This window comes from Streptomyces sp. NPDC048636 (assembly GCF_040650655.1).
Classification (GTDB): Bacteria; Actinomycetota; Actinomycetes; order Streptomycetales; family Streptomycetaceae; genus Streptomyces.
The window spans coordinates 1-115,343 of record NZ_JBEZHR010000004.1; the positions used below are offsets into that span (position 1 = coordinate 1).

Below are 115,343 nucleotides of genomic sequence, written 5' to 3' on the forward strand. Positions count from 1 at the left end.
GTTCGCGATGACCTGACAACCAACCCCCAGCCGCGTCCCGCGGATCATCATCAAGGCTGACCTGCCGTGACAATGATCCGCCGGACAGGCTCTAGACGCGGCGCGGGCCGGCGGGCGGGGTTCGCACCCCGGCCGTCCGCCCCCGCGCCCCCCGCACACACCGGGACGCGGTCACATGGCGTCCTCCGGTACCTCCATGAACTCCGCCCCGGCCGACCGGGTGATGGCGCGCTGCGCCGTCAGCAGGGGCAGCACCTCCTGGGCGAAGAAGGCAGCGCAGGAGACCTTTCCCCGGTAGAAGGCGGCATCCTTGGGTGTCGCCGTGGGCTGCTTCTCCAGGGCCACCGCCGCCTGGCGCAGCAGCAGCCAGCCCAGCAGCAGGTCGCCGGTGGCGAACAGCAGCCGGGTGGTGTTGCGGCCCACGCGGTAGAGCGAGGTGGGGTTTTCGAGGGAGGCCATGAGCTGGTCGGTCATCACACCGACCATGGCCCGCACGTCGTCGAACGCGGTGGCCAGCAGGGCCCGTTCGGCCGCGAGGGGTTCGCCGCCGGTTTCGGCGTCGAGGAATTCCCTCACCCCCGCGAGGAGTGCGGTGAGCGCCTTGCCCTGGTCCCGGGTGACCTTGCGGAAGAAGAAGTCCAGGCCCTGGATGGCGGTGGTGCCCTCGTACAGCGAGTCGATTTTGGCGTCGCGCAGATACTGCTCGACGGGGAAGTCCTGGAGATAGCCGGAGCCGCCCAGGGTCTGGAGGGACTGGGTGAGCTGCTCGAAGGACTTCTCCGAACCGTACCCCTTGACGATCGGCAACAGCAGATCGTTGAGGACCTTGGCCTCCTCGTCGGTGTTCCCCGCCACCTCGGCGGCCGTCATCCGGTCCTGCATGGTGGCGGTGAACAGCACCAGCGCGCGCATCCCCTCGGCGTATGCCTTCTGGAGCAGCAGGGAGCGCTTCACATCGGGGTGGTGGACGATGGTGACGCGGGGCGCGGTCTTGTCCGCCGCCCTGGTGAGGTCGGCGCCCTGGACGCGTTGCCGTGCGTACGCGAGCGCGGTGAGGTAGCCGCTGGAGAGGGTGGCGATGGACTTGGTACCCACGGTCATCCGGGCGGCCTCGATGATGTGGAACATCTGCCGGATACCGTCGTGCGCCTCCCCCAGCAGATGCCCGACCGCGGGGTGTTCCGCCCCGAAGGTGAGCTCGCAGGTGGTGGACGCCTTGAGCCCCATCTTGTGTTCCAGGGCGGTGGCGTAGACGCCGTTGCGGGCACCGAGCTCACCGGTGGTCCAGTCGGTGACCTGGTGCTTGGGCACGATGAACAGCGACAGCCCCTTGGTGCCGGGGCCCGCGCCCTCGGGGCGGGCCAGCACCAGGTGCACGATGTTCTCGGCCAGGTCGTGTTCGCCCGAGGTGATGAAGCGTTTGACGCCCTCGATATGCCAGGAGCCGTCCTCCTGCCGGATGGCCCTTGTGCGGCCCGCGCCCACGTCGCTCCCCGCGTCGGGCTCGGTGAGGACCATGGTCGAGCCCCATTGGCGGTCCGCCATGGCCCTGGCGAGCCGTCGCTGCTCGGGGGTGCCGAGCTGGTGCATCACCTTGATGCCGATGCCGAGCGAGTAGAGGTGGATGGCGGGGTTGGCGCCCAGGACGAGTTCGGAAACCGCCCAGTACAGGGACGGCGGAGCACTGGCCCCGCCCAGCTCCGGTGGCAGGTCCAGCCGGTGGAAACCGGCGTCGGTCCAGGTGCGGTACGCCTTCTTGAAGCTGTCCGGCAGGGTCACCGTCCGGCTGCCCGGGATGTAGCAGGGCGGGTTGCGGTCGGCGTCGACGAGGCTGTCGGCCAGGTCGTCGGTGGCCATCCGGGCGACCTCGGCCAGGACGGCGCGCGCCGTCGCGGGATCCATCTCGGCGAACGTGCCCCGGCCGTACACCTCGCTCCGGCCGAACACCTCGAAGAGGTTGAACTCCAGGTCGCGGAGGTTGGGTTGGTAGTGGCTCATCTTCACCTACTCGACTCTTCACCTGTTCGACATCGGCCAGAACTTCCTTGCTGTCCCGGGCCCGGGGGCCCGGCTGGGTGTCGCTCATGGATCAGGACCCCGCCAGCACGAACATCCGTACCGCTGCGGCGAGTTGTCCCGGCTGGTCCTCGGGGATGAGGGTGTAGCTGTCGGTGATCTCCACGTGCTGTCCCTTGGGCAGCAGCGCGGCCAGTCTGCGGCCGTGCTCGGGCGGCATGACCTTGTCCTCGGCCGCCCAGGCGACAAGTGCGGGACGGTCGAAGTCCCGTAGGCTCTCGGCCCAGTTGTCGAGCTCGCTCTTCGCTGGCACTCCGAGGACGTACTTCCTCAGATCCCGGCGGATCTCCTTGGAGGTCCACAGTGGCCGGAACCACTGGTCCATGACCTCGTGCGGCACCGGCCGCTTGCTCATCCTCCCCCAGGTCATCGGCAACCGCCGCAACGGTGTGAGCTTCAGCAGCCTGAAGGCGAGATAGATGCCACCGGGCACCTTGGCCGACAGGTACAGATTGCTGCCGGGCAGCCCCGGCGGGAAGTTCTCGAAGGCCTCGCACGAGGTGATGACGAGCCGTCCGATCCGCTGGTCACGGCCGTCGGCGACCAGCGCCAGGGCTCCGCCCCAGTCGTTCATCACCACGATGACATCGCGCAGGTCGAGCTTCTCCAGGAACTCGGCCACCAGCCGCGCCACGCCGAGGATGGACAGATCCGCGTCGGCGCGCATCGGACGCCGGTGCCCGCCCAGTGGCAGCGTGGGCACCACACACCGGAAGTCGGCGCGGAGCTCGGCGACCACGTTCCGCCACAGCGACCCGTCCATGGCGACGCCGTGCAGGAGGACAACCACCGGTCCGTCGCCACCGGTGTCTTCGTACGCGACGGTCCCTGCCGAGAGGTCCACCTCAGCCATCTACCAAATCCCCCAACGGCCGGCGAACGAAGGCGGGTTGCCGTCTCACGGTGCGGTGGAACCGACTGTGCTCGGATATCACAGCATCATGGCGCACCGGCCTCAGCTATTCAACGACGCGTTCACTCGGGTGGGCTCGACCGGCAATGGCCCAGCCGCGCAGCGGTATGCGGTCGGCAATCACCGCCGACCGCATACCGCACTTTCCCGCTGAGGTTGTCCGTCCGTCACCGCTCCTGGTCGTCGACGTACGCCGAGATCCAGGCCAGCGGCGCGTTCCAGTTGATGGTGATCTCGTTGGTGGAGAACGCCATGATGTCGTCCGTGTAGCACATCGCCGGGGCACAGCCCTTCAGCTTCTTCTTCGAAAGCGGGTCCTCGAGCCCGGAGTTCGGGCCACCGGCCAGCGAACCGCGTGCCGGGTGGGGCAGCTTGGGGTCGAGCTGATGCGCCCAGAAGCGGTGGTGCTGGTTGCGCGAGTCCCGTTCGCCGTAGCCGGTGACGTAGGACTGGTTGAGCGGGTTTCCGCCCAGCAGGTAGTCCATGCCGCGCAGCACCGCGTCACGGTAGCGGGTCCTGCCGGTCAGGTCGTGCGCGGTGGCGAGGACGACCATGTTGTTCAGCACCTGGCTGTTGGAGCCCCACTCGTACTTGCCGCCCTTGGGCGCGTACGGCACACCGTAGGCCGACTTCTCGGAGAACGAGGCGTAGCGGTCGGCGGCCTTGGTGACCGTCGAGCGGACCGCGGCGCGCTGCTCGCCGGTGAGGTTGCCGGGCACGGTGGCCAGGTCGAGCGCGCCGAGCCCGGCCACCGACGCCCAGGACACCCCGCTGACGCGCGGGAAGAGCGCGTCGGCGTCGCCGTGCAGCGGCGAGGTGAGGAACGCCGTGCGGTAGGTGTTCTCGCCGGTGGTGATGAACAGCTCGGACGCCGCCCAGTAGAACTCGTCCCGGACATCGCGGTCGCCGTACGCGCCACCGCCGATGGCATCCCGGTCGCTGGCGAGCTTCTTCGGGTGCGCCCTGGCCGCGTCCCACGCGGTGCGGGCCACTTCCAGGCACCGCTTCGCGTACTCCGCGTCGTAGGGCTGGAAGAGACGGGCGGCCTGTGCGGCGGTGGCCGCGAGGTTGAGCGTGGCCGCGGTGGACGGCGCGCGCAGCTCACGCGGCTGCTTGTCCTGGTCCGGCCGGGTCGGGATACCGGTCCACTGCTTGTCGTGCACCTTATGGAACGCCATCCCGGCGAACGGCTTGCCCTTCGGCACCTGCATGCGCATCAGGAAGTCCATCTCCCAGCGCGCCTCGTCGAGGACGTCCGGGGCGCCGTTGCCGCGCTCGGGCACCCGGAGCCGGCCGTCGCCGAGCGGTGCGGCGTCGGCGCCCGGGGCGGTGAGGGTGCGCTCATAGGAGGACATCAGCTGGGCCACCGAGATACCGCCGTTGACGACGTACTTGCCGTGGTCACCGGCGTCGTACCAGCCACCGGAGACATCGCGCCGGTAGTCGCACACGCCCTTCGTGCAGCGCGCCTCGGTGTCACCGCGGTGCGGGGCCTTACGGTCGTGGCCCGCGGGGCGGGCGTACGCGTCGCCGACGAACTTCTTGTCGATCTTGATACCGCTGCGGTTGTGGTAGAAGTACGCCAGCGCGTCGGAGCGCAGCGAACCGTAGAGGTTGTCACCGATGGTGAACGGTTCGCTCTTCTTCCCGCCGATGGTGACGGTGTATCCCTTGCCCGGGGCGGTGACCTCGCTGAAGTCGAAGGTCTGCACCTTCTGGCGGGAGCTGCGGTCGATACCCGCGGGGGTGGTGGTGCCACCGGCCCGCTTCACCCCGTCGGCGTCCCGGAGGGTCCAGGTGAGGGGCTTGGTGGCGGGGGTGACGACGGTGCCCTTCTTGGGGCCGTGCGTCGGGTAGCCGACCTGGTTCACACGCACCGGGGAGCCGGTGTCGACCTTGGGGCGGTCGGCCCCGGCGCCACGCGGACCGGAGTGGTCCGCGGCGGCTGCCGCGGGTGCGGTCAGAGCGCCCAGGGCGAGCCCCGCGGCGACGGCCGCGCCCAGCGTGCGCCGACGGCGGCCGGCCCGGTCGAGGGCAGGACGTGTCCGGGGAGCGGAGTGAATCAAGGCGTCAGTACTTCCGAAGCGGGGGCAGAGGCAGCGCGACGGCTCGGCGGCCACCGATCCGCCGCCGCGCGCCGACGAGGGTCCGTGGGAATCCCTCGACGGCTTTCCATACGCCTGCCGACCCTAGGGAACCGACGCGGCCCGGGGCTTCGTACGCCTAGCCGAAATTCGCGTGCACCAATTGAGCGATCCCGGCTCATTCAATTGAGGTAGGCCGCTGTGGCAGACCAGCCTCCGTGCAGCCTTCCGCCCTGGTCGGAGCCCGTCTCTCCGGTACACCGTCACACTCCGTGAACGCACATACCTGGTGGGTCACACCCGGTGGGTCATACCTGGTGGGTCACCGATGCCAGCGCCTCCCGGGCCGCCGCCTCCGCCGCGGCCCGGTCCTCGGGGACCAGCCCGATCCGGGTACGGCGGTCCAGCAGGTCGGACTCGTCGAGGGCGCCCTCGTGGCGGACGGCCCACAGGAGTTCGGCGCGGGTGGTGCGCACCCCGTCGGCCACCGGTTCGGCCAGCCGGGGATCGGCGTCGGCCAGGGCCTGGATGGCCGGGGCCTCGGTGCCGTAGCGGTCGATGAGCCTGCGCGGAGCGGCCAGGGTGGCAAGCGCGGGCCGGGGTGCGGCGCCCACCAGCGGAAGCCGGGAGGTCCGGCAGGGGCGGGGGGCGGCGAGACGGCCCGCGGTGAGCGCGGCGTCCACGGCGTCCTGCGCCATCCGGCGGTAGGTGGTGAGCTTGCCGCCGACGACGGTCACCACACCCTCGGGCGAGGTGAGGACGGCGTGGCGGCGGGAGATGTCGGCGGTGCGGGTGGTGTGTTCCGTCTCCAGCAGGGGGCGCAGTCCGGCGAAGGCGCCGACCACGTCCTCGCGGCGGACGGGCACGTCGAGGACGGATCCCAGGATGTCCAGCAGGAAGCCGATGTCGGACTCCGGCGCCTCGGGGACGTCCGGCACCGGGCCGTCCACGGGCTCGTCGGTCAGCCCCACGTAGACCCGGCCGTCGTCCTGGGGGATCACCAGGACGAAGCGGTTGGTCTCGCCGGGGACGGGGATGTGCAGTCCGGTACGGAGGCCCCCCAGGCTCTCGGCGCGGAGCACCAGATGGGTGCCGCGGGAGGGGCGCAGCCGGATGCCCTCGGTCAGCTCGGCCGCCCAGACACCGGTGGCGTTGATGACGGTCCGGGCCCGGACGCGGATCTCCTGCCCGGTGAGTTCATCACGGACCAGGGCCTCGCCACCGGTGAGGGACAGGGCGCGGGTGCGGGTGAGCACCCGGGCGCCGAATCCGGCCGCGGTGCGCGCGATGGCGGTCACCAGCCGGGCGTCGTCGGCGAGTTGGCCGTCCCACGACAGCAGCCCGCCGCGCAGGCTCTGCCGCCGCAGCCCGGGCGCCGCGGCCAGGGTCTCCACGGCGGACAGCCGCCGCGGCGCGGGCAGGGTGGCGCGGCCGGTGCGCGCGGACAGCCGCAGCGCGTCACCGGCCCGCAGCCCGGCCCGGACCAGGGCGGCGTCGCGGTGCGAGGTGAGGGCGGTCAGCGGCATGACGAAGGACTGGGCGCGCACCAGGTGCGGTGCGGTGTGCTCCATCAGCGCGCCGCGCTCCACCGCGCTCTCGTAGGCCACTCCGACATCGCCGGTGGCCAGGTAGCGCAGTCCGCCGTGGACCAGCTTGGAGCTCCATCGGGAGGTGCCGTAGGCCAGGTCGTGGGCGTCCACCGCGGCGACCGACAGACCCCGGGAGGCGGCGTCGAGGGCGGCTCCGGCACCGGTGACACCGAGCCCCACGACGAGGACGTCGACGGAGGCGCCCGCGGCCAGCTCCTCCAGTTCCCGGGAGCGGCGCGCGGCGGTGAGGGAGGTGAGGGAGTGGTCGGGGCGGGGTCCGGCGGCAGCACTCATGGGGCGAGGATCCTTTCCAGGATGTGGCGGACTTCCGCGTAGAAGGCGGTGTCGTCCAGTTCGGGATCGGTGTCGTCGGTCATGGTCTGCATGGACAGGGCGAACGACTGGAGCACCAGCACCAGCGCACGGGCCTGGCGCACCGTGTGGTCCTTCCGGACCGTGCCGTCGGCGTGGCCGCTCCGCAGCGCGGCCTCGAGGAACTCCAGCACCCGGTTCTGGCTGGCGCCCCGGCGGTCGAAGAGGTACGGGAGCATCAGCTCGGGGTCGACGTCGAGGATCTTGCGCAGCAGCGGGTGGGCGCGCAGCGCCTGGAGCCCGCCCATCAGGGCGTCGACCAGCGGGACGTCCGCCGTCCCGAGCGGACCCGGCTGCGGCATGGCGCCCACGGTGGCGGCCAGCCACTCCCGGGTCATGAGGTCGCCGACCAGCCCCCGTACATCGGGCCAGCGCCGGTAGAGCGTCATCCGGGACACCCCCGCGCGGCGCGCGACGTCGGTCAGGGTCGTCCGCCGGACGCCGACGGCCAGCACACAGTCCCGTGCGGCGTCGAGCACGGCGTCGTCAACCCGAGAGGTGTTGCGTTTGGACGTCATCTGTCACAGTGTAACGGCGGATGCGGCGCCGGGCGAAGGCCGGGCCCGCCCCGGGTGCGTGTGATCCGCACCGCGAAGCACGGCTGAGCCGCACGGAGAAGCGAGGAATCAGGTGGAGTCGACAGACATGCTGTGGAACGGCTGGGGCGATCCGGACCGGGCGGCGCCACTGCCCGAACCGGTTGTCGGCCTGCTCGGCGAACTGCTCGGGGTACGGCCGTCCGACGGCCGCTCCGTCACCCTGGAGGCCGTCGAGCCGCGTGCCTCCCGGCTGGCCGGGGACGCGCGTGCGGCGTTCGCGGAGATCGTCGGGGCGGAGCACGTCCTCACCGACGGTGCCAGCAGGATCCGCCGCACCCGCGGCAAGTCCACCCCCGACCTGCTGCGTATGCGGTCCGGCGCCGTCGAGGACGCCCCGGACGCGGTGGTCCGGCCCGGCGGCCACGACGAGGTCGTGGCCGTCCTGCGGCTGTGCGCCGAGCGCCGGATCGCGGTCGTCCCCTTCGGCGGCGGCACCAGCGTCGTCGGCGGTCTCGCCCCCGGCGGCCACGACTGCTTCATCACGCTCGACCTGCGCCGGATGAACCGGCTGACCGAGGTGGACACCGTCTCCCGCACCGCGGTGCTCGAACCCGGGCTGCGCGGCCCCGAGGCCGAGGCGCTGCTCGCCGAACACGGCTATACGCTGGGCCACTTCCCGCAGTCCTTCGAATGGGCGACGATCGGCGGATTCGCCGCCGCCCGCTCCAGCGGCCAGGCGTCGGCGGGCTACGGCCGCTTCGACGACATGGTGACCGCCCTGCGCGTGGCCACGCCCGAGGGCACCTGGGAGACCGGCCGCAGCGCCCCGCGCTCGGCCGCCGGACCGGATCTGCGCCAGCTGGTGCTGGGGTCGGAGGGCGCCTTCGGCGTGATCACCTCGGTGACCGTGCGGATCCGGCCGCGTCCGGAAACCCGCGTCTACGAGGGCTGGCGCTTCAGCTCCTTCGAGCAGGGCCGGGAGGCGCTGCGCGCGCTGGCCCAGGACGGCCCGCTGCCCACTGTGCTGCGGCTGTCCGACGAGACCGAGACCCTGGTGGGTCTGGCCGATCCCACCGCCATCGGGAAGGGCTCCTCGGAGACCGGATGCCTGGCCATCGCCGGGTACGAGGGCGGCGCCGAGGAGGTGGCCGTCCGCAGGGAGCGCGCCCGGGCCGTGCTGCGCGCCCACGACGGCACCTTCCTCGGCGAGGAGCCGGGCGAGAAGTGGAACCACGGCCGCTACTCCGCCCCGTATCTGCGGGACTCGCTGCTCGACGCGGGTGCGTTCGCGGAGACGCTGGAGACCGCCGCGTACTGGTCCCAGATCCCCGCGCTGTACGAGAACGTGCGCACCGCGCTCACCACGGCCCTGTCCGACGCGGGCACCCCGCCGGTGGTGCTGTGCCATATCTCCCATGTGTATCCGGCGGGAGCCTCGCTGTACTTCACCGTGCTCAGCGCCCAGGGCGACAAGCCCGAGGAGCACTGGGCGGGCGCCAAGCGGGCGGCCTGCGACGCGATCATCGCCTCCGGCGGCACCATCAGCCACCACCACGGGGTGGGCACCGACCACCGGGACTGGTACGCACAGGAGATCGGCCCGCTCGGCGTGGAGGTGCTGCACGCCGTCAAGAACCGGCTCGACCCGTCCGGCATCCTCAACCCGGGTATTCTCCTGCCGCCCCCGACGTCCCCCGGAGCGTAGCCATGCGCCACTTCACCGCCGTCGTCAAACCCACCTCGGGGAGCTCGGGGAGCGAGTCCCTGGTCCCGCTGGCCCGCGCCCTCCGCGAAGGGGGCGCGGAGCTCGAAGTCGAGTACAGCCGCAGCCTGGGCCACGCACGGGACCTCGCGCTGCGCGCGGCCGAGCGGGGCCGGGTGGTCCTCGGTGTGGGCGGCGACGGACTGGCGGGGCGGGTCGTCGGCGCCCTGGCCGGGACCGACGCCGTCGCGGGCATCGTGCCCGCGGGCCGTGGCAACGACTTCGCCCGTGCGCTCGGACTGCCCGAGAAGGTGGCGGACCTCGCCGAGGTGCTGCTGCACGCCGAACCCGTGAAGACCGACGCCATCGAGGTCGAGTCCGCCGTCCACCAGCGGATGGCGGTGCTGGGCAGTGTGTACGCGGGCGTGGACGCCCTCGCCAACCGCCACGCCGACGCCTACCGTGCCCTGGGCGGCGCCGCCTCGTACTACGCGGGCGGGTTGCGGGCCGTCACCACCTGGCGGCCGGTCCACTACCGCATCACCATCGACGGCACCCCGCTCGAACGCACCGGCTATACCGTGGTGGCGGCCAACTCCGGCTACTACGGCTTCGGCCGGCAGATCGCGCCCGGCGCCTCGGTGCGCGACGGTGTGCTCGATGTGGTGGTCATCCACCACGCGTCGCGGATGCTCTTCTTCAGCATGATGAACGAGCTCAAGACCGGGCGGCACATCCGGCGCAAGGAGGTGGAGATCCTGCACGGACGCGAGGTGCGCATCGAGGCCGACCGGGAGCTGCCGTATGGTGCCGACGGCGAGGTGGAGGCCGAACTGCCGGTGACGGCACGGGTGTTGCCGGAGGCGCTGAACCTGTTGTGCTGAACCGGCGGCGCGGGACCGTGGCGGTGGGCCGGTGGCGGGGGACCCGTGGCGGTGGGCCGGTGGCGGGGGACCCGTGGCGGTGGGCCGGTGGCGGTGGGCCGGTGGCGCCGGGGTTGTGGTGCCGACCGGCGGGACGGAGAAGGACCCGATGAGGAGAGGCCGATGACGGACGACATGGTGTCCGAGACGATACGGATCGCCGTACCACCGCGGACCGTGTACGACACGGTGACGCGGGTGGCGGACATGGGCCGCTGGAGCCCCGAGTGCACCGGGGGCGAGGTCAGGGGCGGCGCCGCCGCGGAGATACGCGCCGGGACGCGGTTCACCGGCCGCAACCGCTCGGACCGGCGGCCGTGGTCGACCCGGTGCACCATCACCGCGGCCGACCCCGGCGAGCGCTTCACCTTCGTCGTGCGCGCGGTGGGTCTGCGTATCGCGGTCTGGAGCTACCGCTTCGAACCGCTCGACGAGGGCCGGGCCACCCAGGTCACCGAGACCTGGATCGACCAGCGCGGATGGCTGATGCGCGGGATCAGTCCGGTGGTCTCCGGGGTACGCGACCGGGCCGGGTTCAACCGGGGCAGCATCCAGCAGACCCTGCGGCGGCTCAAGGAGGAGCTGGAGGGGGAACACCGGGTGGCCTGAGCGCGGAGTGCCGCTCCGATCGCCGTGCGGTCGGGGGTCGGGTCGCGGTCCGCTCGCCGTGTGGTCGCCGTGTGGTCGCCGTCCTGTCGCCGGGTGTGGGCGACGGGACGGCCCCGGCACCCGGGGCGGAGAAAGTGCGTGCGCGAGGATCCCGCGCCCGGGGTACGGTCCCGCCATGCCCGGATCAGCAGAGAACAGCCACCGCTCCCCCGTCACCGCGGACGACCTCGCCCTCGCCGTACGACTCGCCGTCGAGACGCTGCGTACGGCGCCGCCGGACGTCTGGGACGGCAGGGCCGGTGCGCTGGAGTGGGACCGCTGGGAAACGGCGGAACACCTCAGCGACGATCTCTTCGCGTACGCCGCCCAACTGGGCCCGGCGGCACCGCCGTTGGACGGCGAGGTGCCCTTCATCTGGGAGAGCCGGCGCCCCGGTGGCCCGGCCAACGCCATCCACGCCGACCGCGCGGCCGGGCCCGCCGGGCTGCTGTGTGTACTCGAGGCCAGCGGCGCCCTGCTGGTGGCGATGGTGCGCACCGCGTCCCCGGACACCCGCGCCTATCACGGCTACGGCACCTCGGACCCCGAGGGCTTCGCCGCGATGGGCATCGTGGAAACCCTGGTGCACACACATGACATGGCCGAGGGGCTCGGGCTCGGCTGGGAGCCGCCCGCCGATCTGTGCGCCCGCGTTCTGGCCCGGTTGTTCCCCGATGTCCCGGCCGATGTCGCCGCCCCATGGCCGACCCTGCTGTGGGCCACCGGCCGTACCGAACTCCCCGGCCACCCCCGCCGCACCGCGTGGCGCTGGGACGGCACACCGTAGTGGATCCGCGCGGACCCGCCCCGGTGGGGGTCGGGGCGGGCGCGGCGGACAGGGCCGGGCTCAGCGGGGGAGGTATCCGGTTTCGGACCTGAGGTCGTTCTCCCACTCCTGCCAGTCGTCGTACCACCTCCCGCGGCGACGGTCCGTCCGCACCGCCACCACGTCCTGGACGTTCAGCACCCGGAGCGGACCACGTACCCGGCACCATAAAGGGGTAACCAACAGGCGGAGGTTGAGAGAAGGCTAGGGCAATGCAAGAAATGACGGATTGAGCGATGTGTCACAGGAGCGATGCATCACGGAAAGGAGTCCGGAATGGCGCGAACCGCCGCGGCCCGCCGCCCACATCTCCATGACCGGTTTCCCGCGCTGGTGTCCACGCTGCCGTATCTTCCGCTCGGCCAAGCCCCCACGCCCGTGGTGCGGTTGCCGGGGGTGGCGCCCGGGTTGTCGCTGTGGTGCAAGGACGAGAGCGGGTACGGCGACGGCGGCTGGGGCGGCAACAAGGTCCGCAAGCTCGAATGGCTGCTGCCCGACGCGCGGCGCCGCGGGGCGCGGACCCTCCTGACGGTCGGCGGCACCGGCACCAACTGGGGTCTGGCCGCCGCGCTGTACGCCAGGGAGCAGGGAATGGCCACCGCCCTTGCCCTTGTCGACCAGCCGGTCGACGACCATGTCCGGGCCCAGTTGGGGAGGTTGCGCCGGTCCGGGGCCACGCTCCACTTCACCCGCAGCAAGCTCCGCACCATGGCCACCGCGCCGTGGCTCTTCCTGCGCCACACCACCGCGGGACGGCCACCGCACTACCTTCCCGCGGGCGGCTCGACCCCGGTCGGCACTCTCGGCTCTGTGGAAGTGGCGCTCGAACTGGCGGCGCAGATCGCTGCGGGTGCGCTCCCGGAACCCTCGCACCTCGTCACCGCGGTCGGCAGCGGAGGCACGGCCGCGGGACTCTCCCTCGGGCTGCACCTCGCCGGGCTCCGTACCCGGGTGGTGGGGGTGGTCGTCAATGACACACTCCGCCTGGACCCGCCCACCGTGGCCGGTCTGGCCCACAAGGCCGTACGTGTCCTCCGGTCCCATGGCGCCGATCTCCCGCCGGTGCACATCGGTCCGGAGCGGCTGACCCTGGTGCGCCGGTGGCTCGGCCCCGGCTACGGCCACCCCACACCGGAAGCGCTGCGTGTCCAACGCCTCGCCGCCGACACCATGTCACTGGCGCTGGAACCGGTGTACACGGCGAAGGCCATGGCCGCGCTGCTCGCCCTCGCGGCCGACGGCCATCTGCGCCCGGGTCCCGTGCTCTTCCTCCATACCCACGGTCCCCGCCCGCGCCCCGCCGATCCGGTGTGTGCCGACACCGCCCCCATACCGCCGCATACAGCCCCACCAGCCCCGTAGCACCACCAACAGGCCCGCAACCGCACACCACAGGCATCGCCGATGAGGGTGTTTGCCCGGAGGCCACCAGGAGTCAACGCCGGTGTGTTGTTATTGAATTCCACTGGAGTGCATCATTAGTGCGCACACGGCGTCCACGTCGCAAGTGGCTCTTCGGGAAGGGAGGGGCGGCCACGGCCCGGCCCGGCCCGACGCGGGTGGCTCCACATCTCCACACAGATCGCGGGAATGACGACGTGTCCGAACGATGGCAAGACCCCGGTGCCGCAGCGGCCGATGGCGAGGGACCACTCTCCGACCTGGGTGACACCGCCCTGGTCAACAGGGCATCGCGGCAACCCGAATCGGTCGAGCGGGTGGTGGCGGAGCTGAGCGCGCGCCATCTCCGCGCGGTGACCGCCTACGCCTCGCTCTGTGTCTCCGCCCCGTGCGGCGCCGACACCCTGGCGGCCGAGGCGATCCACTCGGCCGTACGGGACGCGGATCCCGCCGCACCGGACGAGGCATGGCGGCCGAGGCTGCTGGCCTCGGTGCTGAAGGTGGCCGGGCAGCGGTGGACCGACTCCGACCGCCATGCGGAACTGAGCCCGGAGTTCCGGGACTGGCTGGCGAGCCGCCCGGACGACGTCCCCGGAAACACACCGTCCGACGACACACACGGGGCCGATGGCCCCGCCCGTCCCGCCTTACTGCACCGCACCTTTCGCGGTCTGCCGGTGCATATCCAGACCGTGCTGTGGCACGACGTGGTCGAACGGGAGGAGCCCGCCGCCATCGGCCGTCTGCTGACCGCACCGACCGAGACCGTCCGCGGCTGGCGCGGGACCGCCCGCGCCAAGTTCCGGGACGCCTACCTCCGTGGTTACGCGGACGAGGGCGCCAGCGCGTGCCGCCCGTTCGCCCGGCTGGTCGAGGTCGCCGCGGAGACCCGGAGCATCTCCCCCGCCAGCGATCTGGACGGCCATCTCGCCGACTGCGCCTACTGCCGACGGGCGTTCGACGAACTGTCCCGGATGGAAGACCACTGCGACACCCTGCTCGCGGAGGGTGTACTGGCGTGGGGAGGGGCCCGCTATGTCGCCCAGCGCAGGGCGGTCGAGGCGGTGGCCGGTGGTACGGACGAGGGCGCGCACGGGGAACCGGAGGCCGACGCCACGGGCCGGGGCGCCGAGCCGACCGGGCAGGAGCCGACGGCCGAGGGCGGTGCGCCCGCTTCCGTGTCCGCCCCCTCCACTTTCCACGGCCGGGGTGGCGGCCACCGGCGGCGCACCGCGCAGGTGGCCCTCACCTCGGCCGCCATCTGTGTGGGGGTCATCGCCGCCGCGGCACTCTCCGCCACCCACCACGGCGGGGAGGACGGCAGCGACGCCGCCCGGTCACAGGACGAGCCGTCGATCTCGGTGACGACCACGTCCCCGTCCCCGTCCCCGTCCACCTCCGCACAGACCACCCGGCCGCCGAAGAAGAAAAAGAAGCCGCACAGCAAGAATCCGCCCTCACCGAAGCCTTCGCCCTCCAAGAAACCACCGAAGCCCGCCGTGAGCGGTGCCGATGTGCGATGGGATTTCACCGAGGGATCCGGGGCCACCGTCGGTGATGGTTCCGGCCGCGGCAACGACGGCACTCTGAGGGGAAGTGGCGCCCGGAGCGGGAGCCGTGGCGGGTCGCTCTCGCTGAACGGGTCCCAGTACGTCGAGGGGGTATCGGGAACCATCGACACCACGCGGAGCTACACCGTCTCCGCCTGGCTCAACCTCGCCTCCAAGCAGGACTTCTCCACGGCGATCAGCCAGGACGGACAGGAGATCAGCGGCTTCTTCCTCCAGTACGACAACTCCATCGACCGCTGGCGGCTGGCCATCTGCGACGCCGACTCCTCGGAGGCGGACGAGGACGAGGCGGTCTCGGCCACCAGTCCCGTCCTCGGCGAATGGCAGCACATCGTGGGGGTCTATGACGCGCCCGCGAAGGAGATACGGCTGTATGTGGACGGTCGGCTCCAGGACACCACCCGGCACACGCCCGTGTGGTCGGCGGCGGGCGCGTTCGTGGTGGGGCGGGGCAAATGGGAAGGCACCGTGGCCGACCGCTTCCGCGGCGGGATCGACGCGGTCGGTGTGTTCCCGCGCGCGCTCTCGTCATCCGAGATCGCCGCACTGGCCCGTACCGCGTGACCGCCATGGCTCACCCCGTCACCCCATCATCACGGCCTTGATACTGGTCGAACCGGCGACGGCGGACAGCGCGTCGCCGAACCGTTCGAGCGGGAAGCGGTCGGTGACGATGCCGTCGGTGCGGATACGGCCCGTGTGCAGCGCCAGGAGGGCGCGGTCGAAGCAGTGGGTCTGGGCGAAGGAGCCCTTGATGGTGAGCTCGCGGGAGAAGATCTCGTAGGGCGAGAGCCGCACGGTGTCATCGGCACCCGCCATCCCGTAGACCAGCACGGTCCCGCCGGAACGGGTCACCTCGGGACACATCATCATCACGGCGGGCGCTCCGGTGGCCTCGATGACCGCGTCGAAGCCGGACGGGGCCAGTGTGCGCAGTCGCCGCAGTGCCGTCCTCGGGGCCGCGCGGTCGATCCGCACCGTTTCGTCGACACCGAGGTGGCGCGCGACCTCGAGTTTATGGAGACCGGGCGCGGCGACGGTGACGCGGGCCGCGCCACCGTGGACGAGGAGCTGGGCGAGCAGCAGCCCCGTGGGGCCCGCACCGAAGAGGAGGACATCGGATCCGGGGCGCAGCGCGAGTACATCGGCCCCGTGCATCGCGCATGCCAGCGGTTCGGTGAGGACGGCGGTCATCGGATCCAGACCGTCGAGGGGGAAGCACTTGTCCGCGCGGGCCACCAGCAAGTCGGCGAAGCCACCGGGGCCGTTGACACCGAGCGAGAAGAAGTTGTCGCAGTACAGCGGCTTGTCGCGGCGGCACTGCGGGCAGTGGCCGCAGAGCACCGTATTGTCGACGGCCACCAGATCACCGATCGACAGCCCTTCGGCACCTTCGCCGAGCGACTCCACTTCGGCCACGATCTCGTGTCCGGGTATCAGCGGGAAGCGGGCCATGAACCCGCCCGCCAGCAGATGCCGGTCGGTGCCGCAGACCCCGGTGGCCACGGGGCGCAGCCGGACCTCCGCCGGGCCCGGCCGGGGATCCGCCACGTCCAGCACGCGGAAGTGGTGGGGCCGGTCGAAGACCACTGCTCGCATCTCTGCTGCGCTCCTGACGGTGGAGGTGGAGAAGTGTTCTCCGTGGCCGTCGAAACGATAGGTCAGCCAAAAATGTCCCGCAAGATGCGTTAACAGGGCCTGGATCTTCTACTAAGAATGCTGTTGTCCTGGAAAGTGGAGGCGCCGGTCACCACACCGGTACGGTCTGGAGCGACGGAAGGAGGCCGTATGCCGGCCAAGGCACGGCTGTCGCAGGCCGCGGTGGAGGAGCGGCGTCAGGCCGTCCTGCGCCATGTCGTCGAACAGGGCGAGATCCGCATCGACGATCTGGCCACGCGGTTCGGCGTCAGCCTGATGACGATGCACCGCGACCTCGACGACCTGGACGCACGCCATCTGCTGCGCAAGGAACGCGGCCGGGCCGTCGCCTTCCCCGCCCTCACCATGGAGACCGCCACCCGTTTCCGGGAGAGCGCCCGGCTGGCGGCGAAGACCGCGCTGTGCGCGGCGGTGGCGGACCGGATCACCGCGGGCAGCACCCTGCTGCTGGACGACTCCACCACCCTCTACCCGCTGGCCGATGTGCTGGCGTCGATCGGCCAACTCACCGTCGTCACCAACTCGGTGGGGCTCGCCCAGCGGCTGGGCGGCGCGCCCGAGGTGGATATCACCCTGCTGGGCGGGCGCTACAACGGCGAGTTCAACTGCTGCACCGGCCCCGATGTCGTCAGCGCACTGTCCCGGATCCGCGCCGACCTCGCCCTGACGTCCGCCACCGCGGTCCTCGAGGGACGGCTGTTCCATCCGCTGCGCGAGTACGCCGAGATCAAGGAGGCCATGCTCGCCTCCGCGAATCGCTCGCTGCTGCTGGCCGACCACTCCAAGTTCGGCAGGACCGCCACCTACGCGTATGGCACGGCCGCCGTCTATGACGCGGTGCTCACCGACACCGGCACTCCGGAGGAGGAGATCGCGGCCCTCCGTGGCCTGGGGGTGCGGGTGGAGCGGGTCACCCCCGGGGAACCCGCCTGACCCGGCCCTTCTGCTGACCGCCCCTTCTACTGACCGGCCGTGGCCACGGTCTCCACCCGGACCCCGTGGCCGCGGATCGCGTCGATCTCGTGTTCCGGTGTACCGGTGTCGACGATGACCGCCGCGTAGGAGCCGATGTCACCGAAGGCGTAGGTGGCGGTCTTGCCGAACTTCGCGTGGTCGGCGAGGAGCAGCGAACGCCCGGAGCAGGCGATCATGGCCTCCTTGACGTCCGCGTACGCGCGCAGCGGATGGAACAGCCGCCCCTCCAGCACCGCGGTGGCGGACATCAGGGCGAGGTCGGCGCGGATCCGGGAGAGGGCGCGGGTGACCTCGGGTCCGGTGCAGGAGTTGAACTCACTCCGGTAGCCGCCGCCCAGCAGGGTGATCTCCACCCCGGCGGCCCGTCCCACGCGCTGGGCGATACCGACCGAGTTGGTGACCACCGACAGCTGTTCGGCCCCCGCCAGCAGGCCGGCCAGTGGGTACAGGGTGGTGGAGTCGTCCATGACGAGGGTGTCACCGGGCCGGATCCAGCGGGCCGCGGCCGCGCAGATCGCCTCCTTGGCCGTGAGATTCTCCGCCTCGCGGAAGCGGGTGGCGGTCTCCCTGGTGAGGGCGGGGAAGGCGACGGCCCGGCCGCGTTCCTTGCGCAGCAGATGGCGTGCGTCCAGGTCGTCGAGGTCGCGGTGCATCGTCATCAGGCTGACGCCGAAGTGGGCGGCGAGGTCGTCGATACGGATCTCCTCGTGTGCGACCACATGGCGCAGCACCGCTTGGCGGCGGTGTTCCACGGTGGCCTGCGACGACCGTACCTTGGCGGGCATCTGGCCTCCCTCGCTGACCGTACCGGCCTCCGGCGGCCGGTTCCCGCGACGCGTTCGCCCGCCGCGCGACCGCGTCCGGCACACCTCGGTGACCCCGATACGGACCTCGATTCGAGGTTGCCACACGCCCCCGCGCACGCAAGGCGATACGGGTCCGGCCGCAACCGGCAGCCGCGCTACGGGTGGCCGGTCACCCCGCCACCGGCCGTTGCCGCGCGCGCCCCCGGGGAAGGTGAGAGCATCACGGGGAAAGCCCGCGATCATGCTCGTGCCGACCGTGGACGACGCCGTGCTGGTCCGGCAGGCACGCCGACGGCGGAGAGGGATCCGGTATGGCGCGACCACTGCTGGCGCGGCGGGTGAGGGGTGTCGCGGCCGCCATCTGCGCCATGTCACCGCTGGCGGCGGGCTGTGGCGGATTCGGCGGGGTGGGGTCGGGTGGCGGCACCACCGTGGCGGTGGCCGTGGTGGCCAATCCCCAGATGAAGGACATGGAGGCGCTGACCCCGTACTTCGAGCGGGCCCACCCGGACATCCGGGTGCGCTTCGTGACGCTGCCGGAGAACCAGGCACGGCAGAAGATCACCGAGTCGGTGGCCACCGGCGGCCACGAGTTCGACGTCGTCATGATCAGCAACTATGAGACACCCCTCTGGGCGCGGAACGGCTGGCTGACCGACCTCCAGGGGCGCGCCGACCGCACCCCCGGCTACGCGCCGTCCGACTTCATCGCCCCGGTCCGCGCCGCGCTGTCGTACCGCGGGCACCTCTACTCGGTCCCCTTCTACGGCGAGTCCTCGTTCCTGATGTACCGCAAGGACCTGTTCGCGGCCCGGGGGCTGACCATGCCCGAGCGGCCCACCTGGCGGCAGGTGGCGGCCTTCGCGAAGAAGCTCGACGACCCCGAGCGGGGTGTGGCGGGGATCTGTCTGCGGGGCGCCCCGGGCTGGGGCCAGGTGCTCGCCCCGCTGAACACCGTGATCAACACCTTCGGCGGCCGCTGGTACGACCCGCGGTGGAACGCCCAGCTCACCACCCCGGAGGTGGAGCGGGCCGTCCGGTTCTACGTCTCGCTGGTGCGCGGGCACGGTGAGCCGGGGGCGGCCAACGCGGGATTCACCGAGTGCGCCACCCACTTCGCCCAGGGCAAGGCGGCCATGTGGTACGACGCCACCTCGGCGGCCGGTGTGCTGGAGGACCCCGCGAGCAGCAGGGTGGTCGGCAGAACGGGGTACGTGGCGGCGCCGGTGGAGCGCACGGCGTGGTCGGGCTGGCTGTACTCCTGGTCCCTCGGCATCCCCCGGACCAGCACCCATCAGGACGCCGCCTGGACGTTCATGTCCTGGGCCACCTCGCGGGAGTACATCGAGCTGGTGGGGCGGCGGCTGGGGTGGTCCCGGCTGCCACCGGGCAGCAGGTACTCCACCTACGCCCTTCCCCGGTACCGGCAGATCGCGCGGGCGTTCGCCGGCCCCACCTTGCAGGGCATCCGCCACGCCGACCAGCGACGTCCCACCGTGCGCCCGGTGCCGTACACCGGTGTGCAGTTCCTCGACATCCCCGAGTTCCAGGATCTGGGCACCCGGGTGAGCCAGCAGGTCAACGCGGCCATCAGCGGCCAGGAGTCGGTGCGCACCGCCCTGGCGCAGTCCCAGCGCTACGCCCGGACCGTCGGCCGCGATCAGCAGCGGCCGGGCCGCTAGGTACGGCTGTGGCAGTCGGCGCGCTTCCGCCCACGGGCCCGACGGCGACCGCCGGGCCGCTCCGGGCGCCACGTACGCCACGACGGGCGGGATGGCGGCGCGGTCTGCCGCTGGCTCCGGCGCTGCTCTGGCTGGTCGTCCTCACCCAACTGCCCTTCGTCTTCACCGTCGTCTTCTCCTTCCAGTCCCGGAATCTGCTCCGGCCCGGCGCCGAACGCTGGGTGGGTCTTGCCAACTACGCCAACGTGTTCACCGACAACGTGTTCCGCGCGGCGCTGCTCACCGAGATCGAGCTGACCGTTCTGGCGGTGGCGTTCGCCATGGCGCTGGGGGTGCCGCTGGCGCTGCTGCTCGACCGCCGTTTCCCCGGCCGGGGGCTGGCCCGCACCCTGCTGATCTCACCGTTCCTGGTGATGCCCGCGGTCGCCGGGCTGCTGTGGAAAACGGCCATGTTCGACCCGGTCTTCGGGCTCGTCGACTATGCGGCGTCCTGGTTCGGCGGCCAGGGCACCGACGTCGTCAGCCGGTTCCCCGTGGCAGCGGTGGTGACCGTCCTGGTGTGGCAGTGGACGCCGTTCATGATGCTGATCGTCCTCGCCGGGCTCCAGAGCCAGCCCACGGAGGTCCTGGAGGCGGCCCGGGTGGACGGCGCCGGGCCGTGGGCCACCTTCCGCTGGGTCACCCTGCCGCATCTGCGCCGCCATATCGAGCTGGGTGTGCTGCTCGGCGCCATCCATCTGGTCAACACCTTCGACGTGATCTACATGATGACCCAGGGCGGCCCCGGCACCCGGACCACCAATCTGCCCTACTACATCTACCAGCGGGCGTTCCTGGGCTTCGACGTGGGCCAGTCCTCCGCGCTGGGCGTGGTCACCGTCGCCGGCACACTGGTGGCCGCCGCGCTGGCCCTGCGGCTGCTGTTCACGGCCTTCACCGGCACCCGGGCGGGCGACCGATGAGATCCCGCGCCGTATTCCGCCCGCCATACCGCCGCCGATTCGGCCTGTGGCTGTGGACCGCCGGTACCTGGCTGGTGACCGCGGTGTTCTTCTTTCCGGTGCTGTGGATGGTGCTCACCGCGTTCAAGACCGAGGCGGACGCCTACACCACCACCCCCAAGGTGGTTTTCTCGCCCACGCTCGAGCAGTTCCGGGCGGTGTTCGCCGAGGGCGTCGGCCCGTACCTGGGCAACTCCGCGCTGGCCGCCGGGGCCTCCACCGCCGTTGTGCTGCTGCTCGCGACACCGGCGGCGTACGCGCTGTCCATCCGGCCCGTGCGCCGGTGGCGCGATGCGCTGTTCTTCTTCCTCTCCACCAAGATGCTGCCGGTGGTGGCCGCCATCATTCCCGTGTACCTGGCCGCGCGCGGGCTGGGCGCGCTCGACAGCGTCGGCACCCTGATCGTGCTGTACACCGCGATGAACCTGCCGGTGGCGGTGTGGATGCTGCGCTCGTTCTTCCTGGAGATTCCCCGCGAGGTGCTGGAGGCGGCGCGGGTGGACGGGGCGACGGCCCGTCAGGAGGTGATGTGGGTGCTGCTTCCCATGGTGGCTCCCGGTATCGCCGCCACCGCGCTGATCTGCGTGATCTTCTCCTGGAACGAGTTCTTCCTGGCGCTGAACCTGACCTCGGTCCGGTCCGCGACGATGCCCGTCTTCCTCGTCGGCTTCATCACCAGCGAGGGGCTCTACTGGGCCCGGCTGGCCGCGGCCGCCACACTGGCCTGTCTGCCGGTGCTGCTGATGGGATGGCTGGCGCAGCGCCAGCTCGCCCGTGGACTGTCCATGGGGGCGGTGAAGTAGCCGGTGTCCACCGAAACCACCTGCGAGAACACGGAACAGGACAGAGAGGAGCGGCGGTGCGTGTCCTAGTCGTCGGCGATCACTTCATCCCGTCCGCCTGCTATGTCGAGGCCCTGGCCGAAGTGTCCGGCCGGGAAACGGGACCGGGCATCGGCCCGGTGCGCGAGGTCGACTGGTCCGGCACCAAGGCCGAGCAGCACACCGCGCAGCAGGAGATGGAGCTGCGCGGGCCGGGTGCGGTGCCGCTCCCCGGCGAGATCGTCGAGGCGCTCGGGGACACCGAGGTGCTCGTCGTGCACTTCGCGCCGGTATCCGCGGAGCTGCTGCGGTCGGCGCCGAAGCTGCGTGCGGTGTGTGTCGCCCGGACCGGGCTGGAGAACGTGGACGTGGCCGCGGCCACCGGGCGCGGTGTCGCCGTCGTACCGGTCCACGGGCGCAACGCCTCGGCCGTCGCCGAACTCGCCCTGGGGCTGATGCTTGCCGAGGCACGCGACATCGCCCGTGCGGACGCGTCGGTCAAGGCCGGGGGGTGGCGCAAGGACTTCGGCGGACCCGGTGACGAGGTCGGTGGCAGCACCGTCGGCATGGTGGGCATGGGCCATGTGGGGCGGGAACTGGCCGACCGGTTGCGCGGTTTCGACGTACGCGTCCTGGTCCATGACCCGTATGTGCCGGACGCGGTGCTGGAGCGCCATGGCGCGGAGCGGGCGACCGATCTGGACACGGTGTTCCGGGAGTCCGACGCGGTCCATGTCTTCGCCCGGCTGACCCCGGAGACCGAGCGGTTCATCGGGCGGCGGCAGTTCGCGCTGATGAAGCCCACCGCCTACTTCTTCAACACCGCGCGCAGCCGTCTGGTGGACACCGACGCGCTGTACGAGGTGCTGGTGGCCGGCCGGATCGCCGGGGCCGGGCTCGATGTGCACGACGAGGAACCACTGCCCGCCACAAGCCCCTGGCGCACCCTCGACAATGTCACGCTCACCACCCACTACGGCGGTGACACGGTCACCACCAATGTGCGTTCGGCGCGGCTGGTGGCCGAGGTCATCGCCGAGCTGGCGGCGACCGGGCGCTGCCCCGGCGCGGTCAACGCCCGCGAGCTGGAAGGGATGTAGGTCCCCGTGGGTGAACTGTTGCTGGGCGTCGACGCGGGGCAGACCGTCACCAAGGCGCTGCTGTTCGACCCCGCCGGGCGGGAGGTGGCGCGCGGCCGGGCGACCGTGCCGTTGAGCAGCCCCCGGCCGCACTGGGTCGAGCGCGACATGGACGAGGTGTGGCACGCGGCGCGGCGGGCGATCAGGGACTGCCTCGGCGCGGCGGGCGAGGGGGCGGCCCGGTCGGTGGCGGCGGTGGGGCTGTCGGGACACGGCGACGGGGTCTACCCCGTGGACGGTCGGCTGCGGCCGGTGCGCACCGCGATCCTCGCCCTGGACACCCGGGCCGAACCCCTTCTGGACCGCTGGCGGGACACCCCGCTGTGGGCCGCCGCCCTGGACCTCTCCGGTCAGGTGCCCTTCGCCGGTTCTCCGGCCGCCCTGCTGCCGTGGCTCGCCCGCCACGACCCGGGCGCGCTGCGGCGGAGCCGGTGGCTGATGTTCTGCAAGGACTGGCTGCGGCTGAAGCTGACCGGCACACCCGCGACCGATCCCACGGACGCCAGCGCCTCGTTCACCGATGTGCGCACCCGGGCCTACTCACCGGAGCTCCTGGAACTGTACGGCGTCGGTGAACTGGCCGGGAAGCTGCCGCCGGTGCTGGCGTCCGACGCCCTGGCCGGGGCGGTCACCCCGGAGGCCGCCGCGGCCACCGGACTCACCGCGGGTACCCCGGTGGTCACCGGTGCGCATGATGTCGACGCCGCCGCGCTCGGGGTGGGGCTGCTGGATTTGGGCCAACTGTGCCTGGTGGCCGGGACGTTCAGCGTCAACCAGGTGATCAGCGACCGTGTGGTGCTCGACCCGCGCTGGCAGGTCCGCGCCTTCGTCCGGCCGGAACAGTGGATGATCATGTCCACCTCGCCGTCGTCGGTGGCCAATCTCGAGTGGTTCCTCCGCGTCATGGGCGTGGCCGCGGGAGCGGGGGAGAGTGTGCACGATGTGATCGCCCGGGAGGTGGCCGCCCACCTCGGGGGGCCGTCGGAAATACTGTTCCACCCCTTCCTCTACGGCTCCCCGTACGGGCAGCCCACCTCGGGCACCTTCCTCGGCATGCGCGGCTGGCACACCCGGGGCCATGTGCTGCGGGCGCTGCTCGAGGGTGTGGTGCTCAACCACCGCTGGCATGTCGACGCCCTGTGTTCGACGCTGCCCGTCAGCGGCCCCGTGCGGCTCACCGGCGGCGCCGCACGCGGGGAGATCTGGAGCCAGATGTTCGCCGACGCGCTGGCCCGGCCGGTGGAGATCACCGATGTGGAGGAGAGCGCGGCCCGCGGCGCCGCCTTGCTCGCCGCCACCGCGATCGGGCTGCTGGACGGCCTCGACGACCCCCGCGCCCGGGTGAGGGTCGGCAGACGGTATGAACCGGACGAGGGACGGGTGGCGGTACTGGAGGAGGCGTACCAGGCGTATCTGGGGGCCCTTGAGGCGCTGGGACCGACCTGGTCACGGCTCGCCACTGACTGACCACAGAGATGTATTACATAAACGGAGATCTTTTAGCTTAATTTATGAGATTTCCTGCCAGAATCTCTTGTAATACCGATAAGTCAGAGGTAGACCGGAATCAAAGGCATCACTCCGCCGCCGATCCTCGCCGGAAGCGATCCGAACCATGTGTGTCACCGCCACTCTGCTCACCTCGCCGGTCGGCACCCGACCCGCGGAGCCCCCACCGTCGGCGTCCATACCGGTCTCCGGACACGACGCCGTGCTGGCCCTGCCCGCCGAACCCGCTCTGGTCTGTTGCGCCCGCCACTTCGCCGACAACGTCCTCGCCCACTGGCAGCTGCCGCCCGACGAACGCGACGCGGCCGTGCTGGTCGTCGGGGAACTGGCCGCGAACGCGGCCCGGCACGGACGCGGCCGGATGACACTCCGGCTGACCCTGGACCCGGACGCCCTCCGCCTCGTGGTGTCCGACCACGGTCTGCTCCCCCGCCCCAGGCGCCCGCACACCGCTCCCGACCCCGATGAACACGGCCGCGGAATCCCCCTCGTCGAGACCCTCGCCACCCGGGTCGAAACCCGCCGCCACCACTACGGCCACTGGGTACGCGCCACCATGCCGGTGGCGGCGGCCCACCCGGCCCACCCGATGGCCGCGTAAGCGTGCGCGCTGAAATGTCCACCGCCGCACAGGGTGGACCGTGATCGCTTTCACACCGGCGATGTGATCGTTTGCCCGCACACTGGCCCTCATGTGGACGCAGATAGCGACGGCGGCCGGAGTGCTCGCCCTGTTGACCGTGGTGCCCGGGCCGGACATGGCCGTGGTCACCAAGCGCGCGATCGCCTCCGGGAGGTCGGCGGCGCTGCGCACCGCCGCCGGGATCACCACGGGACTGGTGGTGTGGGGCGTATGCACCGTCGCCGGACTCGCGGCGGTCCTCGCGGCCTCGGCCGAGGCGTACTTCGCCGTGAAGGTCCTGGGCGCGGTGTATCTCGCCTACCTCGGGCTGCAAGCGCTGTGGCAGAGCCGCCGCGCCGCGCCGGAGCCCGTCGAGCCGACGGGAGGCGGCGCGAAGCGCGCGTATATGACCGGGCTGACCACGAATATCCTCAACCCGAAGATCGCCGTGTTCTACACCGGGCTGCTGCCCACCCTCGCCCCTGACGGTCTGTCCACGGCGACCGGGATGGCCCTGCTGGTCGCGCTGCACGCGGTGCTGACCCTGGGCTGGCTGGGCGGCTACGCCTGCCTGGTGTCCCGGGCCCGCGGGGTCTTCCAACGACCGCGGGTCCGCCGGGTGCTGGACCGGGTCACCGGTGTGGTGCTCATCGGCTTCGGCGCGCGGATCGCCACCGAGACCCCCTGACGTCCGCGTCGGCGCCCCACGGCCACGCACGGCGGCGGGGGAGCCACCGGACCCTTACGGACCGGCCGCTCCCCCGCCACTCGCCCTACGGCAGGCTCAGACCACCGGGGCCGGGTACGTCGGGTACTCCACCCCGGAGACGTACTGGACCACGCGGATGACCTGGCACGAGTAGCCGAACTCGTTGTCGTACCAGAGGTAGAGGATCGCGTTGTCCCCGTCGACCTTGGTGGCGCCCGCGTCGACGATCGAGGCGTGGCGCGAGCCGATGAAGTCGTTCGAGACCGCGTCGGGGGCGCTGGTGAAGTCGATCTGGCGCTTCAGCGGCGAGGTCAGCGAGACCTCGCGGAGGTAGTCGAGCACCTCCCCGCGGGTGGTCTCGCGCGCGAGCCGCAGGTTGAGGATCGCGATCGAGACATCCGGCACCGGGACCCGGATCGAGCTGCCGGTGATCGGCGCCTTGAGCTCCGGCAGCGCCTTGGCCACGGCGGAGGCGGCACCGGTCTCGGTGATGACCATGTTGAGCGGCGCGGAACGGCCGCGGCGGTCCGCCTTGTGGTAATTGTCCAGCAGGTTCTGGTCGTTGGTGAACGAGTGGACGGTCTCCACATGGCCGCGCAGCACACCGTACTCGTCCGCCATCGCCTTCAGCGGCGGGACGATCGCGTTGGTGGTGCAGGACGCGCAGGACAGGATCTGCTCATCCGGCTTGATCATGTCGTGGTTGACGCCGTGCACGATGTTGGGGACATCGCCCTTGCCCGGCGCGGTCAGGACGACCTTGTCGACCCCGGGGCGCAGATGCTGCGACAGACCCTCGCGGTCGCGCCACTTACCGGTGTTGTCGATGAGGATGGCGTCCTTGACGCCGTACGCCGTGTAGTCGATCTCCGACGGGTCGTTGGCGTAGATCACCTTGATCTCGTTGCCGTTGGCGATGATCGTGCTGGTCGCCTCGTCAACGGTGATCGTGCCCTGGAACTGGCCGTGGATGGAGTCACGGCGCAGCAGCGAGGCCCGCTTGATGATGTCCTGCTCACCGCCCCGGCGGACGACGATGGCACGCAGCCGCAGCCCGTTGCCGGACCCGGACTTCTCGATCAGCAGCCGGGCCACCAGACGGCCGATACGGCCGAAACCGTAGAGCACGACGTCACGCGGCTCACGGCGCTCGATCTTGTTGTCCCCGGTGGCACCCGCGACGGCCTCGGCGGTGAACTCCTCCACCGACAGACCGCGGTCGTCGGTGCGGTAGGTCTCGGCGAGCAGGCCGAGGTCGATCTGGGACGGGCCGAGATCGAGGGTGGTCAGAGCCTGGAGGAACGGAAGGGTGTCGGTGACCGAGAGCTCCACCCCCGCGATCTGCCGGGCGAATCGGTGGGTCTTGAGGATGCTGACCACCGACTTGTTCACCAAGGAGCGGCTGTGAAGCAGGACTGTCACGTCCCGCTCCCGATGCAGCTTCCCGATGATCGGGATCATCGACTCCGCGATCTCCTCGCGGTTCTTCCAGTTTGTGAACGAGTCCTCGTTGACAGTCACAGTGCATCTTTCGAGCTAGGCGGTGCTCATATGCTACCCCCGCCATCACGATGATCCTTCAAACGCCCCCCTCGGGCGGGATTCTGTGACAGGACTCATCACCGGCCCGGGTGGGCCATCTGTACCGGTATGAGCTCTTATGTGGTGGTTCGCGGAGACCCGTACCTCTCAGGTCGCACGGCGGGCATCTCCGTTGCTACCACCGAGGTACGGAGAGCGGCGCTTCCGGCTGACGCGGCCCCGGCGCAGGGCGACTTAGCGTGATTTCCATGCCCGGAGGGGCGCCGCGAAAGGAACCCGCATGATCGAAGTAAAAGGACTGTCCAAGCGCTACGGCGACAAGGTCGCCGTGGACGACTTGAGCTTCACGGTCCGGCCCGGACACGTCACCGGCTTCCTCGGACCGAACGGGGCCGGGAAGTCCACCACTCTGCGGATGATCGTCGGCCTGGACCAGCCGACCTCCGGTACGGCCACGGTGTGCGGCCGCCCCTACCGGGAGCTCCCTCGTCCGCTGTGCACCGCCGGTGCCCTGCTGGAGGCCAAGGCCGTGCACAGCGGACGCACCGCACGCGAGCATCTGCGGGGGCTGGCCGCCTCCAACCGCCTGCCCAAACGGCGAGTTGACGAGGTGTTGGAGCAGGTCGGGCTGACCGCCACCGCCCGGCGGCGGGTCGGTGGCTTCTCGCTCGGCATGGGACAGCGCCTGGGCATCGCGGCCGCGCTCCTGGGGGACCCCGAGGTCATCATCCTCGACGAACCGGTCAACGGCCTGGACCCGGAAGGCATCCAGTGGGTGCGCGAGTTCATGCGCGGGATGGCCGACGACGGCCGTACCGTCCTGGTCTCCTCACATCTGATGAGCGAGATGCAGGACACCGCGGACCATCTGATCGTCATCGGCCGCGGCCGGCTGGCGGCCGACAGCTCGATGTCCGACTTCCTGGCGCGCAGCTCGCACAACGGTGTGGTGGTGCGTACGCCGCACACCGCACGCCTGGTCTCCCTGCTGCGCGGCGACGGAGCCACCGTCGACGCCCTCGTGGAGCGTGACCGCGGCCGGGGGACGGCTCCGGAGGACGATCCGCCCCTGGTCGTGAAGGGGCTCGACGCACGGCGGATCGGAGAGCTGGCCGGGCGGAACGGCCTGTGGCTGCACGAGCTGGCACCGCAGCGGGTGTCGCTCCAGGAAGCCTTCATGGAGCTCACCGCGGACGCCGTCGAGTACCGGGTGGGGCGGCCCGCGGCGGCCGCGAACAGCGGAGGTGCGGTATGAACACGGCCGGAGTGCACACGGTCGGGGCCGGTTCGGGCGGGGCGGAACACCGGGCGGTGTCCCCCGCGGGGGCGCGTGGCGACCGTGGCGCGCGGCCACGGTTCGTCGACGCGGTCGCCTTCGAGTGGATAAAGGCCCGGTCGATCCGGTCGACGTGGTGGACACTGGCGGCCGCCGCCTGCATCACCGTCGGCATCGGCGTACTCGGCGGCCACCAGGCACGCCCCTCCGACGACACCGGGAACGTCATGGGGAACATCCTGGTGGGTATCTCGCTGGGACAGGTGGCGGTCTGTCTCTTCGGGGTGCTGACGGCCACGTCCGAGTACGGCACCGGCTCGATCCGCAGTACGTTCACGGCGGTCCCCGACCGGCTGCGGCTGCTGGCCGCCAAGGCCCTGGTCGTCCTCACCGTCAGCCTCGTGGCGGGGATGGCCATCGTCTTCGCGACCTTCGCCGCCGGAACCCTGGCGCTGGAGCCGGGTGTCGAGGTCCCGTCCCTGTCGGACGGTGCGGTGCTGCGCGCACTGGTCGGCGGAGGCTGCTATCTGGCGCTGCTCGGGGTGTTCGCGCTCGCCCTGGGGCTGGTCCTGCGCGCTTCCGCGGGCGGGATCACCGCCGCCGTCAGCATCACCTTCATCCTGCCCACGGTGTTCCAGATGCTCGGCCGGAACGGCGAGCCGCTGCGCAAGTGGTGGCCGACCGACGCCGGACAGCAGATCCTCCGGGTGACACCGTCCTCGACGGATCTGGCACCGGTGCCGGGGCTCGGCTACTTCGTGGCCGCCACGGTCGTCGCCTTCGTCTTCGCGATGGCCCTGACCCGTCGGCGTGATGCCTGACGGGCATGTGCCCGGAAACCCCTGCGGTGACGGGCGGGGCCGCGGCCCCGCCCGTCACCGCTCGCGTCCCCGCGTGACGGCGGCGTACGGCGTGAGCAGGTGGCGGACGAGTGCGAGCGCGGCCAGGGACGCGGTGAGCGCGCACACGCCCCACCACCCGGCCCTGCCCCAGACCTGCGCACCGATCCAGGAACCGGCGCTGCCACCGAGGTAAGCGCAGGTCATATAGGCCGTGTTGAGCCTGGAGCGGGCGTCAGGACGTACGGCGTAGACCCGGGCCTGGTTGGCGACCATGCCGGACTGCATCGCGATGTCGAGGAGGAGGGTGCCGACGGTCACCGCCACCAGGCCCACCATGCCGCCCCGGGCCCCCACGGCGAGGACCGCGGCCGAGACCAGCACGCCGAGCAGGCAGATGAGGTTCACCGGATCGGGGCCGCGGCGGTCCACCAGCCGACCGGCGAACGGTGTGCACAGCATGGTCACCCCGCCGACCAGGGCCAGCAGTCCGACGGACTGGGCACCCAGCCGGTAGCCGGGGCCGGTGAGCAGGAACGCCAGACAGGTCCAGACGGCCGAGAACCCGGCGAAGGCCGTCGCCTGGTAGAGGCAGGAACGCCGCAGCTCACGCTCGGTGCGCAGCAGCCGCAGCGGTTCGGCGAGCAGCGCGGGGTAGGACTGCCGGGAGGCCGGGGTCGTCGTGGGCACCGTGAGCGCCAGAACGGTGGCGAGGAGCAGGGCCAGGACCGCGGCCACCAGATAGGGGGCGCGCCAGCCCAGCCATTCGCCGAGGGTGCTGCCGAAGGTACGGGCCAGCAGCATGCCACCGGTCGATCCGCTGAGCAGGGTGCCGATCACCGCCCCTCGGTGTTCGGGGGCCACCAGGGAGACCGCCAGCGGACCGACGATCTGCGCGGCCACGGTGGTCAGGCCGACCGCGGCGCTGGCGCAGACCAGCGGCGCCAGCGCCGGTGCGCAGCCCGCGGCGAGCAGCGCCAGACCGGTGAGGGCGAGCAGGACGACGAGGAAGGTGCGATGCGGGATCCGGTCGCCGAGTGGCACCAGCAGTACGATCCCGGCCGTGTAGCCGACCTGGGTGGCGGTCACCACCAGCGCGGCCGCGTCGGGTGACACATCGAGTCCGGTGGCCAGCAGCGGGCCGATGGCCTGCGGGAAGTAGATGTTGCCCACCGCCACGGCGCAGGTGAGGGCCAGTATCAGCATCATGCGGCGACCGGCCGTTCCCGGCACCGGAGTGGGGTGTGCCGTCGACGGCGTGTGGGTCAGGGGTGTCATGGGCGGAAGTCCACGGCACCGGTGATCAATCGCCAATCGATGTAGCGTATGCCTTAATGATCAGCTTTGAGCTCGGTGTGGAGGACCTCGCGGATACGCGGTTCGCCGTCTCGCCGCTGAACGAGACCGTGTTGAGTCTGCGGGTGCTGCGCGATCCGGGCCTCGCCGCGCTGCATCTCCCGTGGCGCAGATCCGTCCTCGGTCAACTCGGCACCGTGGACACGGCATTGCTGATGTCCTTGGTGGCGGAGCGGCTCACGCTGCCGGATTTTCTGACGCCCCGGCCCCTGAGCTTCGCCCCGGCCTTCGAGGACGAACTGGCCGTCGTCCGTCAGACCTCTCCCGAGCTGGTGCGCCGCGATCTGCTGGACACCCACGCGCCCGGTCCGCTCCCCCGCGCCCTGTACGACGCCACCGCCGAGGACGGCGCGACGGTGGCCGCGCTCCGTGACACCCTCTGCGAACTGCTGCGCCAGTACTGGGAGATCGCCATCAAACCGAGGTGGCCGCAGATGCGCCTCGTCGTGGAGGCCGATATGACCTACCGGGCGCGGCAGCTGGCCATGGGAGGTGCCCGGCTGCTCTTCGCCGATATGCACCCGAATCTGCGCTGGCACGGCGGTGTGCTGCGCATCGACAAGATGATCAGCGAGCACCATGTGGTGGCGTCCGGCCGGGGGCTGCTGCTCCTGCCCTCGGTCTTCGCCCACAAGCCCGCGCCGCCCCTCAGCCCGGAAGAGCCGCCGTCGCTGGTCTATCCCAGCCGGGGGGTGGCGACGCTCTGGGCGACACCGGTGGCCACCGACAAGACGTCCGCTCTCATCCCGCTCATCGGCGGGCCCCGGGCGAGACTGCTCGGTCTGCTGGAAGAGCCGCTGCCCACGGTCGAACTCGCCCGCCGCCTCGGGGTGACTCCGAGCGCCGTCTCCCAGCATCTGCGCGTACTGCACAGCACGGGGCTGGTGACCCGGGCACGCCATGGACGGCAGGTCCTGTACCGGCGGAGTGCGATCGGCGATGCCCTGTCCGACCGCCCGCCCCGGCCCGACCGCCCGCTCTAACCGCAGGACGGGCAGAGCCCCTGGTAGATCACCTCGGCCGCGGACACCGTGAAGCCGAACCGCTCCTCCACCGGGAGGGCGGCCAGCGGATCGCCGGTCGGGTGGACGTCGCGGATGGTGCCGCAGCCGGAGCACACCAGGTGCTGGTGCGGGTGGTGCGCGTTGGGGTCGTAGCGCTTGGCGCGACCGTCGGTGGAGACCTCTATCACCTCACCGAGGGAGACCATCTCTCCCAGGGTGTTGTAGACGGTCGCCCGGGAGATCTCGGGCAGCCGCCGGGCCGCGCGCGCGTGCACCTCGTCGGCCGTGAGATGCACATGATCGCCGTCGAGGACCTCGGCAACGACGCGCCGCTGGGACGTCATCCGCCAGCCGCGCCCGCGCAGTCGCTCCAGCAGGTCACTCATATCGGTTCACCTATTCAGGTTCGGTGGGTCTCCCGAAGTTTACCAATGGGCATCCGGGATCCGATCGGATATGGGTTTGGCGCACTTCTTGACTTAGATTCTGTCCATCGTAGGATCGGTTCCGGCGAGAGCCAAGAGACAGGAAGACTCCAGTACGACGGGAGAAAGAGACGTGACGGGATCACCGCCGAGCAGTTCCGCGGTGCAGGCCCTCGGGTGATGGCCTCCCGCGTCTCGCAGCTCGGGACGGTTCGGAGCGGTGACCACCTCGGTGTCGAGGCGATCGCCTCCGGAGCGTGCGCTCACGTGACTCCCCGTCTCCCTCCCGGTCGTGTACGAGGACCTCTGCCTGATCGCGTCCTACGACTCCGGCCTCCCGATCGCCCTGTCGATCGACGACGCCGAGGTCACCTCCCGGGGCCCGTGCCCCGACCGTTCCACCATCCGCAGTTCATGAGCACCGTGATCCGCTTGGTCCGGAAGGATTCCCATGTCTGAGAACCATGACGCAATCGTCGTAGACGCGAAGACGGAAGGCGAGGGTGGCTGCCCGGTCGCGCATGGGCGCGCTCCGCACCCGACACAGGGCGGCGGAAACCGGCAGTGGTGGCCGGACCGGCTGAACCTGAAGATCCTCGCCAAGAACCCGGCCGTGGCCAACCCGCTCGGCGAGGAGTTCGACTACGCCGAGGCGTTCCAGGGCCTCGACCTCGCCGCCGTGAAGCGGGACATCGCCGAGGTGCTCACCACCTCGCAGGACTGGTGGCCGGCCGACTTCGGCAACTACGGCCCGCTGATGATCCGTATGGCCTGGCACAGCGCGGGCACGTACCGCATCAGCGACGGCCGCGGTGGCGCGGGCGCCGGTCAGCAGCGCTTCGCCCCGCTGAACAGCTGGCCGGACAACGGCAACCTGGACAAGGCCCGCCGTCTGCTCTGGCCCGTCAAGAAGAAGTACGGCCAGGCCATCTCCTGGGCCGACCTCATGGTCCTCACCGGTAACGTCGCCCTGGAGACGATGGGCTTCAAGACCTTCGGCTTCGCCGGTGGCCGTGAGGACGTCTGGGAGTCGGAGGAGGACGTCTACTGGGGCCCCGAGACCGAGTGGCTCGGCGACGCCCGCTACACCGGCGACCGTGAGCTGGAGAGCCCGCTCGGCGCGGTCCAGATGGGCCTCATCTACGTCAACCCCGAGGGCCCCAACGGCAACCCGGACCCCATCGCCGCGGCGCGTGACATCCGTGAGACGTTCCGCCGGATGGCGATGAACGACGAGGAGACCGTCGCACTGATCGCCGGTGGTCACACCTTCGGCAAGACCCACGGCGCCGGTCCGGCCGACCACGTCGGCGACGACCCCGAGGCCGCGGGCCTCGAGGAGCAGGGCCTCGGGTGGCGCAGCACCTACGGGACCGGTAAGGGCGGCGACGCCATCACCAGTGGCCTCGAGGTGACCTGGACCAGCACTCCGACCCAGTGGGGCCACGAGTTCTTCAAGAACCTCTTCGAGTACGAGTACGAGCTCACCCAGAGCCCGGCCGGTGCCAACCAGTGGGTGGCGAAGAACGCCGAGGCCATCATCCCCGACGCGCACGACCCGTCGAAGAAGCGTCTCCCGATGATGCTCACCACCGACCTGTCGCTGCGTTTCGACCCGGTCTACGAGCAGATCTCGCGCCGGTTCTACGAGAACCCCGAGCAGTTCGCGGACGCCTTCGCGCGCGCCTGGTACAAGCTGACCCACCGCGACATGGGCCCAGTCGTCCGCTACCTCGGCGCCGAGGTGCCCTCCGAGGTGTTGGTCTGGCAGGACCCGCTGCCCGCGCGCACCGGTGAGGCCATCGACGCCGCGGACACCGCCGCGCTCAAGGAGCAGGTCCTCGCTTCCGGTCTGACCGTCCCGCAGCTGGTCGCCACCGCCTGGGCCTCGGCCTCGTCCTTCCGCGGCAGCGACAAGCGCGGTGGCGCCAACGGCGCCCGTCTCCGTCTGGAGCCGCAGCGCGGCTGGGAGGTCAACAACCCGGACGAGCTCGCCCAGGTGCTCCGCACCCTGGAGGGCATCCAGGAGTCCTTCAACTCCAAGGGCGGCAAGCAGGTCTCGCTGGCCGACCTGATCGTCCTCGCGGGCAACGCGGCAGTCGAGAAGGCGGCCAAGGACGGCGGCGTCGAGGTCGAGGTACCGTTCTCGGCGGGCCGGGTGGACGCCTCCCAGGAGCAGACGGACGTCGAGTCCTTCGCCGCCCTGGAGCCGGGTGCCGACGGCTTCCGCAACTACGTGGGCAAGGGCAACCGCCTGCCGGCCGAGTACCTGCTGCTCGACAAGGCCAACCTGCTCACCCTGAGCGGCCCGGAGATGACCGCCCTCGTCGGTGGCCTGCGGGTCCTGGGCGCCAACCACGGCGGTTCGAAGCACGGTGTCCTCACCGACCGTCCGGGCACCCTGACCAACGACTTCTTCGTCAACCTGCTCGACCTGGGCACGACCTGGAAGTCCACCTCCGAGGCGCAGGACGAGTTCGAGGCCCGTGACGCGAGCGGCGAGGTCAAGTGGACCGGCACCCGCGCCGACCTCGTCTTCGGCTCCAACTCCGAGCTGCGCGCGCTCGCGGAGGTCTACGCGAGCGATGACGCGAAGGAGAAGTTCGTGACCGACTTCGTCGCCGCGTGGGTCAAGGTGATGAACCTGGACCGCTTCGACCTGGTCTGATCGGTCCGATCGCTCCACCACGTCCAGGCCGGCCCGCAACGGGCCGGCCTGGACGCTTTTCGTCCGCGCTCCGCGCCCTCGGCCTAGGGGGCGGGGCGGGCGGCCCGCGCGGTCAGCTCCGGTGCGATCCGGGCGCACAGGGCGGTGAACTCCTCGAGGTGGCGGGCGGCGAAGTCGGCCGCGTGCCAGGTCTCCGGCCGTATGTCGCCCTCGCGCCAGATATAGGCCCGGCCGCGGTCGCCGGAGGCCAGGGTGATCTCGCGCAGCTCGTACTCGTCGTCCTCGAACGCGTCGAGGATCTTCCATTCCGTGGGGCTCAGGTCGGTGAGCAGCACACCGGGGGCCGTGCTGCCGGGCGCGGGTACGAGGCCCGGGTAGACACGGCGCTCGAGGGCGGCGGCGCGCCAGCCGGGGGCGGTGGCGGGTGAGCTCCGGGGCAGCCGTCCGAGCAGCCGGGTGAGTACGCCCTCGAACTGGAGGGTGCCGTAGACGAACAGCGTGTCGGGCCCGTCGGCGAGGCGACTCAGCAGGGCGGGGTCGGGGCCGGTCGAATGCTCGACGGGGGTGGCCTCGTGCACGTATCTCTCCGTTCCGTCCGAGGGAGCGGCGGCGGCATATCGGGTCCGCCCGGTACGGAAAGCATGTCAGTGCCCCTCGCGCGCCCCGCGCCCGGCCCTGGGCGGCACACACCTCCAGGCGAGACCCGCGGCGATCAGATAGGCGAGGGCACCGACGGCCATGCTCAGCCGCAGTCCCCCGCCGTAGGTGGCGGCCGTGGCGAGCAGGGTGCCGCCGAGTGCCACCCCGGTGGCGCTGCCGAGCTGGCGGGTGGTGTTGAACAACGCGGACGCGGTGCCCGAGTACGCCGGTGGCGCGGCGCCCATGATGGTGGAGGTCGAGCCGGTGAGGGCGAAGGAGGTGCCGAATCCCGCCGCCATCATCGGGGCCACCAGCAGGGGGTAGCCGGGGTCGTCGCCCGCCGCGGCCCAGCCGCCAAGACCCAGGGCGGCCAGCAGCATGCCGCTGATCACCAGCGGACGGTCGCCGGTGCGCCGGGTCAGCCGCCCGGACAGGACGGAGGCGAACATCGTCATCGCCACCGCGGGGAACAGCGCCACTCCGGTGAGCAGGGCGCTGAAGCCGCGCTGGTGCTGGAAGTCCAGGCTGGCGGTGAACACCATGCCGTAGAAGCCGAAGTTGAAGAGCAGCCCGATGACGGCTCCGCCGCCCAGCGCGCGCGAGCGCAGCAGGCTCGGTGGCAGGGCGGGGGTACGGGCCAGGTGCTCGCGCACCACGAACGCCACGGCGGACACCGCGGCCAGCGCCATCCCGGCGATGACGGCCGGATCGGACCAGCCGCGCCGGCCCGCCTCGTTGAGCGCGGCGGTCAGTAACGCCACGGCCGCCACGACCGCGCACTGCGCGGGCCAGTCGAGGGCGCGGGTGGTGAGCCGTGGGGAGGGTGCGACATGGCGCAGGGTCAGTGCCAGACAGGCGATGCCGACGGGCAGATTGATGAGGAACACCCATCGCCAGCCCACCGTGGAGACCAGGAGTCCGCCGAGCAGCGGTCCGGCGGAGGCCGCGACGCCCGCCACCGAACCCCACAGCCCGAAGGCCCGCGAGCGGCCGCCCGGATCCGGATACGCCTGCTGGAGCAGTGCCAGCGAACCGGGCACGATCAGCGCCGCGCCGAATCCCTCCACCGCCCGGGCCGTGACCAGGAACGCCGCGCTCGGCGCGAAGGCACACGCGGCCGAGGAGACGGTGAACACCGCCGTACCGGTGCAGAAGATCCGGCGGTTGCCCAGCCTGTCCCCCAGCGCACCGCCGGTCAGCAGGAACCCGGCGAAGACGAGGGTGTAGCCGTCGGTGATCCACTGGATACCGGTGAGCGAGGCCGACAGCTCCCGGCCGATCACCGGTACCGCCACATTGATGACCGTCACATCCAGGATCACCATGAAGTACCCGGCACAGACGGCCAGCAGCGGGACCAGGCTCCGGCTGGACGCGGGTGGCCCCTCACCACCGGCCGACTCCGCGAACGCCACGTCGCCACTCCCTCCCGTGCACGAAGGCCCTAGACAAAGGCCGCGACAAGGGATGGATACCACAAACCCCCGCTATCGCGACCTCAGCCCGGCGGGCCAGGCCGTCCGTCCCCGACACGCCGGGGACGGACGGCCACACGGTGTGGTTCGACCGGGTGCCTCGCTCCCCCTAACCCGTACGCCGCTTCAGCAGCGCCTTGATCGCGTACACATCGCTGTTGTTGAACGGACCGCTCCGGGTGTCCCGGTACAGGGCGTTGGCGGAGAAGTAGCTCATATTGACCGCCCGTGGATCCTGGGCGAGTTCGACGCGGTAGGTGTGCCCCTTGGCGAGCCGCGCCGAGACGTAGGTGGAGCCACGGACGGTCTGCCAGCTTCCGGTGTTGGGCATGGCGATGACCTTCTCGGCGACCAGGCGCCCGGTGGCCTCGTCGTGGACGCGCAGCATCTTCATCCCGCTGCCGACACCGGTGTTGATCGGGCCGCCGACAGCCGCGTCCGCCTGGAGCAGATAGTCACCGTCGGCCTTGGGGGTGATGCGGGCGGTGATCCTGTCCTTGGGCCCGGTGCCCCAGTCCGCGTAGTGCACACCGTGTTCGCCGTCACTGCGGTGGCCGCCGATGACGTCGAAGTCCTCAGCGGTGACCTTGGTGACGCGGTCGTCGTGCGGGCCCCAGGAGCAGCGTGGCTCGGCGTGTTGGGAGGTGTTGCCGGTGGCGGTGTAGCGCAGCCGGACGCTGTAGCAGTGCGAGACCCTGTCCGGGTTCGCCATGCGGTCGGTCCAGGTCGGCCACGCCCCGGTGACCCGCTGGTTCCGGGCGATGACCCGGCCGTCGCGGACGACGTCCATGGTGACCTTGGAGGGGTGCTCGTCGCCGATGCCGAGGGACAGCCGGGTCCGGCCGCCGGCGGCGGTGACCTTGCGCACGGTCGGGGTGCCCGGTCCGTACAGCGCCTCCTTGGAGGAGACGTCCACCGGCTTCGGCGCGGGCGTCGCCGATCCGTGGCGCGGCGGGGCGAGTTCGATGACCAGTTTCGCGGTGCCGTCCCCCAGCATGTCCTCGGTGATGGGCGTACCGGCGGGCAGTCGCTTCCCGTTCAGCTTCAGCGAGGTGACCCGGAAGGCCCCGGCCTTGGCCCCGGCGGTGTCCTTCGGGAGGTCGAGGTCGATGTCCAGGGTGTGGCCGCGGTAGCTCAGGTTCTTCAGGGCGGCGCTGTCGCTGCCGCGCAGGTAGCTGTCGCGGAGTTGCGCCGGGAGGAAGGGCTTGATGTGCAGCCCGTCCCGGCGCGCGTCGATACCGAAGAGGCTCTGCTGCACCATGGACAGCATTCCCGCGACGCTCCACAGCTGCCGATCGGAGTTGATCTCCGTCTTGGTGCCGCCGTCGAGGAGGTTGATGTTCTCCTTGTTGGTGCCGAACAGCGCCGCTCCCCGCACCAGTGACCGCGCCTGGAGCGTGGCCACCCCGTCGTTTCCGGTCTTCGCGGCCGCGCGCATCAGGTAGGCGGTGACGAAGGGCCAGATGGCGTTGTTGTGGTAGGCCGGTACGCCCTGCTGCTGCGGCCAGAGGACGGACGGACCGTACGGGGTCTGCGGGTAGTGGGCCACGGCCTGCCGGGCCTGGCGCGGGGTGGCGACACCGGTGAGGACGGCCAGTGAGGTGCCCAGCGCGTCGTAGCGCCGCACCGGTGAGGTGTCCAGCTCCGTGGTGAGCATCTGGGAGAACTGTCCCTGCTCGGGCAGCCAGAACGCGGAGCGGATCGCCGAGGTGAGCCGGGTGGCCCAGCGGCGGTACTTCGCGGCGGCCGCGGTGTCGCCCGCGTCGGCCGCGAGACGGGCGGCGGCGTCGATCGCCGCCCGGTGGACGACGTTGGTCGACAGCGACCGCGAGGTGGCGATGGTGGCCACATCGTCCTTCGTCCAGTCCGGGTAGCTCTGCTCGCGCCAGTCCAGGAAGGAGTGTTCGCCCTTGTAGAGGCCCTGGCGCGGATCGTAGACGACCTTCCGGTCGTGTTCGACGGTGTTGCGGATGGCGTCATAGGCCTTGCGCGCGAACGGTTCACGTTCGCCGTCCGGGAGCCAGTCGAGTATCTCGCTCGCCCCCAGCGCCCACACCACGCGGTCGGAGGAGCTCGGGTAGCTGCCGCCGGTACCGGTGTCCTGGATGATCTGGGTGTCCCCGGAACCGTCACGGCGGTCGCTGAGCTTGAACGCGAGGGTGTTGCGCATCCGTTCCGGGTCCGCCGGGGTCAGCCCGAGGTCCGCGGAGTAGGAGACATCTCGTGTCCAGACGTAGGTCCACGACTTGCCGGTGATGTAGCAGCCACCCGGGCACGGCACCGGCTTGCCGTCGTTGTACGCGTCGTCGGTGAGCTGGTCGGTCTCGTTCCGCCGGGCGTCGTCGTGGGCCATCGCGTACAGCCCGTCCAGCAGCACGGAGCCGGACCGCAGCGTCGGCCGGTCCGCGCTCTCGCTGAAGGTCCGCTCCCCCGCCACCGAGCTGACCAGCTTGTACGTACGCAGGCAGCCGTCGCTGACATGAGTGACGGTCAGCGTCGCGGAGCCGGTCCCGTCCGCGAACCGTCCGCTCTCGCCGGACGGCCCGCAGCGCGCGGGCCCTTCGGCTGCGGCCCGTGCGGGCGCTCCGGCCGCGGGGACGGCCACACCGGAGGCGGCCACCACCGCGACGGCCACCAGGCCCCGGCCGATCAGCTCCGCTTTTCTGCGCTGTCGGATACGCAGCATCTGTTCACCTTTTGAAGAGAAGAAGGGGAGAGTTCAGAAGTCAGCTACAAGAATTGCGGTGAAGTTAGCCCTGTGTCACAGACGCGTCAAGAGATCCGTCAGGGTTGCCCGGCCAGCTCTACGGTCGGTCGCCACGCGCTCACGGGACAGCGTTTGCAAGCGGTGTTTCTCAAGCATCCGCATTGACACCACGCTTGGAACGCACCTAGCCTGCAAACGCTGTGATGACCGCTGAACAGTGCTGCCGCACTGGCCGATACGGCATCGCGGCACGCGCCTCAGTGGGCCTCTGTCTTCAACCGCCGAACTCTCGCCTATGCGTGGGAGTCCTGTGCGGGGGAGTCCTCTGTGGGGGAGCCCGGGTCGGCGCCGAGCGCCGCCGGGAACGACAGGGCGACCACACAGCTCTGCGTCCACCGCCGTTGCGTACGGGTGCGCTGCTCGGGGTCGTCCACGGCCGGACAGCCGAAGGCCCCCGAAGGGCGCTGCTGGCGCAGCAGGAACTCCACACCGTCATGGACGACGCGGTGGTCGGCCCAGCCGAGCAGGGTCAGGCCCTGGAGCAGTACGGCCACTTCGTCCAGCTGGTAGTCCTGGCAGGCGGCCGGAAGGGCCGCGGCCAGCCGCTCCCCGACCGTACGGGCGGACGGGCCGTTGCCGGCCAGCCGGCCCGGATCGTCCCCGGCGTACTGGACCAGCCCCCTGGCGATCATCGCGGGCGGGCGGCCCTCGGCCATCAGGGGTGCCGGATCGGCGGAGCCGATGAGGGAGTGCGCGACCTCGTCGGTGAGCCAGCCCAGCCGCATCAGCTGTGTCACACCGCCCGCCGCGGCCGCGGGGACGGCCGTGAGACCGGCGAGCGCGGTGGCGGTGTCCTCGAGGAAACGGTCCAGCGTGGCACAGCTACGGTCGGTCGCCCGCAGACCGTGAGCGCAGGCGAATACCACATCGGCCCCGACGCGTCGCCAGGGGGACGGCCCCTGCTCGATGTCGACGCGCTTGACGACCGAGGCGAGCGCGGACTCGGCGAGCGAGGGTTCCCCGAGCGAACGGGCTCCGTGCGCGGCGGCGGCCGCCGCGGGCAGGGCGTCCTCGAGATCAGCGGTGGTGGCGTCCTCCGCGAGCCAGACGGTAGCGCGGCGGAGGGCGGTCGCGCGCCGTGAGCCGTCGGGTGCCGTGGCGGGCAAAGGCCGCGGGTGGCGGATGACGGAGGCGGAGCGGGCCAGCAGCCCGGCGAGCGCGGCGACGATCGTCGTGTGGTACCCCGTGGCCCAGGAGCGGTACTCCTCGTCGCCGCCTTCGAGACCGGGGCGGACGATCCCCTCCGGACCGGCGACGCGGCCGTCGGCTTCCTGAACCCCGGAGAGAAAGGCCCACGCCCGCTCCGCCTCCGCCGAGTCGCGAACGCCCAGACAGAGCAGGGCGCAGAGCAACTCCGCGACCAGGTCCGCGTTGCCCCGGTGCCGGGAGAGCAGAGAGAGCGCCTCGAGCAGTTCGACGGCCCGCGAGAGGTCGAAGCCGGCGGGCCACCGCGGGACGCGCAGTCCGAAGTCGGTGGCGTAGAAGACCGTATGGGTGATCGCGTAGATATCGCGGTCCCCGAGCCTGAGCACGGAAGGGTCGGCGCAGAAGAGGGTGAGCGGCAGCACCGCCTCGACCGGCGGCAGGTGGTGTGCCACTCCGGCCAGTTCCAGGGTGTGCAGCAGGTCCAGCTGCCGGTAGGGGATGCGCTCGAACGCGGTCGCGTAACGGCCCGCGACGGATTGCTCGATGAGGTGGTGGAACTCCGCGTCGTCCTGTCCGCACAACCGCAGCGCGGCGTGCGTTCCGGCGTACAGAAGAAGTGCGCGCTCATCACGGCCGATGAGTTCCCGGTAGGAGGGGCGCTTCGCCGCGGCATTCATCCGCTCGAAGAGCCTCGCGTAGTCTCCGTCGAAAGGCTCCGGGTCCAGCCGGGCGCGCAGTCCGACCAGCAGTGCCATCTCCACCAGTGCCTTGCGGGCGAAAAGAACCGATCCCTCTTCCGCGGTATGCGGATCGAATCGGAAGTGGTGCGCGGCCAGCCAGGAAATGGCTCGTTCCTCGACCGCGCGCCACGGTGGGGGCAGTTCGCCCGCCGCCTTCATCGGTGCCACAACTGCCCCCTCGTCACTGTCTTCCCACGGGGTCGGCCTCGCGCTGCGAGGTCGACCTCACTGCTCGGCCGCGGCGGCCTCGTCGCATTCGGCCGCGACGACGAGCACGTACTTCTCCCACGCCAGCACATAGCCCGCGACCTCGTCGAGGGTGGTGGTGGCGCGGACCAACTGCTCCAGGGGTATTTCGAGATGGACCAGTCCGGAGGTCTGAAGGAACTCCAGGGCTTTTCGGGTGTCGATGGAACAGGACATGGTGTGCCTCCATGGCTGGGAAGGGATCTCGGCGGAATTTCTCTGCCACATCGCCGAGGTGGCTCCCAGTTTGGCCATGGACCGATGAGGTGTCACTCACACCTTCATTACTCATATCATCACCGCTGGGGAATGATGAGGAGTCAGCGCCTCCCGGTGTTCCCGGTATTCATGGTGTTGTTGAGCGGGGCCCGGATTTCATCGGGCACGGCGACGGCTAGCGCCGCACCCGCCGCGACTCGCGCGAGGCGGCGCCCGCCGAGACGGCGGCGGTCAGCGCGAAGGTCAGTACGGCCGGATTGACATAGCCGGGCACCGAGTTGTCGGCGTAGCTTCCGCCATCCGTCAGCTCGCAGATGAACCGGAGGGGCACATAGTCGACGTGGTAGTCGATGACGTGCCGCACCCGCTCCCCCTGGCTCGCGATCCGGCAGGGCCGGATCGGTGAGGAGTCGGTCCCGCCGTCCTCCGCCTCCAGCACGGCACTGGCGACGATGAGCAGCCCCCAGGTGTAGAGGGCCGCCGCGGCGCAGCCCAGGAGGGCGGCGACGATCCGCAGCCGCGCACCGCGGTCGGCACGCCGCAGGCCGACCCGGCCGATGAGGCCGAGGCCGTAGCCCGCGAGGCCGAAGGTGGCGACCAGCCCGGCCGGAAGGAGCAGCAGCAGAAACATCCGCAGAGTCCATCAGGCCACCCTCGTGGCGGCTGTGGCGGAGCTCATACTTCCGGCAACAGGGGTGTCACAGCCCGCGGGCCACCGGCGCGCCGGAGCGGGCGGCCGCGCGGCCGCGCAGTCCGGCCCCGGGCCCCGGCGGCGGGTACGGACGCGAGCCCCGGACGGGATGTACGGCACCGTATAGTCATGGTCCGACGCATTCGCCCCGTCGGCCGGAGGTTCCACGTGACCGCCTCGCCCCACTCAGACCAGGTGCACGCCGGGCAGACCATCTACCGGCCGTGGACACTGCCCCTGTACGACCTGGTGGCCTTCAAAATCAACTGCCGGTTCCTCTTCCGTGTCCCGGTCTCCGAAGTGGTCGCGCTGTTCGACCGCAATGTCTCCCCCGGCCATCTGGACGTCGGCGTGGGCACCGGCTACTTCCTGGACAACTGCCGTACCCATCCGGGGCAGTCCATCACCCTGGCCGATCTGAACGAGCACTCGCTGCGCCACGCGGCGCAGCGGCTGGCCCGCTTCGACGTCACGACCGTCCGGGCCAACGCGCTGGAGCCGCTGCCACTGCCCGAGCGGGCCTTCGGCTCGGCGTCGATGAACTTCCTGCTGCACTGTGTGCCCGGCAGCATCCGGGAGAAGGCAAGGGTGCTGGACCATGTCGCGGCCTGTGTACGGCCGGGCGGACGGCTCTTCGGCGCCACGGTGCTCACCCAGGGCGTACCGGTCGGGGCGGCCGCCCGGGCCAACTTCCGGATGTGGAACCGGCGCGGTTTCATGCACAACTCCGAGGACAGCCTCGAGGAGCTGCGCACCGAACTGGCCGCCCGCTTCCCCGACCACAAGCTCACGGTCCACGGCTGCACCGCCCTCTTCGAGGCCGAAGTGGCCTGACCTCCCCGCGTACGGCAGCGGGCCCGGTCCGGCACTCCGCGTCGGCGGAGCGCCGGACCGGGCCCGGCTGTGGCGATCCTAGGAGCGGCGCGGCACCGGGATCACATAGCGGCTGAAGAGCAGGTCGCGCAGGACATCGTCACCGCCCTCCACGAGGGACACATAGCGGATGTCGCGCATCAGCTTCCCGATGGGCATCTCATGGGTGTAGCCGAGCCCGCCGAACATCTCGGAGCCCACGCTCGCCACATCCCAACCGGCCTGGCCGCAGAACATCTTGGCGGTCAGGGCGGACTTCAGGGTGCCCTGCCGGTGGAAGCCGGCGGCGGCGCCGGGACCGTTCATGAGCGCGTCATAGTCGCGGGCCGCGCGCAGAAGGTGGCTCTTCATCACATCGATCTGCATTTCCATCTGCCCGAGCCGCTGCGCGAACACCGGGTTCTCCATGAGGACACCGTCCCGCAGGGGCTTGGTCTTCGCGTAGGTCATGCAGTGGTCACGGATGCGGCGGGCGACCCCGAGCGCGGTGGCGGCGATCAGGATACGGCTGGCGTTGAGGCCGATCTCCAGCAGCCGCAGACCCGAGCCCTCGAGGCGGTTGGCGACGGGGACCCGGCAGCCCTTCAGGCTGACCTGGTAGGTGTACGAGGCGCGCAGCCCGATGACGTCCCAGCGCTTCACGATCTCGACACCGGGGGTGTCACGCGGGATCAGCACGGCGTGGTACGCCTCGGGGTCCTCGGCCGAACGGGCCACGACCACCAGGAAGTCGGCGAAGTCGGTGTTGGTGGAGAAGAACTTCTCACCCGTCACGACGAGTTCGTCGCCCTCGGTCGCCACCACGGTCTCGATCTTGGCGAGTTCGCTGCCCGCGGACCGTTCGCTGCCCAGCGTCGCGCAGAACGAGCCCCGCTCGGCCATCGGCGCGAGATAGCGGGCCTTCAGCTCCTCGGAGCCGTAGAGCTGCACGATGCTGGTGCCGAGCACCGAGATGAAGAGTGTGAACGCCACTCCCGCGTCGCCGTAGGAGATCTCGTTGACGATCTCGACGCTGTCCTCGAGGCTCAGACCACGGCCGCCGAGCTCCTCGGGCAGCCACCAGTTGGCCAGTCCGGTCTCCCGGAACTTCTCGTAGACGTCCGAGGGCTTGTCCTCGATCGCGTCCAGCTCCGTGTGGGAGCCGCTGAGACACTCCTTCACGAATGCGCGAACAGCCTTCAGGTCTTCCGGTTTCATCTCTCCACCCTTGTCGAGGTCGGCTCGAGGTCAGCACACGGGGAGCACGGGGTGCTCATTCGGAATTCGCCCGCTGCACGAGTGCCTCGATATCGAGGTCATCGATCTCGTCCAGTCCGTCGAGCGCGTCGTCCGGCAGCTCGGCGGTCTCCGTCTCCGCCACCTCCGGCTCGGGGAACAGCAGCTCCCGCAGCCGCTCCGCCAGCGCGGCGGGCGTCGGATAGTTGTAGATCACCGTGGCCGGGACATGGACCCCGGTGTCCTGCTTGACCTGGTTGCGGAACTCGACACCGCTGAGGGAGTCGAAACCGATCTCCTGGAACGACATCTCGGCGTCGATGTCGTCGGCGGACGGATAGCCCAGCACCACGGCCGCGGTCTCCAGCAGCAGGGCCACCAGCTCCTCGCGCTGCTCCTCCGGTGCGAGGAGAGCCAGCTTGCCCGCCATGGCGGACTCCCCGCTCTCCTCCGCGGCGACGGGCCGCTCGGCGGGCGCGGGCAGCGCGGGCTGGACCAGGGTGCGCAGCAGCGCGGGCACGGTGTCCTGCCACAGCGCGGCCCGCTCGATCTGCACGGGCAGTTGCAGCCGCTCGTCCGCGGCGAGTGCCGCGTCGAACAGGGCGGTGCCCCGTGCCGCCGTCAGGGGCGTCATACCGTGGCGGCGGAAGCGCGCCAGGTCGGCCTGGCCGAGGGTGCTCGCCATGCCGAGCTCCCACGGGCCCCAGGCCAGGGACAGCGCGGGCAGCCCGGTCTCGGCGCGGTGCTCGGCCAGTGCGTCGAGGAACGCGTTGGCCGCGGCGTAGTTGGCCTGGCCCGCGTTACCGACCACACCCACGACCGAGGAGTACAGCACGAAGGCCGACAGCTCCATGTCCTTGGTGAGTTCGTGCAGATGCCAGGCGGCGTCGACCTTGGGCGCGAACACCCGGTCGATCCGCTCGGACGTCATCAGCTCCACGGTGGTGTCGTCGAGGACGCCCGCCATATGGACGACCGCGGTGAGCGGCGCCTCCTCGGGAATCCGGGCGAGCTGCCCGGCCAGCGCCGCGGGGTCGGAGACATCGCAGGCCGCGTGGGTGACGTGGGCGCCGAGCTCGGTCAGCTCGGCGGCCGGTCCTGCCGCACCGGACCGGCTGAGCAGCAGGAGGTTGCGCACTCCGTGCTCGACGACCAAATGCCGGGCCAGCAACGCGCCCAGCCCGCCGGTGGCACCGGTGAGCAGCACCGTGCCGTCGGGGTCCCAGGTCTGCCGGGTGGTGGTCGAGGCGTGCGAGGAGATCAGGCGCGGGACATAGCTCCTGCCGCGCCGGAGGGCGACCTGGGGCGCCCGGGCGTCCAGGGTCTCCAGCGCGCGCCGCGACTCCTCGCTGCCGTCGGTGTCCACGAGGACGAACTGGTCGGCGTGTTCGGTCTGGGCGGAGCGCACCAGGCCCCACACCGGGGCGAGCGCCAGATCGGGCGTCTCACCGGGGAGGGCCGCCACCGCGTTCGTGGTCACGATGGCCAGTGGGCGGTCATGCGGGGCGTCCAGGCGTCGCTGCACCAGTTCGAGGGCGGCGCGGGCGCTCGCCCGCGCAGCCGCCGGGGCGTCGCCCGCTCCGTCCGCGGCGATATGCGCGAGGTCGGCCTCGACGGCCGGACGCTCCGGGTCCGGCTCGGCCGGGGACCAGCGCAGTGCGAACAGGGAGTCGGCGAGCGAGCCCCTGGACAGCTGGTCCGCCGAAGCGGGCATCAGGGCGAGCGATTCGACGGTCAGCACGGGTGCGCCGTCCGCGCCGGTCAGGGCCAGCGACACCTCGGTGTCGCTGATCCGGGCGACCCGCACCCGCAGCCGGTTTCCGGCGGGTGCGTGGCAGGCCACTCCGGACCAGGAGTAGGGCAGGACGGTGTGCGTCGGGTCGTCCGAGACCATCAGCGACAGCAGCGGGTGCAGAGCGGCGTCGAACAGGGCCGGGTGCACCGCGAATCCGCCCTTGGCGTGCGGGACATGGTCGGGCAGCCGGACCTCGCCGTAGACCTCGTCCCCGAGCCGCCAGAGGGTGTGCAGCCCCTGGAAAGCGGGGCCGTAGCCATAGCCGCGGTCGACCAGCTCCGGGTAGAAGCCGGACATGTCCACCGGTTCGGCGTCCCGCGGGGGCCAGCTGTCCATGGCGGCGGCGCGGGCCGGGGCCTTGGGGACCACCTGCCCGGCGGCGTGCCGGATCCAGGCGGTGGAGACGCCGGAGGCGGGACGGGAGTAGACCCCGACGGGGCGCCGGCCGGTCTTCCGCTCCGCCTCGCCGACGACGACCTGTACCTGTACGGCACCGTCGGCGAAGGTCAGCGGCGTGTGGAGGGTCAGCTCCTCGATGGCGTGGCAGTCGGTGCCCTCGATCGCGCGCAGCGCCATCTCCACCACGGCCGCGCCGGGGAACACGGCGTGGCCGTAGATGGCGTGGTCGGTGAGCCACGCCTCCGCGACGAGGTCGATCCGTCCGCTGAAGGCCACCTGGTCGCCGACGGCGAGTTCGGTGGCGGCGGACAGGAAGGGATGCCCCACCGGCTCGAGACCGGCGCTCGCGACATCACCGCGCGGCCTGGTCGGCTGTGCCCAGTAGCGCTGGTGGTCGAAGGCGTAGGTGGGCAGGTCGACGGGGCTGCCCACGACGCCGACTGCGGCCAGGTAGCCGCGCCAGTCGACCGGGACACCGGCGGTGTGCATCCGGGCCAGGCCCTCCGCCGCCGCGCGCGCCTCCGGACGCCCCTTGCGGACCAGCGGAATGGCCGTGAGATTGGCGTCGGTCAGGGTCTCGGCGGCCATGGCGGAGAGGACCCCGTCGGGACCGACCTCGACCAGCGCCTCGGCTCCGGCCTTCACGGCGGCGGCCACTCCGTCGGCGAAGCGGACGGCGTCGCGCACATGGCGCACCCAGTACTCGGGCTGCTCCAGCTCGCCCGGTTCGGCGATGGCGCCGGTCACATTGGACACGACGGCGAGGTGCGGGGGCGCGTACGCGACCGACTCGGCGACCTCGCGGAACGCGTCGAGCATGGGTTCCATCAGCGGTGAGTGGAAGGCGTGCGAGACCCGCAGCCGGGTGGTCTTGCGTCCGTCGGCGGCCAGGGCCGCGGCGACCTCGGTGACGGCCTTCTCCACACCGGAGATGACCACGGCCGCGGGGCCGTTGACGGCGGCGACGGAGACGGCCCGCTCATATCCGCTCAGCGCGGCCCGGACCTCGTCCTCGTTCGCCTGTACGGCCACCATGGCGCCACCGCGCGGCAGCGCGCCCATCAGACGTCCGCGGGCGGCGACCAGACGGGCCGCGTCGGCCAGGGAGAACACGCCAGCCACATGCGCGGCGGCCAGCTCACCGATGGAGTGGCCGACGAGCACCGCGGGTTCGACGCCGAGCGAGGTGAGCAGCCGGTAGGCGGCCACCTCGAAGGCGAACAGCGCGGGCTGGGTCATGGCGGTCTCGTCGAGCAGCCCGGCCACCTCGGATCCGGGCTCGGCCGAGACGACCTCGTCGACGGGGCGCTCCAGCAGGGGGTCGAGCGCGGCGCAGACCTCGCGCCAGGCGTCGGCGAAGACCGGGAAGGTCTCGATCAGCTCCCGGCTCATCCCCGGGCGCTGGCTGCCCTGTCCGGAGAACAGGACGCCGACGCTGGGCGGCGCCGACGCGTGGCCGGTGACCACGGCGGAATCGCGCCGCCCCGTGGCCAGGGCGTCCAGTCCGGCGAGCAGTTGGTCCCGGTCCGCGCCGATGACCACGGCACGGTGGTCGAAGGTGGAGCGCCGGGTGGTGAGGGACACGGCCACATCGGCCGGGTGTGCGGCGGTGTCGGCGGCGAGCGCGTCACCCAGCTTGCGGGCCTGCCCGGCCAGCGCCTTGGCACTGTGCGCCGACACCGGCCACACCAGCGCGCCGCGGGGCGCGGTGGCGGACTGCGTGGCGGGCTCGACGGGATCGCCCTGCTCGATGATCACGTGGGCGTTGGTGCCGCTGATCCCGAACGAGGAGACACCGGCGCGCCGCGGCCGGTCCGCCACCGGCCAGTCGCGCCGCTCCACCAGCAGCCGTACGGCGCCGGAGGACCAGTCGACGCGGCTCGAGGCCACCTCGGCGTGCAGCGTCCTGGGCAGCTCACCCTCGCGCATCGCCATGATCATCTTGATCACGCCCGCCACACCCGCGGCGGCCTGGGTGTGTCCGATGTTGGACTTCAACGAGCCCAGCCACAGCGGGTCCTGGCGCTCCCGGCCGTAGACGGACAGCAGCGCCTGGGCCTCGATCGGGTCGCCGAGACCGGTGCCGGTGCCGTGCGCCTCCACCGCGTCGACCTCGGCCGGGGTCAGCTCCGCCGCGGCGAGCGCCTGGCGGATCACCCGTTCCTGGGACGGGCCGTTGGGGGCGGTGAGGCCGTTGCTCTCACCGTCCTGGTTGATGGCGCTGCCGCGGAGCACGGCCAGGACGCGGCGGCCGTGGCGGCGCGCGTCGGACAGCCGCTCCAGCACCAGCACACCGACGCCCTCGGACCAGCCGGTGCCGTCGGCGTCGTCGGAGAACGCCTTGCAGCGGCCGTCGGCGGCCAGTCCGCCCTGCCGGGCGAACTCGACGAACATGCCCGGGGTGGACATCACGGTGACCCCGCCCGCGAGGGCGAGGGAGCAGTCACCGGAGCGCAGCGCCTGGGCGGCCAGGTGCAGGGCGACCAGGGAGGAGGAGCAGGCGGTGTCGACGGTGACGGCCGGTCCCTCCAGTCCGAGGGAGTAGGCGATCCGGCCGGACACCACACTGCCGGAGCCCCCGGTCAGGGCGTGGCCCGCGAGATTGTCGGACACCTCCTGGAGGCGCGGCAGATAGTCCTGGGCCATGGCGCCCATGTACACCGCGGTGGCGCTGCGGCGCAGTGCGGCCGGGTCCTGGCCCGCGTGCTCCAGCGCCTCCCACACGGCCTCCAGGGCGAGCCGCTGCTGCGGGTCCATGGCGAGGGCCTCGCGCGGGCTGATCCGGAAGAAGCCCGCGTCGAACTCGGCGGCGCCGTCCAGGAAGCCACCGGCGGGAACGAAGTCGGCGTCCGCCTCGATCTGCCAGCCGCGGTCCTCGGGGAAGCCGGTGATGGCGTCGGCCCCGTCGGCCACCAGCCGCCACAGCTCCTCGGAGGTGGTCACGCCACCGGGCAGCCGGCAGCTCATGCCGACGATCGCGATCGGGTCGTCGTCGGCGGCGGGTACGGCCCCCAGGGCGGCCGGGTCCTCGCCCGGCCCGGTGAACTGCTCGCGCAGATGCCGCACCAGCGCGGTGGGCGTCGGATAGTCGTAGGCGAGGGAGGCGGGCATCTGGAGACCGGTCGCGGTGTTGAGCCGGTCGCGCAGCTGCACCGCGGTCACCGAGTCGAAGCCGAGCTCCTTGAAGGTGTTGTCGGTGCCGATCCGGGCGGTGTCGGCGTGGCCGAGCAGCACCGCCGCCTCACCGCGCACCAGCGTCCACAGCTCCTGCTCGGACAGTCCGGTGGTGGCGGGGGCCGCCTCGGGTGCCGCGGCGGTGACGGAGGGCCGCGCCACGGGCGTCCGGGCGGCGGCGCCGTCGAACCAGTAGGTCTCGCGCTGGAAGGCGTAGGTGGGCAGCGGCACCCGCCGGGCGCCGGTGAACACCCCGCGCCAGTCCAGGTCGACGCCCCGGCTGTACAGCTCGGCCATGGACGTCAGCAGACGATGTGTCTCGTCCTCGTCGCGGCGCAGTGTGGGCTGGACGATCGCGGAGCCGACGGTGGCCGCGGCGTGCATGGTCAGCACCGGATGCGGGCTGACCTCCACGAACACACCGTATCCGTCGTCGGACAGGGCTTGGACGGTGTCGGCGAAGCGCACCGGCTCGCGCAGGTTGCGGTACCAGTACTCGGCGTCCAGCGTGGTGGGGTCGACCCGCCCGGCGACGACGGTGGAGTAGAACGCCACACCGGTGTCGGTGGTGGCGGCGCCCGCCACTCCGCTGAGCACCTCGTCCCGGATCGATTCCACATGGTCGCAGTGGGAGGCGTAGTCGACGGGGACGATCCTGGCGCGGATCTCCCTGGCCTGGCAGTCGGCGACGGCGGCGCGGACACCGTCCGGGTCACCGGAGATCACCACGGTGCCGGGCGAGTTGACCGCGCCGACGGAGACGCGGGACTGGTCCACCTGGTCGGCGGGCAGGTCCAGGACGGCCATCAGCCCCCGCCCGGACAGCTTCTCGGTGATGACACGCGCACGGGCGACGATCAGGCGGACGCCGTCGGCCAGGGAGAGGATGCCCGCCGCGGTGGCGGCGGCGATCTCGCCCTGGGAGTGGCCGATGACCGCGTCCGGCCGGAGACCCGCCGAACGCCACACCTCGGCCAGGGAGACCATGACCGCGAACAGCGCGGGCTGGACGACGTCCATGCGCTTGAGGGCGGTCTCGTCGCCGAGCACCTCCCGCAGCGACCAGCCGCCCAACTCCCGCAGCAGCTCCTCGCATTCGTCCATACGGGCGGCGAACACCTCGTTCGCCTGCCACAGGCCCTTGGCCATACCGACCCAGTGAGCGCCCTGGCCGGAGAACACCCACACCACCCGGCCGCCCCCGGCGGCGGTGCCGGTGACGACGCGCGCCGAGGGCCTGCCCTCCGCCAACGCAACCAGTCCGTCGAGCAGTTCGTCCCGGTCGGTGGCGAGCACCACACCCCGGCTCTTCAGTGCGGACCTGGTGGTGGCGGTGGAGTAGCCCACGTCCAGCGGGCGCAGCGCCGCGTCGGCGGCCACCCAGTCGTGCAGCCGACGGGCCTGGGCCCGCAGCGCCTGGGGGCTGCGCGCGGACACCAGCACCGGAATCGGTGTGCCGGGCGCGGGCTCCGCGTCCGCCGACGGCGCGGGCTCCGGCTCGGCTTCGGGGGCCGCCACCACAAGATGGCAGTTGGTGCCGCCGATACCGAAGGAGCTGACTCCGGCCAGCCGGGGCGCGTCGGACCACGGTGTGGCCTCCGCGTTGACCCGCAGCTTCCACCGCTCCAGCGGGATGTCCGGGTTCGGGCTGCGGTAGTTCAGGCTGGCGGGCAGCAGACCGTGGCGCACCGACAGGGCGACCTTGATGAGGCCGAGGACTCCCGCGGCGGCGTCGAGATGGCCGATGTTGGTCTTCACCGAGCCGACCAGCAGCGGCCGCGCGGTGTCGCGGCCCTCGCCGAAGACGGCCGCCAGGGCGCTCGCCTCGACCGGATCGCCCGCGCGGGTGCCGGTGCCGTGCAGTTCGACATAGCGCACCCGCTCGGGGGCGACTCCGGCGGCGCGGTAGGCCCCGCGCAGCAGGGCGCTCTGCGCCTCGGCGCTGGGCACGGTGAGGGCGCCGGGGCCGTCGTGGTTGACGGCGCCGCCGACCAGTACGCAGTACACCTGGTCGCCGTCGGCGACCGCGTCGGCCAGGCGCTTGAGCACGACCACGCCCGCGCCCTCGCCACGGACGAATCCATTGGCGCGGGCGTCGAAGGTGTGGCTGCGGCAGTCGGGCGACAGCGCCCCGGAGCGGGCGAAGGCGATCGTGCTCTCCGGCACCAGGTTCAGGTGGACGCCCCCGGCCAGGGCCAGACGCGCGGCCCCCGACCGCAGGCTCTCGCAGGCCATATGCACCGCGACGAGGGAGGAGGACTGTGCCGTGTCCACCGTCAGGCTCGGCCCGTGCAGCCCGAGTTGATGGGAGACCCGGTTGGCGATCAGACCACGGCTCAGACCGGCGATGGAGTGGTGGGACAGCGCGTCACCGCCGTGCCGGTGTGCCAGGGAGGCGTAGTCGTCACCGGTGGCGCCCAGGAACACCGCGGTGGCGCTGCCACGCAGGCTCTCCGGCGGGAGGAAGGCGTCTTCCAGAGCCGCCCAGCCCAGCTCGAGCACCATGCGCTGGCGCGGGTCCATCACCGCGGCCTCTCTCGGGGAGATCCCGAAGAAGTCCGCGTCGAAATCGCCGACACCGTCGACGAAGCCACCTTGTGGGTGGCTCGCCAGCTCCGCGATATCCGTGGGCCACCGGTCGGCCGGCCCGTCCGCTATGGCGTGCTCCCCCGCCTTCAGCAGCCTCCAGAAGGAGCGCACATCCTCGGCGCCGGGAACCCGGCACGACATTCCAATGACGGCGACAGCATCCTGACCCACACCGGTGAGCCCTTGCCCGCACTCGTTCACGCCCATAGAGCTCCAGCCCTCTCTTACCCCTTTGACTGCACGATCCGCGAACGGGCCCCGTGGATACACTTCGGGACGTTTTTTCGCGGATACGGGGCGGATCGGTATGCCGGGCCGGAGCGGGAGGCCGGAGCGGGAACGGACATCCGCCACGCACACACGTGTGGCCGCGCCGGAGTCCGGCGCGGCCACCTCATGAGGGCGTAGAGGTCAGACGGAGGTCACTGGGGCGTACTCGCGTGCCAGGACCGGCCGATGGCCTTGACCAGGGACGGCGTCACGAAGATACGCCGGAAGGGCAGGATGGCGGGCATATACACCTTCCCCAGCAGGCCCTTCTTCCGCACCAGCACGGCCATCTGCGCGTGATGCCTGCCGTTTCCGTCGTCCACCCAGCCGATGTGCATCGCGGCGTGAACGGTCTTGTTGACGACCTCGGTCACCCACTCGTCCGAGGTCTGGAAGACCGACTTCATCGGCACCGTCTTCAGGTCCGGGCCGCGCCGACCGTCGCGCAGGTCGTCCGGCAGCCGGTCCCGCAGGGAGGGGTCGCCCGGACCGAGGCCGTGCTTCTCCTTGTCCCAGCCGAGGATGCGGCCGAGCCGCCAGCGGATCGCGAACAGCACCTTGTACATCGGCGACGGTTCGAAGTCGGCCCCGTCACCGTCGAACTGCCGTACCAGCAGGGCCAGATCGTCGGGTCCCCCGGGAGTGTCCAGGTCCCATACGTCCTCGACCTCGAAGTCCCTGATGAACTCGTGGACCCTCCACGGCCGCTCGGTGAACGCGGTGTTCGGGAGCCTCATTCAAACCTCCGTTTCATGTGCGTCGCGGCGGACCGCCGGGGCGGACCCCGGCGACGCGCGGCGGAACAAACCTACCCGGGGCACCTGGCCCCGGGGCTCAGCCCGCGCCGATTCCGGCCGTCACCTTGCGCGGACGGAACACCATTCGGGCGCCGTTCCGCGGGATGTTGACGACCGTTCGGCTGTGCGCCGACTCCGGCTTGGCATCGGCGCGCTCGATGTCACAGGTGGTCAGGATCTCGGTCAGGGTGGCCTTCAGCTCCATGAGCGCGATCCGGTCGCCCAGGCACCGGGTGTGGCCGCCGCCGAACGGGATCCAGGTGTGCGAGGCGGGCTTCACGCCGAGGAAGCGCTCCGGCTTGAACTCATCGGGCTGCGGGTAGTTGTGCTCGTCCCGGTTGAGCAGATAGGCGCTGGCCCACAGGCGGTCACCGGGCTGGTAGCGCACACCGCCGAGCTCGATCGGCTTGACCACCTCACGGGGGACGATCTGCTGGATCGGCGGGCCGAGCCGCAGCACCTCGTGCACCACCGCGGTCAGGTACTTGTCGCCGGCGCCCTCCGCCATCTCCTCGCGCAGCCGGTCGACCACGTGCGGAGCGTGGGTGAGGAACTCCATCGCCCAGCAGATGGCCGAGGCGGTGGTCTCCGTACCGGCCAGGAACTGGGTCATGATCTCGTCGCGCATCTCGACCCGGCTGGGCTTGGTGCCGTCCGCGTTGGTGATGCCCAGCATCACGCCCAGCAGGTCGTCACCGGCGGCGCCGGACCGCTCGCGCTCCTCGATGGCCGAGTCCACCATGGCGTGCACCCGCGCACGGCGGGTCAGGAACTCCTTGACGCCGTTGGGCCGGAACAGCTTCATGCGCTTCATCTTGCCTTCCGGGAGCATATGGAAGGGCTTCATCGTCGACGGACGGGAGTTGAACTCCAGCATCTTCATCACCTCCTCGAACATCTCGTCCTCACACGAGGGACGGTGCTCGCCGAAGAGCACCTCGAGGATCACCTTGGTGGTGTAGTGGTGGGCGAAGCGGTGCACCGCGAAGGCCCGGTCGCGCGGCCAGGAGGCGACCGTCTCCTTGGCCAGCCGGTACACCTCCTTCTCGACACGCTTCAGCGCGTCACCGCGGAAGCTCGGCATCACACTGCGCCGCCGCGCGGTGTGCTCCTCCTCGTCCAGCCAGGCGAGACCGTTCTGGCCGGTCCACTTCTCGATGGGGGTGTTGCTGGAACCGGTGTGCAGGACGTCCCGGGGGGCCAGGAACATCTGCTTGACGTCCTCCGGTGCCGAGATCACATAGAGCGGGACACCGGGGATGATCGTCACGCGGAACCGGCTGCCGTGTGCGGCGCGGGCGCTCTTCAGGAAGGGCTCCGGACGGGCCCAGATGCTGAGCACCTGACGCAGCCGTGCCATATCCACCGCGGGCAGCGAGGAGGACGGGATGACCTCCTTCGGGGCGGGTGAGGAGTGGTCTATCGGGCACTTGCCCCCGGATGCGACCGCCGCGTCCTGAGCGTTGCTGGAGTGGTCCATTTACCTTGCTTCCTTAACTCGTTGCCGCTTGGGTCACGTGCTCTGGCTGGTTGTCGCCCCTGCCGGGCGGGGTGGCCGGGCGCACCGGGCCGATCGCGAACAGGGCGAGCCCGCTGACCAGGCTGGCGCCGGACATGATCATGAACGCGGTGCGGAAGTCGGAGAGGTCCGGTACACCGGTGAGCACGGACGCGATCACCGCGACCCCGATGGCCATGCCGATCTGACGGGACATAGACGACATCCCGGTGCCGGTGGCCACCCGCTCCGGTGGCAGGGACAGTGTGGCCGCCGCGGCCAGCGGCGGCAGGATGAGACCGAAGCCGATGCCGCCGATGATGGCGCCGGGCAGGAAGTGGCCGGTGAAGTCCGGTGTGCCGTCCAGTGCGAACGTCCACCACAGACCGCCCGCCGCGAAGAAGAGACCGCCGACCAGACCGACCAGATGTGCCCCGTACCGGACCGCCAGGATGCCGCTGGGTACGGCGAACAGGGTGGCCGACACCGGCCCCGGTGCGATCTCCAGGGCGCCGCGCAGGGTCGAGTGCCGCCAGACCTGGGTCAGGAACAGGATCGTGGACATGGCCATCGCGCCGACACCCACGAAGAAGAAACCGGTAGCGACATTGCCCAGGGCCACCGGCCTGATCCTGAGGATGGCGGGTTCGATGACAGGTGCCGGATGGCGCAGACCACGGCGCACGGTGTAGGCGAGGCCGAGCGCACCGGCCACCGACAGGCCGATGACCTGGGGGCTGTCCCAGCCCCACACCTGCCCCTGGGAGATCGTGGCGACGATGGCGGCCACCGACGCCGCGAGCGCCGCGATCCCGAGCAGATCCGGCACCGGACCGGCCTCGGCGGCCGACTTGCGCAGCGACCACGCGCCGAGGAGCAACGCCGCCGCTCCCAGGGGGAGGTTGACCACGAAGACCCAGCGCCAGTCGATCTCCGCCAGCAGCCCGCCGAGCGGCAGCGCGGCGGCGGAGCCGACACCGCCCACCGCGGTCCACAGACCGATGGCGATACCGCGCCGCGCGGGCGGGAACAGCCCGAGCAGCAGCCCCAGGGAGCTGGGCGCCATCAGGGCGGCGCCGACGCCCTGGAGGGCCCGCGCGATCACGAGCACCTCCAGGTTGGGCGCCGCCGCGCAGGCGGCCGACACGGCGGTGAACAGCCCGAGGCCCAGCAGGAAGACCCGTTTGCGCCCGGAGCGGTCGGCCCAGCGGCCGCTGGGCAGCAGCAGCGCCGCGAAGGTGATCGCGTAGGCGCTCATCACCCAGGACAGATCGGTGAGGCTCGCCGAGGAGAAGGACTCCTGCATGCTGGGGAAGGCGATGTTCACGATCAGCATGTCCACCGCGGAGATGAACACCCCGACGAGGACGACCGCGAGGGACACCCCCCGGCGCAATCCGTCGTTGCTCATGCCTCGATCCACCTTTCGATCGCGTCCGCGGTGTCCGCCGCGGCGGACTCGATCAGGGCGAAGTGGTCGGCGGCGACCTCGACACGGTCGTCGGTGGGCTCCCACCGCGGACCGTCCGGCGCCGCCGTGCCGCCGAGTGGTTCGGCCGCCCGGACCATCAGGGTCCTGACCGCCGTCGGCTCCGGCCGGAGACCGGTGAACAGGCGCAGATACGCGCCCATGGACAGCCAGCTCGCGTCGTCGATGGAGACGGCGCGCCGCTCCTGGGTGAGGATCTCCGCCAGCATGGCGGCGAACATCCGTCCCGTCTCGGCCTCGTCACCGTCGAGCGCCAGTGTGTCGATCATGGCGACCCCGGCGAGCGCGGCGCCGGAGGACTCCAGACGCTCGGCCAGCGAACGCGCCACCAGACCGCCCATCGAGTAGCCGACCAGGATGAACGGGGCGTCCCCTACGGCCGCGCGGATCGCGCCGTCGAGGACCTCCACGGCGGCCTCCCGGGACTTCGGGGCGAGTTCGGTCCCGAAGCCCGGCAGCGAGCAGACGTGGACGTCCCGCACTCCTTCGAACCGGTCGGCCAGCCGCATGAACTGCTCCTGGCCGGAGCCGACCACATACACATAGGACGGTACGCAGACGATCTTCACCCGGCCCGGCCCGGAGGCCAGCTGCGCCAACCGCCCATCGCTGTCGGGCAGTTCGGTGGCCGAGGAGAAGACCGGTCGGCCGCCCGCGGTGTCCAACAGCTCCCGCAGCGCCTGAGCCATGGTCCCGTCCCCGGCGGCCTGCCGGAGCCGCCGGCTGATCGTCTCGCCCGCGGCCTCGGGCGCCCCGACTTCCGGCGCCCCCGAGCCGACCTGCTTGAGCAGCTGCCGGGCGATCTCCGCCGGGGTGGGGTGCTCGAAGACGAACGAGACGGGCAGCCGCAGACCGGTGGCCTGCGAGAGCCGGTTGCGCAGACCCACCGCGCTCATCGAGTCCATGCCCAGCTCCTTGAGCCTGCGCTCGACATCGATCAGGTCGTCGGCGTCATGGCCGAGCACGGCCGCGACATGCGCCGTGACCAGCTCCAGCACCACCCGTTCGCGGTCCGCCTCGGAGACACCGGCCAGCCGCTGGACCAGCGATCCGCCGCCCGTCTCGCGCTGGGCGGGCAGCCGGACCAGACCGCGCAGCAGCGCCGGGAGGGTGCGTTCGCGGGCCTGTGTCCGCAGTGCCGCCGGATCCAGCTGGACCGGGGCCAGCAGCGCGGTGTCCGCGGCGAGGGCCTGGTCGAACAGGGTCAGCGCACGCTCGACCGGCAGCTCGGCGGTCCCGGGAGAGGCGCCTTCGCCCTCCCACGGACCCCATGCCAGCGCGGTGCCCGCGAGCCCGGCCGCACGGCGCTCGCGCACCAGTGCCTCGGCCGCGGCGTCGGCCGCCGGATCCTCCACCGCGCCGCCACCGAGGGAGGCGAACGAGGAGAACACCACGAAGGCGGCGAGCCCGGCCCGTTCGGTCAGCGTGTGCAGCCGCCGGACCAGCTCCGGCCCGCCGGGCTCAACCCCGGTGTGGACGACCGCGCCGAGCGGCCGCTCCAGGGACTCCAGCACGGTGGCCAGCCGGTCGGGGGCGGAGGTCTCGATACGCGCTCGCGCGCCGAGTTCCGCCAGCTCCGCGACCAGCCCGTCCGCGGTGTCGCCGGGCGTACCGAGCAACAGCAGGTGGCGTACACCGTGGTGGGCGGCCAGATGCCTGGCCAGCGACGCGCCCGGAGCGCTGAGCCCACCGGTGATCAGCACGGTGCCATCGGTGTCCGCCAGCGGCCGGCGGCCGGTGGATCCCACCGGTACCAGCGCCAGCCGCGGCGCCATGAACCGCCCGGCGCGCACGGCGAGTTGCGGCTCATCGGCGCCGAACACCGCGTTCCACCCGGGCCCGGTGGCCCCGTCCCCGGCTCCCTCCACGTCCACGTCCACGACGAGGAACCGGCCCGGGTGTGCGGACTGCGCGGCCCGCAGCACCCCCCATACGGCGGCCTGCGCCGGGTCCGGGACCTCCTCGTCCCGGACCGCCACCGCACGGCGGGTCACCACGGCCAGCACGGCATCGCCACAGGGCCCGTGGTCCACCCAGCGCCGTACCAGGGCCGCGGCCTCGTCGGCCGCGCCCCGCACCGCCGCGATGCCGTCCCCGGCGGGTGTGTCGATCACCGTGAGCACGGCCTGCGGAACCGCCGCACCACCGTCCATGGCCCGTTCCAGGGCGGCCAGATCGGCGTAGCGGTCCGCCACTCCCCCGGCCGCCCCGCCCAGCGCGGCCAGCCGCACCGGCGTGGCGGCGGCCGGTTCGACCGGAAGCCAGTCCACCCGGTACAGCGAGCTCTGACCGCGGCGCAGCTCCTCCAAATGGGCCGGATCGACCTCATGGAAGGCGACGCGGTCCACCCCGAGCACCAGCGCACCGTCCTCGCCGAACACCTCCAGCCGCAAGGTGTCGCCGTCGGAGCTGAGGTGCGCACGGCCACCGGTGGCACCGGTCGCGGCGAGGCGCACCCCGGACCAGGAGACCGGCAGCTTCGGCGCGTCCTGCTCGGCGAAGCCCAACTGCCCTGTGTGCAGGGCAGATTCGAAGAGGGCGGGGTGGATGCCGAAGTCCGCCGCGCCGGTGTCCTCGGGCAGCGCGAGATCGGCGTACACCTCGCGGCCGGAGCGCCAGAGCGCCCGCACCCCGTGCAGCGCCGGGCCGCAGTCGAGGCCGAGACCGGCCAGCGCGGCGTAGAGCCCGTCCACCGGCACCGGTTCGGCACCGGCGGGCGGCCACTGGCCCGCCCACCCTGCGGCGGGTTCGGTGTCCGCCGCCAGCCAGCCCGTGCAGTGGCGGGTGGACCCGGCGCGCTGGTCACCGTCCTGGCGCGAGTGGACGGCCACCGGGCGGCGGCCGTCGGCACCGGGAGCGCCCACGATGGCCTGGATCTGCAACGCCGCGCCCTCGGGCAGCAGCAGCGGCGCCTCGAACATCATCTCGTCCAGCAGCGGTGTGCCCACTCCGCGCCCCGCGGCCAGCGCCAGTTCGACCAGTGTGGTGTGGGGCGCGACCGGGAGGCCGAACGCGGCGTGGTCGCGCAGCCAGGGCTGGGACTCGTGGGACAGACGGCCGGTGAGCACCCATTCGTCCCGGTCGGCGAGTTGCATCCCCGCCGTCAGCACCGGGTGTTCGACACGGCCGAGACCGGAGGCGGCGGGGTCGCCCGTGGTGGCCGTGGTCGTGCTCGGCCAGTACCGCTTGCGCTGGAAGGCGTAGGTGGGCAGCGGGACCCGCTGGGCGCCGGAACCGGCGAAGCAGGCGGCCCAGTCGACCTTCACCCCGGCGATATGCGCCTCGGCGAGGGAGAGCAGGAACCGCTTCATCCCGCCCTGCCCGCGCCGCAGCGAGCCGACCACACCGACCCGGCCCGCGCCGGTGGCGGCGACGGTCTCCTCCATCGCGACACCCAGCACCGGGTGCGGGGACATCTCGACGAGGCATCCGGCGCCGTTGTCCACGAGCGCGCGGATGGCGGGCTCGAAGCCGACCGGGTTGCGCAGGTTGGCGTACCAGTACGCGGCGTCCATGGTGGTGGTGTCGACGAACGCGCCGACCGAGGTGGAGTACAGCGGGACATGTCCGCCGCGCGGCTCCACCGGGGCGAGCGCCTCCAGCATCTCGGCGCGGGCCACCTCCACATGGGGCGAGTGCGAGGCGAAGGTGGCCGGGACCCGCTTGGCCCGGATGTCCTCGCGCTCGCAGTGCGCCACCAGGGCGGCGATCGACTCCAGATCACCGGCGACGATCACCGCCGCCGGACCGTTCACGGCCGCCACGGTGAGGCGGCCTCCGTACGCCGCGATCAGCGGCTCTACCTGGTCGATCGGCAGGGCAAGCGAGGCCAGGGAGCCGGTGTCCATGAGCTGCTCATGGGCGATCCGGCTGCGCACCGCGATGATCCGGGCCGCGTCGCGCAGCGTAAGCCCGCCGGCCACATACGCGGCGGCGATCTCACCCTGCGAATGGCCGACCACGGCCGACGGCTCGACACCGTAGGAGCGCCACAGCGCCGCCAGGCCGACCATCACCGCGAACAGCGCGGGCTGGACCACATCGACGCGCTCCAGCGACGGTGCGCCCGGCGCACCGCGCAGCACATCCTCCAGACGCCAGTCCACGAACTCGGAGAGCGCCTCGCCGCACGCGGCGATCTCGGCGGCGAACACCGGGGCGGTGTCGAGGAGTTCGACCGCCATGCCCTCCCACTGCGCACCCTGACCCGGGAACACGAACACCGGCTTGGCGGTGGTGGAGGGGCGGCCGGTGGCCGTCTGCTCGGTCACCTCGCCGACGGCGAACGCCGCCAGCTCGCCGACCAGTTCCTCCCGGTCGGCGGCCACGAGCACCGCGTGGTGCTCCAGCGCCGCCCGCGACGTCAGCTGGGAGTGGCCGAGGTCGGTCAGTGCGAGCCCGGGGTTGTCGAGCAGGTGCCGCCGCAGGCGCTCGGCCTGGGCGCGCACGGCCGCCTCGGTGCGCGCGGAGAGCAGCACCGGGGTCGCGGGGGCCACGGCCCGGGCGACCGCGGCCGGGGGCTCGGCGGGCGCCTCCTCGACGATGAGGTGCGCGTTGGTGCCGCTGACGCCGAAGGACGACACACCCGCGCGGCGCGGCCGGCCGTTACCGGACCACTCCCGGGCCTCGGTCAGCAGCTCGACCTCGCCCGCCTCCCAGTCGATATGCGGGGACGGCGCGTCCACGTGCAGGGTCCGCGGCAGCACCCCGTGCCGCATCGCCATCACCATCTTGATCACACCGGCAACCCCGGACGCACCGGAGGTGTGGCCGATGTTCGACTTGATCGACCCCAGCCACAGCGGGTCCCCGTCGCGCTCCTGGCCGTACGTCGCCAGCAGTGCGTGGGCCTCGATCGGGTCGCCCAGGACGGTGCCGGTGCCATGGCCCTCGACCGCGTCCACCTCGGACGGCGACAGCCCGCTGTTGGCGAGCGCCTGCCGGATCACCCGCTCCTGCGAGGGACCGTGCGGCGCCGTCAGACCGTTGCTCGCACCGTCCTGGTTGATCGCGGTACCGCGGATCAGACCGAGGATGCGGCGTCCGTTGCGCTGGGCGTCGGACAGCCGTTCCAGCACCACCAGGCCCAGACCGTCGGAGAAGCCCGTCCCGTCGGCGGACGCCGCGTAGGCGCGGCAGCGGCCGTCCGGGGAGTTGGCGCCCTGGCGGCTGAACTCGGTCATGGTGACCGGCGTGGTCATGAACGTCACACCGCCCGCCAGCGCGAGCGAGCACTCGCCACCGCGCAGTGCCTGCGCCGCCATGTGCAGCGCGACACCGGAGGAGGAGCAGGCCGTCTCCACCGACACCGCGGGGCCCTCCAGGCCGAGGGTGTAGGCGATACGACCGGACGCGACGCTCGACATGGTGCCGGTGACGCGGTAGCCCTCGTACTCGGCGGGCACGAGCATGCTGTAGTCGGAGCCGGTGATACCGACGAAGACGCCGGTGTCACTGCCGCGCAGGGACGTCGGGTCGATCCCGGCGTGCTCCAGGGTCTCCCAGGAGGTCTCGAGCAGCAGCCGCTGCTGCGGGTCCATGGCCACGGCCTCGCGCGGGCTGATGCCGAAGAACTCGGCGTCGAAGTCGCCCATGCCGGTGACGAATCCGCCGCCGGACGAGGAGGTGGTGCCGATCCGCTCGCCGTCCGGGCTGTAGAGCCGCTCCAGGTCCCAGCCGCGGTCGGCGGGCAGCGGGCCGATCACATCCCGGCCGTCGGCCACGATCCGCCAGAGGTCCTCCGCGGAGGTGACACCGCCGGGGTAGCGGCAGCCGATGCCGACGATCGCCAGCGGCTCGTCCACCGCACCGGCGCGCTTCCGCGCGACCGGGACACCGGTGTCGGCAGGGCCGTCGACCCGCGACAGCAGCAGCCGGGTGATGGCCACCGGCGTGGGGTGGTCGAAGACGACGGTGGCGGGCAGCGCCACACCGGTGCTCTGCGAGAGTCGGTTGCGCAGTTCGACCGCGCTGACGGAGTCGAAGCCGAGCTCCTTGAAGGCGCGTTCGCCGTCCACCTCGTCGGCGGAGTCGTGGCCGAGCACGGACGCCACCTGCGCCCGTACCAGCTCGAGCACCACACCTTCCCGCTCGGCCTCCGGCACCTCGGCGAGACGCCGGGCCAGGGTGCCACCCGACGCGGCGCGCCGGGCGGGCACCCGGACCAGGCCGCGCAGCACGGCGGGCAGCAGTCCGGCGCGGGCCTGCACCCGCAGAACGGCCGGATCCAGCTCCACCGGGGCCAGCAGCGGTGCGTCCGCGGCGAGGCCGCGGTCGAACAGGTCGAGCCCGAGCTCGGTGGGCAGCGGCAGGATTCCGGTCTGGGCGACCAGCGCCGGGTCGGCCGGACCGGTTTCGCCGGTGCCCCGGCCGTCGGCCCAGAAGCCCCAGGCGAGCGCGGTGCCGGGGAGTCCGGCCGAGCGGCGGGCGCTCACGAGCGCCGCCAGGGCCGCGTCCGCCGCGGAGGTGGCCGCCTGGCCCGGGATACCGGCCAGCCCCTCGAAGGAGGAGAACACCACGAAGGCGGAGAGGTCCGCGTCCGCGGTCAGTTCGTGCAGGTGCCAGGCGGTGTCCACGGTGGCCCGCAACACCGTCTCCAGCCGGTCGTCGGAGAGGGTCTCGATCAGGCCCGCGTCGGGTACCACCGCGGTGTGCACCACCGCGGTCAGCGGGTGCTCCAGGGAGCCCAGCAACGCGGCCAGTTGGCCCCGGTCGGTGACGTCACAGGGCACGACGCGCACCCGCGCGCCGAGGAACACCAGCTCGGCGGTGAGCTCGTCGGCCCGGCCGCCGGGGGCGGCCACCACCACATGGCGGGCGTCATGGCGAGTGACCAGGTGCTCGGCGAACGGGGCTCCGAAACCACCGGTGATCAGCACGGTGCCCTCGGGGTCCACGGACAGCGGCCGGTCCGCGGCTCCGCCGGACACCCGGACCAGCCGGGGGGCCAGCGCCTTGCCCTCGCGCACGGCGAGCTGCGGTTCGTCCAGCCCGAGCAGCGCGGACCACTCCGGCTCCCCGTCGGCGTCCATGAGCAGGAAGCGGCCGGGGCGTTCGGACTGCGCGGTGCGGATGACACCCCACACCGCGGCCTGTGCGGCGTCGGGCACCTCGTCCGCGACCACCACCGCGCCACGGGTGACCACGGTCAGCGTGGCCTCACCCAGCGACTCGGCGGCCAGCCAGCGCCGTACGAGGGACGCGGCCCGGCCCGCGGCGTCACGCACCGCCGCGGGCGTCTCCCCGGCGGGTGTGTCGATCACAGCCAGGACCGCCTGTGGCACGGGGGTGCCCGCCGCGACGGCGTCTTCCAGGGCGATGAGATCGGCGTGCTGGTCGGCGACACCGGCGATCTCGCCCAGTGCGGCCAGCCGCACCGGCCTGGCCGGGGTGGCCGTGACGGGCGTCCAGTCCAGCCGCAGCAGCGCGTTCTGACCGCGCCGCAGCTCCTCGAATCGGGCCGGGTCGGCGGACCGTACGGCGATCCGGTCGATATGTGCCACGGGTGCGCCGTCGCCGTCGAAGACATCGAGCCGCACCGTGCCCTCGCCGACCGGGACGATACGCGCCCGTGCGTGGGCGACCTTGTCACCCACGACCCGCACACCGGACCAGGACGCCACCGACGGTGCCTTGTCCTCGGCGGGCCGGGGCGCGGTGTGCAGCGCGGACTCCAGCAGGGCCGGGTGGATGGCGAAACCGCCGGGCTCGGTGCCGTCGGGCAGGGCGAGTTCGGCGTACACCTCACCCTCGAGGGCCCATGCCGACTGTGCGCACTGGAGCATCGGGCCGCAGTCGAGGCCGAGTTCGGCCAGCGTGGTGTACAGGGCGTCCACCGACATCGGTTCGGCCGCGGCGGGCGGCCATTCGCCCAGCCGGGCGGAGCGCGGTTCGGCGTCCGGGGAGACCCGGCCGTACGCGTGGCGGACGGCGTCGGTGAAGTGTGCGTCGCCGCCGTCCGGCCGCGAGTAGACGGCCACCTCGCGACGGCCGTCGGCGTCGGCCCGGCCGAGCGTGACCTGCACCGGGACCTCGGTGTCGTCGCTGAGGAGCAGCGGTGCGTCGAGGGTGAGTTCCTCGATCAGCTCGCAGTCCACGTGGCGGCCCGCCGACAGGACCAGCTCCATCAGCGCGGCGCCGGGAAGGGTGACCGTGCCGAACAGCGCGTGGTCGCGGGTCCACGGCTGACCCTGGTGGGAGAGGCGGCCGGTGACGACCCACTCGTCGCGGTCGGCCACCCGCACGGCGGCGGCCAGGACGGGGTGTTCCACTCGGCCGAGGCCGACCGCGGAGGCGTCGGCGAGACCGGGGGCGTCCAGCCAGTAGTGCTTGTGCTGGAAGGCGTAGGTGGGCAGCGGGACGCGCCGGGCGCCGGAGTCGGCGAAGCAGGCGGCCCAGTCGGTCCTCACCCCGGCGGTGTGCGCCTCGCCCAGCGAGAGCAGGAAGCGGCCGAGGCCGCCTTCGTCACGGCGCAGGGAGCCGACCACGCCGACGCGGTTGGCCGGACCGTGGGCGGCGATGGTCTGTTCCACGGCCATGGCGAGCACCGGGTGCGGGGACATCTCCAGGAAGCATCCGGCGCCGTTGTCGAGGAGGGCCCGGATGGCGGGCTCGAAGCCGACCTGGCCGCGCAGGTTGGCGTACCAGTACGCGGCGTCCATGGTGGTGGTGTCGAGGAAGCCGCCGGTGACGGTGGAGTAGAACGGGATCCGCCCGCTGGACGGCGTCACGGGGGCGAGTGCCGTCAGCAGTTCGGCCTCGATGGCCTCGACATGGGCCGAGTGCGACGCGTAGTCCACCTTGACCCGGCGCGCCCGGACATCATCACGCTCACACGCCGCCAGCACCTCGTCCAGCGCCTCCGGGTCACCGGCGACAATCACCGCCGCCGGACCGTTCACCGCCGCCACCGAGATCCGGCCCTCATACGGCGCGATCAACTCCTCGGCACGCCCCACCGGCAGCGCCACGGACATCATCCCGCCCAGCCCCGCAAGCCGATCCCGCACCAACTGACTGCGCAACGCCACAATCCGCGCCGCATCACCCAACGACAACGCACCCGCCACATACGCGGCCGCGATCTCACCCTGCGAATGTCCCACCACCGCCGACGGCTCCACACCATACGAACGCCAGAGCGCCGCCAAACCCACCATCACCGCGAACAGAGCGGGCTGCACCACATCCACCCGCTCCCACGACGGCGCGCCCGGCACACCCCGCAGCACATCCTCAAGACGCCAGTCCACAAACTCCGACAACGCCTCACCACACGCCGCCACCTCCGCCGCGAACACCGGCGAAGAGTCCAGGAGTTCGACCGCCATCCCGACCCACTGCGCACCCTGACCAGGGAACACGAACACCGGCTTGGCGCCGGGTGTGGCGCGGCCCTCGACGACCAGGGGGGACGGCTCGCCGAGGGACAGGGCGGCCAGTCCGGACAGCAGCTGGTCGCGGTCGGCGGCGGCCACCACACCACGGTGCTCCAGGTGGGCCCGGGTGGTGGCCGCGGAGAAGCCGAGGTCGGCCAGGGTCAGGTCCGGACGCGCCAGCGCATGCGCGCGGAGCCGGTCGGCCTGGGCGCGCATCGCCGCGGCGGTCCGGCCGGACAGCGTCACGGGGACGGCGGCCATCGGACGTGGCTCGGTGGCGGTCTCCTGAGCGGGTGCCTCGACCGGCGCCTCCTCCAGGATGATGTGCACATTGGTGCCGCTGACGCCGAACGAGGACACCGCGGCGCGACGGGGCTTCTCGCCCGTGGTCCACTCGCGTGCCTCGGTCAGCAGCTCGACCTCGCCCGCCTCCCAGTCGATATGCGGGGACGGCGCGTCCACATGGAGGGTCCGCGGCAGCAGTCCGTGCCGCATCGCCATCACCATTTTGATGACACCGGCCACGCCCGCGGCCATGGAGGTGTGGCCGATGTTCGACTTGATCGAGCCCAGCCACAGCGGATCGCCGTTCCGCTCGCGCCCGTAGGTGGCGAGCAGTGCGTGGGCCTCGATCGGGTCGCCCAGGACGGTGCCGGTGCCATGGCCCTCGACCGCGTCCACCTCGGACGGCGACAGCCCGGCGTTGGTCAGCGCCTGCCGGATCACCCGCTCCTGCGAGGGACCGTTCGGCGCCGTCAGACCGTTGCTGGCACCGTCCTGGTTGACGGCCGTGCCCCGGATCAGACCGAGGATGCGGCGTCCGTTGCGCTGGGCGTCGGACAGCCGCTCCAGCACCACCAGACCGAGGCCGTCGGAGAAACCCGTCCCGTCGGCGGTCGCCGCGTAGGCGCGGCAGCGGCCGTCCGGGGAGACGGCCTGCTGGCGGCTGAACTCGGCCAGCAGGAACGGGCCGGACATCACGGTCACACCGCCGACCAGGGCCATGGAGCACTCGCCCCCGCGCAGCGCCTGGGTGGCCATGTGCAGGGCGACCGCGGAGGAGGAGCACGCGGTGTCCACGGACACCGCGGGCCCCTCCAGGCCGAACACATAGGAGATACGGCCGGAGGAGACGCTGGCCGCCCCACCGGTCAGCTGGAGCCCCTCGATCTGCGGCACACTGCCCGCGGGCGCCGTGCAGTAGTCGGTGGTGCCGACGCCGCAGAACACTCCGGTGTCGCTGCCGCGGAGCGAGGTCGGGTCGATGCCCGCGTCCTCGAACGCCTCCCACGACGCCTCCAGCAGCAGCCGCTGCTGCGGGTCCATGGCCAGCGCCTCGCGCGGGCTGATCCCGAAGAACTCGGCGTCGAACTCGGCGATCTCGTCGAGGAAGCCACCGCCGCTGGTGGACACGGCGCCGGGCCGGCGCAGACTCGGGTCGTAGATCCGCTCCGGGTCCCAGCCGCGGTCGGTGGGCAGCCCGCTGACGGCGTCCCGCCCCGACGACACGAGCTCCCACAGCTCGTCGGGGGAGGTGACACCGCCCGGGTAGCGGCAGCTCATACCGACGATGGCCAGCGGCTCGCTGGCGTTCGCGAGCAGCCGCTTGTTGAGCTGGCGGAGCCGGTCGGTCTCCTTGAGGGATTTCCGGAGCGCCTCGATGAGCTGGTTCTGATCGGTGGCCATGTCTATTCCTTCATCTCCAAGCTCATTGCGGCGACGGCGGTCTCGGCCGGGGTCATGCGAGGTCCTCCTGAGCCATCCGGATCAGCGCTTCCGCGTCCATGTCCTCGAACGACGCGCTGTCCCCGTCCTCGCCGACCGCCTCCGGCCGGTCGCTGTCGGCCAGTTCGCGCAGGGTGCCGAGCAGACCGGCGCGGCGCAGCCGGTCCATCGGGATCGACGCCAGCAGCGCGCGGATCTCGTCCTCCTCGGACCGCGGCTTGACCACGGCGTCCGGAACGATCTCCGGCAGCAGATGGCGGGCGATGGCCGCCGGGCTGGGGTGGTCGAAGACCACGGTGGCGGGCAGCCGCACACCGGTGGTCCGGGTGAGCCGGTTGCGGAGTTCGACGGCGCTCAGGGAGTCGAAGCCGAGCTCCTTGAAGGCCCGTTCGGGGTCGACGGACGCGGCCGAGGCATGCCCGAGCACGGACGCCACCTGAGCCTGGACCAGTTCGAGCACGATCCGCTCGCGGTCCGCCTCCGGCACCCCGGCCAGCCGCTGGGCCAGCGCCGCGGCGCCCGCATCGACCACCCGGGCCGGGGTACGGACCAGCCCCCGCAGCAGCGGCGGCAGCATCCCGGCCCGTGCCTGGGCGCGCAGCGCGGCCGTCTCCAGCCGCACCGGGGCCACCACGGAGGCGTCCACGTCCAGCGACTGATCGAACAGCGCGAGACCGGTCTCGGCGGTGAGCGCGCTCATGCCCATCCGCTCCAGACGGGCCAGTTCGGCCTCGTCGAGACCGGCGGCCATGCCCGCGGCCTCCGACCACAGACCCCACGCCAGCGAGGTGGCGGGCAGACCCGCGGCCCGCCGGGACGCGGCCAGCGCGTCCAGAGTCGCGTTCGCCGCCGCGTAGTTCGCCTGACCGGGGCTGCCCATCAGGGACGCCACCGAGGAGAACAGCACGAACGCCGAAAGCTCCGCGCCGGCGGTCAGCTCGTGCAGATGCCACGCGGCGTCGACCTTCGGCCGCATCACCCGCTCGATCTGCTCGGGCGACAGGGCCTCGACCACACCGTCGTCGAGCACACCGGCCGCGTGCACCACCGCGGTGACCGGGCGCTCCACCGAGCCGAGCGCGGCGGCCAGTTGCTCGCGGTCGGACACATCACACGCCACGGCCCGTGCGCGGCAGCCCCGCTCCGCGAGCTCCGCCACCAGCTCGGCCGCGCCGTCGGCCGCCGGACCCCGGCGGCTGAGCAGCAGCAGATCGCGCACCCCGTGCGCACCGGCGAGATGGCGGGCGAACAGCGCGCCCAGACCACCCGTACCACCGGTGACCACCACCGTGCCCTCCGGGCCCAGCGGCGCCGGAACGGTCAGCACGACCTTGCCGACGTTGAGCCCCTCGCGCAGGTGGCGCAGTGCCTCACGGCCCTGCCGCACATCCCAGGTCCGGATCGGCGCGAACTCCAGCACCCCCTGCCGGAACAGGTCCACGATCTCGGACAGCAGCTCACCGAGGCGCCGCGGCCCCGCCTCCCACAGGTCGAACGCGCGGTACGCGACACCCGCGCGCTCCGCCGCGAGCGCCTCGGCGTCGCGGATGTCGGCCTTGCCCATCTCCACGAACCGGCCGCCGCGCGGCAGCAGGTCCAGGGAGGCGTCGACGAACTCACCCGCGAGGGAGTTCAGCACCACGTCCATCCCGGCGCCGCCGGTGGCCTCCAGGAGCGCGTCCCGGAATCCGGTCTCCCGCGAGGTGGCGATGTGGTCGTCGGCGACACCGGCGGCCCGCACCACGTCCTGCTTGGCCGGACTGGCGGTGGCGAACACCTCCGCGCCGAGGTGCCGTGCGATCTGCACGGCGGCCGTGCCCACCCCACCGGCGGCGGCGTGCACCAGCACCCGCTCCCCGGCGCGCAGTCCGGCCAGGTCCACCAGGCCGTGGTAGGCGGTCGCGTAGGCCACCGGCACCGACGCCGCCTGGATGAACGACCACTCGTCCGGCATCCGGGCCACCAGTGCCCGGGGGGCGACGGCCACCGGACCGAAGGACTCCATCACGATCCCGAAGACCCGGTCGCCGGGCGCGACATCGGAGACCTCCGAGCCGACCTCGAGCACCACACCGGCCGCCTCGGCGCCGAGCGGCACATCGTCGGGGTACACGCCGAGGGCGATCAGTACGTCGCGGAAGTTCACTCCCGCCGCGCGGACCCCGATCCGCACCTCGTCGGCGGCGAGCGGGCGACCGGCCCCGGAGGACACGACCTCCACGTCCTCGAGGGAGCCCTTGCGGGTGACGGACAGCCGCCAGGCGTCGTCGGCGGGAGCGGCGGCCACGTTCAGCCGCGGCGCGAACACCCGCTCACCGCGCACGGCGAGCTGCGGTTCGTCCCCGTCGAGTACCCCGCCCCAGTCGGGCTCGTCGCCGTCCAGGTCGACCAGGACGAACCGGTCCGGGTGCTCGGACTGGGCGCTGCGCAGCAGACCCCAGACCGCCGCCTGGGCGATGTCCGGCGCCTCACCGGCGACCGAGACCGCCCGCCGGGTGGCCACGACCAGCCGGGTCTCCCCCAGCCACTCACTGGCCAGCCATCGCTGCACCAGCGCGAGCGCCCCGGCGGCGGCTTCCCTGGCCGCTCCGGCCACCTCGCCGTCAGGGGTGTCGACGGCGGCCAGCACCAGCTGCGGCACCGGAGTGCCGTCGGCGAGGGCCGTCTCCAGCGCGGCGAGGTCCGCGAACCGCTCGCCCGTGGCCGTCAGTTCGCCGAGGACCGCCGCCCGGAGGGGCTGCCCCGCGCCGATCGCGACCGGGGCCCAGTCGAGCTGGTAGACCGACTGCCCACCGCCCTGCCGCAGCCGCTCGAGCTGGGCCGGGTCGACCGGACGCATATCCAGCCGCGCCAGGCTCAGCACCGGCTCACCGTGCTCGCCGACGACGTCCAGGCCGAAGGCCGTCTCGTCCACGCGGCGCATCCGGACCCGCACCCGGGACAGCCCGCGCTGCCCGGTGCGCACCCCGGACCAGGAGAAGGGCAGGAAGGCGGTGTCCCTCGGCCCCTCGTCCTGGACCAGACCCGAGTGCAGGGAGGCGTCGAAGAGGGCCGGGTGGATCCCGAAGCCCTCGCCGCCGGTGTCGCCGGGCAGAGCGACCTCGGCGTAGGCGTCGCCGTCGACCTGCCACGCCGTGCGCACGCCCTGGAACAGCGGCCCGTAGTCGAATCCGAGCTCGGCCATCCCCGCGTACAGCGCGCCCGCGGTGATCTCCGTACCACCGGCGGGCGGCCACTGCGCCGGAATCCACGACGACACCGGTGCGGTGTCCTCCGCGGCCAGCCAGCCACGGGCGTGGCAGATCGGCTCGGCCTGCTCCTCGCCGTCTCCGCCCTCGGGGCGGGCGAAGACCGCCACTTCGCGGCGGCCGTCCTCACCGGCCGGGCCGACCGTGACCCGCAGTTGCGCCGCGGCGTCCTCCTCCAGCAGCAGCGGCGCCTCCATCACCAGCTCGTCCACCACCGGCGCGCCGACCCGGCGACCGGCGGTCGACACCAGCTCCACCCAGGCCGTACCGGGCACGATCACCACGCCCAGGACGACATGGTCACGCACCCACGGCTGCGACTCGGCGGAGATACGGCCGGTGAACACCCACTCGTCGCGGTCGCCCAGCTGCACGGCAGCGGCCAGTACGGGGTGTTCGACCTGGTCGAGTCCGGCCGCCGCGACATCGCCCCGCGCCGACGGCGTCAGCCAGTAGTTCTGACGCTGGAAGGCATAGGTCGGCAGATCGACGCGCTGGGCGCCGGTGTCGGTGTAGAAGGCGTGCCAGTCCACCTCCACCCCGGCGGTGTGAGCGCGACCGAGGAATCCGGCGAACGTCTCGCTCTCGGTGCGCTTGGCCCGCAGCGCCGGAAGGAACGCCGCCTCGGCGTCATCCTCCACACACTGACGCGCCATCGCGGTCAGTACGGCGTCGGGCCCCAGCTCCAGGAACCGCCGCACGCCCAGGGCCCACAGGGTCCGCACACCGTCGGCGAAGCGGACAGCCTCACGGACATGACGCACCCAGTAGTCCGCGTCAAACGCCGACACCAACTCACCGGACACATTCGACACCACCGGGATACGGGGCTCGGCATACGCCAACTTGTCGGCCACCGCACGGAACTCGTCGAGCATCGGCTCCATACGCGGCGAGTGGAACGCATGCGACACCCGAAGCCGAGACGTCTTACGCCCCTCCCACCGCGGCAACCACTCCTCCGCAGCCTCCTCATCACCCGAGACAACCACCGCCAACGGGCCATTGACGGCGGCGATCTCCAACCGGCCCTCAAACCCGGCCAGCGACTCCGCCACCTCAGCCTCAGCAGCCTGAACCGCCACCATCGCACCGCCACTCGGCAGCGCACCCATCAACCGACCACGCGCCACCACCAGCTCAGCGGCATCCGCCAGCGACAACACACCCGCCACATGCGCGGCAGCGATCTCACCGACCGAATGGCCGATCAGATAGTCCGGACGAACCCCCAACGACTCCGCCAGCCGGAACAGCGCCACCTCAACCGCGAACAACACCACCTGCGTGAACTCCGTCGAGTTCAACACCGCACTCTCAGCGCCCAGCAACTCACGCACCGAACGCCCCAGACGGGGATCCAACTCCGCGCACACCTCGGTCAGCGCCTGATCGAACACCGGGAACACCCCGGCCAACTCCAGACCCATCCCCGAACGCTGCGAACCCTGCCCCGTGAAGAGGAACGCCGTCTGCCCCGCGATCCCGGACTCGGCCGACACCTCGGTCAGCCACGCCAGCAACTCATCCCGGTCACCCGCCACCACCACAGCCCGACGGTCCAGCAACGCACGCGAGGTCACCAGCGAGAACGCCGTGTCCGTGACAGACAGCTCAGGCTGCGACAGCAGATGCGAACGCAGCCGCTCCACCTGCGCCCGCAGCGCCTCATCCGTCCGGGCGGACACCACCACCGGCAACGGCACGGCAGACGCGCTCCGCTCAACGGACACCGGCTCCTCGACCGGAGCCTCCTCCACGATGATGTGCGCGTTGGTGCCACTGACACCGAACGACGACACACCCGCACGGCGCGGACGGTCGCCCGTCGACCACTCACGGGACTCGGTCAGCAACTCGACCCGGCCGGACTCCCAGTCCACATGCGGTGACGGCTCATCCACATGCAGCGTCGGCGGCAGCACACCATGCCGCATCGCCATCACCATCTTGATCACACCGGCGACGGCAGCCCCGGCCGAGGTGTGACCGATGTTGGACTTGATCGAGCCCAGCCACAACGGATCCCCCTCACGGTCCCGGCCATAGGTGGCCAGCAGGGCCTGCGCCTCGATCGGGTCACCCAGCTTCGTGCCCGTGCCATGGCCGTCGACCGCGTCCACATCGGACGGCCGCAGCCCGGCGCCTGCCAGTGCCTGACGGATGACCCGCTCCTGGGAAGGGCCGTTCGGCGCGGTCAGGCCGTTGCTCGCACCGTCCTGGTTGAGTGCGGTACCGCGGATGAGCCCGAGGACGCGGTGCCCGTTGCGCCGGGCGTCGGACAGCCGCTCCAGCACCACAAGACCGAGCCCGTCGGAGAAGCCCGTACCGTCGGCGGACGCCGCGTACGCACGGCAGCGGCCGTCCGTCGACAGTCCGCGCTGACGGCTGAACTCCCGCAGCATGAACGGGGTGGGCATGAGGGTCACACCACCGGCGAGGGCGAGCGAGCACTCACCCGCCCGCAGCGCCTGCACCGCCATATGCAGGGCGACGGCGGAGGAGGAGCACGCGGTGTCCACCGACACCGCAGGGCCCTCCAGGCCGAGAAGGTAGGAGATACGACCGGAGGAGACGCTGGCGGCGCCACCGGTGAGCTGGAAGCCCTCCACCTGGGCGACGCTCTTCTCCGGACCCATGCCGTAGTCGGTGACGCTGAGGCCGCAGTAGACACCGGTGTCACTGCCGCGCAGCGAGGTCACGTCGATACGGGCGTCCTCGAACGCCTCCCACGACGCCTCCAGGAGGAGCCGCTGCTGCGGGTCCATGGCCATCGCCTCGCGCGGGCTGATGCCGAAGAATTCCGCGTCGAACTCCCCGATGCCCTCCACGAAGCCGCCACCGCGGGCGTAGACCTTGCCGGTCTGCTCGGGGTCCGGGTCGTAGAGCCGCTCCAGGTCCCAACCGCGGTCGGTGGGCAGCCCGCTGACGGCGTCCCGACCCGAGGCCACCAGCTCCCACAGCTCGTCGGGCGAGGTGACCCCGCCCGGGTAGCGGCAGCTCATGCCGATGATGGCCAGCGGTTCGGTCGCCCGGGACTCGACCTCTTCGAGCTGCGCCCTGGTCTCGTTGAGTTCGACCGCGACTTTCTTGAGGTAGCGGACGAGCTTTTCCTGCTGATCGATGTTCTCCGTCATTCCTGTGTCCCCCGTCACGCGTCGCCCAACTCCACATCGATCATCTGGAAGATCTCCTCGGCCGTGGTGGCCGCCTCGATCCGCTCCTTGGCGTTCTGCTTCTTGTCGACCTGTCCGCCGTCGCCCGCGGTGGCGCCGGTATGGGCGCTGATGCTGGACAGCAGGGTGCGCAGGCGCTTGGCCACCCGCTGCTGCTCCTCCGCGGAGGTCGCGGCGAGCATGTCCTCGAGCTTCCTCATCTCCTGGTCGATGAGGGGTTCGGCCCGCTCCCCGCCACCGACCTCGGACAGCACCAACTCGGCGACCGCGGCCGGTGTGGGGTGGTCGAAGACGAGCGTGGCGGGCAGCCGCACACCGGTGGCCTGGGTCAGCCGGTTGCGCAGCTCCACCGCGCTGAGCGAGTCGAAGCCGATGTCCTTGAACGCCCGCTCGGGCTCGATGGACGTGGCCGACGCATGGCCGAGCACCGCGGCCACCTGGGCCTGTACGAGTTCCAGGACGATCCGCCCACGGTCCGCCTCCGCCACTCCGGCGAGTCGCGACACCAGCGCGCCGCCACCGGCGTCGACCACCCGGGCCGGGGCCCGGACCAGCCCGCGCAGCAGCGGCGGGAGCATCCCGGCCCGTGCCTGGGCGCGCAGGGCGGCCGTCTCCAGCAGGACCGGGGCCACCACGGGGGCGTCCACGTCCAGCGACTGGTCGAACAGGGCGGGGCCGGTTTCGGCGGTGAGCGCGCTGATGCCCATCCGCTCCAGACGGGCGAACTCGGCTTCGTCCAGGCGGGCGGCCATGCCCGCGTCCGACCACAGACCCCACGCCAGCGAGGTGGCGGGCAGACCCGCGGCCCGCCGGAGCCCGGCCAGCGCGTCCAGAGTCGCGTTCGCCGCCGCGTAGTTGCCCTGCCCCGGGCTGCCGATGAGCGCGGACACCGAGGAGAACAGCACGAACGCGGAGAGGTCGGCGTCGGCGGTCAGCTCGTGCAGATGCCACGCCGCGTCCACCTTCGGCCGCATGACCCGCTCGATCTGCTCGGGTGTCAGTGCCTCCACCACACCGTCGTCGAGCACACCGGCGGTGTGTACGACCCCGGTCAGCGGGTGCTCCAGGGAGCCGAGCGCGGCGGCCAACTGGTCCCGGTCGGACACATCACACGCGAAGACCCGCGCATCGCAGCCCAGGGCCGCCAGCTCCGCCACCAACTCGGCCGCGCCCTCGGCCTCCGGACCGCGACGGCTGAGCAGCAGCAGATGGCGCACACCGCGGGCGGTGGCGAGGTGCCGGGCGAACAGGGCGCCCAGACCACCCGTACCACCGGTGACCACCACGGTGCCCTCGGGGTCGAACGCCGTCACCGACTCACCCGCGGACGCGCGCGACAGCCTGGGTGCCAGCACCCGTCCGTCGCGGACCGCGAGTTGCGGCTCCTCCGCGTCGAGCACCGCGCCCCAGTCGGGCTCCTCGCCCTCGAGGTCCACCAGGACGAACCGGTCCGGGTGCTCGGACTGGGCACTGCGCAGCAGACCCCACACCGCCGCCTGGACCAGGTCGGGGGCTTCGCCACCGACGGCGTCGACGGCCCCGCGGGTCGCGACGACCAGCCGGGACTGGCCCAGCCACTCGCTGGCCAGCCACCGCTGCACCAACGCCAGTGCCTCGGCGGTGGCTTCGCGGGCGGTCGCGGCCACGTCCCCGTCACGGGTCTCGAAGGTGGCCAGCACCAGGTCCGGTACGGGCGTCCCGTCGGCCACGGCCCGTTCCACATCGGCCACGGCCTGTTCCAGTTCGGCCAGATCGCCGAGGACCGCGACCCGTGCGGACCTGCTCGCGCCCAGGGTCACCGGGGTCCAGTCGAGCTGGTACACCGACTGTCCGCCGCCACGGCGCAGCCGCTCCAGCTGGGCCGGTTCGACCGGGCGCATGTCCAGGCGCTCCAGCGTCAGCACCGGCTCACCCTGCTCGGACACCACGTCCACGCGCAGCGCCGCGTCCCCCGCGGGCGAGATCCGCACCCGGACCCGGGAGAGCCCCGGACGGCCGCCGGACACCTTCGACCAGGAGAACGGCAGGATCGTGGCCCCGCCGTCCGAGCCCTTCTCGGCGAACGCGCCGTGCAACGACGCGTCGAACAGGGCCGGGTGCAGGCCGAAGCCCTCACCGCCGGTGTCACCCGGCAGCGCCACCTCGGCGAAGACCACGTCGTCGACGCGCCATGCCGTGCGTACGCCCTGGAACACCGGCCCGTAGTCGAATCCGAGCTCGGCCATCCCGGCGTACAGCGCACCGCCGGTCATCTCCACACCATCCGCGGGCGGCCACTGGGCCGGCAGCCACGACGACACCGGCGCCGTGTCCGCCGCGGCCAGCCAGCCGCGCGCATGGCAGACCGGCTCGGCGTCGTCCCCGGAACCGGAACCGGCACCGGCACCGGACCTAGCGAAGATCATCACCTCACGGCGGCCATCCTCACCGGCCGCCCCGACCGTGACCCGCAGTTGTGCGGTCGTCGCCTCCTCCAGCAGCAGCGGTGACTCCATCACCAGCTCGTCCACCACCGGCGTGCCCACGCGACGGCCCGCGGCCAGCGCGAGGTCCACCCAGGCGGTGCCGGGCACGATCATCGCGCCCAGGACGACGTGGTCGCGCACCCACGGCTGCGACTCGGCGGAGAAGCGGCCGGTGAACACCCACTCGTCGCGGTCACCGATCTGCACGGCGGCGGCGAGGACGGGGTGCTCGACCTGGTCGAGACCGGCGGCGCCGACGTCACCGGCCCGCGCCGACGGCATCAGCCAGTAGTTCTCGCGCTGGAAGGCGTAGGTGGGCAGGTTCACCCGCCGCGCGCCCGTCCCGTCGTACACCGCGTCCCAGTTCACCTCGACACCGGCGGCGTGTGCCTGGCCCAGCGACAGCCAGAACCGGGCGAAGCCGCCCTCGTCCCGGCGCAGCGAACCGACCACGGCCACCCGGCCCGCCGCGTCCCGCGCCTCGACGGTCTCCTCGACCGCCATGGTGAGCACGGGGTGCGGGGACATCTCCAGGAAGCATCCGGCGCCGTTGTCGATGAGCGCGCTGATCGCGGGCTCGAAGCCGACCGGGCTGCGCAGGCTGGTGTACCAGTACGCGGCGTCCATGGTGGCGGTGTCGACGAACGCGCCGAGCGCCGTGGAGTACACCGGGACCTTGCCGGCGGTCGGCACCACCGACGCAAGAGCCTCCAGTAGCTCCGCTTCCACCGTCTCGACCTGGGCGGTGTGCGACGCGTAGTCCACCTTGACCCGGCGGGCCCGGATCTCCTCCCGTTCGCACACCTCCAGCACGGCGTCCAGGGCCTCCGGTTCACCCGCGACCACCACGGTCGCCGGGCCGTTGACGGCCGCCAGCGACACCCGGCCCTCGTACGGGGCGATGAGCTTCGCGGCCCGCTCCGCGTCCAGCGCGACGGACATCATGCCGCCGAGTCCGGCGAGCCGGTCCCGCACCAACTGGCTGCGCACCGCCACGATCCGGATCGCGTCCCGCAAGGACAGCCCACCGGCCACATACGCGGCGGCGATCTCCCCCTGCGAATGCCCGACCACCGCGGACGGCTCGACACCGTAGGAACGCCACAGCGCGGCCAGGCCGATCAGCACCGCGAACAGCGCGGGCTGGACGACATCCACGCGCTCCATCGACGGCGCGCCCGGCGCGCCGCGCAGCACATCCTCCAGACGCCAGTCCACGAACTCGGAGAGCGCCTCGCCACACGCGGCGATCTCGGCGGCGAACACCGGGGCGGTGTCGAGGAGTTCGACCGCCATGCCCTCCCACTGCGCGCCCTGCCCCGGGAACACGAACACCGGCTTGGCGCCCGAGGCGATGACCTGGCCGTCCACGAGGTTGACCGCCGGGTCCGCCGAGGCCAGCGCCTCCAGCCCGGCCAGCAGTTCCTCGCGGTCCGTGGCCACCACGGTCGCCCGTCGCTCCAGCAGCGCGCGGGTGGTGGCCGAGGAGAAGCCGATGTCCGCGACGGACACCTCCGCGTCGGCGGCCACCCGCTCACGCAGCCGCCGCGCCTGTGAGCGCAGGGCCGCATCGGTGCGCGCGGAGACCACGACCGGCAGCGGAGCGGCAGGCGTGGTCCGTTCAACGGACTCCGGCTCCTCGGCCGGAGCCTCCTCCATGATGATGTGCGCGTTGGTGCCACTGACACCGAACGACGACACCGCCGCGCGGCGCGGACGTCCCTCGACGTGCCACTCGCGCGCCTCGGTCAGCAGCCGCACCTCACCGGACTCCCAGTCCACATGCGGCGATGGCTCATCGACGTGCAGGGTCGGCGGCAGCACACCGTGCCGCATCGCCATCACCATCTTGATCACACCCGCCACACCGGCAGCCGCCGAGGTGTGACCGATGTTGGACTTGATCGACCCCAGCCACAACGGATCCCCGTCGCGCTCCCGGCCATAGGTGGCCAGCAACGCCTGCGCCTCGATCGGGTCACCCAGCTTCGTGCCCGTGCCATGGCCCTCGACCGCGTCGATCTCGAGCGGGCTCAGTCCGGCGCTGGCCAGCGCCTGCCGGATGACCCGCTCCTGGGAGGGACCGTTGGGCGCGGTCAAACCGTTGCTGGCACCGTCCTGGTTCACCGCGCTGCCCCGGACCACACCGAGGATGCGACGACCGTTGCGACGGGCGTCCGACAGCCGCTCCACCACGACCACACCCACGCCGTCGGAGAACCCGGTGCCGTCGGCGGAGGCCGCGTACGCCTTGCACCGGCCGTCGCTCGCCAGACCGCGCTGACGGCTGAAGCCGATGAGGAGATCCGGTGTGGCCATGAGCGAGATACCACCGACGAGCGCCGTCTCGCACTCGCCCGCCCGCAGCGCCTGGGAGGCCAGGTGCAGGGCGACGGCGGAGGAGGAGCACGCGGTGTCCACCGACACCGCAGGACCCTCGAGACCGAGGGTGTACGCGATCCGGCCGGACACCACGCTCATCGTGGTGCCGGTCAGGTGGTAACCCTCAAGTTCCGGAGCCATCGTCGCGTGGTAGCCCGAGGCGACGGTGCCGCAGAAGACACCGGTGTTGCTGCCGCGCAGCGAGGTCGGGTCGATCCCCGCGTCCTCGAACGCCTCCCACGACGCCTCCAGCAGCACACGCTGCTGCGGGTCCGTCGCGAGCGCCTCGCGCGGGCTGATCCCGAAGAAGTCCGCGTCGAACTCGCCGATGCGGTCCACGAATCCACCGGCCCGGGTGTACACCGTACCGACCTGGTCGGGGTCCGGGTCGTAGAGCCGCTCCAGATCCCAGCCACGATCGGCCGGGAACGGGCCCATCGCGTCACGGCCCTGGGACACCAGCTCCCACAGCTCCTCCGGCGAGCTCACCCCACCGGGGAAACGGCAGCTCATGCCCACGATGGCCAGGGGCTCACCGGAGTCGACGCGCCGCGGCCGCGCCGTACGGGTGCGCACGCTCGCGGGGTCAACGGTGATCTGCGAGACCAGCAGACGTGCCACCGCCACGGGGGACGGGTGGTCGAACACCAGGGTGGCGGGCAGCCGCACACCGCTGGCCTGGGTCAGCCGGTTGCGCAGCTCGACCGCGCTCAGGGAGTCGAAACCGAGCTCGTTGAACGCGCGGCCGGGGTCGATGGACGTGGCCGAGGCGTGCCCGAGCACACCGGCCACCTGGGTCAGCACCAGTTCGAGGGCGACCCGCTCACGGTCCGCCTCCGGCACACCCGCGAGGCGCTGGGCGAGCGATCCGCCGCCCTCCGCGCGCCGTGCCGCGGGTGCCAGTCCGCGCATTACGGCGGGGATCACTCCGGTCCTGGCCTGGGCGCGCAGTACCGCCATGTCCAACTGGACCGGCGCCAGCAGTGCGGCATCCGAGGTGAGGGCTTGGTCGAAGAGGCCGAGACCCAACTCGGTGGTCAGTGCCTTGGCACCCATACGCTCCAGCCGGGCCAGCTCCCCCTGACCCAACTGCGCCGCCATACCCGCGGCCTCCGACCACAGACCCCACGCCAACGACGTGGCGGGCAACCCCACCGCACGCCGGGACGCCGCCAACGCGTCCAGAGCCGCGTTCGCCGCAGCGTAGTTACCCTGCCCCGGACTGCCGATCAACGCGGCCACCGAAGAGAACAACACAAACGCGGAGAGATCGGCGTCGGCGGTCAACTCATGCAGATGCCACGCCGCATCCACCTTCGGCCGCATCACCCGCTCCACCTGCTCCGGCGACAGCGACTCGATCACAGCGTCGTCCAGCACACCGGCGGTGTGTACGACCGCGGTCAGCGGACGCTCCACCGAACCCAGCGCGGCGACCAGCTGCTCCCGATCGGACACATCACACGCGACGACGTGCGCACGGCAGTCCAGAGCCGCCAGCTCCGCCACCAACTCGGCGGCACCCTCGGCCTCCGGACCACGACGACTCAGCAACAACACATGCCGCACACCGTGAGCCGTCGCCAGGTGACGAGCGAACACCGCACCCAGACCACCCGTACCACCGGTGATCACCACGGTCCCGTCGGGATCGAACGCGGTCGTGGATTCTCCGGCCGTGGCGCGGGCCAGCCTCGGCGCCAGCACCCGTCCGCCGCGCACCGCGAGCTGCGGCTCGTCCAGATCCGGCAGTCCACCCCACTGCAACCCGTCGACCACCGTGTCGGCGTCGAGGTCGACGAGCAGGAACCGCCCCGGGTGCTCCGACTGGGCACTCCGCAGCAGACCCCACACCGCCGCCTGGGCCGTGTCGGGAGCCTCGCCGTCGACGGCGACCGCGCACCGGGTCACCACCGCCAGCGCGGCCCCGCCCAGGCCCTCACTGGCGAGCCACTTCCGGACCAGAGCCAGCGCCTCGACCGCGGCAGCCGTGGCCTCCGCGGTGTCCACGACCGCGAGCACCAGTTCGGGCGCCTGCTCGCCACCGGCCACGGCCTGCTCCAGGGCGGCCAGGTCCTCGAACGGCTCGCCCTCGGCGGGAAGTCCACCGAGCACCGCCACCCGGGCGGACCGGCCGGTGGCGACCGTGACCGGGGTCCAGTCGAGCCGGTACAGGGAACCCTGCGCCGTCGCGGCCCGCTTCAACTGGGCCTGGTCGACCGGCCGGAACACCAGCTTGTCCATGCTGAGCACCGGCTCGTCGTACTCGTCGACGATGTCGATGCGGAAGGCGGCCTCGCCCGCGGGGGTCAGCCGGGCGCGGGCGCGCGACACACCGGTCCGGCTGAGCCGGACCCCGTTCCACGAGAACGGCATGACGAGGGTGTCATCCGGCTTCTCGCCGAAGAGCGAGCTCTGCACCGCGGAGTCGAAGAGCCCGGGGTGGATGCCGAAGCCCTGCACGTCGGTGTCGTCCGGCAGGGCCAGCTCGACGTACACGACATCGTCGTCCTGCCACGCCTCCACCACGCCCTGGAACAGGGCGCCGTAGTCGTAGCCGATGTCGGCCATGCGGGTGTAGAGCGCCTCCGCGGAGAGGGGCTCGGCGTCCTGGGGAGGCCATGCGATGTCCCACGCGGGCGCGGACTTGGGGTCGGACCCCAGCCAGCCACGGCCGTGGCAGGTGGCCTCGGGCTGCTCGTCCGCGTCCTCGGTCTCGGGGCGCGAGAAGATGACGAACTCGCGACGGCCGTCCTCGTCGGTGTGGCCGACGATGATCTGGAGCCGGCGCGCCGCTGTCTCCTCGAGGGCCAACGGGGCCTCGATCACAAGCTCGTCGAGCACCTCGCAGCCGACCTCGCGCCCGGCGGCCAGGCTCATCTCGACCAGTGCCACACCGGGCACGATGGTCGCGCCCATGACCACATGGTCACGTGTCCACGGCTGGGTCTCGGTGGAGATACGGCCGGTGAAGAGCCATTCGTCGCGGTCGCCGATAAGCGCCCGACCGGCCAGGACGGGGTGGTCTACGGCGATGAGTCCGGTGGCCGAGACATCGCCCGGCGCGCTGCCCGGCGTCAGCCAGAACCGCTCCCGCTGGAAGGCGTAGGCGGGCAGCTCGACACGCTGGGCGCCGGTGGCGGCGTAGAAGGCGTGCCAGTCCACCTCCGCCCCGGCGGTGTAAGCGCGGCCGAGGAAACCGGCGAACGTCTCGCTCTCGGTGCGCTTGGCCCGCAGCGTGGGGATGAAGGTGGCCTCGGAGTCGTCTTCGACGGACTGACGGGCCATAGCCGTCAGTACGGCGTCGGGGCCCAGCTCCAGGAACCGTCGGACGCCCAGCTCCCACAGGGTCCGCACACCGTCGGCGAAGCGGACAGCCTGACGGACATGGCGCACCCAGTAGTCCGCGTCAAACGCGGAGACCAGCTCGCCGGTCACATTGGAGACCACAGGGATTCGGGGCTCCGCGTACGCCAGCCGCTCCGCCACCGCACGGAACTCGTCGAGCATCGGCTCCATACGCGGCGAGTGGAACGCATGCGACACCCGAAGCCGAGACGTCTTACGCCCCTCCCACCGCGGCAGCCACTCCTCCGCAGCCTCCTCATCACCGGAAACCACCACGGCCAGCGGGCCATTGACGGCGGCGATCTCCAACCGGCCCTCAAACCCGGCAAGCGACTCCGCCACCTCAGCCTCAGCAGCCTGAACCGCCACCATCGCACCGCCACTCGGCAGCGCACCCATCAACCGACCACGCGCCACCACCAGCTCAGCGGCATCCGCCAGCGACAACACACCCGCCACATGCGCGGCAGCGATCTCACCGACCGAATGGCCGATCAGATAGTCCGGACGAACCCCCAACGACTCCGCCAGCCGGAACAGCGCCACCTCAACCGCGAACAACACCACCTGCGTGAACTCCGTCGAGTTCAACACCGCAGCCTCAGCGCCCAGCAACTCACGCACCGAACGCCTTAGACGGGGATCCAGCTCCGCGCACACCTCGGTCAGCGCCTGGTCGAACACCGGGAACACCCCGGCCAACTCCAGACCCATCCCCGAACGCTGCGAACCCTGCCCCGTGAAGAGGAACGCCGACTTACCCGAAACACCGGACTCGGCCGACACCTCCGTCAGCCGCGCCAGCAACTCATCCCGGTCACCCGCCACCACCACAGCCCGGCGGTCCAGCAACGCCCGAGTCGTCGCCGACGAGAAGGCGATGTCCGCGACGGACACCTCCGCATCGGCGGCCACGCGCTCCCGCAGCCGCTCCGCCTGCGCCCGCAGCGCGGCGTCGTTGCGAGCGGACAGCACCACCGGCACCGCTCCTGCGGGCCGGATGACCTCGGCCGGAGCGTCCTCGGACGGTTCCTCGGCGGGCGCCTCCTCCACGATGATGTGCGCGTTGGTGCCACTGACACCGAACGACGACACCGCCGCGCGGCGCGGACGGCCCTCGACGTGCCACTCCCGGGGCTCGGTCAACAGCCGGACCTGACCCGACTCCCAGTCCACATGCGGTGACGGCTCGTCCGCGTGCAGGGTGGGCGGCAGCACACCGTGCCGCATCGCCATCACCATCTTGATCACACCCGCCACACCAGCGGCGGTCGAGGTGTGGCCGATGTTCGACTTGATGGAGCCCAGCCACAGCGGATCGCCCTCGCGGTCCCGGCCGTATGTGGCCAGCAGCGCCTGCGCCTCGATCGGGTCGCCGAGCACGGTGCCCGTGCCATGGCCCTCGACCGCGTCCACATCGGACGGGGACAGCCCGGCGTTCTCGAGGGCGCGACGGATGACCCGCTCCTGGGAGGGACCGTTCGGCGCCGTCAGACCGTTGCTCGCACCGTCCTGGTTCACCGCGCTCCCCCGGATCACACCGAGGATGCGACGGCCGTTCCGTTGGGCGTCGGACAGCCGCTCCAGCACCACCAGACCGAGCCCGTCGGAGAAGCCGGTGCCGTCGGCCGATGCCGAGTACGCCTTGCAGCGCCCGTCGGGGGCCAGCCCGCGCTGGCGGCTGAACTCCATGTGCAGGAAGGGGCCGGCCAGCACGGTGACACCACCGGCGAGCGCGAGCGAGCACTCGCCCGCCCGCAGCGCGTTCATCGCGAGGTGCAGGGCGACGGCGGAGGCCGAGCAGGCGGTGTCCACCGACACCGCCGGGCCCTCGAGACCGAGGCTGTACGCGACGCGGCCGGACACCACGCTGGTGGTGGAACCGGTGAGGCGGAAGCCCTCGATCTGGGGCAGGGCTCCGGCGGGCATGGACGCGTAGTCGGAGGGGCCGACACCGCAGAACACACCCGTGTTGCTGCCGCGCAGCCGGTTCGGGTCGATGCCCGCGTCTTCCAGCGCCTCCCACGACGCCTCCAGCAGCAGCCGCTGCTGCGGGTCCATCGCGGTGGCCTCGCGCGGGCTGATGCCGAAGAAGTCGGCGTCGAACTCGGCGGCGCCGTCGACGAACCCGCCCTCCCGGGTGTACACGGTGCCGAGCCGGTCCGGGTCCGGGTCGTAGAGCCGCTCCAGGTCCCAGCCACGGTCCGTGGGGAACGGGCCGATGGCGTCGCGGCCGGTGGCCACGAGCTCCCACAGCTCCTCCGGCGAGGTCACTCCGCCCGGGTACCGGCAGCTCATGCCGACGATCGCAAGGGGCTCCCCGCCGCGGGACTCGTACTCGCGGAGCTGTGCGCGGGCCTGGTTGAGGTCGCTCGCCATCTTCTTGAGATAGCGGGCGATCTTCTCCTGCTGATCGGTGTTCTCTGCCATTTCCGCGCCCCTCACGCTTCGCCGAACTCGGCGTCGATCATTTGGAAGACCTCGTCCATCGTTGTGGCCGCTTCGATGCGCTCGGCCGTGCTCTCCGCCTCGCCGTCGTCCGCGACGACGGACAGCAGGCGGCGCAGCCGCTCGGCCACCTGGCGCCGGTCGTCCTCGGCGACCGTGGCGAGCATGTCTTCCAGCTTCTTCAGTTCCTTGTGGATGGGTGGTTCGGCGACCGCCACGCCGCCGAACTCGGCGAGCAGCAGACGCGCGATCTCCGCGGGTGTGGGGTAGTCGAACACCAGCGTGGCGGGCAGGCGCGCCCCGGTGGCCTGGGTCAGCCGGTTACGCAGGTCGACGGCGCCGAGCGAGTCGAAACCGATCTCCTGGAAGGCGCGTTCGGGCTCGATCGCGGCGGCCGAGGCGTGGCCGAGTACGGCCGCCACCTGACCGCGGACCATATCCAGGATGATCTGCTCCCGGTCCTCCATCGCGACACCGGCAAGCTGGTCGCGCAGGGACACCGTCGTGGTGTCCACGCGCCGGGCCGGGACAGGTGCCAGCCCGCGCAGTACGGCGGGGATCGCTCCCGTCCTGGCCTGGGCGCGCAGCACCGCCGTGTCCAACTGGACCGGCACCAGCAGTGCGACGTCCGAGGTGAGGGCCTCGTCGAAGAGGCCGAGACCCAACTCGGTGGTCAGTGCCTTGGCACCCATACGCTCCAGCCGGGCCAGCTCCCCCTGACCCAACTGCGCCGCCATACCCGCGGCCTCCGACCACAGACCCCACGCCAACGACGTGGCGGGCAACCCCACCGCACGCCGGGACGCCGCCAACGCGTCCAGAGCCGCGTTCGCCGCAGCGTAGTTACCCTGCCCCGGACTGCCGATCAACGCGGCCACCGAAGAGAACAACACAAACGCGGAGAGATCGGCGTCGGCGGTCAACTCATGCAGATGCCACGCCGCATCCACCTTCGGCCGCATCACCCGCTCCACCTGCTCCGGCGACAGCGACTCGATCACAGCGTCGTCCAGCACACCGGCGGTGTGTACGACCGCGGTCAGCGGACGCTCCACCGAACCCAGCGCGGCGACCAGCTGCTCCCGATCGGACACATCACACGCGACGACATGCGCACGGCAGTCCAGAGCCGCCAGCTCCGCCACCAACTCGGCGGCACCCTCGGCCTCCGGACCACGACGACTCAGCAACAACACATGCCGCACACCGTGAGCCGTCGCCAGGTGACGAGCGAACACCGCACCCAGACCACCCGTACCACCGGTGATCACCACAGTGCCGTCCGGTTCGAAGACCGGCGACGGGTCGGACACCGTTGCGGCGGTACGCGACAGCCTCGGTGTCAGCAGCCGTCCGCCACGCACCGCGAGCTGCGGCTCGTCCGTCTCGACCACCGCGCCCCAGTCGGGCTCCTGGCCATCGAGGTCCACCAGGACGAACCGTCCCGGGTGCTCCGACTGGGCACTCCGCAGCAGACCCCAGACGGCCGCCTGGGCGACGGCGGGTGCCTCATCCTCGACGCATACCGCACCCCGGGTCGCCAGGACCAGCCGGGACTCCCCCAGCCACTCACTGGCCAACCACCGCTGTACCAGGCCCAGTGCCGCACCGGCGGCCGCTCGGGCCGCCCCGGGGACCGCATCGTCCGGAGTGCCGACGGTGGCCAGCACCACCTCGGGGGCGCTCACCCCGTCGGCCAACGCCTTCTCCAGCGCGGCCAGATCGGCGAATCGATCCACCGATCCACCGATCTCGCCGAGCGCGGCGATTCCGACGGGGCGCGGCGCGGCGGCCTTCGCGGGGACCCACTCCATCGCGTACAGGTGGCGTTCGCCGTTCTGCCGCGCGGCTTCCAGGTGCGCCTGTTCCACCGGGCGTACGTCGAGCCGCCGCAGACAGGCCAGCGGCAGACCGTCCTCGCCCGCGATGTCGAGCCGCAGGGAGGTCGGGTCCGGCAGGGTGATCCGCACCCGGACCCGGGTGAGACCGAAACGCTCCAACTGCACACCGGACCAGGAGAACGGCAGCCCGCTGGGGTTGTCCTCACCCATGTCCAGCATGCCGAGCCCGCCGTGCAGGGCGGAGTCGAACATCGCCGGGTGGATGGCGAACCCGTCGGCCGGACCCGCCACTTCGGGCAGCGCCAGCTCGACCAGGACCTCGTCACCCCGGCGCCAGGCGGACCGCACGGCGCGGAAGGCCGGGCCGTAGTCGAAGCCCACGTCGGTGAGATGGGCGTTCCGGTTGAGCAGTGTGTACAGCTCGGACACGGCGAGGGACTCGGCGTCCGCCGGCGGCCACGGTGCGGGCAGCGCCTCCAGCGGCTCGGCCTTGGCGGACAGCCAGCCGCGGGCGTGGCAGGTCAGCTCGGTGGCTTCGTCCTCGCCCGCCTCGATCCTGGAGAAGAAGGCGATCTCGCGGCGGCCGTCCTCGGCGGCCTGGCCGACCGTCACCCGGATCTGCCGGGTGACGTCGTCCTCCAGGACCAGGGGCGCGGCGATGACCAGTTCGTCCACGACATCGCTGCCCAGTCGCCTGCCGATGGTCAGCGCCATCTCGACCATCGCGGCGCCGGGCACCAGCACGATGCCGAACACCATGTGGTCGCGGGTCCACGGCTGGCTCTCCTGGGACAAGCTGCCGGTGAACACCCACTCGTCGCGGTCGCCGACCTGTACGGCCGCTGCGAGGATCGGGTGCCGCATCCGGTCCAGACCGGCGGCCGAGGCGTCGCCCGCGCCGGGCTTCCGGGAGAGCCAGTAGTTCTCGCGCTGGAAGGCGTACGTGGGCAGTTCGACGCGCTGGGCGCCGGTGTCGGTGTAGAAGGCGCTCCAGTCCACCTCCACCCCGGCGGTGTGAGCGCGACCGAGGAATCCGGCGAACGTCTCGCTCTCGGTGCGCTTGGCCCGCAGCGCCGGAAGGAACGCCGCCTCGGCGTCATCCTCCACACACTGACGCGCCATCGCGGTCAAAACGGCGTCGGGCCCCAGCTCCAGGAACCGCCGGACACCCAGCCCCCACAGGGTCCGCACACCGTCGGCGAAGCGGACAGCCTCACGGACATGACGCACCCAGTAGTCCGCGTCAAACGCCGACACCAACTCACCGGACACATTCGACACCACCGGGATACGGGGCTCGGCATACGCCAACTTGTCGGCCACCGCACGGAACTCATCGAGCATCGGCTCCATACGCGGCGAGTGGAACGCATGCGACACCCGAAGCCGAGAAGTCTTACGCCCCTCCCACCGCGGCAACCACTCCTCCGCAGCCTCCTCATCACCCGAGACAACCACCGCCAACGGACCGTTGACCGCAGCGATCTCCAACCGGCCCTCAAACCCGGCCAGCGACTCCGCCACCTCAGCCTCAGCAGCCTGAACCGCCACCATCGCACCGCCGGTGGGAAGGGCACCCATCAACCGACCACGCGCCACCACCAGCTCAGCGGCATCCGCCAGCGACAACACACCCGCCACATGCGCGGCAGCGATCTCACCGACCGAATGGCCGATCAGATAGTCCGGACGAACCCCCAACGACTCCGCCAGCCGGAACAGCGCCACCTCAACCGCGAACAACACCACCTGCGTGAACTCCGTCGAGTTCAACACCGCACTCTCAGCGCCCAGCAACTCACGCACCGAACGCCCCAGACGGGGATCCAACTCCGCGCACACCTCGGTCAGCGCCTGATCGAACACCGGGAACACCCCGGCCAGCTCCAGACCCATCCCCGAACGCTGCGAACCCTGCCCCGTGAAGAGGAACGCCGTCTGCCCCGCGATCCCGGACTCGGCCGACACCTCGGTCAGCCGCGCCAGCAACTCATCCCGGTCACCCGCCACCACCACAGCCCGGCGGTCCAGCAACGCACGCGAGGTCACCAGCGAGAACGCCGTGTCCGTGACAGACAGCTCAGGCTGCGACAGCAGATGCGAACGCAGCCGCTCCACCTGCGCCCGCAGCGCCTCATCCGTCCGGGCGGACACCACCACCGGCAACGGCACGGCAGACGCGCTCCGCTCAACGGACACCGGCTCCTCGACCGGAGCCTCCTCCACGATGATGTGCGCGTTGGTGCCGCTCACACCGAACGACGACACCGCCGCACGACGCGGACGGCCCTCGACGCGCCACTCGCGCGCCTCGGTCAGCAGCCGCACCTCACCGGACTCCCAGTCCACATGCGGTGACGGCTCATCCACATGCAGCGTCGGCGGCAGCACACCGTGCCGCATCGCCATCACCATCTTGATCACACCCGCCACACCGGCAGCCGCCGAGGTGTGACCGATGTTGGACTTGATCGAGCCCAGCCACAACGGATCCCCGTCACGCTCCCGGCCATACGTGGCCAGCAGCGCCTGCGCCTCGATCGGGTCACCCAGCTTCGTGCCCGTGCCATGGCCCTCGACCGCGTCCACATCGAACGGCCGCAGCCCGGCGTTCTCAAGCGCCCGACGGATGACCCGCTCCTGGGAGGGACCGTTCGGCGCCGTCAGACCGTTGCTCGCACCGTCCTGGTTCACCGCACTGCCCCGGACCACACCCAGGATGCGACGGCCATTGCGACGGGCGTCCGACAGCCGCTCCAGCACCACCACACCGACACCGTCGGAGAACCCGGTCCCGTCGGCCGATGCCGAGTACGCCTTGCACCGCCCATCCGGCGAGACCGCCCGCTGGCGGCTGAACTCGGTCAGGAGGTAGGGACCGGCCAGCAGGGTCACACCGCCCACGAGCGCGAGCGAGCACTCACCGGACCGCAGCGCCTGCCCGGCCATATGCAGGGCGACGGCGGAGGAGGAGCACGCGGTGTCCACCGACACCGCAGGACCCTCGAGACCGAGGGTGTACGCGATCCGGCCGGACACCACGCTGGTGGTGGTCCCCGTCAGGCGGTAGCCCTCCAGCTCGCCGGAGGACATGCCCCCGTAGTCGGTGGTCACCACTCCGGCGAACACGCCGGTGTCGCTGCCCCGCAGCGTCGTCGGGTCGATGCTCGCGTGCTCGAACGCCTCCCACGACGCCTCCAGCAGCAGCCGCTGCTGCGGGTCCATCGCGGTGGCCTCGCGCGGGCTGATGCCGAAGAACTCCGCGTCGAACTCCCCGATGCGCTCGAGGAAGGCACCGCCACTGGTGTTGATCTTCCCGGCCCGGTCCGGGTCGGGGTCGTAGATGTTCTGGTCCCAGCCGCGGTCGGTGGGCAGTCCGCCCACCGCGTCACGGCCCTGGGACACCAGCTCCCACAGCTCCTCCGGCGAGCTCACCCCGCCCGGGTACCGGCAGCTCATGCCGACGATGGCCAGCGGCTCGTCCAGGGTGGCCCGCTTCGTCCGGGCGGCGGGCTTCGGCGCCGCCTCGACACCGCCGAACTCGGAGAGCAGCAGCCGCGCGACGGCGGTCGGAGTGGGGTGGTCGAAGATCAGCGTGGCGGGCAGCCGCACACCGGTGGCCTGGGTCAGCCGGTTACGCAGCTCGACGGCGCTGAGCGAGTCGAAGCCGATGTCCTTGAAGGCCCGTTCGGTGTCGATCGCCGCGGCGGAGGCGTGGCCGAGGACGGCCGCCACCTGCTCGCACACCGTGTCCAGGACGATCCGCTCCCGGTCGGCCTCGGCCACACCGGCGAGGCGCTGGGCGAGCGAACCACCGGTCTCGGCGCGCCGCGCGGGGACGGGCGCCAGACCGCGCAGCAGCGCGGGCAGCAGACCGGACCGGGCCTGGGCCCGCAGCGCGGCCGGGTCGAGCTGGACGGGCGCCAGGAGCGCGGCGCCGGTGGCGAGTGCCAGGTCGAACAGCTCGAGTCCGCGCTGCTGGGACAGCGCGCCCACGCCGGTGCGCTCCAGACGGGCCAGATCGGCCTCGCTGAGCTCGCCCGACATACCGCCCACGTCGCCCCACAGGCCCCAGGCCAGTGAGGTGGCGGGCAGCCCAGCGGCCCGGCGCGACGCGGCGAGCGCGTCCAGCGCGGCGTTGGCGGCGGCGTAGTTGCCCTGGCCGGGGCTGCCGATGAGGGCGGCCACGGAGGAGAACAGGACAAACGCGGAGACGTCGGCGTCGGCGGTCAGCTCGTGCAGATGCCATGCCGCGTCCACCTTCGGCCGCATGACCCGCTCGATGTGCTCGGGCGTCAGCGCCTCGATCACACCGTCATCCAGCACACCGGCCGCGTGTACCACGGCGGTCAGCGGGCGCTCCAGGGAACCGAGCGCGGCAGCCAGCTGGTCCCGGTCGGACACATCACACGCGGCAACCCGCGCGTGGCAGCCGAGGGTCCCCAGCTCGGCCACCAACTCGGCGGCGCCCTCGGCCTCCGGACCACGACGGCTCAGCAGCAACAGATGGCGCACACCGTGAGCGGTCGCGAGGTGCCGGGCGAACACCGCGCCCAGACCGGCCGTACCACCCGTGACCAGGACGGTCCCGTCCGGGTCGAGAGCGGGCGCCTGGCCGACCGCCGCTTCGGGGCGTGCGAGGCGCGGTGCCAGCACCTTGCCACCGCGCACGGCCAATTGCGGCTCGTCCACGCCCAGCAGCGCGACCCAGTCGGGCTCATCGCGGTCCATCTCACCGTCGACGTCGACGTCGACCAGAACGAACCGGCCGGGGTGCTCCGACTGGGCGCTGCGCAGCAGACCCCACACCGCGGCCTGGGCCGTGTCGGGAGCCGCGCCGTCGACGGCGACCGCACCGCGGGTCTCCACCACCAGCTTGGCCTCACCCAGCCACTCGCTGGCCAGCCACCGCTGTGCCAGGACAAGCGCCCGGGCGGCGGTGGCGTGCACCGAACCGGGGGTGGTCCCGTCGGGCGTGGCCACGGTGGCGAGCACCGCCCGCGGCGCCGTGGCGCCCTCGGCGAGCGCACGCTCCAACGCGTCGAGGTCCGCGTGGGTCTCCCCCGCGCCGATCCGGACCAGCTCCCGCGCCCCGGTGGCCGGTCCGGGCTCGATCCGTGTCCAGTCCACCGTGTACAGCGACTGCCGCGCGTCGCCGCGCGAGCTGTCGATGCGCTCCTGCTCCACCGGGCGCACGACGAGCGAGCGCACGGACACCACAGGGGTTCCGGTCTCGTCCGTGGCGTCCAGCCGCAGCGAGGTGCCGCCGGTCATGGTGGAGCGAACCCGCAGCCGCGAGGCGCCGGGCCGGTGCAGCCGCACACCGCTCCAGCTGAACGGCATGAGGTGCGCAGCGGCGTCGTCCCCGGTGAGCAGGATGACACCGCTCTGCAACGCGGAGTCGAAGAGCGCGGGGTGGATACCGAAGCCCTCGTGGCCCTCGGGCAGGGTCACTTCGGCGTAGGTCTCGTCGCCGTCGCGCCAGACGGCCTCGACACCGTGGAAGAGCGGGCCGTAGTCGTAGCCGAGGTCGGCCAGCCGGCCGTAGAGCTCGTCGACGGGCATCGGTTCGGTGTCCTGCGGCGGCCACTGCTCGGGCCAGGCCCCGGCGGGCGCGCTGTCGGTGCCGAGGGTGCCGCGGGCGTGGCAGATGGTCTCGGTCTCCGCGGTGCCGGTGGAGTGCTCCGGCCGGGAGTAGATCGCCACGTCACGACGGCCGTCGGAGCCCGGCGCCCCGACGGTGATGTGCAGTTGCCGGGTGATGTCGGACTGGATGAGCAGGGGCGATTCGAGCACCAGCTCATCGAGTACCGGACTGCCGGTGTGACGTCCGGCGGTGAGGGCCAGTTCGACCAGCCCCGTGCCGGGCACGACCATGGTGCCGAGCAGCAGGTGCTCCGCGACCCAGGGCTGGGTCTCGGTGGAGACACGGCCGGTGAGAACCCATTCGTCGTGGTCGCCTACCCGTACGGCCGCGGCCAGGACGGGGTGCTCGACGCCTATGAGCCCGGCGGCCGAGACATCGCCCGGCGCGCTGCCCGGCGTCAGCCAGAACCGCTCCCGCTGGAAGGCGTACGTGGGCAGCTCGACACGCTGGGCACCGGTGGCGGCGTAGAAGACGCTCCAGTCCACCTCCACCCCGGCGGTGTGAGCACGGCCGAGGAAACCGGCGAACGTCTCCCGCTCGGTGTGCTTGGCCCGCAGCGCCGGAATGAACACGGCCTCGGTGTCATCCTCCACGCACTGACGCGCCATCGCGGTCAGTACGGCGTCGGGGCCCAGCTCCAGGAACCGTCGGACGCCCAGCTCCCACAGGGTCCGCACACCGTCGGCGAAGCGGACGGCCTGACGGACATGACGCACCCAGTAGTCCGCGTCAAACGCGGAGACCAGCTCGCCGGTCACATTGGAGACCACAGGGATTCGGGGCTCCGCGTACGCAAGCCGCTCCGCCACCGCACGGAACTCGTCGAGCATCGGCTCCATACGCGGCGAGTGGAACGCATGCGACACCCGAAGCCGAGACGTCTTACGCCCCTCCCACCGCGGCAACCACTCCTCCGCAGCCTCCTCATCACCCGAGACAACCACCGCCAGCGGGCCATTGACGGCGGCGATCTCCAACCGGCCCTCAAACCCGGCCAGCGACTCCGCCACCTCAGCCTCAGCAGCCTGAACCGCCACCATCGCACCGCCACTCGGCAGCGCACCCATCAACCGACCACGCGCCACCACCAGTTCGGAGGCATCCGCCAGGGACAGCACACCGGCCACATGCGCGGCGGCGATCTCACCGACCGAATGGCCGATCAGATAGTCCGGACGAACCCCCAACGACTCCGCCAGCCGGAACAGCGCCACCTCAACCGCGAACAACACCACCTGCGTGAACTCCGTCGAGTTCAACACCGCACTCTCAGCGCCCAGCAACTCACGCACCGAACGCCCCAGACGGGGATCCAACTCCGCGCACACCTCGGTCAGCGCCTGATCGAACACCGGGAACACCCCGGCCAGCTCCAGACCCATCCCCGAACGCTGCGAACCCTGCCCCGTGAAGAGGAACGCCGACTTACCGGGCGAAGCCGCCTCACCAGCCGACACCTCCGTCAGCCGCGCCAGCAACTCATCCCGGTCACCCGCCACCACCACAGCCCGGCGGTCCAGCAACGCACGCGACGACACCAGCGAGAACGCCACATCCGCGACGGACACCTCTGGCCGCGCCACCAGGTGCGAACGCAACCGCTCCACCTGCGCCCGCAGCGCCTCATCCGTCCGGGCGGACACCACCACCGGCACCGCACCGGCGGGCCGCACCACCTCGACCGGTTCCGCCTCCTCGGACGGCTCCTCGACCGGAGCCTCTTCGAGGATCAGATGCGCGTTGGTGCCGCTCACACCGAAGGACGAGACACCCGCACGGCGCGGGCGGCCCTCAACCCGCCACTCGCGGGCCTCGGTCAGCAGCTCAACACGACCGGAATCCCACTCCACATGCGGTGACGGCTCATCCACGTGCAGGGTCGGCGGCAGCACACCGTGCCGCATCGCCATCACCATCTTGATCACACCCGCCACACCAGCGGCAGCGGACGTATGACCGATGTTCGACTTGATCGACCCCAGCCACAACGGATCCCCGTCGCGGTCCCGGCCATAGGTGGCCAACAGGGCATGGGCCTCGATGGGATCGCCGAGCTTGGTGCCCGTGCCGTGCCCCTCGACCGCGTCGACCTCGAGCGGGCTCAGTCCGGCGCTGGCCAGGGCCTGCCGGATGACCCGCTCCTGGGAGGGACCGTTGGGCGCCGTCAGACCGTTGCTGGCACCGTCCTGGTTCACCGCGCTGCCCCGGATCACACCGAGGATGCGACGGCCGTTGCGACGGGCGTCCGACAGCCGCTCCAGCACCACCACACCGACACCGTCGGAGAACCCGGTGCCGTCGGCGGAGGCCGCGTACGCCTTGCAGCGCCCGTCGCGGGCCAGCCCGCGCTGCCGGCTGAACTCGACGAACAGGAAGGGTCCGGCAAGCACCGTGACACCACCGGCGAGCGCGAGCGAGCACTCTCCGGCGCGCAGGGCCTGCGCGGCCAGGTGCAGTGCCACGAGGGAGGCCGAGCAGGCGGTGTCGATCGAGACCGCAGGTCCCTCGAGGCCGAGGCTGTAGGCGACGCGACCGGACATCACACTGCTCTGGGTGCCGGTCACCCGGAACCCCTCCAGCTCGGGCAGTGTCGAGGGGCCGTAGTCGGAGGAGACGGTGCCCGCGAACACACCGGTGTCGCTGCCCCGTAGCGTCGTCGGGTCGATGCCCGCGTCCTCCAGCGCCTCCCACGCCGTCTCCAGCGTCAGTCGCTGGGTGGGGTCCATGGCCAGCGCCTCGCGCGGGCTGATCCCGAAGAAGTCGGCGTCGAAGGTGGGGACGGTGTCGACGAACCCGCCCTCCCGCGCGTAGGCGCTGCCCGGCCGCTCCGGGTCGGGGTCGTAGAGCCCCTCCAGATCCCAGCCTCGGTCGGTCGGGAACGGGCCCATCGCGTCCCGCCCGGACGCCACCAGCTCCCACAGCTCGTCCGGCGAGGACACCCCGCCCGGGTAGCGGCAGCTCATGCCCACGATGGCGATGGGCTCCACATCGCGCTGTTCCAGCTCGCGCACCCGGCGGTTGGCCGTGCGCAGTTCGGAGGTGACCCGGCGCAGGTAGCTGCGCAGCTTCTGCTCGTCGCTCATCGGTCCGTTCGATCCGCTCGCGCCGTCGTCTGTCTTCCCGGTCATGCGGATCCGAGCTCCTTGTCGATCAGGTCGAACATCTCGCTGTCGGAGACGAAGTCGAGGTCGTCTTCGAGGGTGTCTTCGGTGGTGGCGTGGCCGCCGCCGGTCGCGTTCAGCAGGGTCTTCAGCCGGTTGCTGAGGGAGCGCAGCCGCGGTTCCGCACCGGCCAGCTGCTGTTCCTGTTCGGACAGGGTGATCAGAACCGCCTCGAGCCGCTGGAGCTCCTCGTCGAGTGGCGAGGGCCGCTGTGCGGAGGTGGCGCCGCCGACCTCGCCGAGGATCAGCCGGGCCGCCTCGATCGGGGTGGGGTGGTCGAAGACCAGCGTCGCGGGCAGGCGGATGCCCGCCACCTGGCTGAGCCGGTTGCGCACCTCGACCGCGGCGAGGGAGTCGAAGCCGAGCTCCTTGAAGGTGCGTTCGGCGTCGATGGCGGCGGCCGAGGCATGGCCGAGCACCGAGGCGACCTGGGTGCGCACCAGGTCCAGTACGACCTGCTCGCGGTCGGCCTCGGGCACTCCGGCGAGCCGCCGCTCCAGCGAGCGGGCGTTGTCGGCGCGGCGCGCGGGGGCCCGCACCAGACCGCGCAGCAGGGCGGGCAGCAGACCGGACCGGGCCTGGCCGCGCAGCGCGGCCGGGTCCAGCCGGACCGGGGCGAGCAGGGCGGTGTCGGAGTCGAGGGCCTGGTCGAACAGTTCCAGGCCGAGCTCCGCGGAGATGGCGCCGATACCGGTGCGCTCCATACGGGCGAGGTCGGTCTCGTCCAGCTCACCGGTCATCCCGGTGGAGTCGGACCACAGGCCCCACGCCAGGGAGAGGGCGGGCAGTCCGGCGGCCCGGCGGAGTGCGGCGAGCGCGTCCACGGCGGCGTTGGCGGCTGCGTAGTTGGCCTGGCCGGCGTTGCCGAGCAGACCCGCCGCGGAGGAGAACAGTACGAACGCCGACAGGTCCATCCGCGAGGTGAGCTCGTGCAGATGCCACGCCGCGTCCGTCTTGGGCCGCATGACGTGCCGCATCTGCTCGGGGGTCAGCGATTCGATGACCCCGTCGGCCAGCACACCGGCCGTGTGGACCACGGCGGTGAGCGGGCGGTCGAGCGATTCGAGCAGACCGGCGACCTGTGCGCGGTCGGCCACGTCGCAGGCGGCCACCCGGGCCTGGGCGCCGAGTGCTTCCAGTTCGGCGACCAGTTCGGCGGCGCCCTCGGCGGCCGGGCCGCGCCTGCTGACCAGCAGCAGGTGGCGGACGCCGTGGCGGGTGACGAGGTGCTTGGCGAAGAGGGCGCCGAGGCCGCCGGTGCCACCGGTGATCAGCACCGTGCGCTCGGGGTCCAGGGGCGCCGGTACGGTCAGGACGACCTTGCCGACGTTACGGCCCTCGCGCAGGAAGCGGAACGCCTCCTGGCCGCGGCGGACATCCCAGGCGCGGATCGGCGAGGGCGACAGCATCCCGCGCTGGAACAGGTCGGCGATGGCGACCAGCATCTCCTGGATGCGGTCCGGTCCCGCCTCCATGAGGTCGTAGGAGCGGTAGCGCACACCGGCGCACCGCTGTCCGATGGCCTCCGGGTCACGGATGTCGGTCTTGCCCATCTCGATGAAGCGGCCGCCGCGCGGCATCAGTTCGAGTGTGGCGTCGACGAACTCGCCCGCCAGCGAGTTCAGGACGACATCTACGCCGGTGGGGCCGGTGGCCTCGTGCAGGACATCGCGGAAGCCCAGGTCACGGGAGTTGGCGATGCGCTCCGCGGGCACGCCCAGGGCACGTACGGCGTCCCACTTGGCCGGGCTGGCCGTGGCGAAGACCTCGGCGCCGAAGTGGTGGGCCAGCTGTACGGCGGCCATGCCGACGCCCCCGGCGGCGGCGTGGACCAGCAGCTTCTCGCCCGCCTGGAGGTCGGCCAGGTCGACCAGACCGTAGTAGGCGGTGAGGTAGACGACGGGGATCGCCGCCGCCTCGGCGAAGGTGAGATGGTCCGGCATGGCCGCGACGGTCTTGCGGTCGGCGACGGCGACGGGGCCGAAGGCATCCATCACCAGGCCGAACACCCGGTCGCCCGGCTTGAGGTCGGTGACCCCGGAGCCGACCTCGAGCACCACGCCCGCCGCCTCGCTGCCCAGCGGTGCTTCACCGGGATACATGCCGAGGGCGATGAGCACATCGCGGAAGTTGAGCCCGGCGGCGCGGATGGAGACGCGGACCTCGCCGACGCCCAGTGCGCGGGCGCCGTCGGAGGGCAGGATCGTGAGGTTCTCCAGGGAGCCCTTCTCGGTGCTGCCGAGCCGCCATGCCGTACCGGAGGGCCCGGCGACCGGCCGTGCCAGCCGGGGCGCGAGCAGGGCACCGCCGCGCACGGCGAGCTGCGGCTCGTCCAGACCGGTCAGGGCGGTCCAGTCGGGCTGCTCGCCACCGTCGGTGTCGACGAGGACGAACCGTCCGGGGTGCTCGGTCTGCGCGCTGCGCAGCAGACCCCAGGCCGGTGACTGGGCCAGGTCCACGGATTCGGCGCCGACGGCGACCGCGCGCCGGGTCACCGCCACGAGGGTGGCCTCGCCCAGCCATTCGCTGGCCAGCCACCGCTGGGCCAGGGCGAGGGTGCGCTCGGCGACCTCGTTGGCGGCGTGAGCGGGGTCGTCGGCGGCCGCGGGCTCGATCTCGGCGAGCACCACGTCGGCACCGGGGGCGCCGTCGGCGAGCGCGGTCTCCAGGGCGGGCAGATCGGCGTAGCGCTCGCCCGGCGCGTCGAGGTCGCCGAGGACCACAACGCGGGCCTGCGAGGAGGTGCCGGTGATCGGCGCCCAGTCCAGCTGGAACAGCGCGTTCTGCTCACCCCGGGCGCGGGTCAGCTGTGCCGGGTCCACGGGGCGTACGGCGAGGCTGTCGACGGCGAGGACCATCTCGCCGTTCTCATCGGCGATGTCGACGCGGAAGGCGGACTCGCCCGCCCCGCCGATGCGTACCCGCACCCGTGAGGTCGCCGGACGTCCGAAGCGCACTCCGGACCAGGAGAACGGCAGATCCGGAGCGGATCCGGGGTCCTTGTCCAGCATGCTGGCGTGGAGTGCGGAGTCGAACAGCGCGGGGTGGATGGCGAATCCGTCGACGGCGGTGTCCTCCGGCAGGGCCACCTCGGCGAACACCTCGGTCCCGCTGCGCCACACCGACTGCACGCCCTGGAACAGCGGACCGTATTCGAGCCCGGCGTCGGCCAGCCGCTCGTACAGGGCGTCGGCGGAGGACTCGACGGCCGCGACCGGCGGCCAGGAGGCGGGGAACGGCGCCGCGGGCCCGGCCTCGGGGGCCAGCCAGCCGCGGGCGTGCCGGACGATCTGCCGCTCGCCCTCTTCTCCGCCGCCGGTCTCGGAGGTCCCGGTCCCGGTTCCGCTCCCGGTCTCGGAGAGGGAGTGGATGGCGACCTCGCGGCGTCCGTCCTCGCCGGGCTGGCCGACGGTGACCCTGATGTGCCGGGCGCTGCCCTCGTCGAGGGTCAGCGGAGCCTCGAAGACCATCTCGTCGAGGAGTTCGCAGCCGAGGTGGCGGGCCGCGGCGAGGACGAGTTCGACGAGTGCGGCGCCCGGCACGATGACCGCGCCCAGCACCACGTGGTCGCCGACCCACGGCTGTGTCCCGGTGGCGAAGCGGCCGGTGAACACCCACTCGTCGCGGTCGGCCACCTGGACGGCCGCCGCCAGGACCGGGTGGCGCATCCGGTCCTGTCCGGCCGCCACGACATCACCGCCCTGTGCGGAGGGGGTGAGCCAGAACCGCTCGCGCTGGAAGGCGTAGGTGGGCAGGTCCACGCGGTGCGCGCCGCTGCCCGCGTACACGGCCTGCCAGTCGACGCGCACCCCGGCGACATGTGCCTGTCCGAGCGAGAGCAGGAACCGGCGCAGTCCGCCCTCGTCGCGCCGGAGGGAGCCGACAACGGCCACCCGGCCCGCCGCGTCCTGCGCCTCGACGGTCTCGTCCACCGCCATCGTGAGGACCGGGTGCGGTGACACCTCGACGAAGCAGCCCATGCCCTTGTCGATGAGCGCGCGGATGGCGGGCTCGAAGCCGACCTGGCCGCGCAGGTTGGCGTACCAGTACGCGGCATCCATGGTGGTGGTGTCGAGGAAGCCGCCGGTCACCGTGGAGTAGAACGGGATCCGCCCGCTGGACGGCGTCACGGGGGCAAGTGCCGTCAGCAGTTCGGCCTCGATGGCCTCGACATGGGCCGAGTGCGACGCGTAGTCCACCTTGACCCGGCGCGCCCGGACATCATCACGCTCACACGCCGCCAGCACCTCGTCCAGCGCCTCCGGGTCACCGGCGACAATCACCGCCGCCGGACCGTTCACCGCCGCCACCGAGATCCGGCCCTCATACGGCGCGATCAACTCCGCGGCACGCCCCACCGGCAGCGCCACGGACATCATCCCGCCCAGCCCCGCAAGCCGATCCCGCACCAACTGACTGCGCAACGCCACAATCCGCGCCGCATCACCCAACGACAACGCACCCGCCACATACGCGGCCGCGATCTCACCCTGCGAATGCCCCACCACCGCCGACGGCTCCACACCATACGAACGCCAGAGCGCCGCCAAACCCACCATCACCGCGAACAGAGCGGGCTGCACCACATCCACCCGCTCCCACGACGGCGCGCCCGGCACACCCCGCAGCACATCCTCAAGACGCCAGTCCACAAACTCCGACAACGCCTCACCACACGCCGCCACCTCCGCAGCGAACACCGGCGAAGAGTCAAGAAGTTCGACCGCCATCCCGACCCACTGCGCACCCTGACCGGGGAACACGAACACCGGCTTCACACCTGAACCGGTGGCCTGGCCCTCCGCCACGTTCGCGGCGGGCTCGGCCGAGCTCAGCTCGCTCAGCCCGGTCAGCAGGGCGCCCCTGTCGGTGGCCACGACCACGGCACGGCGCTCGAGATGGGCCCGGGTGGTGGCCTGGGCGAAGGCGATGTCCAGGTGGTCCAGTTCGGGACGGGCGATCATATGCGCGCGCAGCCGGTCGGCCTGCTCACGCAGCGCCGCCTCGCCACGGGCCGAGAGCGGGACGAGCACCGGCGGGCGGACCCCCGTGCCGCGCTCCCCGGTCGGCTGGTGGGGCGCGGCCGCGTCCCCTTCCGGTTCCGGGGCCTCCTCGAGGATCACATGGGCGTTGGTGCCGCTCACGCCGAACGACGAGACACCGGCGCGGCGCACCCGCTCCCCCGCGGCCCACTGCCGGGCCTCGGTCAGCAGGGCGACCTCGCCCGAGGCCCAGTCCACGTGTGAGGACGGCGCGTCCACATGCAGGGTGGGCGGAAGCGTCTCATGACGCATCGCCATGACCATCTTGATCACACCGGCCACACCGGCCGCGGCCTGGGTGTGGCCGAAGTTCGACTTGATCGAGCCGAGCCAGAGCGGGCCGTTCTCCCGGTTCTGGCCGTAGGTCGCCAGCAGCGCCTCGGCCTCGATCGGGTCTCCCAGCGGTGTGCCCGTGCCATGGCCCTCGACCGCGTCCACCTCGGACGGCGACAGCCCGGCGCTGGACAGCGCCTGCCGGATCACCCGCTCCTGTGACGGGCCGTTGGGCGCGGTGAGGCCGTTGCTCGCACCGTCCTGGTTGACGGCGCTGCCGCGCACCAGGGCCAGGATCCGGCGGCCGTTGCGCTGGGCGTCGGACAGCCGCTCCAGGACGAGCAGGCCCATGCCCTCGGCCCAGCCGACGCCGTCCGCCGCCTCCGCGTACGCCTTGCAGCGCCCGTCCGGGGACAGCGCGCGCTGGCGGCTGAACTCCACGAAGGCGCTGGGCCGGGCGAGCGTGGTCGCCCCGCCGACCACGGCGAGCGAACACTCCCTGGCGCGCAGGGCCTTGCTGGCCAGGTCGATCGCCACGAGGGAGGAGGAGCAGACGGTGTCCACGGTGACCGCGGGGCCCTCGAAGCCGAAGGTGTAGCTGATACGGCCCGACGCCACGCTGGGGGACGACGCGATGGAGAGGTAGCCCTCGATCTCCGGGCGCCGGTCGCTGAGGCCCGCGACAAACTGGTAGTCGGAGAACATGAGCCCGCAGAAGACGCCGGTGTCGCTCTCCTTGAGGGTCAGCGGGTCGATTCCCGCGTCCTCGAAGGCTTCCCAGGCCCCTTCGAGCAGCAGCCGCTGCTGCGGGTCCATGGCCAGCGCCTCGCGCGGGCTGATCCCGAAGAACTCGGCGTCGAACTCGGCCATGTCGTCGAGGAATCCGCCGTGGCGGGTATAGGCGGTGCCGGGGTGGTCCGGGTCCGGGTCATAGAGGTTGTCCAGGTCCCAGCCGCGGTCCTCGGGGAACTCCGAGAACCCCATACGTCCCTCGGCGACCAGCGACCACAATTCCTCCGGCGAGGTCACCCCTCCGGGAAAGCGGCAGCTGATCCCCACAATTGCCAGGGGCTCGCCCGCCTGGTCGAGCAGCTGCTGATTCTGCCGCCGCAGGCGCTCGGTCTCCTTCAGCGACTTTCGCAGGGCTCCGACGATGTCGGGCTTCTCGAGGGCCATGCTTGTTTCCCCCACCTTCGGGCTCTTGCCGGCAACCATGTGGTCGACTGTTTAGATCCCGCGGTGGCTCGCCCAGATACAGCGATTCCAAGAAATTTTTCTCGAGAGAGGTTTGAGGGCCGCTGATGCTGTGATGGATCGTCTCGGCGTGGATTCGGGCATGCCGAACGGACCCGGCCGCGCGGCCCTCCGGAAGGGATACCGAAGCGCAGCGCGGCGGGTCGAACCGCTCTCAGGGCCCTACGGGTTCACGGCCAGGGCGTCGTCCAGCGCCCTGTTGATGGAATCCGTGAGGCGGGTGCCGTCGTCGGTGAAGAAGAAGTGGCCGCCCTCATGGGTATCGAGGGTGAACTCCCCGGTGGTGCTCCGCTTCCACTCGGCCGCCTCGGGCTCGTTCACCTTGGGGTCGGCCTTTCCGATGTGCACATGGACCGGTACCGAGAGCCGTATCTCCGGCGAGGCGCAGTAGGTCTCCGCCAGGCGGTAGTCCGCGCGCATGGGAGGCAGGATGAGATCGAGAATCTCCTCGTCCTGGAGGAGTTCATGTCCCATGCCGCCGAGCAGTGCCATCTCCCGGAGAAAGGCGTCATTGCCCTTGAGATGCGTGCCCTCGTCCTTGCGCAGGGTCGGCGCCACCCGGCCGCAGGCGAAGAGAGCCAAGGGCGCATTGCCCTTCGCCTCCATACGGTGAGCCACCTCAAAGGCCACCAGCGCGCCCATACTGTTCCCCATCAGAACGACGGGCAGGTCGTTCCACTCGCCGATGAGTGCGGCGATCTCCTCGGCCAACTCCTCGATGGTGTCCCGGAAAGGCTCGCGGCGGCGATCCTGCCGACCGGGGTACTGGACCCCGTGAACATCCAGCTCACCGAAACCGCGGGCGAACTGGAAGTACGAGTTCGCCGAACCTCCGGCATGCGGCAGGAGAATCAGCCTGGCCCTGGGGTCGTCGGTGGAACTCAGTGTGCGAATCCAGCGACCGAAGTCTTCTGCGGTACTCATGACAGCCTTTCCCTGTTGCTTTCCGCGTGACGTCAACGGAGCTGAGACGTCACGTGACCCGAGACGTCAACGGGCGTCGTCGGCCGTCTGCATGGCGACGCCCTCGCCGTCCTTCTGTGTCCCCTGCGACGGGAAGCGGATGAACAGGGTGCAGGCCAGGGCTCCCAGCACCAGGAAGGCGATGGGCAGCAGACCGGTCTCGCTCAGGGCGGTGCTGTAGGGCTCCTTGAACGTCTCCGGAATCGCGGTGACGCTGCCCTCGACATGGCCTCCGCCCCCGCCGATGCCCGGCAGATGCGCGTCGAGCCGGTCCACGAACAGCGCGCCGACCGCGGCGCTGCCGAGCACGGCGCCCACCTGGCGGTTGGTGTTGTAGACGCCCGAGCCCGCACCGGACTGGTGGACCGGGAGGTTACGGGTGGCGATGGCGCCCAGCGGGCCCCAGACCATGCCGTTGCCGATACCGGTGACGGCCGCCGTGGCCGAGAACATCCACAGGTGCGAGTCCGGCTTCATCAGCTCGCTGTACGCGAAGATGGTGAGGCCGAACAGCACGAAGCCGGTGGTGGTGAAGGTGCGCGGATGCATCGTGTCGGACAGCTTGCCGACGAACGGGGCACAGATACCGGTCAGGATCGCCAGCGGCGCGAAGATCAGCGCCGACTCCATGGAGGTGAGCCCGCGCACACCTTGCAGATAGAAGTAGGTCGGTACGGTCATCGCGGTCACCGCGGCGCCCATGGCCGCGATCCCCACATTGGCCAGTGCGAAGTTGCGGTCACGGAACAGGCTCAGCATCAGCAGGGGTTCACCCTTGTTGAGCGCCTGTGTCACGACGAACATCGCCAGTACGGCCAGTCCGGCGCCGATCATCAGCCAGATGCTGGCCGACCAGTCCTTGTTGTTGCCTTCCTGAAGGCCGAAGACCAGCAGGAACATACCTCCGCAGGACAGCACGATGCCGGGTACGTCGAACTTATGGGGCCTGGTCTCCAGCGCCGGCACCATCTTCCACGCGAGGACGAAGGCCAGCACACCGATCGGCACATTGATCAGGAAGATCCACTCCCAGCCGGCGGAGTCCACCAGCAGACCGCCGATGACCGGGCCCACCAGCAGCGCGACCCCCGCGGAGCCGCCCCACGCGCCCATCGCCGCGCCGCGCTTGTCCGCGGGGAAGATCCGGGTGACCACCGCCATGGTCTGGGGTGTCATCAGCGCGGCCCCGAGGCCCTGCACGGCGCGTGCGGCGATCAGCATGTCGATGCTTCCCGCGACACCGCACCACAGCGAGGCGAGCGTGAACACCACCAGGCCGACCAGGTAGACGTTCTTCGGGCCGAAGCGGTCGCCCAGCCGTCCGGTGAACAGCAGCGGCGCCGCGTAGGTGAGCAGATACGCGCTGGTCACCCAGACGACTTCGGAGACATCGGCCTCGAGTGACTCCATGATGGCGGGGTTGGCGACCGCCACCACGCTCATGTCCAGCAAAATGAGGGAGAATCCGACAAGCAGCGCGCCTAGAACGTGCCACGGATTTCGTTCAACGGTCACGGTTATCTTCCCACCCTCATGCTGCTGACTGACCCCTTCTCCGGATGACAGATCCGGGCCCACCCGCCCCGGATACACCCAGGACGGATTTCCGTATCGAATGTGACTGAGGTCACATCAGTGCGGGGGTGGGTTCAAAGCGGCGGATACGCTCGCAGGCCGTGTCGAGGACGTCGTCGTCCTTGGCGAAGCAGAAGCGCAGCAACTGGTCACCGGCCGCGCCCCGGTAGAAGGCGCCGCCCGGTACGGAGGCCACCTTGCCGCGCTCGACGAGCTCCGTGGCCGCCTCCCGCGCGGTGGCGAAGCCCCAGTCGGAAACGTCGGCGAGGACGTAGTAGGCGCCCTGGGGCACGATGGGCCGGGTACCCGCCGCCGTCAGCGCCCCGCACAGCCGCTCGCGCTTGCGCCGGTAGTCCGTGGCGAGTCCGGCGAAGTAGTCGGCGGGCAGGGCGAATCCGGCGGTCACCCCATGTTGCAGCGGGGTGGGGGCGCAGACGTAGTAGAGGTCGTTGACGAGGGTGATGGCGCGGGCCAGCGGTGCGGGCGCGACCGCGTACCCCATACGCCATCCGGTGATGCTGAAGGTCTTCGACAGCCCCATGATGGTGACCGTGCGCGGCCAGAGGCCGCCCACGGTGCACGGGGAGAGATGCGGGCGGCCGTCGAAGCGGATGTACTCGTAGATCTCATCGGTGATCACCAGCAGATCGCGTTCATGGGCGACCCGGGCGATCGCCTCCAGCTCCGCCCGGCCGAACATCTTGCCGCTGGGGTTCGCCGGGGTGCAGACCACGAGGGCGCGGGTGTGGGGGCGCAGCGCCGCCCGCAGCGCGTCCTCGGTGACGGTGAACCCGGGCGGCTCCAGGGTGAGGCAGTGCGGTTCGAGCCCGGCCACCACCGCGGCGTTGAGGTGGTAGCCGTAGTAGGGCTCCATCAGCAGAATGCCGTCGCCCGGGTCGAGCAGGGCGTTGATGGCCGCCGTGTACGCGCCGGTGGCGCCCACCGTGACCACGATCTCGGTGTCCGGCCGGGCCTGGATGCCGTTGTCCCGGGCGAGTTTGGCGGCGATGGCCTCGCGCAGCGCGACATCGCCCTCCGGGTAGGAGTAGACGCTTCTGGCGGCGTCGATGGCGGCCTTCGCGGCCTCGGCGACCTCGGGCGGGGTGGGCAGGTCGCAGATGCCCTGGCCGAGGTTGATGGCGCCCGCCCGGTCGCTCTCCCGGCTCATGCGCCGGATGTCGGACTGGGCGAGTCCGCGCAGTCGCCGTGCCTCATACCGCGGCATGGGGCTTCCCTTCGAGTTCGTCCCGGGCGTCCGGGGCGTCCGGGCTCTGCTCGGGTATGGAGAGCCGCCGTACGAAATCCCCGATCGTGCGGAGCAGCCCCTCCGCCAGCCCCACCTTGGGTTCCCAGCCGAGGAGTTCACCGGCCCGGGAGATGTCCGGGCAGCGGCGGGTCGGATCGTCCTGGGGCAGCGGCCGGCGGACCGTCTCGGAGCGGGAGTCGCTCAGCTCCTTGATGAGCTGTGCGATCCGCTCGATGGTCGACTCCTGGGGATTGCCCAGGTTCAGCGGGGTGGCGTCGGTGTCCGCCTCCATGAAGCGGACGGCCGCCTCCACGAGATCGTCCACATAGCAGAAGGACCGGGTCTGGCGGCCGTCCCCGTAGAGGGTGAGGGGCTCGCCGCGCAGCGCCTGCACGATGAAGTTGGACACCACCCTGCCGTCGTTCTCGTGCATCCGCGGACCGTAGGTGTTGAAGATCCGGGCGATGCGCACCTGGACGCCGTACTGGAGCGCATAGCTGATCGCCAGGGCCTCGGCACAGCGCTTGCCCTCGTCGTAGCAGGCACGGATCCCGATGGGGTTCACATGGCCCCAGTAGTCCTCCGGCTGCGGATGTACGGCGGGGTCGCCGTAGACCTCGGAGGTGGAGGCGATGAACAGCCGTGCGCCGACCTCGCGGGCCGCCTCCAGGGCGTGCAGCGTGCCCTGGACGCAGGTGCGGATGGTACGCACCGGATTGCGCTGGTAGTGCACGGGCGATGCCGGGCAGGCGAGGTGGAAGATGCGGTCGGCCTCGACGACGAACGGCTCGTTGACATCGTGCCGTTCGAACTCGAAGCGGTGGTGGCCCAGCAAATGCTCGATATTGCGTCGTTGTCCGGTGAAGAGGTTGTCCATGCACAGGACGTCATGGCCCTCGTCGAGTAATCGCTCGCACAGGTGGGATCCGATGAATCCGGCACCACCGGTGACGAGAACGCGCTTGGACGTCATGGGGGTGAGCCCCTCTCGTGACGGCCCCCTGGGGGGCTTGAGCCGGGACCGGCTGTCAGCGCATCGACAGCCCGCCGTTGCAGTCGACCGTCTCGCCGGTCAGGAATTCGTTGTCGATGAGGAAGGTGATGGTGCGGGCGACATCGGCGACGGTGCCGGCCCGCTTCAGCGGGGTGCTGCCGATGAACTGCCGCATCTTCTCCGGGGAGGTGACCCGCTCATGGAACCGGGTGTCGATGATCCCCGGCGCCACGGCGTTGACCCGGATATCCGGTGCCAGCTCGTTCGCCGCGCCCCGGGTGAAGGCGTCCAGGGCGGATTTGGAGGCCCCGTACGCGGTGGCGGTGGGCGCGCCGTGGCGCATCGCGATGGAGGTCACGTTCACCACGCACGGGTTGGTGCCGCTCCGGAGGAGCCCGGTGCACAGCCCCGTGAGCCGCATGGCCGAGAAGGTGTTGAGCGCGAAGGTGTCGGCGAGATGGCGCCAGTTCAGATCCTCGACCGACTGCCGCTCGATCATGCCGCCCGCGTTGTTCACCAGCACGTCCAGGGCGTCGAACTGCGTGCTGATGGTGCGGAACAGGCTCAGACAGCCCTCGTCGGTGGTCAGATCCGCCGCGACCACGTCCACGCTCGCGCACTGCGATTTCAGCTCCGCCTGGAGGGCCAGGGCGGTTTCGGTGGAGGAGTGGTAGTGCAGCAGCAGTCGGTTGCCCGGGGCGAGGTGCCGGGCCGTCTCGGCCCCGATGCCCATACCGGCTCCGGTGATGACGATGGTCTTGGCTGACACCAATGGGTCCCTTCTCGGCTGGTCCGTCTCTCGGCTGGTCTGTCTTTCGGCTGTCCGTCGGGGGAACGCGTCAGACGGTCCCTCGGGTGGGGGTGGCCGCGGTGTGCCCCGGCGCGAAGCGCTGGGCGAGCACCTGGGGAACGTTCATATTGACCGCGTGCGCGGCCGCGCGGGCGGTGGTGCTCCCGGGGTCCCGCGCCCAGTCGGGGAGTGGGTCCAGACACCGCCGCATGGCGTGTCCGGCCAGCTCGCGCGCCTCGTCCGCGTCGAGACGGCCGGAGGCGACGGAGTGTTCCAGGGCGAGTGTCACTTCCTTCCTGGCGTTCACCGCGCACATGGTCCACTTGGGCAGAACACTCATCGTGCAGCCGGACCGTACCGGGAACACGCCCATGTTCCGGCGCACCCGTGAGTCCGAGACCGTGTTGATCGCCACCTTGAGGTAGGTGCCGAGGATCGTCGAGCGCCGCAGCTCGGGATAGAACTCACGGAGCCGGTCGAGCGTCCACGCGGCCCGCTTCTCCTTCTCCGGATGGCCTTCGGCCAGGTAGCGGGTGTACTCCTCGGGGAAGTCGCAGCTCTCCGGGTCCATCACCACGTTCATGATGTGGGCCGCGGGCGGGTGGTAGATCATCGCGCAGCCTTCGTTGAGCGGGCTGAGCATCCCGCCGTAGGAGTCCTCCAGCTTCAGACAGGTGAAGTTCTTGTCGGTGCCGTCCGGGAGGTCCACATAGAGGATCTCGCGCAGGGCCAGGAACAGCTTGGGGAACGTGATCGACGGGTTCAGCCGCTTCGCCATGCCGAAGGCCGCGGTGGCCGCGCACAGGCTGACCTGGTCCGCGACCACGGTCTCCGGGGTGCCGTCGGCGGCGCGGTAGGCCACCTCGTACCGGCCGTCGGCGAGAGGGGTCACCGAGGTCACCGTGGCGCCCTCGCGGAAGTCCACCCCGCCGCTCCTGAGCTCCCAGTCCAGCACGGCGGAGACGAGCACCGGGTTCATACCCCGCTGCGGGGTGAGGAAGGCGGCGGCCACATCGCGCACACCCGGTACGGTCGGTATCTCCCGGCAGATGTCCGCCGGGTCGCCGAAGACGGCGTCGGCCGGGTCCTGTGCGCAGCGGTCGGCGTAGTGCCCCTGGATGACGCGCATATTGGCGCGGCACTGGCCGACGATGTCATGGCCGTCGTCCATCATGCTCCGCGAGGCGATGATCCGGCTGTAGGTCTTGCCGCCGTAGATCAGCTCGGGGAAGAAGCGCTCGTTCTCGATCCGGCCGTCGAGGCAGTCGCGGGCGCTCTGCGGGTCGAAGGGGTACTCGGCGCCGCTGTGGTTCTCGCTGACGATATTGCTGGTCTGGGTGCACACCGGGTACGTCCCGGCGGAGCGGGCGCGCTCCCGCTCCAGGACCACGACCTGGTACCCGGCTCGGCTGCGGGTGATCGCGCTGAGGCAGCCGGCCACCCCGGCGCCGATGACGACGTGCGTTTCCCTGCGGTGCATTCCACTCTCCCGTCGAGGTGGCGGATCACGCGGAGGACGTACGGACACGTTGCAGGGCGGCGGTCAGCCCCCGGATGTCGTCCGGGGTGTGGTTCGCCGCGATGCACACCCGCAGCTGGGCGGCGCCGCGCCGGACGATGGGGAAGAAGACGACGGAGGCGTAGTAGCCCGCGTCCAAAAGCTGTTCCCCGGCCCGGAGGGCGTCCTCCTCGCCGCCGATGGGGATCATGCGGATGGGGCTGAACGGCAGCCGCTCCCCCATCAGTTCGTCGTAGAGCGTGACGCGTTCGCGGAGCACGCCTTGCAACCGCTTGACCGTACCGTCGTGGTGCAGGCCCACCACGGCCCGGCAGGCGTGCACCGCCTGGAAGGTCTGCGCCGCGGAGAACGCGTAGATCTGGCCGTAGGAGCGGATCAGCCGCTCCCGCCACTCCCCCGCCACGAGCAGCCCGCCGCCGTAGGCGCCGTAGCCCTTGGACAGGGAGTAGGTGAGGATCAGCCGGTCGGGTGCGTCGCCGTCGACCTCGCCGAGTACCACGCCCTCGCCGCGGTCGCCGAAGATGGTCATACCGTGGGCGTCGTCGATGTAGAGGTAGAAGTCGAGCCGCTCGGCCAGGTCCAGCAGCTCCCGTACGGGGCACAGACCGCCCATGGAGTAGATGCCGTCGGCGATGTAGACCGGCACCTCACCGCGCTCGCGGGCCCGGAGCACCTGCTGTTCGAGCTCGTCGAGCGCGTTGTGCCGTACGGTCTCGACCGTCGCCTCCGCGGCCACCACGGGCTTGAGGTACTGCATGGAGGAGTGCGCGAACTGGTCGAAGATCAGGCACATCCGGTGGCTGGCGCCCTCCTCCACCAGCACACCGCTGGCCAGCAGTGGCATGACGGAGATATGCGCGGCCGTGGTCGAGGGGAAGGTGATCACCCGTCCCCGGTAGAGCTCCGACAGCTCCTCCTCCAGCTCGCGCTGGGGCTCGATGGAGAACCGGGAGCGGGCGCAGCAGAAGTTCATGCCCCAGGTCTCGTCCACGGACTTCGACGCCTCGATGACGGTCGGGTGGACATCGAGGCCGAGGTAGGAGCAGTTGACGAACTCGACGACATCCCGGTCGTCCGGTAACAGCACATGCTTGCCGTTCCGGCCCTTGATGGTGACCTGCATCAAGTGGCTCTGAACGGCCCGACGGAATCGGTCGGACGACTCCGTGATGACGAACGGGGTATTCCTGTGCTTTGCGGCGCTGGCAGATGGTTTCACGGCAACCTCCGCTTTGACGGGCGAGCATGGCGAACCGCGGTCGGAACCACGGTCATTCCTCGGCCCAGAAGACGTCAGGGATCGTGAATACGTCGAGGAAGGCCGGGAAGAGAAGCGTCAGTGGAACGTCGGTAGAAAACCGGTTGAAGATCGTCAGAAAATGCGGAAGATCAGGGAAACGCCGACGGATGGCCGACGGACCGGCCAGGATGCCGCCACGCAGGTGAAGTTACCGATCGCCAACGCCCCCCGTTCCATGATCGGTTTTTCAGGCGCTCGATATCGTCCCGACGCGAGCCGATTTGGTCATGAAGCGCGGCTCACGGGGCGCTCGTACGCACCTTTCCTTCATACCGTACCTGACGGTGGGCACGGCAAGTATTTCCGAGAAAACGAAGACACCCTTCCGCTTGCCCCCCATCGCTCCATCGGTTATCAGGCCAAAAACAACCTGTGAATCCAGTGACGTACGGCAAATAGACTGGGCCGATGCAATCGCGGCAAGGAATCATCCTCGGCTTCAGTGCGTACGTCATCTGGGGCCTGTTCCCGCTGTACTTCAAGCTTCTCGAGGACTCCGGCACGGTCGAGATCGTCCTGCACCGCTATCTATGGGCGCTACCGATGTGCGCCCTGGTGCTGGCGGTGACCGGTGGCCTCGCACAGGTGCGGCCGGTCCTGCGCACCCCGCGCCGGGTGGGCCTGCTCGGTGCCGCCGCCCTGTCACTGGCCCTGACGTCGGGTGTGTACATCTACGCGGTGAATTCTGGCCATGTGGTCGAGGCATCCTTGGGGTACTTCATCAACCCGCTGGTGACGGTGGCCCTCGGCGTGGCCGTCCTGCGTGAGCGGCCGCGGCGCGCCCAGTGGTGGGCGGTCGGCATCTGCGCCCTCGCCGTGGCCGTCCTCACCGTCGCCTACGGCCGCCTGCCGTGGATCGCGCTGACCCTGGCAGGTTCCTTCGGTGTCTACGGGCTGCTGAAGAACCGCGTCGGCGGCGATGTGGGTGCCCTTGTCGGGCTCACCGTCGAGACCCTGGTGCTGGCCCCCGTCGCCGTGGTGGGCGTCGCCGCCTACGCGGCCACCGGACACGGTACGTTCACCGTGGACGCGCCCTGGCAGGGACTGCTGCTGGCGTCGGGCGGCCTGGCGATCGTCGCCCCTCTTCTGCCGTTCGCTGCGGCCGTCCGCCGGGTGCCGCTCATCACGATCGGCCTTCTGCAATACATCACACCGGTGCTTCAACTCCTCATCGGCGTGGCCCTGTTCCATGAGTCCATGCCGGCTTCCCGGTGGACCGGCTTCGGCCTCGTCTGGGCGGCGCTGGCCGTGCTCACCGCGGACGGACTGCGCGCTCGGGCCCGGTCCCGAGCCGCGCGCCAGGACCGGCACACCGCCTCCGAAGAGGAGAGGAAGCGGGCACAGCAGGGGGCGTGACGGAAGCGGCACACCGGAGCGCGATGAGAGTCGCGGCCGACCGCGGTCTGCCGGTGGACGCCTCGGAGGTGGCCCGGGCCGAGCACGCGGCCTCGGCTTCGCGAGAGCCAGCGGCATCGACACCGACCGCTACTCCAGCGCCTTACGGGCGTCCTCACCCTGGGTCCACCGGACACCGAGCCGCTGGCGGGTGAGGAGCCAGCCGTCCGCGCCCCGGCTGAACTCCCATTCGTATGGGCCGCCCATGGCGTAGGGGGAGCCGGTCTTCCCCGGTTCGGTGACGGCGACGAACCACATATAACCGATGCCGGTGGCCCGGTCGTCCTCCTCGATGTGGACGTGCATGTTCAGGATGTGGTGCTGCATGCTCGGATAGGGCGCCTCCGCCTCCTCCACCGTGGCCCGGATCGCCTCCTTTCCGCGGATCTTCTCCCACGGGCCGAACTCGAGCGTCGCGTCGTCGGCCCAGCACGCGATCCAGGCGTCCCAGTCCTTGAGGTCAAGCGCCCGCCACCCACGGATCATCAGGGTGCGCAGCGCCTCCTTGTCCTCCAGAACCCGAACTCTCCGCAGCAGCTGGTCGTTGTCGTTGGTGGCGGATGACATCTCGGCTTCGTTCCTTCCGGGACGGGGGGGTACGGGACGGCGCTCAAGAGGGCGCCGTCCGGAGTCTGTTCCACGGCGCGGGCGCGAACCAGGACAGGCCGTCCCTGGGAGGCGCGCACCCAGGCACCCCCGCGCCAGCGGGTTCACCGGGTTCACCGAAGGCGAGGTGACCTTCCCCATACGACCTCAGAACCACATGCGGGCCGAGGTGTCCCCCCACGGTCGGACACCATCCCAGCCTGTCGGTGGTTTCTCCCCAACAGCCGTGTGCGCAAGGGTGAATGCGTCCCACTCAGACCGCGCATAAGGACACCCCACGTGCGAAGCAGATCCCTCACTCATGTCCTGGCGGCAAGTACCCTCGCGGCGCTGGTGCCGGCGCTCGCCCCGGGCACCGCGTCCGCCGCCGAGAACCCCCTGGAGCAGTACACCGGGCAGCGGCCGTCGTGGCACCGCTGCGCCAGCGACAGTCCGGCCTCCTACCAGTGCGCCACCATCAAGGTCCCGCTGGACTACAGCCGTCCCGACGGCAAGAAGGTCGGCCTCGCGATATCGCGGATGAAGACCAGCACCGCGGCGGAGCGCCGTGGTGTGCTGCTGCTCAACCCCGGTGGACCGGGCGGCTCCGGCGTCGGTATGCCGCTCGGTATGGCCGGTCAGCTGCCCGCGTCCGTGAAGAAGAAGTACGACCTCGTCGGCTTCGACCCCCGGGGCGTCGGAAAGAGCTCCCCCGTCAGCTGTGGTCTCACCGCCGATGAGCAGAACTGGGAACGGCCCTACCGGGCCGACAAGTTCGCCAAGGATGTGAAGTGGGCCCGCGCCTTCGCCGAGAAGTGCGACACCGAACAAGGCGACAGACTGCGCCACATCACCACCCGGAACACAGCCCGTGACATGGAGGTGATCCGGGGCGTGCTCGGCGAGAAGAAGATCTCCTACCTGGGGTACTCGTACGGCACCTACCTGGGCGCCGTCTACACGCAGATGTTCCCCCGGCACGCCGACCGATTCATTCTGGACAGCGCCGTGGACCCGGCGCGCATATGGCGCGGCATGATCCAGATATGGGGCGAGGGCGCCGAACCGGCCTTCACCCGGTGGAGCGAGTGGACCGCCCGGCGGCACAGCACCTACAGGCTGGGCAAGACACCCAAGGCCGTTCGCAAAACCTTCTGGGACCTGGTCGCCCGGGCCGACCGCGAGCCGATCGAGTTCGAGGGCCGGAAACTGACCGGCGATGACATCCGCTCCGGCAGCCGTGGCGCGTTCTTCAGTGTGCGCGAGGGCGCGGACAGCATCGCCAAGCTCAAGAAGGCGGCCGACCGGGGCCCGGCCCGTACCGGTGAGCCCAAGGCGCCCAGCCGTCCCACCCAGCCGGCCTTCGGCCGGGCGGCGCCGGACGACAACAGCACCGCCGCGTTCTGGACCGTCGTATGCGCGGACACCCGTGCCTGGCCGCGCGACCCCGAGCGGTACCGTGACGACGCGGTGCGGGCGAAGAAGAAGTACCCGCTGTACGGCGACTTCGGTTCCACCATCAAGCCGTGCGCGTTCTGGAAGAAGGACGGCAGCGAGCCCGCCACCACGTTCGACAACAAGGTCGGCGCGCTCGTCCTCCAGAACGAGTGGGACTCCCAGACGCCCCTCGCCAGCGGTCGCGGTCTGCACCGGGCCATGAAGGGCTCGCGGATGGTCACCGTCGCCGGAGGCGAAGGCCATGGCGTCTACGGCACCAAGTCGTGCGCGGACAAGACGGCCACGAGCTATCTCACCACCGGCCGTCTCCCGGCGAAGGACCTGACCTGCCGGACACCCGCGTCACCGCGCGAGCGTGGCTTCAACAAGCTGCCCCTTCCCACACCTCCGGGACTGCCGGGCATGACGGATCGCCTCTGAACCCCTGGTGATCCGTACAGCATGACGTGAAAACGACGTGGGGCTTCAGGCCACTGGAGCCCCACGTTGCATGCGTGGCACGGCCCAGGTCAGTGGCGCGCACCACGAACTCGGCTTCGTAGGCATGTGAATCAGCCACGAGCGGACGGTCGAACTGGTAGCGGATCTCGGCCAGTTCGGGGATCGGCAGTGGCGCGGTGGCCGCGCCCGCGGGACCGGATCCCATGACGGCATGAAGGTTCACGGCCGCACATTGGCGTCCGTTCGATTGCTCATGAATCACTTACGAATCGTTCATTCCTCTTCCCGCTTGAACATGAAAGTGACATCCTCGCCGCCCGGATCAGTGCTTCGTTGAAATGTGCTCGAATTGTCCGCTTTCGCGCGTTATCCGACCTTCCGGGAGAAGACATGGCGTCCGTGGCACACACGGGGGATCTTGTCATTGGTGTCACCCCGTTCGGGGATCCGGACGCCAGACTCGCGGCGGCGTTAAGTCGCGCCGGCGGGCTCGGAGTGCTCGATCTGGGCACCGGTGGCCGTCAGGCGCGGGAGGCGCTGGAGCGCACCCGGAAGTGGGTGGGTGACGGCCGGTTCGGGGTCCGGGTGGCGGCGGGCTGCCGCCTCGCACCGGGGGATCTGATCACACCGCCGGCCGGTATCACACCGCCGGCCGGTATCACACCGGATGCGGACGGTGCGCACCACACACGGCCCGTGGACGCCGATCCACGGGCCGTCGGTGTGGAAGGGCCGCACACGGTGGTGCTCTGCGCGGACGCCCCGTGGGCCGTCCAGGACCTCACCGGACGCCACCGGGTGCTCGTCGAGGTCATCTCCGCGGACGAGGCCCTGGCCGCGATCGCTGCCGGGGCCCACGGACTGATCGCGCGGGGCAACGAGAGCGGCGGCCGGGTGGGCGAGCTGAGCACCTACGTACTGCTCCAACGGCTGCTCTCCGACCCGGCGGTGACGGTACCGGTGTGGGCGTGCGGTGGCATCGGTCCGCATA

General features: G+C 71.3%; 58 protein-coding genes and 2 pseudogenes (1 of these 60 running past the window's edge). 25 read left to right on the forward strand and 35 right to left on the reverse strand.

The features are described 5' to 3' along the window. Nucleotides 1-171: 171 nt before the first annotated feature. The 5 genes from AB0C66_RS13315 to AB0C66_RS13335 form a co-directional block, all read right to left on the reverse strand. Entirely contained in the window at nt 172-1,998 is a 1,827-nt protein-coding gene (locus AB0C66_RS13315; protein WP_362436696.1) for an acyl-CoA dehydrogenase, read from the reverse strand. A gap of 91 nt (nt 1,999-2,089) precedes the next feature. Then, nucleotides 2,090-2,929 carry an alpha/beta hydrolase gene (locus AB0C66_RS13320; RefSeq protein ID WP_362436698.1) on the reverse strand — a complete coding sequence of 280 codons (840 nt, stop codon included), beginning with the start codon at nt 2,927-2,929 and terminating at the stop codon, nt 2,090-2,092. A gap of 227 nt (nt 2,930-3,156) precedes the next feature. Then, nucleotides 3,157-5,052: a glycoside hydrolase family 9 protein gene (locus AB0C66_RS13325; protein WP_362437373.1), complete on the reverse strand. Its 1,896-nt coding sequence runs from the start codon at nt 5,050-5,052 to the stop codon at nt 3,157-3,159. 329 nt (nt 5,053-5,381) lie between these two features. Next, nucleotides 5,382-6,956 carry a glycerol-3-phosphate dehydrogenase/oxidase gene (locus tag AB0C66_RS13330; protein ID WP_362436700.1) on the reverse strand — a complete coding sequence of 525 codons (1,575 nt, stop codon included), beginning with the start codon at nt 6,954-6,956 and terminating at the stop codon, nt 5,382-5,384. Further along, the gene (locus AB0C66_RS13335; RefSeq protein WP_362436702.1) at nt 6,953-7,552 is read right to left on the reverse strand and encodes a TetR/AcrR family transcriptional regulator; all 600 of its coding nucleotides are present in this window, start codon (nt 7,550-7,552) and stop codon (nt 6,953-6,955) included. Before AB0C66_RS13335 ends, AB0C66_RS13330 begins: the two co-directional genes overlap by 4 nt. Nucleotides 7,553-7,679: 127 nt before the next feature. Here AB0C66_RS13335 and AB0C66_RS13340 point away from each other — a divergent pair, with 127 nt between their 5' ends. From AB0C66_RS13340 to AB0C66_RS13365, 6 genes are all read left to right on the forward strand, one after another. Continuing rightward, nucleotides 7,680-9,278 (forward strand): FAD-binding oxidoreductase, encoded by a 1,599-nt coding sequence (locus AB0C66_RS13340; RefSeq protein ID WP_362437374.1) that lies wholly within the window; start codon nt 7,680-7,682, stop codon nt 9,276-9,278. 2 nt (nt 9,279-9,280) lie between these two features. Then, nucleotides 9,281-10,159 carry a YegS/Rv2252/BmrU family lipid kinase gene (locus AB0C66_RS13345; protein WP_362436704.1) on the forward strand — a complete coding sequence of 293 codons (879 nt, stop codon included), beginning with the start codon at nt 9,281-9,283 and terminating at the stop codon, nt 10,157-10,159. 162 nt (nt 10,160-10,321) lie between these two features. Beyond that, complete coding sequence (locus tag AB0C66_RS13350) at nt 10,322-10,807, forward strand: SRPBCC family protein (RefSeq protein WP_362436706.1); 486 nt, start codon at nt 10,322-10,324, stop codon at nt 10,805-10,807. A gap of 175 nt (nt 10,808-10,982) precedes the next feature. After that, on the forward strand, nt 10,983-11,633 hold the full coding sequence (locus AB0C66_RS13355; protein WP_362436708.1) for a hypothetical protein: 651 nt from the start codon (nt 10,983-10,985) through the stop codon (nt 11,631-11,633). A 315-nt stretch (nt 11,634-11,948) separates the two neighbouring features. Continuing rightward, nucleotides 11,949-13,034: a pyridoxal-phosphate dependent enzyme gene (locus tag AB0C66_RS13360; RefSeq protein WP_362436710.1), complete on the forward strand. Its 1,086-nt coding sequence runs from the start codon at nt 11,949-11,951 to the stop codon at nt 13,032-13,034. A gap of 236 nt (nt 13,035-13,270) precedes the next feature. Then, on the forward strand, nt 13,271-15,208 hold the full coding sequence (locus tag AB0C66_RS13365; protein ID WP_362436712.1) for a LamG domain-containing protein: 1,938 nt from the start codon (nt 13,271-13,273) through the stop codon (nt 15,206-15,208). A gap of 18 nt (nt 15,209-15,226) precedes the next feature. Here the strand turns inward: AB0C66_RS13365 and AB0C66_RS13370 are convergent, their stop codons facing one another. Continuing rightward, complete coding sequence (locus AB0C66_RS13370; RefSeq protein ID WP_362436714.1) at nt 15,227-16,243, reverse strand: zinc-dependent alcohol dehydrogenase family protein; 1,017 nt, start codon at nt 16,241-16,243, stop codon at nt 15,227-15,229. A 189-nt stretch (nt 16,244-16,432) separates the two neighbouring features. On the opposite strand from AB0C66_RS13370, the gene AB0C66_RS13375 reads away from it, so the two are divergent. Further along, nucleotides 16,433-17,236, forward strand: coding sequence for a DeoR/GlpR family DNA-binding transcription regulator (locus AB0C66_RS13375; RefSeq protein ID WP_362436716.1), 804 nt, complete (start codon nt 16,433-16,435; stop codon nt 17,234-17,236). A 26-nt stretch (nt 17,237-17,262) separates the two neighbouring features. On the opposite strand, the gene AB0C66_RS13380 is transcribed toward AB0C66_RS13375, so the two are convergent. Further along, nucleotides 17,263-18,063, reverse strand: a complete 801-nt coding sequence (locus AB0C66_RS13380) for a DeoR/GlpR family DNA-binding transcription regulator (RefSeq protein ID WP_362436718.1) — start codon at nt 18,061-18,063, stop codon at nt 17,263-17,265. 332 nt (nt 18,064-18,395) lie between these two features. Here AB0C66_RS13380 and AB0C66_RS13385 point away from each other — a divergent pair, with 332 nt between their 5' ends. The 7 genes from AB0C66_RS13385 to AB0C66_RS13415 all read left to right on the forward strand — a co-directional run bounded on the left by AB0C66_RS13385 (nt 18,396) and on the right by AB0C66_RS13415 (nt 25,546). Continuing rightward, the gene (locus AB0C66_RS13385; protein ID WP_362436720.1) at nt 18,396-19,766 is read left to right on the forward strand and encodes a sugar ABC transporter substrate-binding protein; all 1,371 of its coding nucleotides are present in this window, start codon (nt 18,396-18,398) and stop codon (nt 19,764-19,766) included. 8 nt (nt 19,767-19,774) lie between these two features. Next, on the forward strand, nt 19,775-20,728 hold the full coding sequence (locus AB0C66_RS13390; protein WP_362436722.1) for a sugar ABC transporter permease: 954 nt from the start codon (nt 19,775-19,777) through the stop codon (nt 20,726-20,728). Beyond that, a complete protein-coding gene (locus tag AB0C66_RS13395; protein WP_362436724.1) occupies nt 20,725-21,570 on the forward strand; it encodes a carbohydrate ABC transporter permease in 846 nt (281 codons plus the stop codon). The genes AB0C66_RS13390 and AB0C66_RS13395 overlap by 4 nt, the downstream gene beginning before the upstream one ends. A 56-nt stretch (nt 21,571-21,626) precedes the next feature. Next, nucleotides 21,627-22,688: a 2-hydroxyacid dehydrogenase gene (locus AB0C66_RS13400; protein ID WP_362436726.1), complete on the forward strand. Its 1,062-nt coding sequence runs from the start codon at nt 21,627-21,629 to the stop codon at nt 22,686-22,688. A 6-nt stretch (nt 22,689-22,694) separates the two neighbouring features. After that, nucleotides 22,695-24,194: an FGGY-family carbohydrate kinase gene (locus tag AB0C66_RS13405; RefSeq protein ID WP_362436728.1), complete on the forward strand. Its 1,500-nt coding sequence runs from the start codon at nt 22,695-22,697 to the stop codon at nt 24,192-24,194. Between the two features lie 148 nt (nt 24,195-24,342). Further along, complete coding sequence (locus AB0C66_RS13410) at nt 24,343-24,837, forward strand: ATP-binding protein (RefSeq protein ID WP_362436730.1); 495 nt, start codon at nt 24,343-24,345, stop codon at nt 24,835-24,837. A 91-nt stretch (nt 24,838-24,928) separates the two neighbouring features. Next, nucleotides 24,929-25,546, forward strand: coding sequence for a LysE family translocator (locus AB0C66_RS13415; RefSeq protein ID WP_362436732.1), 618 nt, complete (start codon nt 24,929-24,931; stop codon nt 25,544-25,546). Between the two features lie 96 nt (nt 25,547-25,642). Here AB0C66_RS13415 and AB0C66_RS13420 read toward each other — a convergent pair whose 3' ends face one another. Further along, nucleotides 25,643-27,088 carry a glyceraldehyde-3-phosphate dehydrogenase gene (locus AB0C66_RS13420; RefSeq protein ID WP_362436734.1) on the reverse strand — a complete coding sequence of 482 codons (1,446 nt, stop codon included), beginning with the start codon at nt 27,086-27,088 and terminating at the stop codon, nt 25,643-25,645. A 301-nt stretch (nt 27,089-27,389) separates the two neighbouring features. Between AB0C66_RS13420 and AB0C66_RS13425 the strand changes: the two genes are divergently transcribed. Both AB0C66_RS13425 and AB0C66_RS13430 read left to right on the forward strand, forming a co-directional pair. Next, a complete protein-coding gene (locus AB0C66_RS13425; RefSeq protein ID WP_362436736.1) occupies nt 27,390-28,364 on the forward strand; it encodes an ABC transporter ATP-binding protein in 975 nt (324 codons plus the stop codon). Next, entirely contained in the window at nt 28,361-29,206 is an 846-nt protein-coding gene (locus tag AB0C66_RS13430; protein ID WP_362436738.1) for an ABC transporter permease, read from the forward strand. Before AB0C66_RS13425 ends, AB0C66_RS13430 begins: the two co-directional genes overlap by 4 nt. A 54-nt stretch (nt 29,207-29,260) precedes the next feature. Here AB0C66_RS13430 and AB0C66_RS13435 read toward each other — a convergent pair whose 3' ends face one another. Further along, nucleotides 29,261-30,433 (reverse strand): MFS transporter, encoded by a 1,173-nt coding sequence (locus tag AB0C66_RS13435; RefSeq protein WP_362436740.1) that lies wholly within the window; start codon nt 30,431-30,433, stop codon nt 29,261-29,263. 125 nt (nt 30,434-30,558) lie between these two features. On the opposite strand from AB0C66_RS13435, the gene AB0C66_RS13440 reads away from it, so the two are divergent. Continuing rightward, nucleotides 30,559-31,563: a helix-turn-helix domain-containing protein gene (locus AB0C66_RS13440; RefSeq protein ID WP_362436742.1), complete on the forward strand. Its 1,005-nt coding sequence runs from the start codon at nt 30,559-30,561 to the stop codon at nt 31,561-31,563. On the opposite strand, the gene AB0C66_RS13445 is transcribed toward AB0C66_RS13440, so the two are convergent. After that, on the reverse strand, nt 31,560-31,970 hold the full coding sequence (locus AB0C66_RS13445) for a transcriptional repressor (RefSeq protein ID WP_362436744.1): 411 nt from the start codon (nt 31,968-31,970) through the stop codon (nt 31,560-31,562). The genes AB0C66_RS13440 and AB0C66_RS13445 overlap by 4 nt on opposite strands. 219 nt (nt 31,971-32,189) lie before the next feature. Here AB0C66_RS13445 and AB0C66_RS13450 point away from each other — a divergent pair. From AB0C66_RS13450 to katG, 3 genes and pseudogenes are all read left to right on the forward strand, one after another. Beyond that, nucleotides 32,190-32,264: pseudogene (locus tag AB0C66_RS13450) on the forward strand (transcriptional repressor); the annotation flags it as partial. Nucleotides 32,265-32,301: 37 nt separating this feature from the next. Beyond that, nucleotides 32,302-32,427, forward strand: a complete 126-nt coding sequence (locus tag AB0C66_RS13455) for a hypothetical protein (protein ID WP_362437399.1) — start codon at nt 32,302-32,304, stop codon at nt 32,425-32,427. A 33-nt stretch (nt 32,428-32,460) separates the two neighbouring features. Beyond that, nucleotides 32,461-34,677, forward strand: a complete 2,217-nt coding sequence (katG, locus tag AB0C66_RS13460; protein WP_362436746.1) for a catalase/peroxidase HPI — start codon at nt 32,461-32,463, stop codon at nt 34,675-34,677. Between the two features lie 83 nt (nt 34,678-34,760). Here katG and AB0C66_RS13465 read toward each other — a convergent pair whose 3' ends face one another. The 6 genes from AB0C66_RS13465 to AB0C66_RS13490 all read right to left on the reverse strand — a co-directional run bounded on the left by AB0C66_RS13465 (nt 34,761) and on the right by AB0C66_RS13490 (nt 42,540). After that, on the reverse strand, nt 34,761-35,255 hold the full coding sequence (locus AB0C66_RS13465; RefSeq protein ID WP_362436748.1) for a gamma-glutamylcyclotransferase family protein: 495 nt from the start codon (nt 35,253-35,255) through the stop codon (nt 34,761-34,763). Between the two features lie 66 nt (nt 35,256-35,321). Next, nucleotides 35,322-36,731: an MFS transporter gene (locus AB0C66_RS13470; protein WP_362436750.1), complete on the reverse strand. Its 1,410-nt coding sequence runs from the start codon at nt 36,729-36,731 to the stop codon at nt 35,322-35,324. A 169-nt stretch (nt 36,732-36,900) separates the two neighbouring features. After that, complete coding sequence (locus AB0C66_RS13475) at nt 36,901-39,477, reverse strand: hypothetical protein (protein ID WP_362436752.1); 2,577 nt, start codon at nt 39,475-39,477, stop codon at nt 36,901-36,903. Between the two features lie 314 nt (nt 39,478-39,791). Further along, nucleotides 39,792-41,603, reverse strand: coding sequence for a hypothetical protein (locus AB0C66_RS13480; protein WP_362437375.1), 1,812 nt, complete (start codon nt 41,601-41,603; stop codon nt 39,792-39,794). 66 nt (nt 41,604-41,669) lie between these two features. Continuing rightward, complete coding sequence (locus AB0C66_RS13485; protein WP_176184458.1) at nt 41,670-41,867, reverse strand: hypothetical protein; 198 nt, start codon at nt 41,865-41,867, stop codon at nt 41,670-41,672. A 217-nt stretch (nt 41,868-42,084) separates the two neighbouring features. Continuing rightward, nucleotides 42,085-42,540, reverse strand: coding sequence for a hypothetical protein (locus tag AB0C66_RS13490; protein WP_362436754.1), 456 nt, complete (start codon nt 42,538-42,540; stop codon nt 42,085-42,087). Between the two features lie 228 nt (nt 42,541-42,768). On the opposite strand from AB0C66_RS13490, the gene AB0C66_RS13495 reads away from it, so the two are divergent. Continuing rightward, a complete protein-coding gene (locus AB0C66_RS13495) occupies nt 42,769-43,434 on the forward strand; it encodes a methyltransferase (RefSeq protein ID WP_362436756.1) in 666 nt (221 codons plus the stop codon). A gap of 78 nt (nt 43,435-43,512) precedes the next feature. On the opposite strand, the gene AB0C66_RS13500 is transcribed toward AB0C66_RS13495, so the two are convergent. From AB0C66_RS13500 to AB0C66_RS13580, 17 genes are all read right to left on the reverse strand, one after another. Further along, nucleotides 43,513-44,670: an acyl-CoA dehydrogenase family protein gene (locus AB0C66_RS13500; RefSeq protein WP_362436758.1), complete on the reverse strand. Its 1,158-nt coding sequence runs from the start codon at nt 44,668-44,670 to the stop codon at nt 43,513-43,515. A 55-nt stretch (nt 44,671-44,725) separates the two neighbouring features. Further along, a complete protein-coding gene (locus tag AB0C66_RS13505; protein WP_362436760.1) occupies nt 44,726-52,852 on the reverse strand; it encodes a type I polyketide synthase in 8,127 nt (2,708 codons plus the stop codon). A gap of 215 nt (nt 52,853-53,067) precedes the next feature. Continuing rightward, nucleotides 53,068-53,652 (reverse strand): DUF2867 domain-containing protein, encoded by a 585-nt coding sequence (locus tag AB0C66_RS13510; protein WP_362436762.1) that lies wholly within the window; start codon nt 53,650-53,652, stop codon nt 53,068-53,070. A 97-nt stretch (nt 53,653-53,749) separates the two neighbouring features. Next, nucleotides 53,750-55,192 carry a cytochrome P450 gene (locus tag AB0C66_RS13515; RefSeq protein ID WP_362436764.1) on the reverse strand — a complete coding sequence of 481 codons (1,443 nt, stop codon included), beginning with the start codon at nt 55,190-55,192 and terminating at the stop codon, nt 53,750-53,752. Nucleotides 55,193-55,205: 13 nt separating this feature from the next. Then, entirely contained in the window at nt 55,206-56,621 is a 1,416-nt protein-coding gene (locus tag AB0C66_RS13520; RefSeq protein WP_362436766.1) for an MFS transporter, read from the reverse strand. Then, the gene (locus AB0C66_RS13525) at nt 56,618-67,762 is read right to left on the reverse strand and encodes an alpha/beta fold hydrolase (protein ID WP_362436768.1); all 11,145 of its coding nucleotides are present in this window, start codon (nt 67,760-67,762) and stop codon (nt 56,618-56,620) included. The genes AB0C66_RS13520 and AB0C66_RS13525 overlap by 4 nt, the downstream gene beginning before the upstream one ends. Nucleotides 67,763-67,814: 52 nt before the next feature. Further along, the gene (locus AB0C66_RS13530; protein ID WP_362436770.1) at nt 67,815-74,186 is read right to left on the reverse strand and encodes a type I polyketide synthase; all 6,372 of its coding nucleotides are present in this window, start codon (nt 74,184-74,186) and stop codon (nt 67,815-67,817) included. Nucleotides 74,187-74,200: 14 nt separating this feature from the next. Next, complete coding sequence (locus AB0C66_RS13535; RefSeq protein ID WP_362436772.1) at nt 74,201-84,850, reverse strand: SDR family NAD(P)-dependent oxidoreductase; 10,650 nt, start codon at nt 84,848-84,850, stop codon at nt 74,201-74,203. An 11-nt stretch (nt 84,851-84,861) separates the two neighbouring features. After that, nucleotides 84,862-95,484: an SDR family NAD(P)-dependent oxidoreductase gene (locus tag AB0C66_RS13540; protein WP_362436774.1), complete on the reverse strand. Its 10,623-nt coding sequence runs from the start codon at nt 95,482-95,484 to the stop codon at nt 84,862-84,864. Then, a complete protein-coding gene (locus AB0C66_RS13545) occupies nt 95,481-102,008 on the reverse strand; it encodes an SDR family NAD(P)-dependent oxidoreductase (protein ID WP_362436776.1) in 6,528 nt (2,175 codons plus the stop codon). The genes AB0C66_RS13540 and AB0C66_RS13545 overlap by 4 nt, the downstream gene beginning before the upstream one ends. A gap of 240 nt (nt 102,009-102,248) precedes the next feature. Beyond that, nucleotides 102,249-103,010, reverse strand: coding sequence for an alpha/beta fold hydrolase (locus tag AB0C66_RS13550; protein WP_362436778.1), 762 nt, complete (start codon nt 103,008-103,010; stop codon nt 102,249-102,251). A 66-nt stretch (nt 103,011-103,076) separates the two neighbouring features. Continuing rightward, nucleotides 103,077-104,642: an MFS transporter gene (locus tag AB0C66_RS13555; protein WP_362436780.1), complete on the reverse strand. Its 1,566-nt coding sequence runs from the start codon at nt 104,640-104,642 to the stop codon at nt 103,077-103,079. A 34-nt stretch (nt 104,643-104,676) separates the two neighbouring features. Next, on the reverse strand, nt 104,677-105,849 hold the full coding sequence (locus AB0C66_RS13560; RefSeq protein WP_362436782.1) for an aminotransferase class I/II-fold pyridoxal phosphate-dependent enzyme: 1,173 nt from the start codon (nt 105,847-105,849) through the stop codon (nt 104,677-104,679). After that, nucleotides 105,836-106,843, reverse strand: coding sequence for a UDP-glucuronic acid decarboxylase family protein (locus AB0C66_RS13565; protein ID WP_362436784.1), 1,008 nt, complete (start codon nt 106,841-106,843; stop codon nt 105,836-105,838). Before AB0C66_RS13565 ends, AB0C66_RS13560 begins: the two co-directional genes overlap by 14 nt. Before the next feature lie 55 nt (nt 106,844-106,898). Further along, entirely contained in the window at nt 106,899-107,633 is a 735-nt protein-coding gene (locus tag AB0C66_RS13570) for an SDR family oxidoreductase (RefSeq protein ID WP_362436786.1), read from the reverse strand. 70 nt (nt 107,634-107,703) lie between these two features. Beyond that, complete coding sequence (locus tag AB0C66_RS13575; protein WP_362436788.1) at nt 107,704-109,134, reverse strand: FAD-dependent oxidoreductase; 1,431 nt, start codon at nt 109,132-109,134, stop codon at nt 107,704-107,706. A gap of 25 nt (nt 109,135-109,159) precedes the next feature. After that, nucleotides 109,160-110,392 (reverse strand): aminotransferase class I/II-fold pyridoxal phosphate-dependent enzyme, encoded by a 1,233-nt coding sequence (locus AB0C66_RS13580; protein WP_362436790.1) that lies wholly within the window; start codon nt 110,390-110,392, stop codon nt 109,160-109,162. On the opposite strand from AB0C66_RS13580, the gene AB0C66_RS13585 reads away from it, so the two are divergent. Both AB0C66_RS13585 and rarD read left to right on the forward strand, forming a co-directional pair. Continuing rightward, entirely contained in the window at nt 110,343-110,849 is a 507-nt protein-coding gene (locus AB0C66_RS13585; protein WP_362436792.1) for a hypothetical protein, read from the forward strand. The two genes, AB0C66_RS13580 and AB0C66_RS13585, sit on opposite strands and share 50 nt — an antisense overlap. Before the next feature lie 32 nt (nt 110,850-110,881). Continuing rightward, nucleotides 110,882-111,829: an EamA family transporter RarD gene (gene rarD, locus AB0C66_RS13590; RefSeq protein WP_362436794.1), complete on the forward strand. Its 948-nt coding sequence runs from the start codon at nt 110,882-110,884 to the stop codon at nt 111,827-111,829. Between the two features lie 129 nt (nt 111,830-111,958). On the opposite strand, the gene AB0C66_RS13595 is transcribed toward rarD, so the two are convergent. Then, a complete protein-coding gene (locus tag AB0C66_RS13595; protein WP_362436796.1) occupies nt 111,959-112,435 on the reverse strand; it encodes a nuclear transport factor 2 family protein in 477 nt (158 codons plus the stop codon). 318 nt (nt 112,436-112,753) lie between these two features. Between AB0C66_RS13595 and AB0C66_RS13600 the strand changes: the two genes are divergently transcribed. Continuing rightward, entirely contained in the window at nt 112,754-114,331 is a 1,578-nt protein-coding gene (locus tag AB0C66_RS13600) for an alpha/beta hydrolase (RefSeq protein ID WP_362436798.1), read from the forward strand. An 85-nt stretch (nt 114,332-114,416) separates the two neighbouring features. On the opposite strand, the pseudogene AB0C66_RS13605 reads toward AB0C66_RS13600, so the two are convergent. Further along, a pseudogene (locus AB0C66_RS13605) lies at nt 114,417-114,518 on the reverse strand (NAD-dependent epimerase); the annotation flags it as partial. A gap of 224 nt (nt 114,519-114,742) precedes the next feature. Here AB0C66_RS13605 and AB0C66_RS13610 point away from each other — a divergent pair. Then, nucleotides 114,743-115,343, forward strand: the start of a protein-coding gene (locus AB0C66_RS13610) for an SDR family oxidoreductase (RefSeq protein ID WP_362436800.1). Its footprint extends 6,602 nt past the window's final position; 601 of the gene's 7,203 nt are visible here — the first part of the coding sequence; the start codon lies at nt 114,743-114,745; its stop codon lies beyond the right edge, outside the window.

What these genes read in the sequence shown, in the direction of transcription:
- AB0C66_RS13315 (WP_362436696.1), bottom strand. Translation starts at nt 1,998, where the DNA reads ATGAGCCACTACCAACCCAACCTCCGCGACCTGGAGTTCAACCTCTTC.
- AB0C66_RS13320 (WP_362436698.1), bottom strand. Translation starts at nt 2,929, where the DNA reads ATGGCTGAGGTGGACCTCTCGGCAGGGACCGTCGCGTACGAAGACACC.
- AB0C66_RS13330 (WP_362436700.1), bottom strand. Translation starts at nt 6,956, where the DNA reads ATGAGTGCTGCCGCCGGACCCCGCCCCGACCACTCCCTCACCTCCCTC.
- AB0C66_RS13335 (WP_362436702.1), bottom strand. Translation starts at nt 7,552, where the DNA reads ATGACGTCCAAACGCAACACCTCTCGGGTTGACGACGCCGTGCTCGAC.
- AB0C66_RS13340 (WP_362437374.1), top strand. Translation starts at nt 7,680, where the DNA reads ATGCTGTGGAACGGCTGGGGCGATCCGGACCGGGCGGCGCCACTGCCC.
- AB0C66_RS13345 (WP_362436704.1), top strand. Translation starts at nt 9,281, where the DNA reads ATGCGCCACTTCACCGCCGTCGTCAAACCCACCTCGGGGAGCTCGGGG.
- AB0C66_RS13350 (WP_362436706.1), top strand. Translation starts at nt 10,322, where the DNA reads ATGACGGACGACATGGTGTCCGAGACGATACGGATCGCCGTACCACCG.
- AB0C66_RS13355 (WP_362436708.1), top strand. Translation starts at nt 10,983, where the DNA reads ATGCCCGGATCAGCAGAGAACAGCCACCGCTCCCCCGTCACCGCGGAC.
- AB0C66_RS13360 (WP_362436710.1), top strand. Translation starts at nt 11,949, where the DNA reads ATGGCGCGAACCGCCGCGGCCCGCCGCCCACATCTCCATGACCGGTTT.
- AB0C66_RS13370 (WP_362436714.1), bottom strand. Translation starts at nt 16,243, where the DNA reads ATGCGAGCAGTGGTCTTCGACCGGCCCCACCACTTCCGCGTGCTGGAC.
- AB0C66_RS13375 (WP_362436716.1), top strand. Translation starts at nt 16,433, where the DNA reads ATGCCGGCCAAGGCACGGCTGTCGCAGGCCGCGGTGGAGGAGCGGCGT.
- AB0C66_RS13380 (WP_362436718.1), bottom strand. Translation starts at nt 18,063, where the DNA reads ATGCCCGCCAAGGTACGGTCGTCGCAGGCCACCGTGGAACACCGCCGC.
- AB0C66_RS13385 (WP_362436720.1), top strand. Translation starts at nt 18,396, where the DNA reads ATGGCGCGACCACTGCTGGCGCGGCGGGTGAGGGGTGTCGCGGCCGCC.
- AB0C66_RS13395 (WP_362436724.1), top strand. Translation starts at nt 20,725, where the DNA reads ATGAGATCCCGCGCCGTATTCCGCCCGCCATACCGCCGCCGATTCGGC.
- AB0C66_RS13410 (WP_362436730.1), top strand. Translation starts at nt 24,343, where the DNA reads ATGTGTGTCACCGCCACTCTGCTCACCTCGCCGGTCGGCACCCGACCC.
- AB0C66_RS13415 (WP_362436732.1), top strand. Translation starts at nt 24,929, where the DNA reads ATGTGGACGCAGATAGCGACGGCGGCCGGAGTGCTCGCCCTGTTGACC.
- AB0C66_RS13425 (WP_362436736.1), top strand. Translation starts at nt 27,390, where the DNA reads ATGATCGAAGTAAAAGGACTGTCCAAGCGCTACGGCGACAAGGTCGCC.
- AB0C66_RS13430 (WP_362436738.1), top strand. Translation starts at nt 28,361, where the DNA reads ATGAACACGGCCGGAGTGCACACGGTCGGGGCCGGTTCGGGCGGGGCG.
- AB0C66_RS13435 (WP_362436740.1), bottom strand. Translation starts at nt 30,433, where the DNA reads ATGATGCTGATACTGGCCCTCACCTGCGCCGTGGCGGTGGGCAACATC.
- AB0C66_RS13440 (WP_362436742.1), top strand. Translation starts at nt 30,559, where the DNA reads ATGATCAGCTTTGAGCTCGGTGTGGAGGACCTCGCGGATACGCGGTTC.
- AB0C66_RS13445 (WP_362436744.1), bottom strand. Translation starts at nt 31,970, where the DNA reads ATGAGTGACCTGCTGGAGCGACTGCGCGGGCGCGGCTGGCGGATGACG.
- katG (WP_362436746.1), top strand. Translation starts at nt 32,461, where the DNA reads ATGTCTGAGAACCATGACGCAATCGTCGTAGACGCGAAGACGGAAGGC.
- AB0C66_RS13475 (WP_362436752.1), bottom strand. Translation starts at nt 39,477, where the DNA reads ATGCTGCGTATCCGACAGCGCAGAAAAGCGGAGCTGATCGGCCGGGGC.
- AB0C66_RS13480 (WP_362437375.1), bottom strand. Translation starts at nt 41,603, where the DNA reads ATGAAGGCGGCGGGCGAACTGCCCCCACCGTGGCGCGCGGTCGAGGAA.
- AB0C66_RS13485 (WP_176184458.1), bottom strand. Translation starts at nt 41,867, where the DNA reads ATGTCCTGTTCCATCGACACCCGAAAAGCCCTGGAGTTCCTTCAGACC.
- AB0C66_RS13490 (WP_362436754.1), bottom strand. Translation starts at nt 42,540, where the DNA reads ATGTTTCTGCTGCTGCTCCTTCCGGCCGGGCTGGTCGCCACCTTCGGC.
- AB0C66_RS13500 (WP_362436758.1), bottom strand. Translation starts at nt 44,670, where the DNA reads ATGAAACCGGAAGACCTGAAGGCTGTTCGCGCATTCGTGAAGGAGTGT.
- AB0C66_RS13505 (WP_362436760.1), bottom strand. Translation starts at nt 52,852, where the DNA reads ATGGGCGTGAACGAGTGCGGGCAAGGGCTCACCGGTGTGGGTCAGGAT.
- AB0C66_RS13510 (WP_362436762.1), bottom strand. Translation starts at nt 53,652, where the DNA reads ATGAGGCTCCCGAACACCGCGTTCACCGAGCGGCCGTGGAGGGTCCAC.
- AB0C66_RS13515 (WP_362436764.1), bottom strand. Translation starts at nt 55,192, where the DNA reads ATGGACCACTCCAGCAACGCTCAGGACGCGGCGGTCGCATCCGGGGGC.
- AB0C66_RS13520 (WP_362436766.1), bottom strand. Translation starts at nt 56,621, where the DNA reads ATGAGCAACGACGGATTGCGCCGGGGGGTGTCCCTCGCGGTCGTCCTC.
- AB0C66_RS13525 (WP_362436768.1), bottom strand. Translation starts at nt 67,762, where the DNA reads ATGGCCACCGATCAGAACCAGCTCATCGAGGCGCTCCGGAAATCCCTC.
- AB0C66_RS13530 (WP_362436770.1), bottom strand. Translation starts at nt 74,186, where the DNA reads ATGACGGAGAACATCGATCAGCAGGAAAAGCTCGTCCGCTACCTCAAG.
- AB0C66_RS13535 (WP_362436772.1), bottom strand. Translation starts at nt 84,850, where the DNA reads ATGGCAGAGAACACCGATCAGCAGGAGAAGATCGCCCGCTATCTCAAG.
- AB0C66_RS13540 (WP_362436774.1), bottom strand. Translation starts at nt 95,484, where the DNA reads ATGACCGGGAAGACAGACGACGGCGCGAGCGGATCGAACGGACCGATG.
- AB0C66_RS13545 (WP_362436776.1), bottom strand. Translation starts at nt 102,008, where the DNA reads ATGGCCCTCGAGAAGCCCGACATCGTCGGAGCCCTGCGAAAGTCGCTG.
- AB0C66_RS13550 (WP_362436778.1), bottom strand. Translation starts at nt 103,010, where the DNA reads ATGAGTACCGCAGAAGACTTCGGTCGCTGGATTCGCACACTGAGTTCC.
- AB0C66_RS13560 (WP_362436782.1), bottom strand. Translation starts at nt 105,849, where the DNA reads ATGCCGCGGTATGAGGCACGGCGACTGCGCGGACTCGCCCAGTCCGAC.
- AB0C66_RS13565 (WP_362436784.1), bottom strand. Translation starts at nt 106,843, where the DNA reads ATGACGTCCAAGCGCGTTCTCGTCACCGGTGGTGCCGGATTCATCGGA.
- AB0C66_RS13575 (WP_362436788.1), bottom strand. Translation starts at nt 109,134, where the DNA reads ATGCACCGCAGGGAAACGCACGTCGTCATCGGCGCCGGGGTGGCCGGC.
- AB0C66_RS13585 (WP_362436792.1), top strand. Translation starts at nt 110,343, where the DNA reads ATGACGAACGGGGTATTCCTGTGCTTTGCGGCGCTGGCAGATGGTTTC.
- rarD (WP_362436794.1), top strand. Translation starts at nt 110,882, where the DNA reads ATGCAATCGCGGCAAGGAATCATCCTCGGCTTCAGTGCGTACGTCATC.
- AB0C66_RS13595 (WP_362436796.1), bottom strand. Translation starts at nt 112,435, where the DNA reads ATGTCATCCGCCACCAACGACAACGACCAGCTGCTGCGGAGAGTTCGG.